Raw genomic sequence first — 110,773 nt, 5'->3', positions numbered from 1 at the left:
CCGCCGACCGCGCGGTGGAACGGCTCCTCCGAGTCCGCGGCGCGGGCGAGCACGTAACCGCCCTGCACCACGGCCACCACCATGGCGGCCAGCTCCTGCGCGTCCGGCCCCGGCCGGAGCTCGCCGAGCTGGCGCCCCTCCTCGATCACCTCGGTGATCCGGCGGCCCAGCCGCTCGAAGGTCTCCTGGACGGGCGCCCGGAGCGCCGGATCCGCGATCACGTCCGGGTCCTGCGCCATCCGCCCGACCGGGCAGCCGCGCAGCACCTCGCGCTGGCGCAGCAGGTACCCGGCGATCCGCTCGTAGGCGGTGCCGGGACCGGCGAGCTGGTCCTGCGCCAGATTCAGCAGCCGCTCCGCGCTGCGGCGCATCGCGGCGGCGGCGAGGTCGGGCTTGCCGCTGAAGTGGTGGTACATGCTGCCCTGGCCCACCCCCGCCCGCTGCTGGATCGCCTTGGGGCTGGTGCCGACGTAACCGCGCTCCCAGAGGAGCTCCTGGGTGCTCTCGATGAGCCGTTCCGGAGTAGCCATGACCTCACTGTACATACCAGTAGGTACAGAAGGGAATAGTTGAATCTTCACCCAGCGTTGAACCCGGCATGACCACGGTGCGAACCTCCACCCCCGCCAGTCCCCTCGACCCCGCCGCCGACTACGCCCGCGCCCAGCTCTTCTTCGACTCCCGGGCCTACTCGGGCGCCGCACTCATCCTGCGCGCCCTGGTCGACGAGGAGCCCGGCAACCTCTCCGCCCGGCTGCTGCTCGCCCGCAGCTACTACCACTCCGCCCAACTCGGCCGCGCCGCCACCGAACTGCACCGCATCCTGGAGCAGGACCCGGCCGAGAGCTACGCCCACCTGATGCTCGGCCGCACCCTCCAGCGCCAGGGCCGCCCCGACGAGGCCCGCCCCCACCTCCGCCTCGCCGCCGCAATGACCGGCGAGGCCACGGACGCCTGACCCCACCTGCCGCCCGCGCCGCCACACGGGCGGGCGGCCACCCTTGTCACGGCTCAGCAGGCGAAGCGGAGCAGCTAGGAGGAGACCAGGACGTAGCCCAGGCCAATGAGTCCTTCCGACCGGCAGAGGCGATCTGACGCCCCGTCGAGTTCGGTCTGCAGGAGCTGGTAGGCGGCGCCGGTTGCCTGTCCCCAGTGCATGGCTCCGCGCCAGAGCCGTCGGCCAAGACCGAGGCCGCGCTGCTCGGGCAGGACACCGAAATACTGCGGGAGGAGCCGGGCAGCTCCAGTCGGGTCCTTCATGATCTCCATCGGGCCGATCGCGCCGACCACCCTGCCGCCGTTGACGACAGCGAGAATCGGGCCGTCCAGGGCCTCGGCCTCGAACCGCTCCCACAGGAATGCGAAGCCGTCGGCGGCCATAGGGCGGGCGAAGTCGGCAAACGTAGCTACCACGGACTGCGGAAAAGATCGCAGGTCTCGTACATCCGCCTGCAGTGGCTCCCGTGGTCCGAACATCTTGAGCTGGACCCGTGTACACGCCACCCCGGTCGGCGGAGTCGTGCCCGCAGGCTGGAACCACACAACCCTGGAAGTCCCGGCACCGTGCTCTGCCTGGAGCTTGGCCGCCTGGCCCTGCCAATCCGCAAGGTCTGGGGCGTCGGTGCCGTAGTAGTGCAGCCTGACCGTGCCCCGACCGCGTCGGGTGAGCGTCGGGATCACCGTGAGGTCGGGACCGTGCGCGATCGCGTCGACAAGGACTGAGGTCGTCGACCATCTCGATCTCGACCACGCTGGCGGACTGGGCGGGCAGTGACTCGGCACCGCCGTAGATCGTCGTCGGGGACATGTTGACGTAGGAGTTGTGCTACAGAGCCCACTCCTCGGCCATGGCGACCATCGCGGCCTCCTCGTCGGCGGCGTGCTCGGTGACGACCAGGTTGAGGCGCGGGCAAGTCCCCGTTCTCCGTTGAGGGCAAGGGCAGTTGTGTCCTCAGCGCTCGCTTCCCGAACGGGGACATCTGGCTCGGCGACGACAAGGATCTGACCAGGCCGTACCTCGCCTTCCGCCGCGACGAGTGGGCCACGGTGGTGGCTGCCATCGAGGCTGGCGACCCCCGCTTCACGCCGTAACACCGCCAGTGCGAAGGCTCCGCATCCAAGTCGCTCGCGCCACCACGCGGGCGGGCGGCGACTTCGTCCGGCCCGACACGGCCCGCGACTTGACCTTGACGTAGGCGGCAGGGTCGGAGGCTACGGGTATGGACATCTCGTCGCAGGAACCGCAGGCAGTGTCAGCAGCACGCGTGGTCGTCATCACCGGGGCGGGCACCGGGATCGGGCGGGCGACGGCGCGCATGTTCGCCGCGAACGGCGACCGGGTGGTGGCCGTCGGGAGGCGGGAGCGGCTCCTGCGGGAGACTGCCGCCGGCACCGAGGCCATCAGCCCGCTGGTTGCGGACATCACTGCGGCGGGGGCCGCGGAGAGGATCGTCGCCGGCGTCGTGGAGTCACACGGCCGGCTGGACGTGCTGGTCCACAATGCCGGGATCGTCCAGAGCGCGTCACTGGGCACGTTCACCCGGGAGCTGATCGAGTCCCAGTTGGCGACGAACCTGGTCGCGCCCGTGTTGTTGACGCAGGCCGCGCTCCCCGCCCTGGAGGCCGGCGGGGGTGGCGTCATCGTGAACGTCAGCACGTCGGTCGGGCAGCGCGCCTGGCCGGGCAACTCCGTCTATGCGGCATCGAAGACCGCGCTGGAGCTGCTGACCCGCAGTTGGGCGGTGGAACTGGCCCCGCGGGGAATCCGCGTGCTGGCGGTCGCACCGGGCGCCGTCGACACCCCGATCGGCGAGCATCAGGGCCTGTCTCCCGAGCGGCTGGCGGCTGTCCGGGACTGGCAGGTGGCGCACACACCGCTGCGCCGGATCGGCAGCCCCGCTGAAGTGGCCTGGGCGATCGTCCAACTCGCCTCGCCACAGGCCTCGTTCGTCACAGGGGTAGTCTTGCCGGTCGACGGCGGGGCGGTGGTCGCGTAACCGGCAGGTTGGTGTTGGAAGTTCGGAGGCGGAGTCCATGCGGATCGGCGAGTTGGCGAAGCTGACCGGGGTGACGGCACGCGCCCTGCGGCACTATGAGCAAGCCGGCCTGCTCACGTCCGCACGAGCGCACAACGGCTACCGGAGCTACGGCGAGGGCGCGGTGGTGCGCGTCCGCAACCTGCGCCATCTGCTGTCCACCGGCCTGACTCTGGAGGACGTCCGCGCCTTCCTTCCCTGCCTGGACGGCGACATCGCCGCTGCAGCGCCGTCCGAGCGGGGGATCCGGGTCGCGCTGGACCGCCTCGCCGTCCTGGACGAACGCATCGCAGCTCAGACAGAGGCGCGTGATCGCCTGGCCGCCGCGCTTGCTCCCGTGGCAGCAGCGAGGATCCCGGCTGCCACGGGGCAGGCCCTCAGACCGCGGTGACCACCTCGGTGTCCCGGTACCAGGCGACGGTGTCGCGCAGTGTCTCCTCCAACGGGCGGAAGGAGGCGCCGAGTTCGCGGACAGCCTTGTCCGAGCTGGTCGGGTTGTTGTGGCGCAGGATCCGTACGCTCTGCACGGTCACCAGCGCCGGGACCCGTCGCGCGCGGGCGACGCTCTGCGAGAGCCAGGCCACCGCGAGCGCCGCCGGGTACGGCGCCCTGCGGGTAGGCGCGGGCACCCCGCTGACCTCCTGCAGGGTGGCGAGGAGCTTCGCGAGTGGGACGTAGGGCCCGCCGACGATGTACCGCTCACCGCTGCGTCCGCGCTCGGCGGCCGCGAGCATCGCCTGCGCGACATCCCGCGCGTCGGCCACCTTGCCCCCGCCGGGCAGCACCGCCGGGATGCCGCGCCGCAGGAAGTTGCGCACCAGGCGCCCGCTACTGGAGGGCGCGGTGTCGTACGGGCCGAACATCCAGCTCGGCTGCACCACGACCACCGGAAGGCGGTGGTCCCGCCGGAAACGGTCGACGGCCTGCTCCGCACGGACCTTGCTGTGCAGGTACGGGTCGCGCAGCACGGCGGCGCCGGGTGGCACGCTCTCGTCGGCCGGGCCGCCGCCGGGCCGGTGCCCGATGACCCCGGCCGAACTGACGTGCACCGCCCGCCGCACGCCGGCCTGGTCGGCCGCCTCCAGCAGCGCGACGGTGCCGTCGACGTTGACCGCCTGCAGCTGCTCGTGGTGCGCACCGGGCTGGAACGTCTCGCGGAAGTAGGCAGCGGTGTGGAACAGCACGTCGCAACCCTCCAACGCGGACGCATAGCGCCCGACGTCGAGCAGGTCGCCCTCGACCAGTTCCGCGCCCGTGCCGCCGAGCACCTGCTCGGCCCTGCTCCGGTCGCGCACGAGCACGGTGGTCGGGTGCCCCTGGTCCCGTAGCAGCCGCACCAGGTTGCCTCCCAGCAGCCCGGTGCCGCCCGTGACGAACGCCTTCATCGTGATTCCTCCCCTGGGACTCCTGTCGCACGGGCCGGTGTGGCCCTCGCGCTCAGGACGGTGTGGCTTCGAGAAACCCGGCGAGCGCCCGGCGCACGGCCGGGTCGGGTCCGCCGGCGGTCAGTTCGAGCAGCGCCGCCTCGGAGGTCAGAGCGACGAACAGCCGCGCGCAGATCTCCGGTTCACTTCGGCCCATGGCGGCGAACAGCGGCGCGGCGAAGCGCGCGTGGTTCTCGTTGCGGGCGGCGACCTCCTCCTGGACGAGCGGTTCGAACCGCGCCTCCAGGAGCAGCGCCTTCAGCGCGGGCTGGTCCAGGCAGGCGTCGAGATAGGCGTACGCGCCGGCCAGGATGGCCTCACGACCGGGCGGATGCGCGGCGACCGCGGTGCGGATGCGCTCGACCGTCCCCTCGAAGAAGGAGCGGTGCATCGCGAGCACGAAGTCCGCGCGATTGATGAAGTGGACGTAGAAGGTGCCCTTGGCGACCTTCGCCTCGGCAGTGATGTCGTTGACGCTCAACGACTGCAGGCCGTTGCCCGCGAGGCGCAGCCCTGCTTCGAGCAGAGCTGCCCGTTTGCCCTCCGGATCACGCGTCCGCACCATGCTCCAACTCCCCTGACCCTGGCACCGCTTGGGTACGCCAGCTGCTCTGACATCTCCATAGTGACTGACGGTCATTAGCAAGGCGGCCAAGAAGAAGGGCCCACCGCCGTCAGCGGTGGGCCCGGGGCGGAGTGAGAACGGTCAGACCGCGATCAGGTCGCAGACGAAGATCAGGGTCTCGCCCGGCGCGATCGTGCGGCCCGCACCCCGCTCCCCGTACGCCAGGTGCGCCGGGATGGTCAGTTGGCGACGGCCGCCGACCTTCATCCCCTCGACACCCCGGTCCCAGCCCGCAATGACCTGGCCGACGCCGAGTTGGAACTCCAGCGGCGCGCCCCGATCCCAACTGGCGTCGAACTCCTCGCCGTTGGAGAACGCGACGCCGACGTAGTGGACCGTGACGGTGTCGCCCGCCTTCGCCTCGGCGCCGTCGCCCTCCCAGAGATCCTTGATCTCCAGGTCGGCCGGCGGCTCACCGGTGGGCTTGTCGATCGTGGGCTTCTCGATGCTGCTCATGCGCGCTTCTCCGTACTGTCACGGCCGTTTCGGGCGGGCACCCACGCTACCGAGAACCCCCTCCGACGGACGCAGCCCCCGCCGCGCCCCGCGTGTCACTCCTCGATCGCACCGCCCACTTCCCGCAGATGGTCGCGGAAGGTGAACGACGGCGCCTGCCGGCGCCGGGCGAGGTAGCCGTCGAACTGCACCTGGCTGCGCAGTGAGACGCCCCCGCGGATCTGGTCGGCCTGGCGCCGCTCGGTGTCGCGGATCGCCTCCGCCTGCGTCAGCACATCCGCGAGGCGGTCGGCCGGGACGAAGAGCACGCCGTCCTCGTCGCCCAGGACGACGTCCGCGCGACCCACCGTCCACTCCCCCACCGTGGCGGACTCCAGCGCGTCCGCCGGACGGTCGTCCAGGCGCTGCGGACCGGTCGGAATCGTCCCCAGGCTGAAGACCGGCAGCCCGATCGCCAGAATGTCGACCGTGTCGCGGTGCAGCCCCCAGATCACGATCCCGGCCAGCCCCGCCGCCTGCGCCTCCAGCGCCACGAGATCGCCGACGCAGCTCTCGTCGAGCCGTCCCGCGTTGTCGACCACCAGCACGTCGCCGGGCTCGGCCGTCTCGAAGGCCTCCAGGAAGATGTCGACACTCCCGACATGCCGCACCGGAGACACCCGCCCCGCCAGCCGACCACCCGGCACGACGGCACGCATCGGCGCCGGCGCACAGCGCACCGGGACCTGCGTCCGCAGGCAGGCGTCCGCCAGATGGGCCGTGGTCAGCGTCGCGAACCGCCGCCGAAGTTCCTGCTGATCCATGTGCTGCTCCGCTTCCGCTCGGGTCCGGCCTGGCTCGGCCTGGTTTCGGCCACACCATGCATAACGCACGGCGCGCGCCCGTCGGCGTGTTTCGCCGGCGGACGCGCGCAGAGTGTGGCCCCCGTCGGGGACCGGGTGTGAGACCCGGGAGCGTCAGATGACTCCGGACTCGGAGATGGTGATCTTGGACTTGGTGCGGCCGCTCTGCGAGCCGAGCGACTCGATCTTCTTGACGAGCTCCTGGCCCTCGGTGACCTCACCGAAGACGACGTGCTTGCCGTCCAGCCACGGCGTCTCCACCGTGGTGATGAAGAACTGCGAGCCGTTGGTGTTCTTGCCGGCGTTGGCCATCGACAGCAGGTACGGACGGTCGTGCTTGAGCTTGAAGTTCTCGTCGGCGAACTTCTCGCCGTAGATGCTCTTGCCACCGGTGCCGTCGCCCCGGGTGAAGTCGCCACCCTGCAGCATGAAGGCCGGGATGACCCGGTGGAAGCTGGACCCGGCGTAGCCGAAGCCCTTCTCGCCGGTGGCCAGCGCGCGGAAGTTCTCCGCGGTGGTGGGGACCACGTCGTCGAACAGATCGAAGCTGATCCGCCCGGCCGGCTGGTCGTCGATGGTGATGTCGAAGTAAACCTTGATCGTCATACGGTCATTCTGGCATCAATCGCTGCATTCGGAGACTCGCCACCCCCGCAGGACCCACCAGAGCCTAGCCGAGCACCCCGCCGATCCCGCACCCGCCACGCTCAGCCCCCTGGCAGCCGTCCATGACCACCCTCAGACATCGACACCAGCGGAACCCCGGACACGACCGGCGGCTCAGCCAGGAGAACGACCCGATCGGCCAGCACGTCGAACCCCAGCACCGGATGCCCGTAGTCGCCCTCTGGGTCCATCAGCACGGGCTTGCCCAACCGCCGCCCCAACGCCCGCAGGAAGCCGCAGAACACGTCGAGTCGCTCCTGGCCCTGCAACTCCCGCAGATCGACATCGAAGTCGATCTCGTCCACCGCAAGGAAGCGGAAAATCGCCAGCACATCGGCCGTCGGCCAGACCCGCAGTTCTGGGCACTCGGCACCGGCAGGACGGGACAACACCGCCTCCGCCCGTGGCACCGGCATCACGACGTCACCCTGGGAATACCGGCACTTCCAGCCGCTCGCACCAACGAGGTCGAGGACCGCCTGCCAGTCCGCCACCGAGGTGCCGGGCACGCGCACGTCCGGCAGCGATCCCATCTCCTCAAGATCGAAGAAGTACTTGACGTCATCCCACAGCAGATCCGGCACCCCGCCATGCTGCCTGGCAGTCGGCCCCCGCGCAGCCCGATTTCAGGGGTCAGCGCGGGATCTCGCGACCCTTCACGAATCTGACGCGTGGACAGTCGTCCCCGTCGAGGAGCCGGCCGAATGCGGTGGCGGCATCGACGTCGCGGAACACGGTGTGGCACCACCGCCATTCGGCGGGCGCTGGAGTGCCGGAGGACTCCGCCGACCCTGCTCACCGAGTCCGCGGCCTGGCACACCCTCGGCCCCGACTACACTTTCACCACCCCGGTTCAGGCGGTCGGCGAGCGCGTCGGCTCGACCTTCAACGGGAACCTGTCGCTGGTCGCCCAGGGCGACCTCACCATGGGCGGGCGGACCAGGGCGGACGGCTCGGTCGACTACACCTCGTTCGACCACACGTACGCCGACTCGGCACCCGGTGCCATCCTCACTCCCGAGGACCCGCTGGCCGGGATCGACCAGCTCGCCCAGCAGGTCCACGACGCGGGGATCACCCAGGTCAACGGCGATGTGGTGGTCGACGCCCGCAAGTTCACGCCGCCGGCCCTCGACCCGAAACCCACCCGCTGATCATCAACGACAACCTGATCGACCTGCTCTCCACCCCGACCACCCCGGGCCGGCCCGCCCAGCTCACCTGGCGACCGCAGGTGGCGCCCTACCAGGTCACCTCCACGGTCCAGACGCTGGCGGCCGGCGGCCCGACCGACATCCAGGTCACCGCCTCACCCGACGGCACGCAGATCAGCCTCTCCGGGACCATCGCCGCCGACGCGCAGCCCGCGCTCAAGGTCTCGCCGATCCAGGACCCCGACGCCTTCGGCCGCACCGCGCTGATCGAGGCGCTCGCCCGCGCCGGAGTCACCGTCACCGCCTCGCCGACCGGACCCGACCCGGTGGCCGAACTTCCCGCGAGCTACAACGGCAGCGACAGGGTGGCCGCCTACGTCTCCCCGCCCTCGCCGCGGCGGCGACCCGGTCGACCGGGCCACCCCGCGCGCCATCAACGAGATCCTGCAGTACTGGCTGCACACCCCGGACGCGGACGCCTTCCGGCTCGCTCAGCCGATCCTCGGAGTCGACGGCAGCCTCGCCAGGTACTGCACCACCGACTGCCCGGCCAAGGGCAAGGTCTTCGCGAAGACCGGCTCCGCCGTGGGCCAGGACTTCCTGAACCAGCAGTTCGCGGTGGCCGGCCAGACCCTCGGCGGCTACCTGGTGGGCGACCAGGGGTGCCTGCGCACCTTCTTCCTCGTGGTCAACGGCGCCTCGACACCGAGCCTCGACTCGTTCATCGACGTGATCAACGACCTCAGCCAGATTTCCGTCCTGCTCCAGCAGGAGGCGTCCCACTAGGCACCGCGGACAGTGGCGGACCGCCGGCGGGTGGGGCAGGAATCAGCCCCACCCGTTCGGCATCCGCCCCTGCCACGCCGTTCAAGCCACAAGCAGGCGGAGGCCGAGATCTGCCGCGGAGAGCTCGGCGAGGTCGCTGTTGCGCTCAGCCCACCGGCCGGATTCGAGGTCAGCGCTGAGGCTTCGTACCGCCCGCTGCTCGGCCTCCGGCCCGACCCTCGTCCACACCGACATCGCACGGCGCACGTGATCCTCCAGATACGCCCCCGGCCGGCGCCAGAACGCCTCGAACAGGCCGTCAGCGCAGTCCCACGGGATGGGCACCGGCTCAGCGCGGGCGCCGATCGCGTCGGCCATCCCGGCAAGCGAGGGAAACTCCGCGAGGACGGCGGCGAACTCGGGCAGGTAGTCGCGGGTGAGCCAGAACCGGTCCTGCCATCCGGGCTCGTCGGTGTCGAACGTGAGCACCACCACGCGGCGGGCCACGCGCCGCATCTCGCGCAGCCCCGCTATCGGGTCTCCCCAGTGGTGAACGGTGGAGACGGCCATCGCGACGTCGAAGGAGTGGTCCTCGAACGGCAGGCTCTCCGCGGCGGCGGCCACGCACGGCGCCGCGCCGGCAGGCCGCTGCCCCCGCATGACCGCCGATGGCTCGACTGCGATCACGTCGCGATCGGCAGGCTCGTAGGAGCCGGTGCCGGCGCCGACGTTCAGCACCGTCTGCGCGTCCCCGAGTGCGTCCCAGATCTGCGCGGCGATCCGCGGGTCGGTACGCCGTGTCGCGGTGTAGGCACCGCCGATCGCGTCGTACAGCCGTGCACCGAGCATCTCCAGTTGCTCTTCCGGTGTCACCTTCAGTCCCTTCGCCCGTGCCTCAAGTTCCCTGTCGATGGCCGCGGCCATGGCGTCAGCGCGATCACGCCGCTCCAGCAGCAGGCCACGCAGTCGGCGCAGGTGCGCGACCGCGTCGGTGGACGGGTCGCCGACCAGTTCCGCAACCTCCCGCAGCCCGAAGCCGAGGCGCCGATAGGCCAGCACCTCCCGCAGCCGCTCCACGTCGCCCGCCGAATAGGCCCGATACCCGGCCAGGGTCCGCGCCGACGGCCGAACGAGCCCGATCTCGTCATAGTGATGCAGCGTGCGGACGCTCACGCCGGCCAGCTCGGCCACGCGTCCCACGGTCCAGTGATCCTCCACGGCTCCGACTATGCAGCCTGACGCCGCGTGAGGGTCAAGCACCTCACTCACGGCAGCAGGAGCCGAACGCGAAGCAACGGCCCGAGGCGACTCCTGACTCCCGTGAACAGCCGCCAACAGGAAGGAACAGTCACATGTACGCAGCGTCATCGGGCGGGATTCGACTTGAATCTTTGCGAACAGATGTTCGATGCTGGAGGGGTGGCCACTCCCGTACTCGTCCAGCAGGCGGTGCCGGTGTCGGTGCCGTCCGAGGGCGGTGCGACTCCGGGGGCGGGGGGTGCGCTGGTGGGGGTGCTGCCCGGGGGCGGGGTGCGGCGGGGGACCGTGGTGTCGGTGGTGGGCGATGTCGGGCTGCTGCTCGCGCTCGCGGCGGGGGTCGGGGCGGCGCAGGGGTGGTGTGCGGCGGTGGGGATGCCGGAGCTCGGGCTGCTCGCGGCGACGGGGTACGGGATCGACCCGCAGCGGTTGCTGCTCGTGGACGCTCCTGGGCCGCACTGGCCCGAGGTGGTGTCCGCGCTGGCCGGGGCGGTGGAGGTGGTGCTGCTGCGCCCGTCCGGTCCGGTCGCGGCGCGGTCGGCGGCCCGGCTCGGGGCGGTGCTGCGGCGTAGCGGCTGTGTGCTGCTGGTGGCCGGGGACTGGCCCGGGGCCGAGCTGCGGCTGGGGGTCCGGAGCAGCCGGTGGGTCGGGCTCGGGGACGGCCATGGGTTGCTGGCCGGGCGGCAGGCGGAGGTCGTGGTGGAGGGTCGCGGGGCGGCGGCGCGCGGGCGCACGGCGCGGCTGTGGCTGCCGGACGGGCACGGGGTGGTCCGGGCGCTGACCGAGGCGGAAGAGCTGGAAGAAGCAGAGCGGGCAGGACTCGGTGGGGAGCCGAGGGACGTCGTGGGGCGGGGTGGGTTGACGGCGGTGTGAGATGACTGCTGTTGAGAACGACACGGCGCGCCGGGTGAGCGCGCTCCGGGTGCTGGTGGTCTGGTGCCCCGACTGGCCGATCGCCGCCACCTGCAGTGCGGCGGAGGCCGCCGGACCGGTGGCGGTGGTGGAGGGCGGGCGGGTGCTGGCGTGTTCGAACGCGGCCCGGGAGGCGGGGGTGCGGCGCGGGCAGCGGCTGCGGTTCGCCCACCGGCTCTGCCCCGAGCTGCGGCTGCGCGAGCGGGATCCGGAGGCCGAGACCCGGCGGTTCGAACCCGTGGTGGCCGCCGTCGAGGCGTTCACGCCACGGGTCGAGGTGGTGCGGCCGGGGCTCTGCGCGATCCAGGTGAAGGGGCCGGCGCGGTACTTCGGCGGGGAGGAGGCGCTGGTCGCGGCGGTGGCCCGGTCGGTGGAGGAGGTCAGCGCGGGGCAGGGGCAGGGGCCGGCGGACGGGCCGCGGGTCGGGGTGGCGGACGGGGTGTTCGCCGGTGTGCTCGCCGCCCGGGCCGGGGAGGTCGTCCCTGCCGGGCGGACCGCCGCCTTCCTGGCGCCGTACCCCGTCGGCGTTCTCGACGACGAGCCGTTGGCCGGGCTGCTGGTGCGGCTCGGGGTGTCGACGCTGGGCGACTTCGCGGCTCTGCCCTCCGCCACCGTCGCCGACCGGTTCGGGCCTGCGGGCCTGGCCGCGTACCGGCTGGCCCAGGGGCTGGAGGCCCGGCCGCCCGCCACCCGGCCGCCGGGGCTCGACCTGACCGTGGAGCAGCTCTTCGACCCGCCAGAACTGCTCGCCGAACCGCTGGTCTTCGTCGCCCGCACCCTCGCCGAGCGCCTGCACAGCGCGCTCGCCGGGGCCGGACTGGCCTGCCGCCGGGTGGGCGTCGAGGTCACCTGCGCGGACGGGCGAACGGCCCGGCGGCTGTGGCAGCACGAGGGGCGGCTGCCCGCTCCGGCGCTCGCCGAACGGGTCCGCTGGCAGTTGCAGGCCTGGCAGGGCACCGGGTTCTTCGCTCCGGAGTCGGGCGGCTTCACCGCGCTGCGCCTGGTGCCGGACGAGCTGGTGGCCAACCACGGGCGGCAACTGGCGCTCTGGGGACAGGCGTTGGTCGAGGACCGGGTGGAACGGGCGGCCGCCCGGGTGCAGGCGCTGCTGGGGTACGACGGGCTCAGCCGGATCGAACCGGCGGGCGGGCGCGGGCCCGGTGAGGTGCTGGTCCGGGTGCCCTGGGGCGATCACCCGCCGCCCGCCGCCGACCGGGACGCCCCGTGGCCCGGGCAGCTCGGCCGGCTGGCGCCGCCGGTCGTCCTGCCGGTGCCGACGCCGGTGGCCGTGCTCGACGCGGACGGCGTACCGGTACGGGTGACCGGACGGGCCGAGGTCTCGGCGCCGCCCGCCCGGCTGACGCTGTCCGGGCGGACCTTCGCCGTCACCGGCTGGGCCGGGCCGTGGCCCGCCGTCGAGCGGTGGTGGGACCCCGGGTCGGCGCGCCGCCGGGCCCGCTTCCAGGTCGCCCTCGCGGACGGCCGGGCCCTGCTGCTCGTGGTGGAGGACGGCGGCTGGGCGGTGGAGGCGGCCTATGCCTGAGCGACCGGAGGGAGGGATCGGAGGGAGGGAGAGGAAGGGACAAGGAGCGGAAGGGGAAGAGGAGATATGGGATTCGACAGCCTGTCCAGGCTTCCCTGGAACGAGCTCCAACGACGGATGGCGGGCCAGGGCCGCACTCCCCCGGCGAAGGCGGAGGCGACCGTGCTGCCGCTGCCGCTCCCGGTGCCGCCCCCGCCCTCCGAGCGCTGGGCCGAGCTGCACGTGCACTCCGCCTTCAGCTTCCTGGACGGTGCCAGCGAGCCGGAGGACCTGGTCGAGGAGGCGGTCCGGCTCGGCGTCGAGACCCTCGCGATCACCGACCACGACGGCCTGTACGGAGCCGTACGGCTCGCCCAGGCCGCCCGCCGCACCCCGGGGGCGGCGGGCCTGCGTACCGTCTTCGGCGCCGAGTTGAACCTCCGCGCCGGCCGGAGCGAGCGCCCGGGCGAGCACCTGCTCGTGCTGGCCCGCGGCCCGGAGGGCTACCGCCGGCTCTCCGCCGCGATCAGCGCCGCCCAGCTGGCGGGCGAGGGCAAGGGCCGTCCCGCGTACGACTTCGAACGGCTCGCCGACGCGCACGGCGGACAGTGGGCCGTCCTCACCGGCTGCCGCAGCGGCCGGGTGCAGCGGGCGCTCAGCGAGCGCGGGGAGGCCGCCGCATTGGGTGAACTCCGCTCGCTCGCCGACGCGTTCGGGCCGGAGAACGTCTTCGTCGAGCTGATCGACCACCGGTTGCCCGGCGACGACGCGCGGGGCGACGCGCTGGCCGCGCTGGCCGCCCGGGCCGGACTGGCGGTGGTCGCCTCCAACAACGTCCACCACGCCTCACCCGCTCAGGGCCGACTCGCCCAGGGGCTGGCCGCGTTGCAGGCCAGGCGGACGCTCCAGGAGGCGGCCGGCTGGACCAGGGCGGCGGGCACCGCGCACCTGCGCTCGGGGGCCGAGATGGCCGGCAGGCTCGCCCGGTTCCCCGGCGTCCAGCAGGCCACCGTCGAACTCGGCCGCGCCTGCTCCTTCGAATTCGGCTCTCTCGCACCGAAGTTGCCTGGCTTCCCGGTGCCGCCCGGGCACACCCCGATCAGCCTGCTGCGCGAACTGACCGCCCGCGGTGCGGCACAGCGCTTCGGCCCCGCGCACCCGGACCACCGCGAGGCCCGGGAGCAGCTCGCCCACGAGCTGGACATCATCGAACGGCTGGATCTGGCAGGCTACTTCCTGATCGTCCACGACCTGGTGGAGTTCTGCCGACGCGCGGACATCTGGTGCCAGGGCCGCGGCTCGGCCGCCAACTCGGCGGTCTGCTACGCCCTGGGCATCACCGCGGTCGACCCGATCCACTACCGGCTGCTCTTCGAGCGCTTCCTCAGCATGGACCGGGACGGGCCGCCGGACATCGACCTGGACATCGAGCACCGCCGCCGCGAGGAGGTCATCCAGTACGTCTACCGGCGCTACGGCCGCGACCACGCGGCCCAGGTCGCCAACGTGATCACCTACCGGCCGCGGCTCGCGCTGCGCGACGCGGCCCGCGTGCTCGGCTATCCGATGGACCAGGTCACCGCCTTCTCCCGGCAGGCCGACTTCCACTCGGCCCCCGGACCGGACGCCGTCATCCCCGGCGACGTCCTCGCGCTCGGCAGTCAACTGCACGGCATACCACGCCACTTGGGCATCCACTCGGGCGGCATGGTGCTGACCGAGGACCCGATCGGCGAGATCTGCCCGACCGAGTGGGCCCGGATGCCGGGGCGTTCCGTCCTGCAGTGGGACAAGGAGTCGACGGCCGGGGCCGGCCTGGTCAAGATCGACCTGCTGGGCCTGGGCATGCTCTCCGCCCTGCACGACGCCTGCGACCTGATCGCCGAGCACCACGGCACGCGCTACGACCTGGCGAGCATCCCGGACGACGACGAGGCGGTCTACGAAATGCTCTGCCGGGCGGACAGCGTCGGGGTGTTCCAGGTCGAGTCGCGCGCCCAGATGTCCACCCTTCCCCGGCTGAAGCCGCGCACGTTCTACGACCTGGTGGTGGAGGTCGCGCTGATCCGGCCCGGGCCGATCCAGGGCGGCTCGGTCCACCCGTACCTGCGCCGGCGCGCCGGGCTGGAGCCGGCCCACTGTCCGCACCCGCTGATGGAACGGGCCCTCGGCAAGACCCTGGGGGTGCCGCTCTTCCAGGAGCAGATGATGCAACTGGCCATCGACTGCGCGGGGTTCACCGGCGCCGAGGCCGACCAGCTGCGCCAGGCGATGGGGTCCAAGCGCTCCCACCAGCGGGTGGCCGAGCTGCGCCGCAGGCTGCTGGACGGGATGGCCGCGCGGGACATCCCGGAGCCGGTCGCCGAGGACATCTACGCCAAGATCGAGGCCTTCTCCAACTACGGCTTCCCGGAGAGCCATTCGATCAGCTTCGGCTATCTGGTGTACGCCAGCGCCTGGCTCAAGTACCACCATCCGGCGGCCTTCACCTGCGCGTTGCTGGCCAACCAGCCGATGGGGTTCTACTCGCCGCTCAGCCTGATCTCGGACGTCCGCCGGCACGGGGTGACCGTGCACCCGGTGGACGTCAACGCGAGCCGGGCCCGGCCGATCCTGCAAGGGCCCCGGGACGCCCCGGAGATCCGCCTGGGGCTGGCGACCGTCCGGGGGCTGGGCGACGAGCAGGCGAGGCGGGTCGTGGACGGGCAGCCGTACCGCGACCTGGAGGACTTCGCCCGCCGCACCGGCCTGCCGGCCCCGACCCTGGAGGCGCTGGCCACCGCCGGGGCGTTCCGCTGCTTCGGCCTGACGCGTCGTCAGGCCCTGTGGTCGGCAGGCGCCCTGGCGAGCAGCGGGCCCGGAGTGCTGCCCGGGACGACCCCCGGAACCACCGCACCGGCGCTGCCCGCGATGACGCCCGTCGAGGAGACCATCGCGGACCTGTGGGCCACCGGCTCCTCCGCCACCAGCCACCCCGTCGAACACGTCCGGCCGATCCTGGACGGCTGCGGGGCGCTCCCCGCGTCCGCGCTGCCCGGCATCGCGCACGGCACTCCCGTCCTGGTCGGCGGGCTGGTGACGCATCGCCAACGCCCGCCCACCGCAGGCGGGGTGCTCTTCATCAGCCTGGAGGACGAGACCGGCCTGATCAACGTGGTGTGCAGCCGTCCGGTCTGGGAGGCGCACCGCCGGACCGCGCTGGACCGGGCCGGGCTGCTCATCCACGGGCACATCGAGCGCAACCAGGGCGCGACCAATCTGGTCGCCACCCGGCTGGCCCCGCTGCGGGTGGCCGTGTGAGCGTTCAGCTGCGCAGCAGAACGGCCGAGAGTGGGACGAAGCCGCCCTCGCCGCCGTCGGTGCCCTCACCCGAGGTTCGGCGCAGCAGGGCCAGCGCGATCCGCTCGCCCTGGGCCTTGGCCCGGTCGGCCACTGGTCCCCGGTACAGCCCGTCCACGGCGGCGGACCAGAGCTGGACCCAGCGCCCGAAGTGCGCGGCGGTCATCGGCTCCCGCTCGTGCAGGGCGGCGTGCGGGGCGAAGGCGTTGCGGCGGTAGGTCGCGGACCGCAGCAGGGTGCTCTCCCAGAAGTCGGTGATGTGCGGGAGGTGGGCCTCCAGGTCCATCCCGGCGATCTCGGTGAAGAACGGCCCGATCAGCGGGTCGGCGAAGGCCGCGCCGTAGAAGCGGCGCAGCAGGCGTTCCAGGTCGGCGCGGGTGGCGATGTCGGTGCGGGCGATGTCGGTGCGCATGGCGCTGGGCTCCTCTGCTCTCGCCCCCACCGTAGACCGGACCGCCACCCCAGCCCACCGTGTCAACCAAGGTTGACAAGCGATCGGCGTCAACCTATGTTGACACTATGAGCGAGACCAACCAGCTCGCAGCAGATGCGAGCAGCCGCGACCCCGCCGTCGGCCTCCGTGCCGTCCGTGCCCTGCGCGACCTTGCCGACCGGCTGGAGGACCTCCAGGTCGGCAACGCCCGGGCGCACGGCTGGTCCTGGCAGGAGATCGCCGCCTGCCTCGGCGTCAGCCGGCAGGCGGTCCACAAGAAGCACGCCCGCCGTACCTCGTGACACCGCGAGCACTCGACAACTCGACCAGGAGAGTGACCCGACCATGCTGGAGCGATTCACCGATGACGCCCGCCGAACGATCCCGCTGGCGCTGACCGAGGCCGGCGAGCTGCACCACACCCACGTGGGCACCGAGCACCTCCTCCTCGGCCTGCTGCACCTCACCGACGATCCGGCCGTGGACGTGCTGATCCGCTCCGGGCTCGACCTGGAGACCGCCCGGGCAGCCGTGCTGCGCCTGCTCGCCGGCAACCCGTCCGGGGTGGACGCCCAGGCGCTGGGCACCATCGGCATCGACCTGACCGCCGTACGCGAGGCGGTGGAGGCCGCCTTCGGTCCCGGCGCCCTGGACGGACCGGGCGGCGACCCGGTCGAGTCGCGCCGCGGATCGCGCGCGAGCCGGATCGGCGGACGCAAGCCGTGGACCCGGCAGACCAAGAAGGTGCTGGAGCTCGCGGTGCGCGAGACCGTCGCCATGGGGCAGCGCGCGATCCGGCCCGGCCATCTCGTGCTCGGACTGATCGGCGAGAACGAGGGGATGGCCGTCCAGGTGATGCGCGACCACGGGCTCGACCCCGCAGCGGTGCGGGCCGCCGTCCTGCCCACCCTCGGCTAGGCCCGGCTCACAGTTCGCGCCGGATCACTGGCGCCACCTCCGCTGCGAACAGCGCCAGTTGCTCGCGCTGCAGCTCCTCGGTCAGCGAGTCCACGCCGATCCCGACCACCTCGTTGCCGAACGCCTCGTGGTAGCGGTGGATCTTGTCGATCACCTGCTGCGGGCTGCCGACCAGTGCGGAACCGCGCTCCAGCGCGTCCTCCAGGGAGCTGAACGGCGAGTTGTTGTGCCGGCCGGCGGCGGAGGCGAAGAGCGCGTTCCAGTAGGGGCGGAAGCCCTCCACCGCGTCCTGCGAGCGCTTGGCCACGAAGAGTCCGCCGAACCCGGTGCCGACCCTGGCGTCCTCGGGGGCGCGGCCGTAGTGCGCCCAGCGCTCGCGGTAGTGGTCCACCAGCGCCCGGTACTTCTCCAGCGGATGGAAGCTGTTCGCGGAGAAGAGCGGGTCGCCGTAGCGGGCCGCCAGGTCGGTGGACTGCTCACTGGTGGCGCTGCCGTGCCAGACCGGAACGGGCTGCTGGAGAGGGCGCGGATGGGTCGTCACCCCGGTCAGCGGCGGACGGGTGGTACCGGCCCAGGTCACCTTCTCCTCACGCCAGAGCCGGTGCAGCAGACCGTAGTTCTCCGCCAGGTGCGACCACTGCTGCTCCTCCTCCAGACCGAACAGCGCGAAGTGGCGCGGGTCGTTGCCCTTGCCGATGATCAGCTCCAGTCGGCCGCCGGAGAGCTGGTCCAGCATCGCGTAGTCCTCGGCCACCCGGACCGGGTCCAGGATGCTGAGTACCGTCACGGTGGTGAACAGCCGGATGGCGGAGGTCCGGGCCGCGATGGCGGCCAGCAGCACCGCGGGCGAGGGCGAGAGGAACGGCTCGCCGTGGCGCTCCCCCACGCCGTAGCCGTCGTAGCCGAACTCCTCGGCCGTGACGGCCTGGTCGACGACGTTGCGGTACTTCTCGGCGGCGCTGTACTGCCGCCCGGTGACCGGGTCGGGTCCGTTGGAGAGCAGGGACGAGACGATGAACCGCATCGCGGTGACTCCTCACGAGAGGGAAGGGTGGGCACGACGGCCCGGGACGGGGGCTGTGGCGGTGATCGTGGCACCTCGACCGACCTGGCAGGATGCCGTCATGAGCTATCTCGCAGCCGACTCCCGCTACGCCTCGATGACCTACCGCCGCGCCGGGCGCAGCGGTGTGCAGCTGCCCGCCGTCTCGCTCGGTCTGTGGCACAACTTCGGCGACACCCAGCCGCTGGAGGTGCAGCGCGCCGTGCTGCGACGCGCCTTCGACCGGGGTGTCACCCACTTCGACCTCGCCAACAACTACGGTCCGCCGTACGGCTCGGCCGAGCGGAACTTCGGCACGCTCTTCGCCCAGGACTTCCGCCCCTACCGCGACGAGCTGTTCATCGCCTCCAAGGCGGGCTACGACATGTGGCCCGGCCCGTACGGCGACGGCGGCTCGCGCAAGTACCTGCTGGCCAGCCTGGACCAGTCGCTGGGCCGGATGGGCCTGGACTACGTGGACGTCTTCTACTCGCACCGCCACGACCCGGACACGCCGCTGGAGGAGACCATGGGCGCGCTCGCGTCGGCCGTCCGCCAGGGCAAGGCGCTCTACGCCGCCATCTCCAACTACCCGGCCGAGCAGCACCGCGAGGCGGTGGCGATCCTGCGCGAACTGGGCACCCCGGTCCTGTTGAACCAAGCCCGCTACTCCATCCTGGACCGCGCCGTCGAGGACGACGTGCTGGATGCCGTCGGCGACACCCAGACCAGTCTGATCGCCTACTCTCCGCTTGCCCAGGGGCTCCTGACGGACCGTTACCTCAGCGGCGAGGTCCCGGCGGGGTCGCGGATGTCGGTGGGCCACTTCCTCAAGGAGGAGGCGCTCACCGGCGCCAAGCTGGAGCAGCTGCGGGCCCTGAACCGGGTCGCCGAGCAGCGCGGGCAGAGCCTGGCGCAGCTCGCGCTGTGCTGGGTACTGCGGGACCCGCGGGTGGTCTCGGTGATCATCGGCGCCAGCAGCGTGGAGCAACTCGACCAGAACATCGACGCGTTGGCGGCGGCACCGCTGAGCGCCGAGGAGCTGGCCGAGATCGACCGGCTGTCCGGCTGAGCCCCCACTGGACAACCGGCCGATCGGTGCTCAGATCCCGGCGGTCGGCACGTACTTGTAGCCGACCCGGCGCACCGTGACGATGCTGTCGCGGTGCGCCGCACCCAACTTGCGCCGCAGGCGGGCGACATGGACGTCGACCGTGCGGCCGTCGCCGATGTGCCCGTAGCCCCACACCGCGGAGACCAGGTAGTCGCGGGTGTGCACCCGCTGCGGGTGCTGGGTCAGGTGCGCCAGCAGCTCGAACTCCAGGTAGGTGAGGTCGAGCAGCTCCCCGTCGACGTAGGCGGCCCGGCGGTCCGGATCGACGCTGATGCCGCGAGCGGACGGACGGGCCGCGCGCGCCGGGCGGCCCGGCGCGGCAGCGGAGTCGGCGGTGGCGGCAACAGCGGCAGCGGCCGGGACGAACGCGGGCTGCGACACCGACCGGACGGCGGCCGGCGCCTCGGCCACCGGAGCCGCCTCGGCCGGCACCAGCACCAGGTAGCCGACCAGCGGATGCGCGCCGACCTGCACGCCCAACTGGGCGCCGTACTGGGCGAGAAGACCCTGCGGGAGAGCCGAGTGCGGGAGCGCGGCGACCACGGCGGCGCCCGCCGGCAGGGCGCTGAGCAGCTCGGGCGAGACCGGGACCGTGGCCGGAGCGGCCTGCGCGGGAGCAGCCTGCGCAGGTGTGTGCGGCGCCGCGGCGGTGTGCCATCGCTCGGCGCCGGAGGGCGGCGTGGAGACCGAACGGACCGCCCGCAGGTGCGGGGTGGCGGCGGGAGCAGTGAGGGTGGCAGAGGAGGAGGACATGAGGCAGCTCTTTCGCGCGAGACGGTGGGTGGGGATTCGTCTGCGCGTCGGCCGGGCTCTGCTGTCCGCAGCTGACCGGGGTCGGTGACCCGAGAGGTCAGCTGGGGGAGATCCGGGACGCGCGAGGCGAGCCCGGACAGGTCTGGTCGAAGAGGTGCGGCTGCCGGGACGGCCAGAACGGCTCGAGGTCGTGGCGACCTCGGCTGCTGTCCACGGTGGTGTGCATGTCCCCATTGAAGCAGATGACGGCGGCGCAGCACGGCATCGGATGCGAACGATGCGCACTCATGACTCTGCCCTCCCCCGGTGATCCGCCCGGCGCGGGTCTCGCGCCTCGGTGTGATGATCCGAGGGTTCCATGCCGACCGCCCGCACGGCAACTCTGTCCACTTCGTGGAAACCGGAGTCCCGGAAACCGCTCAGCGGACGGCCGCGGGCCGGGGGCTGACGGCCGACGGCTCAGCCGCGCCCCGGCGTCCGACGCGCGGCAGCGTGCTCCACCAACCGGGCCAGCAGCTCCTTGCCGTCCTCGCGCCGCCGTGCGTCACAGAGCAGCACCGGGACACCGGGGTCGAGGTCGAGCGCACTGCGGACGTCCTCGACCGCGAACACCTCGGTGCCCTCGAAGCAGTTGACCGCGACCACGAACGGGATGCCGCGCTGCTCGAAGAAGTCCACCGACGGGAAGCAGTCGGCGAGCCGCCGGGTGTCGGCCAGCACCACCGCACCGAGTGCGCCGAGCGCCAACTCGTCCCAGACGAACCAGAAGCGGTCCTGCCCGGGGGTGCCGAAGAGGTAGAGCGCGAGCCCGGGGCGCAGGTCGATCCGCCCGAAGTCCATCGCCACCGTGGTGGTGCGCTTGGCCTCCACCCCGGCGGTGTCGTCGAACGGCCGGCCCAGCTCGCTGAGCCGCTCCTCGGTGCGCAGCGGGCGGATCTCGCTGACCGCGCCGACCAGCGTGGTCTTGCCCGCGCCGAACCCGCCGGCCACCAGGATCTTGAGCGTGATCGCCGGCACGCCGGGAATGCCGCTTCGCCGTCCACCGGCTGACGGATCGTCAGAGTGCGCGGAGTCCATTGATCACTTCCCGGAGCAGGCGCTCGTCGGGGAGTTCGGCGAGCGGGACGGGTCGGGTCACGTCGATCAGGTCGGCGTCGTGCAGGTCACCGAGCAGCACCCGCACCACACTGACCGGCAGGTCGGTGTACGAGCCGAGCTCGGCGACGGCGAGCGGTCCGCGCCGGCACAGGTCGAGGATCGCATGGTGCTCGGGATCCAGGACGGGCATGGGCAGTTGAGCGTCCCGCTCGGCCGGGTCCCGCAGCGCGATCAGCGAGATCAGGTCGAAGAAGCCGTCGGCGGCCGGGCGGGTCCGACCGCGCGTCATCGCGAAGAGCCGGACCATCGGGCCCGCCTCGTCGTCGAACCACTGCGCCTCCTCGGGCAGTCGGCGCTCGACCGGCTCCAAGTCGACCGGCTCCGGCGCTGGCGACTCCAACTCGACCGACTCCAACTCGACCGGCTCCGGCGGTTCGGCCGCCCCCCGCCCGATCATCCGGCCGGCGTCCGCGGATCCGCGGCCAGGTGCTCGCCGACCCGCTTGACCAGCAGCGCCATCTCGTACGCGATCTGTCCGATGTCGGCCTCCGCGTCGCACAGGACGGCCAGGCAACTGCCGTCCCCCGCAGCCGTGATGAAGAGGAACGCCTCGTCCAGCTCGATCATGGTCTGTCTCACGCCACCGACACCGAAGTGCCGGCCGGCCCCCTTGGCCAGGCTGTGGAATCCGGCCGCCACCGCGGCCAGGTGCTCGGCGTCCTCGCGGCCGAGCGCCTGCGAGGCGCCGGTGGCCAGTCCGTCACTGGAGAGGATGACCGCGTGCCTCAACGACGCGACCCGCCCCACCAGTTCGTCCAGGAGCCAGTTCAGGTCGCCGGACGCCTGGGTCATTGCGGTCATCGATCATGTCCTTCCAGTGGTGCGGGTTGTGCTGGTCGTGGAGCTGCCGGCAGAGCCGGAGGTACGGGGGCGGAGGTCAGCGCCCGACGCCCGTCCCGAACGGACGGCGCCGGCGCAGCCGGTGCGGGGACGGCCGGCGCGGGCGCGGGCGCGACCGGGGGAGCCGCGGCCCGGCCGCGGCTGAAGCCCCGCTGGAACGAGGTGAAGGTGGCCCGCGCCTCCTCCGGCGACCGCTCACGAGCCGCCTGCGGCGCGCCCGAGGCCGTCGCCGCATCCTTCAACTGCGGTGCCAGGTTGGCCTGTCGGACCCGGCGCGGCAGCAACCCGGCAGCAGTCGGCGCCGCAGCGGAGTCCTCCGGCTCCGCTCCCGGCTCCCCCTGGCCGGCCCGCCGGTGCCGACCGGTTCCGCCGGGTGACGGCACCAGCACCGGCCCGCCGTTCGCCCGCCGCCGGGGCAGCCCGCCCGGCGTGCGCGCGGGCTCGGCGCCGACGGGCTGCGGGCCGGTGACCGGGCGCTGATGCCCGCGCGGCTTCGCCTCCGGACGCCGCTGCTGGGCCTCGGCCGCTCCGCCGGTCACCGCCACCAGCTCGCGCTGCCGGGCCGGAGCAGCGGCGGCGGGGGCGGCCGCTGCCGCGGGCTCCGCGATCCCGCCGGGTACCTCGGCCAGCAGCTCCCGCGGGATCAGCACGACCGCGCTCGTCCCGCCGTACGGCGAGGGCCGCAGGTGGACCCGGATGCCGTGCCGCCGGGCCAGCCGGCTGACCACGAAGAGGCCCAGCCGGTCGGTGTCGGCGAGGTCGAACTCCTGCTCCACTTCAAGGCGTTGGTTGATCTCGGCGAGCAACTGCTCGCTCAGCCCGAGCCCGCGGTCGTCGATCTCCAGCGCGAACCCGTGCGCGACCACCTCGCCCTGGACGGTGACCTGGGTCTGCGGCGGCGAGAAGACCGCGGCGTTCTCGACCAGTTCGGCGATCAGGTGGGTGACGTCGGCGACCGCGCTGCCGAGCAGCCCGGTCCCGGGGAAAGGCCGGACGATCACCCGGGCGTAGTCCTCGACCTCGCCGACGGCCGCGCGGACCACGTCGACCATCCGCACCGGCTTGCGCCAGGCGCGGCCCGGCGAGCCGCCGGACAGGATGATCAGACCCTCGGCGTGCCGGCGCATGCGGGTGGTCAGGTGGTCGAGCTTGAAGAGGTCGTCCAGCTCGGCCGGGTCCTCGGTGCGCCGCTCCATGGTGTCCAGCAGGGTCAACTGGCGGTGCAGCAGCACCTGGCTGCGGCGGGCCAGGTTGACGAAGACGGCCGAGACGCCGCGCCGCAGGTCGGCCTGTTCCACCGCGGCCTGGATCGCGGCCCGCTGCACGGAGTTGAAGGCCCGGCCGACCTGGCCTATCTCGGCCTGGCCGAACTCCAGGTCCGGCGTCTCGGCGGCGAGGTCCACCTGTTCGCCGTGCCGCAGCCGTCGCATCACCAACGGCAGCCGGGTGTCGGCCAGTTCGTTGGCGGCGTTGCGCAGGCCGATCAGTTCGCGGACCAGGCCGCGACCGATCCGCAGCGAGATCAGGATGGAGAGCGCGATCGCCAGCAGGCCGACCAGGCCGGCTATCGCGCCGCGCCAGACCAGGCCCATCGCGTACGCGGTGGCGCGGGTGCCGATGGCGTCGGCGAGCCTGGTGTTGACCCCGGCGAGCTCGTCCAGGGTCTGGTCGGCGGTGTACCGCCAGGCCTCGGTGCCGAGGGCGCTGGCCGCGAAGACCGGGTCGGTGGCGCTCTGGAACTCCCGCTCGAAGACGTCCTGCTGGGCGAATGCGGGGTCGGAGCGGACGGCCTGGTAGTCCGCCTGGTCGGTCGGATCCAGTTCGTCGATGTAGACGGTGAAGAGCGCTTCCTGGTCGTGCATCGGGTCGAGCACCAACTGGTACTCGCTCGCGCTGGGTTGGTCGCTCGCCTGGAGGCCCTCCATCGCCGCGTCCTCCTGGGAGAGGTACTCGCGGGCCCGGACCAGCTCGATCAGGATCGTTCCCTGGCGGGCCAGTTGGCCGCTCTGGGCGCTGATGAAGGCGGACCGGAAGGTGAAGCCGGGCTTGATCAGGTCGCTGTACTGGCTGAGCGCGAACTCCCAGCTCACCCCGTCGCGACCGACCTGCCCGCGCAGCACCGCGAGGGCGGCGGCCTCCGTCAGGACGTCCTGGAGCCTGGCCCGCTCGGTGGCGTTCAGTTTGCCCGCGTTCGATCCGTCCAGCCGGTTGCGCAGGGCCTGGAGGTCCTGGTCGGTGACGGTCTGGGCCTTCTGATAGTCGTCCTGGACGCCCTCGGCCTGGGGCCTGGCCAGCCGCAGGACGGCGGCCCGGCGCTCGTCCTGGAGGTCGCGGGTCAGCTGGTCCACGGGGGCGCCGAAGCTCTGGTAGGTCGACGCGATGTTCAGCTGGTTCCAGAGGTCGCTGGTGGTGGCCAGCGTGGCGTAGGCCCACAGGCCCACGAGCGCGACGATGGGCACCAGGAGCAGCGCGATGATCTTCGCGCGGATCGAGCTGCTGCGCAGACGCATGAAGTCCTCGGTCGGATGTGCCCGGAGTGGACGGTCGGTCCGGCCCGGGCGAGCGGGGCATACGGCAGGCCGAGCAGGCCCGACAGGAGCGTCAAGCCGTTGGATCTGCGCGAGCTTACTACTCCTTCCATCCTTGTTCGAAGGGGTCCGGACATCCGACAAGGCCGCGAATAAAGCCGTTGTTGGCAGGCGCATGACCACTGGCACCACTGGGCCCGACCGGTGCCGATCCCACTCCGGGCCCACCGCAGCCCTGGGCAGCGCCGCCGCGATCCGATAGCTTCGACCCCGGGCCCCGGGAGGGGCGGAAGACGGCCAGGAGGATCGTGCACGAGCTGAGCACCCCGCCGCTGGCCCCGCCCGCGCCGGGCGGGCTCGCCGACTCGGTGTACGACACCGCCGAGCGCAGCCCCGACGTCCTGCTGTTCTCCCGCCGCACCAGCGCGCAGGAGGACTGGAGCGACCTGAGCGCGCGCCGGTTCCGCGACGAAGTCCTCGGCCTGGCCAAGGGCTTACTGACCCGCGGCGTACGGTTCGGCGACCGGGTCGCACTGATGGCGCGGACCCGGTACGAGTGGACGCTCTTCGACTACGCGCTCTGGTCGATCGGCGCGATCCCCGTCCCGGTCTACCCCACCGCCGCCGCCGAGCAGGTGCGCTGGATCCTGGCCGAGACCCACGCGGTGGCCTGCGTGGTCGAGAACGAGGACCACGCGATGACCGTCGGGGCGGTCTGCGACGCCCTGCCGCACCTGGCCGACATCTGGCAGCTGGACCAGCGCTGCGTGGAACGGCTGACCGAGGACGGCCGCGACGTACCCGACGCCCTGGTGCACCGCCAGCGCCTGGCGGTCACCGCCGAGTCGATCGCCACCGTCATCTACACCTCCGGGACCACCGGCCGCCCCAAGGGCTGCCTGCTGACGCACGGGAACTTCTCGGCCGAGGCGGACAACATGCTGGCCGGCTGGGGAGAACTCTTCAACGAGCACAGCAGCGACCAGGCCTCCACCCTCCTCTTCCTCCCGCTCGCCCACGTGTACGGGCGGATGGTGCAGATCGCCGCGCTGCGCGGCGGGATCCGGCTCGGGCACGTCGGCGAACTCGGCGCCGACGCGCTGCTGCCCGCGCTGGCCTCGTTCCGGCCGACCTTCCTGCACGCCGTCCCCTATGTCTTCGAGAAGCTGTACGCACAGGCCCGGCACGCCGCCGAGACCTCCGGTCGCGGCGAGCTCTTCGAACGGGCCGCCGAGGTGGCCGTCCGCTGGGCGCGGGCCAACGAGCGCAAGGCGCTGGGGCACGGGACCGGGCCGGGACCGAGCCTGAAGGCACGTCATCTGGCCTTCGACCGGATGGTCTACCAGCGGATCCGGGCCGCGCTCGGCGGCCGAGTGCGCAATGTGATGTGCGGCGGCTCCACCCTCAACCGCGACCTCGGGCTCTTCTTCGCCGGCGCCGGGATGACGGTCTACGAGGGGTACGGCCTCACCGAAACCTCCGCGGCGATCACCGCGAACCCGCCGGGCCGGCCCAAGTTCGGCACGGTCGGCAAGCCCATCCCCGGCGCCTCGCTGGTGATCGCCGAGGACGGCGAGGTGTGGGTGCGCGGCGGCAGCGTCTTCACCGGCTACCTCAACCACCCGCGGTGCACGGCCGAGACACTGCGTGAGGGCTGGTTCGCCACCGGCGACCTCGGCTCGCTGGACGGCGACGGCTATCTGACCATCATCGGCCGCAAGAAGGAGCTGATCGTCACCAGCAGCGGCAAGAACCTGGCGCCCGCCGCGCTGGAGGAGCGGGTCCGGCTCCATCCGCTGGTCTCGCAGTGCCTGGTGGTCGGCGACAACCGGCCGTACGTGGCGGCGCTGATCACGCTGGACCCGCGGGCCCTGGAGCACTGGCAGCGGAGCCGCCGCCGGCCCGCGCAGGACGAGTGGAGTTCGCTGGCCGACGAGGAGCTGCACGCCGAGATCCAGCGCGCCGTGGCCGCCGCCAACACCGCGGTCTCGCGCGCCGAGTCGATCCGCGCCTTTCGGCTGCTGCCCAGGGACTTCACGGTCGAGCAGGGACTGCTGACCCCCTCGCTGAAGCTGCGCCGCAAGGCCATCGCGGACTGGTACGCCGCGGACATCGAGGAGCTCTACACCTCCTGAGGCAGCGCTGAACCTTAAGAGCGAGGTAAGCGTGCGTTCGAACTCTTGACCTCAGAGTTGGTCTAGTCCATTTTTAGGGAAGCTCGTGCGCCAGCCGCCCGGCGCGCCCCCACATCGCGCGGGACGGCTCCCCCACTGACGCCCTCTGGAGACCTCCGATGGATCGCGCCACGCCACTCCCCCAGCCCGCCGCTCCCGCCGTGCCCGCCGCCAGACGCAGCCGGCGCACCGCCACCGCGGTGGCCGTCGCCGCCTTCAGCCTGCTGGCCGGCGGCGTGGCCGCCGTCGCGACCGGCGGCTCCGCCCTCGCCTCGACCACCACCAGCGCCGGTGGCGCGCTCAGCAGCAACTGGTACGCCTCGGCGCCGTACCTGATGCCCGAGGACAACACCCCGCCGGACGCCGCCGCGGTGATGGACGCCACCGGCCAGAAGGCCTTCCAACTCGCCTTCGTGCTGGACTCCGGCGGCTGCACGCCGGCCTGGGGCGGCACCTCGTCCATCGACACCGACACCGTGATGCCGGCCGTGATCCAGACGATCCGCAGCAAGGGCGGCGACGTCTCGGTCTCCTTCGGCGGCTACGGCGGCAACAAGCTCGGCCAGGGCTGCGGCACGCCCGAGGCCACCGCCGCCGCGTACCAGAAGGTGGTCACCAAGTACGGCCTGCACGCGATCGACTTCGACCTGGAGGAGCCGGAGTACGAGAACACCGCGGCGATCCACAACGAGATCGGCGCGGCCAAGCTCCTCCAGCAGAACAACCCCGGCCTCTACATCTCGATCACCACCGCCGGGACCACCGCCGGGACCGGCTGGTTCGGCACCCAGATGCTGAACGAGGCCAAGTCGCAGGGCTTCACGCCCAACAACTTCTCAATCATGCCGTTCGACGGCGGCTTCAACGGCGGCGCCGCGCAGACCGCCGCGCTGGTGAGCTTCAACACCATCCTGCAGAACACCTTCGGCTGGGACGCGGCCACCGCCTACGCCCACGAGGGCGTCTCGATGATGAACGGGCGCACCGACGCGGCCGAGTACTTCACCCAGGCCGACTTCCAGACCGTGCTGGACTTCGCCACCGCGCACGGACTGGCCCGCTACACCTTCTGGTCCGTCAACCGCGACCGGCAGTGCGCCGGGGCGGTCGACCCGGGCCTGTCGGGCGCCTGCTCCAGCGTGGCGCAGAACGACTGGGACTTCACCAAGTACACGGTGAAGTTCGCCGGGGCGACGCCGCCCGTCACCCCGCCGACCACCCCGCCCGCCACGCCGCCCGTGACGCCGCCGGTGACGCCGCCGAGCTCTCCCGGGACCTGCACGGCCGCGCCGTGGAGCGCGACGGCCACGTACACCACGGGCAGCAAGGTCTCCTACAGCGGGCACAACTACCACGCCAAGTGGTGGACGCTGAACGAGATTCCGACCGCGAGCGGCCAGTGGGGCGTCTGGGGTGACGACGGCCCCTGCTGATCCCGCTCGCCCCAGAACGCCCGCCGCCCCGAGCAGACGCTGCTCGGGGCGGCGGTGCGTTCAACGCGCTGTGCCTTCACTGCGCTCCTCCTGTCGCGGCGGTGAGACCGCGACAGGCACAGCGAAGAGGGGATCAGGCCGCGGCGGTGAAGGCCGGCAGGTAGCCGTACTGCTGGCCGTCGGCGGTGGGGTGGTAGCTCTCGTCGATCGGGAAGGTGGTGCTGTGCAGCCACGGGTCGCTGTTGCAGATCTCGTGGCCCGAGAAGTCGCCGCGGACGTCGGCGAAGGTGAAGCCGGCGCTGGCGGCGTGCTGGGAGATCACCGAGTCCAGCGTGTCGGCGGCGCCGTTGATCGCGCTGCGCGAGGTGTCACTGATGCCGAACCAGCAGTCGCCGTTGATCTGGTAGAGCTCCGGGTAGCCCATCACCACGACGTGCGCGCTCGGCGACTTGGCGTGGATCGCGGCATAGAGGTTGTCGAGCAGGCCGGGCAGGGTGTTGGTGGCGTACGCCTCCGCGGTGCTCACCGCGCTGAGGCAGGAGCTGGTGCCGTCGAGCACGCAGGTCTCCATGGTGTTGGAGAAGCCCGCGTCGTTGCCGCCGATGGTGATGCTGATCAGCGTGGTGGAGGAACTCAGCGCGGACAGCTGGCTGTTCAGCACGTCACCGGTGGTGGCGCCGGAACAGGCGACGGAGGTGAAGGACGAGGGGCCGTTCGCCGCCGCCCACAGGCTGGCGTAGGCGTTGGGGCTGCGCTCGCAGCTGCCGCTGGAGCTGTCGTAGTTGCCGGCCCCCACGCCGGACGAGTAGGAATCTCCCAACGCTACGTATCTGACCGTAGCGGCATTGGCGGGAGAGGCCAGGAAGAAGGTTGCCACCGCCAGCAGGAACGCCATGGCGGCAACGGAGACAGCACGGACGGGACGCATCGGACCTCCACGGGACTGTGACACGGGTCACTATGTGGTACCAGTGACGCTGCGTCGGGGGAAGTGCCCATGCCAAAGTTGTTGACGGGAATTCTCGTACGGAGACGTGGAGTTGGCCCGAATGTCAGCGCGGCGTCGCACCATGTCGTGCGATGTCGGCTGATATCGCCTGGCCGTCGGGCCTGTCGGCGCAACGCAGCCGCGGTGGCCGCAGAACGGACATCGCGCGCCGCTGCGCCGATGCGGGACGCAGTGGGGCAGGGCGGGAGGAAGCGGACAGCGGCGCATCGGCCGCCGGCCCGGCGTGCGGCACGGCGCAACCGCCCTACCCGTCACGCTCAGTGAGAATCCGTCAGCCGGATATCGGGAAGACCTCGCAGCCGGCCATCGGCAGCTCCTCGATCGCCTCGTTGGCCGCCGCGGGGACGCCCAGCTGCCGTACCGCCGCGCCCACCGCGGCCCGGGCCTGGCGCAGGCCGGGCTCACCCCAGCCGAGCAGTTCGACGGCCAGACCGGGCGCGACCAGCAGCCGCCGGTAGTGGCGGCCGGAGGCCGGATCGGGCGCGCTCGGGCCCACCGCGCACAGGCGTGCCGCCATCCGCACCCGCGCGCACTCGTGGCCGCCGTTCGCCGAGCCGACCCGGTCGTAGAGGTATCCCAGGTAGTGCGCGGGGCCGATCACCGCCTGCGCCTCCTCCGCCGCCTCGCGGGCCAGCGCCGCTCCCGGGTCGCCGCCGTCCTCCGGCTCCAGCGAGCCGCCGGGCAGGCTGACGATGCCGTCCTTCGGGTTGACCAGGGTCAGCACCCGGCCGTCGCGCGCGAAGAGCCAGCCCCAGGACTGCTTGACCGGCAGCCACTGCGGCACCGGCTCCTCGGGACGCCACGGCCAGCCGGCGGCCGGACGGCGCCGGACCCGGCCGAGCAGGTCGGCGATCTCCGCGCTGTACTCGATCCGCTGCATGCGTCCCCCTCCGGTGTCGGACTGGTCGGGCCGGGTCGGCCTGGATGCGGTCGCCGGTGCCTGCGCGGGAGTCGGGGCGGGCGCAGGTGCCGGTGGTCGGGCGGCGGCGCGCGGGTGCACGCCACCGCAGGCTCCGACCTGTTGATCTTCCCCGAACAGGCGGTCGATGAACAGTCCTCGCAGCCGCACGGGGCAAGGCCACCCCGCGGCGCGGCCCACACGCCCGGGCCGCGCCGCTCGCCCGCCCGCCGACCCGTCAGCCCCTCGGCCCACCTCCCGCCCCCGGCATGCCACCCCGGTCGGGCGGATCCGGCAGGGCGAAGCCCGCCCGCACCCGGACCGGACCGCCGAGGCCGCCGACACCACTGGGTTCGCCCACCCCGTCGACCCCGGCGGACGGCGGCCGGGCCAGCGCCGCCCGCACGCCGTCCGCGTCCAGCGCGAGCAGCCGCCCGGCAGCGAGCGCCCAGCCGCGCACCGCCTGCGGCCGCTCCCGCGCGCGACTCCCAGGACCGCCGGAACGCCCGGGCTGCCCCGAACGCCCGGAACGGCCGCCCCGCCCGGACCGGCCCACCCGCGCGGCCCCCGCGCCCGGACGGGCGCTGTACACCAGCAGCCCGCCCACCCGCCCGGCCGCGAAGCCGGCCGCCAGCGTGACGCAGAAGGCCTCCGCCTCGCGCGCCGGCAGGTAGCGCCGCCCGTGCTCGGCGCAGAGCTCCGCCGTCACCACCGGCTCAGCCGCGCCCCCGGCGGCAGCGCCCCCGCCGCCCGGCCCGTCGAACCGCAGCACCAGCCGGTGGCAGCCCTCCCCCAGCCCGGCCAGCAGCGCCAGGTACACCGCGCCGACGTACTCCAGCAGCTCCGCCGCCACCCGCAACCCGGCGGCGGACCGCGCCGCCGGCCCGGCCGACCCGCCCGGCGGCCCCGCCGCGTCCAGCAGCTCCTGGTACGCCAGCGAGATCCGCACCCTGGCCAGGTGGTCCGCCACCAGCGCGGGCAGCAGCTCGGCGAGCGCCGCGCCGTCGTAGACGAACGGCTCGCCGGCCAGCTCGGGATCCGCCGCGTACGCGACCCGGGCCGCCGGGTCCTGCGGGGCGAGGCCGTACGCCGCGCAGAAGTCCGCGAAGTCGAACGGCTCCAGCACCCGCAGGTGGACCTCGATCCCCTGGCCGAGCGCGGCCCGCAGCTGGCCCTGCGTCCGCTCCAGGTACTGCGGGTAGTCGATCCCGCCGAGGATCCCGTCACGGCTGAGGCGGCGGAAGTCGACGGGGTCGGCCGCCACGGCGAGCGCCACCGGCTGCACCAGCGGCACCGGCGGCGCACCGGCCCGGCCGCGGAACCCGGCCGGGCGCCGGTCGGTCGGCCGCCGGTCCGCCGGACGCCCGGCGGGACGACGGTGCTGCTGCGGGTTCTCGGACATGACAGCCTCCCTGGATCGCACGGACGGACCACCGCCGGCCCCCGGTGACCCGCTGGGCCGACGCCGCCGACCATACACAGAGCGACTGACAATCCACCCTCTGTCACCGAGCGTGAGCATTCTCGGACCGCCCCGGACTGTCAGTGCACGTTGCTAGGGTCGCCGCAGTAGCCCGTCCCACCCCTCGACCCCGCCCCCTTCGGACCCTCCCGCCCCAGCCGCCCTCCCGGAGCACCCCATGCGACTGCTGCACACCTCGGACTGGCACCTGGGCCGCTCCTTCCACCGGGAGAGCCTGCTCGACGCCCAGCGCGCCTTCCTCGACCACCTGGTGGCGGTGGTGCGCGAGCACGGTGTCGACGCCGTGCTCGTCGCCGGGGACGTCTACGACCGCGCGCTGCCCGGCCTGGAGGCCGTCGGGCTCTTCGACGAGGTGCTGCACCGGCTGGCCGACCTCGACGTGCCGGCCGTCTTCATCAGCGGCAACCACGACTCGGCCCGCCGCCTGGGCGTCGGCGCCGGATTGATCGGCCGCGCCGGCATCCACCTGCGCACCGACCCGCAGGGCTGCGCGACCCCGGTGCTGCTGGCCGACGCGCACGGCCCGGTCGCCGTCTACGGCCTGCCGTACCTGGAGCCGCTGCTGGTCCGCGAGCGGTTCGGCCTGGAGCGCGGCGGCCACGCGGCGGTGCTCGGCGCCGCGATGGAGCAGGTCAGGGCCGATCTGGCGACGCGCCCCGCAGGCACCCGGGCGGTCGTCCTGGCCCATGCCTTCGTCACCGGCGGCGCGGCCAGCGACAGCGAGCGCGACATCGCGGTGGGCGGCGTGGCGAGCGTCCCGGCCGCGGTCTTCGACGGCGTGCACTACGCGGCCCTCGGCCACCTGCACGGCGCCCAGACCCTCGCGCCGCACCTGCGCTACAGCGGCTCCCCGCTGGCCTACTCCTTCTCCGAGGAGCACCAGCGCAAGACCATGTGGCTGGTGGACCTGGCCGCCGACGGCTCGGTGGCAGCCGAGCGGATCGACTGCCCGGTCCCGCGCCCGCTGGTCCGGCTGCGCGGACGCCTGGCGGAGCTGCTGGAGGACCCGGCGCACGAGGTGCACGAGCAGTCCTGGGTGCAGGCCACGCTGACCGACCCGGGCCGCCCCGCCGATCCGATGGAACGGCTGCGCCGGCGCTTCCCGCACACCCTCCAGCTGCTCTTCGAGCCGGCCGAGGAGAGCGGCGACGGGCTGCCCTCCTACGCGGCCCGGGTGCGCGGCCGCGGCGATCTGGAGGTCGCCGAGAGCTTCGTACGGCATGTCCGGCCCGGCATCGAGCTGGACGCCACCGAGCGCGACTGGCTGCGCGAGGGCTTCGAACACGTCCGCGAGTCCGACGACCGTACCCGGGAGCTGCCCCGATGAGACTGCACCGGCTGACCGTCACCGCCTTCGGCCCGTTCGCCGGCCGCGAGCAGGTCGACTTCGACGCACTCTCCACCGGCGGCCTCTTCCTGCTGCGCGGGGCGACCGGCGCGGGCAAGAGCAGCGTGCTCGACGCGGTCTGCTACGCCCTCTACGGCGAGCTGCCCGGCAGCCGCAAGGCGAACAGGATGCGCAGCGACCACGCCGCCCCGGACCGGCTGACCGAGGTCCGCCTGGAGCTGACGCTCGGCGGGCGGCGGCTGGAGATCGCCCGGATCCCCGAGCAGCTGCGCCCCAAGAAGCGCGGCACCGGCTGGACCCCGGAGAAGGCCCAGACCCTGCTGCGCGAGTGGGCCGCCGACGCCGGCGAGGGGGTGCCGGGCTGGCGGGCGGGCAGCCGGTCGCACCAGGAGACCGGCGAGGAGATCCTGCGCCTGATCGGGATGAGCCGCGAGCAGTTCTGCCAGGTCGTGCTGTTGCCGCAGGGCGACTTCGCGCGGTTCCTGAAGGCGGACGCCACGCACCGCGCCGAGCTGCTCGGCAAGCTGTTCGACACCGCGCGGTTCGGCCGGGTCGAGGGCTGGCTGGCCGAGCGGCGCCGGCAGCAGGAGGCCGCCGTGCAGGACGGTCGGCGGCGGCTGCGCGAGCTGGTCAGCCGCAGCGAGCAGGCGGCCGGACCGGGCGCCGAACCGGCCGCCGACTGGGTCCCGGCCGAGGGCGAGCCCGCGGCGGCGGACGACCTGGCCGGCGCCGCGCTCGGCTGGGCCGCCGTGCTGCGCAGCGGCGCGGCCGAGCAGCTGGCGGTCGCCGAGTCCGCGCTGACCGGCGCCGAGCTGCGCCAGCGCGCCGCGCAGCAGGAGCTGTCGGCGGCCGAGGAGCTGGCGGGCCGCCAGCGCCGGCACCGCGAGGCGCTGGAGCGGGCGGGCGCGCTGGCCGCCACGGAGGAGCAGGAGGCCGCCGAGCGGCAGCGGCTGACGCTGGCCCAGGCCGCGGTCGGTGTGGAGTCCGCGCTGCGCCTGCGGGCGAACGCGGCCGACGGCCTGCGCCGAGCCGCCGCGGCGCAGGACGAGCAGCGCCGCCGGCTGGGCGCGGACCCCGCGTCAGCGGCTGGTGTCGCCGAGCTGACCGCCGCCGAGGCGGACGCACGTGAGGCGATCGGGCGGCTGAAGTCGGCCGCCGCGGACGAGCGCCGCTGCGCCGAACTCCTCGCCGAGCAGTCCACCGAGGCGGCCGACCGCCGCCAGGCCGAGGAGCTGGCCGAGGAGGCCGAGCGCTGGCTGGCAGGCCATCAGGCCGAGTCGGACGCCCTGCGCGAGCAGGAGGCCGAGGCCCGCGAGGCCGCCGCCCGCACCGAGCAGTTGGAGGCCCGCCGCAGCGAGACCGCGCAGCGCCTGGACGCCGCCCGCCGCCGCGACGAGCTGCGCGCCCGGGCCGCCGAGGCCGAGGCCGGGCTGCTCGACCTTCAGCGGACGGCGCTGGACGCCCGCGAGCACACCCTCGACCTGCGCCGCCGCCGCCTGGACGGGATGGCCGCCGAGCTGGCGGGCCGGCTGCGCGACGGGGAGGCCTGCCGGGTCTGCGGATCCGCCGCGCATCCGGCCCCGGCAGCGCCGTCCGGTGAGCCGGTCCGCCCGCAGGACGAGGAGGCCGCCGCCGCCGTCCAGCAGTCCGCCGAGCTCGCCCTGGCCACCGCCCGGGACGCGCTGACGCAGCTCCAGCTGGGCGCGGCCACCGCGGCCGGCACCGCCGGCGAGGAGCCGGCCGCCGCGCTGGCCGAGCAGCTCGACCGGTTGACCCGCGAGCACCGCTCCGCCCTGCACGCGGCCGAGCAGCTGACCGTCCTGCTCCAGCGCCGGGAGCGGCTGGAGCGCGGCCACCAGCACTACAGCACCCAGCTGCACGAGGGCCGCGAGCACATGGCGGCCCGCACCGCGCGGCTGGAGACGCTGGCCGCCGAGCACCACGAGCTGGCCCAGCGGGTCGCCGAGGCCCGCGGCGACGCCCCGTCGGTGGCCGAGCGGGCGGCCCGGCTCGGCGAGTGGGCCGCCCGGCTCGGCGCCGCGGCGGGCGCCGTCCGGGCCGCCGAGGAGGCCGCGGCCCGGCTCGCGGAGGCGGAGGCGGAGCTGCTCCGGGCCGCGCACGCGGCGGGCTTCGGCACACCGCAGGAGGCCGAGGCCGTCCGGCTGCCGGCCGAGCGGCAGGCGCAGCTGCGCGACCGGCTCGATCGGCGGGCCGCCGAGCGGTCGGCGGTCACCGATCTGCTGGCGGACGCCGAGCTGGTCGCGGCCTCGGCCCAGCCGCCGGCCGATCCGACGGCCGCCCGGGAGGCCGTGCGCGCGGCCGTCGACGGGTTGCGGGCGGCCTCGTCCGCCGAGCACACGGCGCGCGAACGGCGGGCCGAGCTGGGCCGACTGGGTGAGCGGCTGACCGGCCTGGCCCGGGAGCTGGCCCCGCTGCTGGCCGAGTTCGGCCGGATCAGCCGGCTCGCCCAGCTGGCCGGCGGCACCGGCGGCGACAACCGCCTCAAGATGGGCCTGGAGTCGTACGTGCTGGCGGCCCGGCTGGAGCAGGTGGCGGCGGCGGCCAGCGCCCGGCTGGTGCGGATGTCGGGCGGCCGCTACACCCTGGCGCACAGCGACCAGCGGGCCGCCGGCGGCCGCCGCTCGGGCCTGTCCCTGCTGGTGGTGGACGCCTGGACGGGCACCGAGCGGGACACCGCCACGCTCTCCGGCGGCGAGAGCTTCTTCGCCTCGCTGGCTCTGGCGCTCGGCCTGGCCGACGTGGTCACCGACGAGGCCGGCGGCATGCCGCTGGACACCCTCTTCATCGACGAGGGCTTCGGCACCCTGGACGAACAGGCCCTGGAGGAGGTGATGGACGTGCTGGACGGGCTGCGCGAGCGCGATCGCGCCGTCGGCATCGTCAGCCACGTCGCGGATCTGCGCCAGCGGATCCCGGCCCAGCTGCTGGTGCGCAAGGGGCGGCACGGCTCGACCCTCCAGCTCACCGGGCCGGAGGCGGGCTGAGAGCGATCGGGGAGTTCAATTCTGTCAGTTCCTGCCACACCTGTTGACAGATTCCAACAAAACCAAATACTTCTCGACATGGGGCTTGCTGGCCGAACATTTTCCGCCATGCCCGCACCCGCCCGACGGAAGGTGTTTGGAATGTTCGAATCCAGATCAGCCGCTTCGCACCAGCGACTGCGACGCATCGGCGCGGTCTCGCTGTCGTCGGCGATGCTGGCGCTCGCCACGCTGAGCGGCGCGGTCCCGAGCGCGGTGGCCGCCGCCGCCACCGCGACGCCGCAGCTGGGCAACGGCGTCGCCCTCACGCCGCCGATGGGTTGGAACTCCTGGAACAGCCTGGGGACGGGCGTCACCGAGCAGCAGGTCTCCGACACCATCGACTACATGTCGGCCAACGGCCTGGTGGCAGCGGGCTACAACACCGTGACGATCGACGACGGCTGGTCGCTCTCGCACCGCAGCGGCCAGACCACCGACCTGGTGAAGACCTCCTACGGCTCGATGCAGCTCTACGACGCCAACGGCAACCCCGTCAGCGGGACCGACGGCACCGGCAACGACCCCACCACCGGCCACCTGATCCCCAGCGCGGACCGCTTCCCGAGCCAGGTCGTCAACGGGCAGACCGTGAACGGCATCCAGTACCTGGCCTGGTACGCGCACAGCAAGGGCATGAAGTTCGGCCTGTACGGCACCGACACCTACACCACCTGCCAGGGCCACCCCGGCAGCCTGGGCCACGAGAGCACCGACGCCACCGACTTCGTGTCCTGGGGCGTCGACTACGTCAAGTACGACGACTGCCCGTACGGCCCGCCCATCTCCGACTCGAACGGCCACAACTACGGGACCCAGGGCGAGGGCAAGGAACTCACCGAGTCCATGTACGCCCGGGTGCAGACCTTCCAGAAGGCCCTGGACACCGCCTCCGCCGCGCAGGGCCGCCCCAAGGTGGTGATGAGCGTCTCGGCGCAGCCCGTGCACAGCGGAATCCCGTACCTGGAGGCGGCCAACGACCCGGCCCGCTCGGACTCGCTGATCCTGGCCGCCGGCACCCCGCAGTACGACGCGCCCGGCTACGCCCCCACCGGCGTCTGGTGCGGCCAGGTCGCCAACCTCTGCCGGATCGGCGGCGACCGGCAGAGCGACCTCAGCGGAGTGCTGTACGGCGGAGCGCTGAGCACCTCCCTGCAGTACGCGTCGAACATCAAGCCCGGCAGCTGGAACGACATGGACATGATGTTCGCCGGCTGGAACGACCCCTACGGGGAGTACGGCGTCACCGACACCTGCACCTGCCACAAGCCGTTCACCGACACCGAGTCGGCCACCGAGCTGTCGATCCTCGCGATGATGGCCTCGCCGTTGATCTCCGGCGCCGACCTGCGCACCGCCGCCGCCTCCCAGCACACCTCCAACGGCACCACCTGGTCGACCGGCCTCAGCGCCAACTCGCTGGCGATCTACAAGAACACCGGCGTGATCGCCGTCGACCAGGACGCGCTGGCCAAGCCCGCCACCCTGGTGGGCGCCGCCCCCGCGAGCAGCACCGCACCCGTGGTCCTCAAGCGCCAACTCTCCAACGGTGACACCGCGGTGCTGCTGATCAACCAGGACCCGAACAACAGCCAGACCATCAGCACCAGCCTCACCGCGCTCGGCCTGAACGGCGGCGGCTACGCCTACCAGGACCTCTGGTCCAAGGCCACCGGCACGTTCGGCGGAGGCGGCAGCATCAGCGCCACCGTCGCGCCGCACGGCGTGGCGATGTACCGGATCAGCGGCTCCACCGTGAACACCGCCCCGGCCGTCGTCGGCGACGGCAAGTACCACAGCCTGTCCAACGGCGGCCCGGCCGGCAACGTCCTGGAGGTGGCCGGCACCTGCAGCGCCCCCGCGGGCGGCATCGCCGACATCAACACCTGGGACCCGACCCACACCTCCGAGCAGTGGACCTTCACCGCCAACGGTGACGGCACCGCCCGGATCTCCGACCGCTGCGCCACCGGCACCCAGACCACCGGCACGCTCACCGCGCCCGGCAGCGCCGGCCAGGCGGTCACCGTGCAGAACGCCTTCGACCCGAGCAGCGCCTACCAGAAGTGGGTGGTCACCCAGAACACCGGCAGCGGCGCGCTGACCCTCACCAACCGGGCGACCGGCTACGTGCTGGACTCGGCCACCGGCTCGGCGGGCTCCACCGTCGTGGTGAACCCGAGCAGCACCAGCGGCACCCAGGGCTGGCTCGCCGTCAGCTGACGACTCCGTCCGGGGGCCGGGCGCCGGCCCGGCCCCCGGACGGGCAGTACCGTGTCAGCCCGCGCAGGCGATGCGCTGGGCCTGCTGCCAGGCGCAGACCGGGCAGAGCGTGCTGCCCGCGCGGTCGGCCGGGAACTCGGTCGGCTCGCCGCACAGCACGCAGTCGGCGCGCGGGCCGGCCTGGTCCGGAGCGGGAGTGAGCGCTGCCAGCGCGTCCGGCCCGTCCGACGCGGGCACGGCGCAGTACGTCCTCGTCTCGTCCGTCATGCCGCCTTCCTACCGGCTCCCGGCAGGCGGGAGCAAGCCCGTCTCAGCCCAGGAACGACAGCCGCACGGTCCGGAGCGGGTTGTCCCGGTTCGTGTCGATCAGCACCACCGACTGCCAGACGCCGAGCGCCGGCCGCCCGCCGATCACCGGCAGCGTCGCGTGCGGGGCGACCAGGCCGGGCAGCACGTGGTCACGGCCGTGGCCGGGGCTGCCGTGCCGGTGGCGCCAGCGGTCGTCGGCGGGGAGCAGTTCGCGCAGCACCGCGAGCAGGTCGTCGTCGCTGCCCGCACCGGTCTCCAGGATCGCCACGCCGGCGGTGGCGTGCGGCACGAAGACATTGAGCAGGCCGTCCCGGCCGGACGCTATGTCGTCCAGGAAGGCCGTGCAGCGGTCGGTGATGTCCAGGGCGACCTCCTGGTCGCCGGTGATGATCTCGAACGTCTGTGAGTGGAAGGTCTCGGCCATGGAACCCATCCTGACCCATCGCGGCGAAGCGGCGGTGAAGAATCCGCGCACATCTGCGGCGCGTCCGGGAACGCAAAAGTCCCGGTGGGCGGTTTCCTGCCCACCGGGTCCGCGGCCGACGCTATCCGCGACTGCCGAAGAGACTGCGCTTCAACCGCCGCAGCGGGGCCAGCAGCAGCACCCGCGCCGTACGACGCGGAGCCGCCGGAGTGCTCACGCCACGCGGCGTCAGCTCCCTTATCAGGCCGAGCGCCTCGGCGGTGTCGACCACCGAGAGCGCGGGCGCGCCGAGCACGGCCAGGTGCCGGTCGATCCGCCGACCGGTCGCACCGACGCCGCACTGGATCGCCGGCACGCGGGGCCTGTTCCGCACTTGCATGTGTTCCATGAGATTCCCACCCCTACGAGGCGCCAGGGCCGTGAGGCGAAGACTATCCGTGAGGGACGGCCTTCGCGCAACCGTCCTGGTGTTCTGCCACCGTATCGTGTGATGACAACTCACGTGTCACCAGGGACGCATGGCGTCGGTCACGACTGCGCATCGATGGAGCCGAAACCGGGACAGCGGCCGACTCCCGTCCCTGCCCCGGCCTCTGACCAGGCATCGGACCCCGACCGGCGCACAGCTGACAGGGATTCAGGCCGGGCGCACCACGGGGGCGGACGGAGGCGCCGAGGTGATCTCCGGCGGATCGAGAAGCGCCGAGACGCCGACGCCGGACAGTCCGAGCCCCAGCAGCGAGCAGAGCACCAGCACCACCAGCCAGGCCCCCGGCGAGGCCCAGTGCACCCGGTCCGCGTAGCGCACCAGCCCGAGCAGCCCGAACCCGCCGGTGCAGACCAGAGCCGCCATGCCGCCGCGCACCCGGCGCAGCTCGGCCTCCTGCCGGCTGAGCAGCAGGGCGACCCCGAAGACCAGGCACCAGGCCCCGATCACCCGCACGTCGAGCTGTCCGGCCCGCCACGGCCAGTGGCGGGCCGCCGGGCCCGGGTCGGCATAGAGCACCGTCCCGGCCACGGCGAGCACTGTCCCGTCGGCGACCATCGGCGCGGAGACCCACCAGGGCAGCCTCGGCGGGCGCGGCGGCAGCGCGCCGCGGACCCGCGCCTGGGCGCCCAGCGCCAGCAGCCCGACGACGGGGGCCAGCAGGTGGACGCCCAGCCAGATCCAGGCGGTCAGGAAGGCCGGCAGGGCGCCGCCGCGCAGGTGCGTCTCGCCGCGTCCGAGCAGCAGCGCGCCCAGCATCAGCAGCATGAACAGCGAGCTGGCGAGGACCGCCACCCGCACCTTCACCCAGCGGTCCTCGCGGGCCGCCACCGCGAGCATCGCGCAGCTGCCGCCGTAAGCGCCGCCCAGCAGGGTGGCGGTGACCGGGGACATCCGCCAGGCGAAGAACCCGTCGGTGTGCGAGCTGAGCAGGGTCAGGGAGAGGAAGACGTAGCCGGCCGCCAGCGCCAGCGGGACCAGCACGGCGGCCTTGAGGACCCGGCTGACCGGGCGTTCCGGTGGGGTGGAGGGCATCGGCGCTCCGTACGGTGGTGGGCGGCCACTATGAGACTGCGCGTCAATATAGGAGCTGCGCGGACCCCCGGCAATGACCTCGACCGAACTCTCGACCGACTCTCGACCGGCTGAAGAGAAATATTCGGAAACCGAACGCACACAGGGGATTGACGTGGCTGTTACGTCCAAGCAGTATCTGACTTAGCAGGAATCACGGCTCTGCGGTCCTTACAGTCGTTCGACTGATGAACGCATGATGGTGTCTCCTGTTTCTCCTTCCGCCACCCCTGAGCCACTGTCCGGCCACCTCAATGCTGCGGTGACCCGGCTCGACCAAGGTGGACGGACCGGCGGTCGGCCGCCGAGGGTCGGCCGGGCCGCCAACAGGCTGCCGGTGCCCCCGCCGCACGGGCGGTGGCACCGGCGGTCGCTAGTGCCGCGTCAGGCAACCTTCGCCCCGTCGCGACGCCCGGCACGCACTCTCGCCGCACCGGACGAAAGCCCAAGTACGTCCAGTACGAGGACTTCCGCCCGGCACGCCGAGAGCACGCACCGGACGCCGCTCCTCGCCGGGCAAAGGTTGCCTGACGCGGCACTAGAGTGGGCCCTCCACCGCCACCCGGCCCCACCGTGGAGACAGGAACAGCGTGCGCCCCCTCCTCAGCATCGTGTTGCCCGTCCACGGCGTGGAGAAGTTCTTGCCCCGCTGCCTGGACTCCGTCCTGGGCGACCAGCCGAGCCAGGAGTTCGAGGTGATCGCGGTCGACGACCGCACCCCCGACGACTGCGGCCGGATCCTGGACGAGTACGCGGCCCGCGACCCGCGCCTGCGCGTCCTGCACCTGACCGAGAACCAGGGCCTGGGCGGCGCACGGACGGCCGCCCTGCCCGACGTGCACGGCGAGTACGTCTGGTTCGTCGACAGCGACGACTGGCTCCCCGACGGCGCGCTCGACGCCGTCCTCGCCGAGCTGCGCGCCGAGCGCGCCACCGAGCAGCCCGTCGACGTCCTGCTCACCGGCTTCACCCACGTCTACCCGGACGGGAGCACCGAGCCCAACCCCTGGCGCCGCGTGCTGGCCGGCTCGCCGCTGGAGGCCGGCTGCACCCTCGCCGAGCACCCGGCGCTGCTGCAGAGCGTGATGTCGGTCTGGAACAAGATCTTCCGCAAGGACTACCTGGACAGCCTGGACGTCTCCTTCGGACGCGGCTACTACGAGGACATCTCACTCACCTATCCGGCACTGCTCGCCGCCGCGCGCCTGCGCTACCTCGACCGCGCCTGCTACAACTACCGCCGCGGCCGCCCGGGCGCGATCACCGCGACCTCCTCCGCCAAGCACGCCGACGCCTTCGCCCAGTACGACGCGATCTTCGCCTTCCTGGACCGGCGGCCCAGCGAGCTGCGCCCGCTGGTCTTCGAGCGCACCGTCAAGCAGGCGCTGACCGTCTACGACTCCCCCGGCCTGGTCCCCGCCGAGCTGCGCAGGGACTTCTTCCACCGGATCGCCGCGCACTTCGCCCGGCACCGCCCGGACGGCTACCGCTTCCCCGGCGGCGTCACCGGCCTCCGCTACCGGCTGGCCGCCCGCGACGCCCGCTTCGCCTACGACGAGCTGCGCCGCACCGGCCGGCTGCCGCGCACCCTGAAGACCTCCCTCACCCGCACCCTGCGCCGCAGCGCGTAGCGCCTCTGTCACGGCTCGCCGAGCCCGGCCTCCTCCAGGTCCAGGGTGTGCTGCAGGGCGCCCCGGGTCGCGTCGCTGATCCGGTGGTCCTCGTAGAGCCGGCGCAGCTCGGCGGTCTCGACCGCTATCAGGTCGCGGCGCAGGCGGCGGTAGGCGGTCAGGGTGACCTCGTCCTCGTCCTCGGACGGCTCTTCGCCGCAGAGCCGCATCCGGGCGTGGTCCAGCCGGGCCGCGAGGTCGCGGCGCATCCGCTCGGCCACCACGTCGGACACGCCCTCGGCGTCGATCATCTCGTCCAGCCGCTCCGACGCCGCCCGCAGCACCGCCTTGGCCGCCTGCGCCTCCTCCCGGGCGGTGGCCTCCGGCTCCAGCGCGATGCCCGAGGCGCGCACCACGGGTGCGAGCGTGAAGCCCTGGACGACCAGGGTGAACGCGACGACGGCCGTGGTGAGCACCAGCGCCAGTTCGCGGTCGTGCAGCGGCGTCCCGGCCCTCGTCAGCAGCGGGATCGTCAACGCGGCTGCCAGTGGCATCACCCCCCGGGTGCCGGCCCAGGTCAGCACGGCCGGCACCCGCCAGTTGAGCCGGGTGCGGCCCTTGGGGGTGCGCTGGCGGTGCGCGATCCAGGCGGTCGGGAAGATCCAGAGCAGCCGGACCACGATCAGCGCCAGGCCGATCAGCAGCGCCTGCCAGAGCCAGTCGCCGCCGCCGTCCCGGGACAGGTCGTCGATCAACCCGGGCAGTTCGAGGCCGATCAGCGCGAAGACCACGCTCTCCAGCATGAAGACCACCGTGCGGTAGACGGCGTGCACCTGGAGCCGGATCCGGGCGTTGGTCAGCCGGTGCCCGCGCGCGCCGAGCGCCACCCCGGCCACCACCACGGCCGTCACGCCCGAGGTGTGCAGATCCTCGGCCAGCACGTAGGCCGCGTACGGGGTGACCAGCGCCGTGACGGTCTCCAGCACCGGGTCCTCGGTACGCGCCCGGATGAACCCGACCACCGCCGCCACCAGCAGGCCGACCACCGCCCCGCCGCCCGCCAGCAGCACGAACTCCCCGGCCGCCGAGACCAGCGAGACCGAACCCGCCGTCACGGCCAGGCTGACCGCGACCTTGAACAGCACCAGGCTGGTGGCGTCGTTGAAGAGGCTCTCGGACTGCACCAGGGTCTGCACCCGCGGCGGCAGCGCCAGTTTGCGGCCCAGCGCGGTGACGGCCACCGGGTCGGTGCTGGCCAGCACCGCGCCGAGCACGAAGGCCATCGCCGGGGAGAGCGGGGTGAGCGCCGCGGCGAGCGCGCCCACGGTGAACGCCGAGGCCAGCACCAGGCCCAGGGCCAGCACCGTGACAGGGCGCCAGACCGCCTTCAGCTCGCGCCAGGAGATCTCCTCCGCGGAGGCGTAGAGCAGCGGCGGCAGCACCGCCACGCTGATCACCTCCGGCGGCACGGTGATCCGCGGGACGAACGGCAGCAGCCCGGCCAGCACCCCGGCGACCACCAGCAGGGACGGCGCGGGAATGCTCCAGTGCCGGGCGCCGGTGGCCACCGCGGTGGCCAGGACGACCAGCAGCAGCACCGTTGTGACACCGCTCACGCTGACAACGCCTCCCCCCGGGATCGAGCCCCTCGGGCGGCTCGGCCCGCTTATTGTATGAACCGTCGGCGCGTCACTTCGGGCTTTTGCCTGGTCACCAGGTGCCGGCCAGGTGGGGCCGACCCGCCGAAGACTCAACGAATGTCGTACTGTGCGGTCGGGAAATGCCCCGGCACGGCGCCCGCGACGAGCCGATCCACGCAGGCCGGTGCCCGGGGAGGGACCATGATCAACCTCATCACCAAGCTCGCGTTCAAGCCGCTCGCGAAGGCCGTCTACCGGCCTGTCATCGAGGGCCTGGAGAACGTGCCGCGCAAGGGCGGGGTGATCCTGGCGAGCAATCACCTGTCCTTCATCGACAGCGTGGTGATCCCGCTGACCGCACCGCGTCCGGTCCGCTTCCTGGCCAAGGCCGAGTACTGGCAGGGCGAGGGGCTGCGCGGCCGGCTCTCCCGGGCGTTCTTCGACGCGATCAACGCCATCCCCGTCGAGCGCGGCACCATCCACCTCGCCCAGGCCGCCCTGGACGCCGCCCTGGAGGTCCTGGAAGCCGGCGAGGCCTTCGGCATCTACCCCGAGGGCACCCGATCGCGCGACGGCCGCCTCTACCGCGGCAAGACCGGCGTCGCCTGGCTGGCGATGACCGCCGGCGTCCCCGTCGTCCCGGTCGCCCTGGAGGGCACCGAGAACCTCCAGCCCGTCGGCACCCGCATCCCCCGCGTGCGCCGCGTCACCGTCCGCTTCGGCGAGCCCCTCGACTTCTCCGAGTACCACGGCCAGCAGCGCTCCGCCAAGGCCCGCCGCGAAGTCACCGACGAGGTCATGCGCGCCGTCCACGCCCTCTCCGGCCAGGAACTCGCCGAGGTCTACAACGAACTCCCCAAGGCCGCCTGAGCCACTCGCCACAGTTTCCGGGGGACACGGATGGCTTTCGAGATCGACCTGCCGCTCGCCGAGGACGCCGACGCCGCTCGGCTCGCGTCCGAACTCACCGAACTCGGCAACGAGCGCTTCCTGCGGGCCGTCCTCCGCGACCGGGTGCGGTTCCACCATCGCAGCGCCGATCGCCTCCTCGGCCGGCCCACCGACGCCCCGGAGAGCGCCGAGCCCGACTCCAGCCTGCTGCTGCGCGCCGCCCACCTGTGCTTCACGGCCCACCTGCCGCTGAGCCTGTCACCCGAACTGCTCTGGTACGCCGTCGTGCACGAGGTGGCCGTCCACATCCGCCTGAACTCCGGCACCTACGCGGAACTCTTCACCGACACGCCCGGGTACCAGCAGACCATCACCGTCCACGACGACCTGGCCGCGCTGGACTGGCAGCGCTCGATCAACCTGGTGCAGCAGCCCCTGCGTGACCGCATCGGCGATGCGATGGCCGACCTGTTCCAGCCCGCCTTCTCGACCACCACCCCCGCCGACGCCACGGCCGTGCTGGTGGCGTTGATGGACGCGGCCAGCCCGTACTACCGGTTCCGGTGGGTCTCGCTCTGCGGCATTCCCAGGATCCGCCTGGAGGGCACGGACGAGGACTGGCAGCTGCTCGCGACGAGGGTGCGAGGGCTGGAAGAGCGATTCGACGGCCTGCGGCCCTGGTTCGCCGCCCTGCACCCGGTGCTGGAGGCGATCAGCGCGACGGCCTCGGGGCAGGGTGTCGACCAGGAGTTCTGGCGTTCGTTCTACAAGTGGAAGTCAGGGTCCGGCGGCGAATGGGTCACGGGCTGGATCACCGCGTTCTTCGCCCACCAGTACACCGACGACGGACCGTCGCCCAAGGAGTCGTTCGGCCCGGGAACCACCGACGAGGCGGACTTCCCCTCGCACGTCTCCCGCGTCCCCTACCGCTGGGAGACACCCGCCGGCACCGTCGAGATGGCCTTCCTCGGCGGTGTGCTCGGCATCGAACGCGACGGTGAGTGGGTCCGGCCGCGCCTCGGCAACGCCGTGGTGGAACTGCTCCCCGCTGGCGAGATCGGCGACGAGCAGCTGCCCGAGCCGTGGACCATGGCCGACGTCCAGCGCGTCACCGACTGCCCGGAGGCTCGGCTTCTCACCACCCTCGGCACCGTCACCCTGCACGGCGAGCCCCTCCGGGCCGACCGTGCGATCAGCCTCGACGGGACCTGCGCGGTGCAGGCCGAGGACGGCAACTGGTACGGCGGCGACCTCGTGTCCGACGTCGGCGACATCCAGTGCTGGGCCAACTACGGCCCTGACCTCGACTACGCGCTGCGGGCGCTGGCACTCTAGATCATCCGCGGGACTGCCGCAGCTGGTCGCGGCGGCGGGTGAGGTAGGCGGTCTCGGCGGTGTTGCCTGCCAGCTCGGCCGCTCTGTCGTAGGCCGCGCGTGCCTCCCGGTTGCTGCCCAGCCGACGCAGCAGGTCGGCGCGGGTCGCGTGGTAGGCGTGATAGCCGGCCAAGTCGTCCGCGAGACGGTCGACGAGCGCCAGCGCCACCCGCGGGCCGTCGAGCTCGGCGACGGCGACGGCTCGGTTGAGGGCGACGATCGGCGAGGGGTCGAGGCGGGCGAGCTGGTCGTAGAGGGCGAGGACCTGCGACCAGTCGGTGTCGTGGACGTCGCGGGCCGAGGTGTGCACGGCGTTGATCGCCGCGAGGATCTGGTAGCGCCCCGGAGCCGCACCGGTGGCCAGGCGCTCGCGCACCAGCCGATGGCCCTCGGCGATCAGCGCCGCGTCCCACGCCCCGCGGTCCTGCTCGTCGAGGGCGACCAGTTCGCCGCTCGGCGAGACCCGGGCGCTGCGGCGGGCCTCGGTGAGCAGCATCAGCGCCAGCAACCCGGCCACCTCGCCGTCCTGCGGCATGAGGGCACGGACCAGGCGGGTGAGCCGGATCGCCTCGGCGGTCAGCTCGTGACGGACGGGATCGGTGTCGGGGCCGGTCGCCAGGTAGCCCTCGTTGAAGACGAGGAAGAGGACCGCGAGTACGCCGCAGACGCGTGCCGGCAGATCCTCCGCGGACGGCACTCGATAGGGGATGCGAGCCTTCTTGATCTTGGCCTTCGCGCGGGTGATCCGCTGCCCCATGGCACTCTCCCCCACCAGGAAGGCCCGGGCGATCTCGGCCATGGTCAGACCGCCGACCATGCGCAGCGTCAGCGCCACTCGGGTCTCCATCGCGAGCGCCGGGTGGCAGCAGGTGAAGATCAACCGGAGCCGGTCGTCGTCGATGGGCCCGGGAGGCTCAGGCGGGTCGCCCGGGTCGTCGTACGACATCTGAGCCTCCCTCTGCTTGTCGTCGCGCTTGTTCTCCCGCCGGATCCGGTCGATGGCCTTGCGGTGGGCGGTCATCGTCAGCCAGGCACCGGGGTTGGGCGGTACGCCGTCGGCCGGCCACCGCTCGACGGCGGTCGTGAACGCGTCGGCCGCCGCCTCCTCGGCGATGTCGAGGTCCCCGAACCGCCTGGTCAGGGCGGCGACCACCCGCGCCCACTCCTCGCGGTGGGCCCGGGTGATCGCCTCCCGGACGTCGATCACGCGCTCACGCTCACAGGAACGGCCGCACCTCGAGCTTGCGGTTGCAGGCCTTCGACCCCTCGGTTGCGAGCTTGAGCGCCACGTCGAGGTCGGGAGCCTCGATGATCCAGAAGCCGATGAGGTACTCCTTCGACTCCAGGAACGGCCCATCGGTGACCATCGCCTCCGCACCCCGGTTGTCGATCGTGGTGGCTGTGTCGGGCCCTCCGAGGCCACCGGCGAAGACCCAGTAACCCTCAGCCTGGAGGCGGCTGTTGAACACGTCGATCGCAGCCATCTCCTCCGGGTCGGCGAGGGTGGACTTGTCGGTGATCACGGAAAACAGGTACTGCATCGCGGATCATCTCCTGCGCTTCGGGGACGCCCCTGGCGGGCGCCCGCTCACCATGACAACGAACACCCCCGCCCCGATCCGACACACCCTAATAATCCGGCCCGAACCTGATCCCGACCTCCCAAGCAAGGCTGAACGCCAGTTCGACAGACCCTCCGCCTTGCACGGTTGCGCCTTTGAGGCTCATCGAGCCTCCCACATCGATCATGGTGCAGCCCTCGAAACGGAGGTTCTGCGAGTCCAGGTGAGCGAACTGGGCTCCGGTCAGGTCGCAGTTCTCGAAGCGGACGTCGCGCAGCTCGGCGCGCTGGAAGTCGGCCTGCTGGACGTTGCAGTCCCGGAACACCACGGTCCTGAACTTCGAGTGACGGAAGAACACGAAATCCATCCGACACGACTCGAAGACCACGTCGCGGAAATTCCCGCTGTCCCAGGAGGAACCCGTGAAACGGCTGGAGGTCACGGCGCTCCGCAGCAGCGAGACGTCCTGCGCGCGCACGCTGGCGAAGTCGCAGGACGTGAACACGGCGTCCGAGAGCTGAGAGCGCCGCAGGATCGCGCCGGTGAGCCGCGTGCCGTCGAACTGGCACTGTTCGGCCTCGACGGCCTCGGCCTCCCGGTCGGCCAGGTCGGTGCGGTCGTACCGGACTCCCCTGATGACCGCGTCATCCTCCAGGTCGTCACGGGGCATTTCGGCAAGCCGCAGGGAGGTTAGTCGCTTGGGAGCAACTGGGTTCCGGCGAGGCAAAATCTGGGTTTCCCGTTTCATTGCGCGCACCATTCAGTTCGATCCATTCCCAAACAGACCCAAGGGATCATCTGAGCCTAGCAACGAACCTGGCCACTCAGGCAGAGGAGAGCTCATCTCAATTTAATCATCATCTATCTCTAGAATAGACACTCTCGATCATTTTCAAAAGTCAGCGAAGTGTCTATTTCTACATGCCTTGAGAATAGTGAATATCTACATTTCTATGCGACGGCAGCCTCGTCCTGCGGGGCTTCGCGGCGCAGCAGGGCGGCGTAGCGGCCGTCCTGGGCGAGGAGGTCCTCGTGGGTGCCCTGTTCGGCGATGCGGCCGTGGTCGAGGACGACGATGCGGTCGGCGTGGCGGACGGTGGAGAGGCGGTGGGCGATGGTGATCGTGGTGCGGCCGACGGCGAGGGCGTCGATGGCCTGTTGGACGGCGCGTTCGGTGCGGTTGTCCAGGGCGCTGGTGGCCTCGTCCAGGATCAGGACCGGCGGGTTGCGCAGGATGGTGCGGGCGATCGCCAGGCGCTGCTTCTCGCCGCCGGAGAAGCGGTAGCCGCGTTCGCCGACCAGGGTCTGGTAACCGTCCGGGAGGCCGGCGATGTGGTCGTGGATCTGGGCTGCCCGGGCCGCCTCGACGAGTTCGGCGTCGGTGGCGTCGGGCTTGGCGAAGCGCAGGTTGTCGGCGACCGAGGCGTGGAAGAGGTAGGTCTCCTGGGAGACCACGCCGACCGCGCGGGAGAGCGTCTCGAAGGCGAGGTCGCGGACGTCGGTGCCGTCGATGGCCACCCGTCCGCCGGTCACGTCGTAGAGCCGGGGCACCAGGTAGCTGAGCGTGGTCTTGCCGGAGCCGGTCTCGCCGACCACCGCGAGTGAGCCGCCGGGCGGGACGGTGAGGTCGATCCCGGCCAGCGTGCCGGTGGGGTGCTGGGGGTCGTAGCCGAAGTCCACCTGCTCGAACCGGACCTCGCCGCGGACCTGCGGCAGGTGGACGGGCTCGGCGGGCTCGGAGATCTCCACCGGCAGGTCGAGGTACTCGAAGATCCGCTGGAAGAGCGCGAGCGAGGTCTGCACGTCCACGCCGGTGGCCAGCAGGCTGACCGCCGGGCGGAACAGCGCCTGCTGGAGGCTGACGAAGGCGACCAGGGTGCCGATCGAGACCAGCGGCGCGCCGTGCGCGGAGGTCAGGCCGGCGGCCAGGTAGATCACGGCGGGCATCGCGGCCAGCACGATCTGGATGACGTTCATCCGCCAGCGCCCGGCCATGCTGGAGCGCACCTCAAGCCCCGCCAGCTCGTCCGACTGCTCGGTGAACTCGCGGGCCAGCGAGTCCGATCGGCCCATCGTGCGGCCCAGCAGGATCCCGCTGACGGACAGCGACTCCTGGACGGCGGATGACATCAGCGCCAGCTGCTTCTGCCGCTGCGAGGTGATCTTCTTGCGCTCGCTGCCGACCCGGCGGCTGATCCAGGCGAAGAACGGGAGCAGCAGCAGCGAGACGATCGTCAGCCGCCAGTCCAGCGCGACCATCGCGACGACGGTGGCGACCACGCTGGTGAGGTTGGAGACCAGGGAGGTCGCGGTGGAGGTGACGGTGGACTGCATGCCGCCGATGTCGTTGGCGATCCTGGACTGCACCTCGCCGGTGCGGGTGCGGGTGAAGAAGGCCAGCGACATCCGCTGGAGGTGGGCGTAGACCGCGGTGCGCAGGTCGTGCATGACGCGCTGGCCGACGGTGGTGGAGATCAGCGTCTGCAGCACGTTGAAGACGCTGTTGACCACGCCGGTCGCCACCATGCCGAGGACCAGCAGCGCGAGCAGCCCGGTGCGGCCCTGCGGGATGGCCGTGTCGAGCACCGCGCGCAGCAGGAACGGCGACACCACCGAGACCACGGCCGAGGCTCCGACGAGCATCCCGACCACGGCGAGGCGCCCCCGGTAGGGGCGGAAGAGCGCCAGGATGCGGCGCAGTTGGGCGGGGGGCTGCGGGGAGTCGGCCGAGCGTTCGGGCGGCGTCCAGTCGACGCGGTCGGGCCTCATAGAACCTCCAGGGGTAGGAAACATGAGGAGCATAGCTCATTGTTAGCTGTGCTAATAATGAGCTATGCCCGCTCGGTATTCCCCGAAGCCCGGGAGGGTCAGTTCGTTCGGTAGGTGCGCGCCGCCTTCGAGGACATCCCGCCCAGCTTGCCCGCCGGCAGCAGCCGGGCCACCGCCACCACCAGCTTGTAGCGCTTGCCCGGCACCGAGAGGGTCCGGCCGTGCGCCAGGTCGCGCAGCGCCTCGTCCACCACCCGTTCGGCCGAGAGCCAGCCCCAGGCCGGGATGTTCGACGTCCCCATGCCGGCCCGCTCGTGGAACTCGGTGCGGGTGAAGCCCGGGCAGAGCGCCATCATCCGCACGCCGGTGCCGGTGAGGTCGCGCATCACGCCCTGGGTGAAGTTGACCACCCACGACTTGGTCGCCCCGTACGTGCCGCGCGGCAGGAAGGCCGCCACCGAGGCGACGTTGACCACGCCGCCGAAGCCGCGCTCGCGCATCCCGGGCAGGGCGGCCGTGGTGAGCCGCAGCACCGCCTCGACATGCACCTTGAGCATGTCGAGCTCCTCCTGCAACGGGACCGTCAGGAAGGCGCCCCGGTTGCCGAACCCGGCGTTGTTGATCAGGATGCCGACCGGCCGGGAACCGTCCAGCAGGCGCTCCTCGACCGCGGCGATCCCGGCCTCGGTGGCGAGGTCGGCGGTGAGCACCTCGGTCTGGACCCCGTACTCCTTGTGCAGGTCGGCGGCGGATGCCTCCAGCCGGCCGGTGTCCCGGGCGACCAGCACGAGGTCGTGGCCGTCCTTCGCCAGGCGACGGGCGAAGGCGGCGCCGATTCCGGCGGTGGCGCCGGTGATGAGGGCAGTTGTCATGGTGCGACGCTAGCGTCCCCGCCACGCGACGTGTACGCCGCATGTGCCGCGTCGTCGGCGGCGCCGCCCGCGCCCACCGGCCGGAGCCGGCTACTGGCGGTCGCCCTCAGCCGCGGCGCCAGCCGGGCCACCTCGCGCGCCCCCACCGAGGCGATCAGGCCGGGCAGCATCCAGCGCATCGGCTGCATGCCGCGCAGCCAGGCCTGCGCGTAGACGTGCGGCGAGCGGCGGGCGATCCCGTCCACCAGCCGCTCCACCGCCGGGCCGATCGGGTAGGTGCGGTTGGCCGGCCAGGGCAGCCTGGCCCGCATCTCGCGCAGCACGTCGTCCTGGTCGGCCCCGCGCACCATGTCGGTGTCGGTCCAACTCAGGTAGCCGACACCGACCTTGACGCCCTGGTGGGCGACCTCGGCGCGCAGCGCGTGCGCGAACGACTCGACGCCGGCCTTGCTGGCGCAGTACGCGCTCATCAGCGGCGCCGGGGTGATCGCGGCGAGCGAGGCGATCTGCAGCAGGTAGCCGCGGCTCTGGGTCAGGGCCGGCAGGAACGCCCGGGCGGTGGCGACGCTGCCCAGCAGGTTGACCTCGATCACTCGGGTGAAGGCGGTGTGGTCGCTGTCCAGCAGCGGGCCGCCGATGGCGATGCCCGCGTTGGCGACCACGGTGTCGATCCGGCCGTACTTCGCCACGATGGCCTCGGCGGTGGCGGTCAGCGCCGCGAGGTCCGTCACGTCGGCCTCCCAGCTGGAGGCCTCCGGTCCGCACAGCTCGGCGGCGGCCTTCAACTCGGCCGGCTCCAGGCCGACCAGCGCGACCCGGGCCCCACGCTCGGCGAGCCGACGGGCCATCAGCGCGCCCAGGCCGCGGGCGGCGCCGGTGACGACGACGACCTGGTTGTTCAGCGGTGCGCTCATGACGCCTCGATCCTCTCGGCAGGGACGGCGGTCAGGTGGGCGGCGACGAGCCGGCGGATCTCGGCGGCGACCTCGGCCGGCCGCTCGACGGGCGCCATGTGCCCGGCCCCGGGCAGCTCCAGCAGCCCGGCCGGCGAGGACAGCGCGGCCACCATCCGGTGCGCGAACACCGGCGGGGTGAGCTTGTCGTCGCTGCCGACGATGATCGCGGTGGGCGCGGCCAGCCGCGCCAGCCCGGCGTTGACGTCCAGCTCGCCGAGCACCGCCGCCCAGCGGGCCCGGACGCCGGTCGGGCACGCGTGCACGATCCGGGCGGTGGCCTCGACCCGGTCGGCGGGCGTGGCCGGCCCCATCGTGGCGTACTTCAGGGCCGCCTTCGACGGGCCGCTGACCGGTCCGAGCGGCAGCCGGGAGCGCAGGATCTGGCGGTGCAGCGCGCGGCGCAGCCACTGGGGGCGCCAGCCGGCCGGGATCACCAGCAGCTCCTCGACCAGGTCGCTGGGACCGGTGCTGACCAGCAGCGCGGCCGCCGTCCGGTCAGCCACTCCGGGCCGGTCGCCGGCCGCCATGATGGTCATACCGCCCATGCTGTGCCCGGCCAGCACGGCCTTGCGGCCCTCCGGCACGACCACGGCGAGGACGGCTTCCAGGTCGTCGGCCAGCGCGGTGGTGGAGTGGCCGCGCGGGGTGGGCGGGATGTCGCTGCGGCCGTGCCCGCGCTGGTCGTAGGCGACCACCCGGTGGGTGTCGGAGAGCCGGTGGACGACCGGCGCCCAGAACGCGGTGGAGCAGGTCCACCCGTGCGCGAGCACGACGAGCGGCGCGCCCTCGGGGCCGTACTCGGCGGCGTGCAGCCGGCTGCCGTCGGCGGAGCGGACGGAGTGCTGGCGCGCGGGGGCGGGCAGCACGCAGTCGGCGGGGATGGCGGGGTTCACGCGGAGACCTCCTGAGCAGCACTGACGGACGCGACGGCACTGCGCTTGATCAGGTCGTACTCGGCGAGGTCGAGCCGCCGGGTGGCCCGGCGGAAGGAGCTGGTGGAACCGGGCCAGAGCACGGTGTTCTTGCCCGCGCCGTCCAGGTACCAGCTGCGGCAGCCGCCGGTGTTCCAGACGGTGCGCTCCATCTTGTGCTGGAGTCGCTGGTTCCAGTGCCGCTGGGCCTGCGCGGTGGGCTGCAGGGCGGTCGCGCCGACCGACTCAAGCGTGGTCAACGCGTCTATCAGATAGTTCAGTTGGGACTCGATCATGAGGATCATCGAGCTGTTGCCGAGCCCGGTGTTGGGCCCGATGACGAAGAAGAGGTTGGGGAACCCGTGCACGGTGGAGCCGCGCAGCGCCTCCATGCCCCCCTTCCACTCCTCGGCCAGGCTGCGCCCGGAGGCGCCGAAGACCTTGGCGCCGATCGGCATGTCGGTGACGTGGAAGCCGGTGCCGAAGACGATCGCGTCCACCTCGTGCTCGCTGCCGTCGGCGGCGACCAGCGTGGAGCCGCGCACCTCGCTCAGCCCGGCGGCGACCACCTCGGCGTTGGGGGCGGCCAGCGCGGGGTAGTAGCCGTTGCTGATCACGATGCGCTTGCAGCCGATCCGGTAGTCCGGGGTCAGCCGCGCGCGCAGCGCCGGGTCGGCGACCGAACGGGCCAGGTGGCGCTCGGCCAGCTGCTGCACCAAGCGCAGCGCGCCGGGACGCCGGACGAAGGCGTCCACCTGGAGCTCGCGGATGGCGAAGAGCGCCGCCCGGCGCAGCGCCGTGGTGGCCGGGACCTTGCGGTGCACCCAGCGTTCGACGGCGCTGATCTCGCGGTCCGCCTTCGGCAGCACCCAGGCGGGCGTGCGCTGGAACAGCGTCAGCCGGCCGACCTTCGGCTGGATCGCGGGCACCACCTGGGCCGCCGAGGCGCCGGTGCCGACGACGGCGACCCGCTTGCCCGCGAGGTCGTAGTCGTGGTCCCAGCGGGAGGTGTGGAAGACCTTGCCGGGGAAGTCGGCGAGACCGGGCAGGTCGGGGATCTGCGGGTCGGAGAGCGGCCCGCAGGCGGAGACCAGCGCGTCGGCCGTCCACTCCCCCGCCGCGCTGGTGACCCGCCAGCGGGTCTGCGCGGGCTCCCAACGGGCCTCGCTGACCTCGGCGTTGAAGCGCAGGTGCGGGCGCAGGCCGTAGGTGTCGGTGACCCGCTCCAGGTAGGCGCGGATGTCGCCCTGGCCGGAGAAGCTGCGCGGCCAGTCGGGGTTGGGGGCGAACGAGAAGGAGTAGAGGTGCGAGGGGACGTCGCAGGCGCAGCCCGGGTAGTCGTTGTCCCGCCAGGTGCCGCCGACCGAACCGGCACGCTCCAGGATCACGAAGTCGGTGATCCCGGCCCGGCGCAGCCGGACGCCCGCGCCGATCCCGCCGAAACCGGAGCCGATCACGGCCACGCGGACGTGCGGCACCTTCGCGGGGGACGCTGTCGGGCTGGTGCGAGCGCGCGGTTTGGGGCTGGCTGCCATGCGGCGGGTCCTCTCTGGGCACTGCGATAGCTGACGATTGTCCCCCAGGCCAATCGCGCCAGTATTCACTGGCGCGATTGTCGGAGATTCGCAGAGTAGCCCGTGCTGACAGCCGATGGAAGAAGTCCGACGGCTCCGATTCGGCGCAGCCCCGCCCTATGCTGGCCGCGTGGCGGAGATCGAGAGCGAAGCAGCAGGTCCGCGCGAGTTCCGCGTCGAGGAACTCGCCGCGGCCGCCGGCATCACCACCCGCACCCTGCGCTTCTACCGCGAGCGCAAACTCCTGCCGCCGCCGCGCAAGGAGGGCCGGATCGCCTGGTACGGCGAGGCCCACCTGGCCCGGCTGCAGATGATCGGCGAGCTGCTGGAGCGCGGCCACACCCTGGGCGGCATCACCGAGTTGATCGGCGCGGGCGAGAGCGGCCGGGACGTCGCCGAGCTGATCGGGCTGCAGGACGCGATCGTGGCGCCCTGGTCGGACGAGACGCCCGTCTCGCTGAGCTGGGACGAGCTGGCGGCCACCTTCGGCGACCAGCTCACCGAGGCCGTCACCGCCGAGTCGCTCGCCCAGGGCTACATCACGGTCCACGAGGACGGGGTCACCCACGTCAGCCGCCGCCTGATGGACGCCACCGTCGCGCTGGTCGCCGAGGGCGTGCCGCTGAGCGCCGTCCTGGACGCCAGCCGCAAGGCCCAGGAGTACGCCGACGCCGTGGCCGACGTCTTCGTCGCGCTGATCCGCGACCAGCTGCTCGGCGCGCTGGCCGGTCAGCAGCCGCTCCCCCCTGGGCAGGCGGCCCACCTGACCGAGCAGCTGACCCGCGTCCGCCCGCTGGCCCGCACCGTCGCCGACGCCCAGTTCGCGCTGGCCATGGACCGCCGCGTGCACGCCGAGTACGACGACGTGATGCGCCAGCGCCGGCACTGAGCGGGCCACTACTCGGTACGCAGCGCGGTCGCCGTGCGGGTCCGGGCGGCCCAGCCGGCCGGGAGCAGGGCGCCCGCCGTCGCGATCACCAGTCCGCCCAGGACCAGCGCGACCAGCGTCGGCAGGTGGTAGACCGCGAGGGCGTCCGCCGGCAGCCGGGTGTTGGCGGCCTGGGCCATCGCGGGCACCACGTAGCGTTGCAGGGCGACGCCGAGCGGCACGCCGACCGCGCCTGCGAGCAGGCCGATCCCGGCGACCGAGGTGAGCACCATCGCCACGGTCTGCCGCGGCGACATCCCCAGCGCCTTGTACACGCCCAGGTCGTGGACGCGCTCGCGGGTGTCCAGCAGCACGGTGTTGAGCACGCCCAGGCCCGCCACCGCGACCAGCATCGCCGTCAGCATCGCGGCCAGGGCGTCCATCGACAGGATGGTGGGGTTGAACGGCGGCCGGTAGCTCCCGGGGCCGAAGCCGTTCGGCTTCAGGGACGCGCCGAGGGCGTCCAGGTAGCCGTTCAGGTCGGTGCCCGGCTTGAGGTCGATCTGGAACTCGGCGCTCATCGGGTCGACTTCGGCATCCAGTGCGGCCAGCGAGGCGCTCTCGGTCCGGATCAGCATGCCCGACTCGTCCATGTCGAAGTCCTCGCCGACGATCCGCAGCGGCGCGCCGCGGCCGTTGGCCGTGAGCGTGATGGTCTCCCCGACGTGCGTCCCGGTGGCCTGCAGGAACCCGGAGGCGACCACCGCCTGGCCGGGTCCGTCGAACCAGTGTCCGGAGACCATCCGGTAGGCGCCCCAGGAGGAGTCGCCGTCGTAGCGGACGACCGTGGTCGGGCCCGCCAGTCCCGCCACCCCGACCGTGCTCCGGCCGATGGTGAAGGACCGCCCGGTGCCCGGCTGCGCGGCGACCTTCGCCGCCACCGCCCGCAGATCGGCGGCGTCCGGCAGGTGGGTCGCGGCGGGGCCGTCGATCGGCGGGAGCGGCTGGGCCACCACCAGGCCGGGATAGCGGCGCATCATGCCGTCCTCGACGACGTTGAGCGAGACGGCCAGGCCGACCCCGAAGGTGACCCCGACCGAGCCGAGCACCACGGCCGCCACCATCGTCGCCGAGCGCCCGGGCCTGGCGAACGGCTGGGCCAGGCCCAGGCTGACCGCCCGCGGCAGCGGCAGCCGCCCGAGCAGCTGCCGAACCGCCCGGCCGCGCCCGGCGCTCGGGGTGCGGCCGACGGACAGCGCCTCGACGGTGCGCAGCCGCCCGGCCCGCAGCGCCGGCACCAGCGCGGTGCCGGCGGTCGCGGCGAGGGCACCGGCCGCCACCGCCAGGTCGATCCACGGCGCGACCGGCCGCACCCCGGCGCCGAAGGCCTCCCCGGCCCTCGCCAGCACCGGGAGCGCCGCCAGGTTGCCGAGCACCAGGCCCAGCACGGTACCGGCCGTCGCGGGAATCAGCGCCTGGCCGACGTAGGCGCGCACCACCTGCTCCGGGGTGAATCCCAGCGCCTTCAGGATGCCGATCCGCCGGGTCGAGGCCCCGACCGCGCCGCTGACCACGATGCCGATGATCAGCACCGACATGGCCAGCCCGATCACCGCGAAGGCGACCACGAACGGCACGAAGGTCGCGGTGTTCTTGTCCGCGGTCACCTTGATCGGCAGGTAGGACGCCGCCGATGTCATCGAGCCGGGCGGGACGGCCGCGGCGAGCGCGGCGCGGTCGGCGCCGACCTGGGCGTTGGTGGCCGCCTCGGCGAAGCGGTAGAGCATCTCGCGGCCGGGCGCAGCGCCCGGCGCGGTCAGCGCCGCCAGCTCGGCGGGCGTGACCCAGGCGTCGGCGCTCTGCCCGACCGACCTGGCCAGTCCGACGACGGTCAGCGCGGGTGCGCCCGGCAGCGCGGGGAGGGTGAGCCGGTCGCCGACGCCGAGCGGCGTGTTGTGGTCGCTCAGCACCACCTGGCCCGGTCCGTCGACCCAGCGGCCGGAGGTGAGCACCAGATCGTCGACCGGTCCGCCGGTGCCGTCGCGGGCGACGAAGGCCATCGGCGGGTTGTGCAGGCCCACCGGCAGACGCGAGGTGTTGGCGCCGACGTCCGAGGCGAGCGAGAGCACCGGGTACGGCCCGGCGGCGGCCGTCACCCCCGGCAGGTGCACGGTACGCGCGAGGTCCGCGTCGGTGGTCCCGGCCGGGTCGAACTGCACGGTCAGGTGCGCGCCGTGCTGCCGCGCGAAGCCCTGGTCGAACGAGGCGTCGGCGGCCGCCAGCAGCCCGCCGCCGAGCACTGCGGCGGTGACCGCCATCATCGTGGTCAGCCCCATCACCAGTGTCTGCACCCGCCGCCGGCCGACCCCGGCGCGAACCACCTTGCCCAGGACGCTCATCGGGCCGCCGCCGTCCGGAGCACGTCGCGGGCGATCCGGCCGTCGACCAGTTCGATCGTCCGACTCGCGCAGGCCTGGGCGAGTGCGGTGTCGTGGGTGACCAGAACGATCGTCTGCCCGTCCGCGTTGAGCCCGGTCAGCAGCTCGCGCACGTCGGCCGCCGAGGCGCTGTCCAGCGCGCCGGTCGGCTCGTCGGCCAGCAGCAGTGCCGGACGGTTCATCAGAGCCCTTGCCACCGCGACGCGTTGGCGCTCACCGCCGGACAACCGGCCGGGGAAGGCACGGACATGGCGGTCGATGCCGAGCCGCTCCAGCAGCTCGGCCGCCCGGCGGCGGGCCACCGGGCGTGACATACCGGCCAGTTGGGCGGGCAGCAGCACGTTGTCCTCGACCGTCAGATCGTCCAGCAGGTTGAAGAACTGGAAGACCATGCCGATCCTGTCCCGCCGGTACCTCGCCAGGCCCGCCTCGGACATCTCGTCCACCCGCAGACCGTCCACGGTGACGCTGCCCTCGCTCGGCTTGTCCAGCCCCGCAACCAGGTTGAGCAGGGTCGACTTGCCGCTGCCCGAGGGGCCGAGCACGGCCAGCGCCTCGCCGGCGCGCACCTCCAGGTCCAACCCGGCCAGTGCGGGCGGCCCTTCGTCGTACGTCTTGCTCACGTCGCGGACGGTGATGATCGGCGTGGACACGGGGTCCTCCACAGGGTCGGAAGCGGATCGGTACTGATCCGAACCAGACGCTAGGAGCGGGCCGGTGGGCCCCGACAACCGCCCAGACGGCGTCTTGCAGGTGTATCTGGATACACCCCCGGTTCGGGGTTCAGCCCACCTGCGGGCCCGGTCCGCTGCCCGGCAGACTGAGCGCCAACACCCCGACGTCCGAGGAGGATCCCCCGTGAGCGGCACGACGATGACCCGACGCGGGCCACTGGCCTGGATCGGTGGACGCCTGCGCACCGCCGCCCGCGCACCGGTGTTCTGCGTGCCGGCCCTGATGGGGGCGGGCGTCCTGCTGGCGCCGATGCTCCTGCCGCCCGCCGTCTGGTTCTTCAGCCTGACGCCCTCGGTCGGCACCGACCGCGTCCACAACTGGCTGTGGCTGGAACTCCTGCTGCTCCCGCTCACCCTGCTGGGCACCCGGTGGCTCGCACAGCTGACCAGGGGGCTGGCCGGGCGGTGGTGCGGCGTGCCCATCACCGCCCCCTACCGGCCCGCCCCCGACGGCGACGGCAGTCGGTTGCAGCGCTGGGCCGCCTGGGTGCTGACCGACCCCGCGACCTGGCGGGACCTGCTGTGGACGGCTGCGAACGCCACCTGGCTCGTCGTGCTGAGCGCGCTGCTGGCACCGCCGGTGCTGTTCGTGCTGGGCGTGTTCACCAAACGCCTGCCCGCTCCCGGCCTGTCGGCTCCCGTGACGACGCCGGACGTCCTCGCCAACACCTTCTACGCCTTTGCATCCCGTCCGATGGCCCTGGCCAGCCTCGCCGAGGCCGTCGCCGTCCCGATCGCGGTGGCAGCCCTGGGCCTGCTGGCCGGGCCGCGGCTGCTGACGGGCTACGCCTCCGTCGCCGACCGGCTCCTTGGACCGACCCAGCAGGCCGAACTGACGCTGCGGGTCCGCCACCTGGCCGAGACCCGCTCCGACACGCTGGACACCGGGGCGGCCGAACTGCGCCGGATCGAGCGGGACCTGCACGACGGCGCGCAGGCCCGGCTGGTGGCGATGGGCATGACCATCAGCGCCGCCGACCAGCTGGTCGACGTCAACCCGGCGGCCGCGCGAGCCCTGCTGGCCGAGGCGATGACCGCCTCCGTCAAGGCGCTGGCCGAGCTGCGCGACCTGGTCCGCGGCATCCACCCGCCGGTGCTGGCCGACCGCGGCCTGACCGACGCGGTCCAGGCGCTGGCACTGGACCTGCCGCTGCGGGTGCACTGCGCCGGCGAGCTGACGGGCCGTCCGCCCGCGCCCGTCGAGTCGGCGGCCTACTTCGCCGTCAACGAGCTGCTGGCCAACGTCGCCAAGCACGCCGGTGCCGACCAGGCCTGGATCGACATCAGCCATACTGGCGGCACGCTCCGGATCGGCGTCGCCGACGACGGCCGGGGCGGTGCCGACCCCGAGAACGGGACCGGTCTGAGCGGCCTCGAACGGCGCCTCGCCGCCTTCGACGGCGTCCTCGCCGTGAGCAGCCCGCCCGGCGGGCCCACCCTGGTGAACCTGGAGATCCCGTGCGCGTTGTCATCGCCGAAGACCTCTTCCTCCTGAGGGACGGCCTGACACGGCTGCTGGAGGCGCACGGCCTACAGGTCGCCGCCGGCGTCGACACCGGTCCCGGCCTGCTGGCCGCCGTGGCGGAACACCGGCCGGACATCGCGATCGTGGACATCCGCCTCCCCCCGAGCTTCACCGACGAGGGACTGCGCGCCGCCCTGGCGGCGCGCCGGGAGACCCCCGGGCTTCCGGTGCTGGTGCTGTCGCAGTACGTCGAGCAGCTGTACGCCCGCGAGTTGCTGGTCGGCGGCACCGGCGGCATCGGCTACCTGCTCAAGGACCGGGTGCTGGACAGCGCCCAGTTCGTCGACGCGGTCCGCCGGGTCGCCCTCGGCGGCACCGCGATGGACCCCGAGGTGATCTCCCGCCTGCTGACCCACAACTCCGCCAACAGCGCCGTCGCCGCCCTCACCCCCCGCGAGCACGAGGTCCTCGCCCTGATGGCCGAGGGCCGCTCGAACGCGGCCATCGCCCAGCAACTGGTCGTCACCGAGCGGGCCATCGCCAAACACACCGCCTCGATATTCCAGAAGCTCGACCTGCCGCCCTCGGACGACGACAACCGCCGCGTCCGCGCCGTCCTGGCCTACCTCAACGCCTAGGTCTGCTTGACTGAGGCCATGACCAGCGAGGAGAGCGAGCCCGACCCGCGCTTCACCCTCGCCAACGAGCGGACGTACCTAGCCTGGAGCCGGACCGCGCTGGCGCTGGTGGCGGCGGGGCTGGGGTTCACCCAGCTGCTGCCGCCCTTCCCCGGAATCGCCTGGGGGCGGCGGGCGCTGGGGGTGCCGCTGATCGTGCTCGGCGCGGTGGTCGCCGTGGTCGGCTACCTGGACTGGGAGCGCCAGCAGCGCGCCCTGCGACGCGGCGAGCCGCTCCCGCGGCCCCGCCTGCCGCGGATCCTGGCGGCCGTGGTGACCGCCGAGTGCCTCTTCGCCGCGGCCCTGGTGATCGTCTCCATGCGGTCCAGCGGATGAACGGCCCACCCGAGGACGGGGATCCCAGCCCGCAGGGGCGCACCGACCTGGCCTGGCAGCGGACCTGCGTCACCTTCGCGGCCGTCAGCGCGGGCGTCCTGAAGATCGACCCACCGGCCGGCCTGCCGCTGATCGCCGTGACGGCCGCCGTCTGGGCGGTGGGCACCCGCCCCGCCGCCGTGCGCCCGCGGCGCCGAGCGCTGCGCTTCGTCGCGGCGACCGTCCTGCTGACCGCCCTGCTCGCCCTCGCCGTCGCCCTGTCCGCGGCGGGGTTGCCGCACACACTGCGCTCGTAGGAGGGCCCGCGAGTGGCGGGCCCTCCTAGGCCCTGTCGTCAAACCCCCTTCGTCGCCCGTAGGGCGGCTTGGCGGCGTCAGGTGCGTGCTCTCGGCGTGCCGGGCGCGGGCCCTCGTACTGGACGTACTTGGGTCTGTGCCCGGTGCGGCGAGAGTGCGTGCATGGCGTCGCCAAGCAGAAGGGGGTTTGACGACAGGGCCTAGGGTCAACGGGCAACAGTGGAGGTGGTGGCGGGAGTGCACGCGGTGGGGGTGGGGGCCGGGTGGTGGCCGGCGAGCCAGAACCCCGCGAGGAGGCCCGCGACGGCGAGGACCTTGTGCCGGTTCTGCTTCCACCAGGACGGGGATCCGGCCGTCATGAAGCGCATCTGCGTGTACTCCGGGTGCACACGAGGCGGTGCGTCCTTGAAGAGTCCCATCTTTGGTGAACCTCCTTTCTCGCTCGGCGGGTTCACGACGATACGCTCGGTGATTCCTTGATCGCAGGCATTAATTGCGGAGAGTGATTGGATGATCCGACCATGGCTGGGACGACCGGTTGGATCATAGGGTCGGCCTCACCCGCTGGTTGACGGTCTGTCGGGGTCGGTGTGGGGGAGGCGGGCGACCCGGCGCGGCCCCTGGGGGGCGGCCGGGTATGAGTGCGGTGGGGAAGCTTCGGGACACCTGGGAGTTGACGGGCGGGCGGGTACTGGCCTGGTCGCTGCTCGGGCGGCTGCCGGCGGCGATGTGCCCGATCGGGACGCTGCTGCTGGTCGGTCAGAACTCCCACAGCGTCTGGCAGGGCGCGGCGGTGGCCGGTGCGCTGGCGCTGGGGCAGGCCGGCGGCGGGCCGCTGGTGGGCCGGCTGGCCGACCGGCGCGGGCAGCGGCCGGTCGGGCTGGTCGCCGCCGCCGTCAACGCGCTGGCGATCCTGGCGCTAGTGGCCGCCTCGCAGAGCGGTGCGCCGCTCGGCTGGCAGCTGGTGCCGGCCGTGCTGGTCGGGCTCTCGGTGCCGCTGGTGGGGCCGCTCTCGCGCAGCCGCTGGCTCTGGCTGGCCCGCGGGCGGCCGCTCGAGCAGCGGGCGTCGGCGCTCTGGCTGGACGGCCTGGTGGACGAGATCAGCTTCACCAGCGGCCCGGCGGTGGTCGGCGTGCTCGCCACGCTGGCCGGGCCGGGCGCCGGGATGCTGCTGGCGGCGGCCCTGGTCGGCGTCTGCGGGACGCTCTTCGCGCTGCACCCCTCCGCCCCGCCCGGCAGCGACGCGGGCGGGCGCACGCCGGTCCGCGTCGGGCCGCTGATGTCCCTCCCGTACGGGCTGCTGCTGGCCGGAATGGCCCTGCTCGGGCTGGTCTTCGGCTCCCTCCAGGTCGGCATCACGGCGACCACCACGCAGCTGGGCCACCCCGGCGCGGCCGGGCTGCTCTACGCGCTGGTCGGCCTGACCAGCTCCTGCGCGGGCGTCGCGATGGCGGCCCTGCCGGCCCGCTGGGACCTGCCCGGACGCCTGCGGGCCGGGACCGGGCTGCTCTTCGCCGCCTCGGTGCTGGCGCCGCTGGTCGGCGGCAGCCTGGGCGGTCTCGCGGTGGCGGCCGGGTGCCTGGGGCTGGCGGTCGCACCGCAGATGATCACGATGTTCGGCCTGGTCGAGCGGACCGTCCCGGGCGGACGGCTCGGCGAGGCGATGGCGGGGCTGGTCAGCAGCATCACGCTCGCGCAGGCGGCGGGGACCGCGGCGAGCGGCTGGCTGGTGGACGGCTACGGGCCGCACGCGCCGTTCGCGCTCACCTGCGGCGCCGCGGCGACCGCCCTGCTGCTCGCCGTCTGCACGGCCACCGGTGAGCGCTACCGCCGGCCGTCCCACTCCCCCGCCGTGGACCGGGTCGCCGCCTGAGAGCCGGTGCCCCGCGGCGCAGCTGGGTGGTCGCCGCAGGTCGCGGGTACCCGGGCGTGCGAGAGTGGTACCAGCGAAGGGAGCGGACGCGTGCTCATGGAGAAGGTGGCGGAGATCCTCACCGAGGCGTCCGCAGAGGTCGTCGAACCGCGCTTCCGGGCCCTGGCGGCCGGCGAGGTGATGGAGAAGTCCCCGGGCGACCTGGTCACCGTCGCCGACCGGGAGGCCGAGGTGATCATCACCCGGCGGCTGCGCGAGCTGCTGCCCGTGCCGGTGGTCGGCGAGGAGGCGGTGGCCGCCGATCCGTCGCTGGCCCGCGCGCTGCACACCGAGCCCGCCTGCTGGCTGGTCGACCCGGTGGACGGGACCGCCAACTTCGTCGCCGGACGCCCGGACTTCGCCGTGATGGTCTCGCTGATCCGCGACGGCGAGGCGGTGGCCGCCTGGATCTGGCAGCCGATGACCCGCACCGCCTACGCCGCCGAACTGGGCGCGGGCGCCTGGCGCGACGGGCGGCGGCTCACCCGGGCCGCGGCGGCCGACACGCCCGAGAAGTGGCGCGGCTCGATGAAGCCGTGGTTCCTGGCCAGGGACGTCTTCCCCGGGCTGCGCGACCGGGTGCACGCCTTCGGCCAGGTGACCGGGGGACGGCGCTCGGCGGGCGTGGAGTATCCGCAAGTCGCGGACGGCGACATGGACTTCCTGGTCTACTGGCGGACCCTCCCGTGGGACCACGCACCGGGCTCACTGCTGGTCCGGGAGGCCGGCGGGGTCTCGGCCCGGCTGGACGGTACGCCCTACCGGGCCGACCCGCCCGGCGGCGTGGACGGTCTGCTGGTCGCCAGCGACCCGCAGACCTGGGAGCAGACCAGGGCGATCCTGCTCGGCCTGCCCGACTGAGCAGGATCTGAGCAGGATCACCCCGGAAGGATCGGCTACCAGAGCACCGGCAGGCGCTCGGGCAGGCGCTTGATGAAGCCCGGACGCCAGGCCAGTTGCTCGACCGGCAGGGCCAGCCGCAGCGCCGGCAGCTTCTCCACCAGCGCCGTCAGCGCGATCTCGGCGTGGGTGCGGCCGAGCGCCGAGGCGGGGCAGAAGTGCTGGCCACCGCCGAAGGCCAGGTGCGGGTTGGACTCCCGGTCGAAGTCGATCCGCTCGGGGTGCGGGAAGACCGCCGGGTCGTAGTTGGCGCCCTCGATCAGGACCAGCACCAGCTCGCCCGCCTTGATCTCCACCGACCCCACCTGGACGTCGGCCAGCGCGATCCGCGGCAGCGCGTCGCCGATCGACAGGTTGTAGCGCAGCAGCTCGTCCACCGCCCGGCCGATCACGGCCGGCTCGGCCCGCAGGCGGTCGGCCAGCTCCGGCTGCTGGGCCAGCGCGATGATCGCGTGCTGCAGGAACGCCGAGGTGCTGACCGCGCCCGCGCCGAAGAGCGAGAGGGCGACGGTGGCCAGCAGCTCGTCGCTCACCTGGTCGGAGACGTCCGGCGAGCGGCGCAGCTCGACGAACCGGCCGAGCAGGCCCTCGGTCGGCTCCGGATCGGCGTTCAGCCGCTCCACCATGTAGCCGAGGTCCTTGTACCAGTTGGGCGTGGACCCCTCGAAGGTCGTCGGGCTGGTGATGAACGCGACGTCGATGCCGGACATCAGCCGGCGCCAGTCGTCGGTGGGGATGCCCAGCAGGCGGCAGTGCAACGCGGCCGAGTACGGCTCGGTGAAGCCGTCGCGCAGGTCGGCCGGCGGGCCCTGCGCGATCAACCGGTCCAGCAGCTCGTGCGCCTGGGCCTCCAGCCAGCTGCCCAACTCCTTGTCCGCACGCGGCGAGAGGGTCTTCATCACGGCGTTGCGCAGCCCCGCGCTGTTGATGTTGCCCATGTTGTTGACCACCTCCGGCGGGATGGTCAGCGCGTACTGGCGCGGGACGCCGGGGTTGGCGGTGTCCTTGAGGCTGAACCGGTCGTCCTCCAGCACCTGCTTGGCCAGTTCGTAGCTGCTGACCAGCCAGGCCTCGTCGCCGGTCATGGTGCGGACCCGGGCCACCGGCTGCTCCTCGCGCAGCCGCTCGGCCTCGGCCGGCAGGATGTCGCCGCGCCGGGAGAGCGGGAACTCGGGCAGCGGCGGGCGCTTCGGGGTACCGGGCAGGACGGGGTCGCGCTGCGCAGTTGTGGTCATTGTGCTTCTCCTTGGGGTGGTGACATGACGATCAGTCAGAAAAGGCGGGGGTGCCTCAGGCGGCGGCCGCGCGCGGGGCGGACGCCACCCCCGGGCGGACCACCGCGTAGGCCTGCTGGGGAACCGCGCGCAGTCCCTCGCTGCGCCCGAACAGCACGGGGGTGAGCGGGAGTTCGACGTGGTAGCAGGAGACCGAGGTGGGCACTCCGAGCAGCCCCGGGGTGTCCAGGAAGAACGGCAGCTCGGCGCAGATGTAGCGCAGGCCGGCGGCGAGCTGCTCCGCGGTCGGCTCGGCGCCGTCGGGCGTGCGGCCCGCGAGGAAGGAGCGGGCCATCCCCTCGGCGGCCTGCCGGAAGACCGGATCGCCGCGCAGGCCCTCCTCGATGGCGAACCGCAGCTGGTCGTAGCGGGCGTCGGCCAGGAAGTCGGAGACCGCCCGGACCCGGACCGCCTCCCAGCCGGCCTCCTCCACCCCGCGCTGGATCCGCCGGGCGGTGGTCTTGATCTCCTTGGCGGCCCGGCGCTGGGCGTGCTCCGGGGTGTAGCCGAAGGCCGCGAACTGGGTGTCGACGTGCAGATCCGCGTAGACGATGTCCACCGAATCGAAGAACTCCCGGGCCCACAGGATGAGTTCGGATATCCGCTGGGGGCTGAAGTAACTGTTGCCGGGGCTCACCCCGATCAGCAGGTGGTCACCGCGCTCCCACACCTGGCGGCAGCGGTCGGAAAAGGGACGTGCCTCGAACGTGCTGGGCTTGGTGCTGATGAGCGAGTCGCTCATACCGCGGCCTCCGCGTCGCATGGCTGAGTTCACAGCAGAAGTCAGGGGAAAGGGAAGTACGGATAACGGCATAACGGGGGAAGGAGAATGGCCGGCACCTCGGTGCCGTGGCGCGCGCTGCCGTTCACGGGAGCGCGGGGAACGCACATCCGGACGCGAGCGCGCAGAAACGCACAGGCTATTGACGCCCGTTCATCCAAATGTGACGCTGAATTCACGTCCGGCGGTCACCACGGCTCTCGGGCCGTTCCGGATCCGCACCGACGGAGAAATGTCAGGAGGGCGCTCAGAGGGTGGTACTGCCTGCTGGGTCTAATGCCGGCGGCGCCTGGACATCCGGCGCGCCGTCGGGGGTGGACACCACGGACGCCGGGGCCGTCGCCGGCCGCGCCCGATCGCTACGACATGCCGCAGCCACCGCGGATTCGCGGTTGCGCATGGCGGGTCCCCCTCGCGCCGCGAGTCCCGAGGAGCCGTGTGCTCCTGGTGTGGCGGCGACTACGGGAAGTGACGTTACCTCCGTTGTTCCGGAGATTCGCAAGTCTTGCCGACGGGTTGGCGAAATGTCATCCAGGCGCGGCTGAAAAAAGACGTCGACGAGCCTCTTCGGGCCATTACCGCCGGTCCGCCAACCGCGTCCGGCGGAATGCGCCGCAGGCTATCGCACTCCCATGGATATTCCTCCAGTTCGGGCCGCCGATATTCTCACCGAATTGTGTGGATCACCACTGTTCCGCGGCCCCCGGACCGGACTCCAGCGTACGGCCCGTCCGAACGGTCTCGTCCAGCAGCCGGGCCAGGTCCGCCTCGCTCGTGTGCGGATTGAGCAGCGTGAGTTTCAGCCGCACCAGCCCCGGCCCGCGGCCCGGGAGTTCGGTGCGGCCGAGCACCGCGCGGCCGCCCGCCAGCAGCCGGCGGCGCAGCTCACCGTTGAGCCGGTCGACGGCGGCCGGGTCCGCGCCCGCCTGCTGGTGCGCCGGTCGGTAGCGGAACACCACCGTGGTCAGCAGCGGCTCGCAGTGCAGCTCCAACTCAGGCCGGGTACGCACGAGTTCCGCGGCCTCCAGGGCCAACTCGTGACAGCGGTCGACCAGCCGTCCCAGGCCCTGGCGGCCCAGCGTCCGCAGCGTCACCGCGATCTTGAAGGCGTCGGCCCGCCGGGTGGTCCGCAGCGAGAGGCCGAGCAGGCTCGGGTAGCCGGCCTCCTCGTCGTCCGCCGGGTTGAGGTAGACCGCCCGCCGGGCCAGCGAGGCGTAGGTCTCGGCCCGACGGGCCAGGAACACCCCGGCGGCGGCCGGCTGCCAGCCCAGCTTGTGCCAGTCCAGCGAGACGGAGTCGGCGCGCGCCACGCCGTCGAGCAGCGGGGCCAGCCGGTCGGAGAGCAGCGCCCCGCCGCCGTACGCGGCGTCCACGTGCAGCCAGGCGCCGTACTCGGCGGCCAGATCGGCGCAGCGGTGCAGCGGGTCGATCGCCCCGGTGTCGGTGGTCCCGGCGGTGGCGACCACCGCCAGCGGCGTCCCGCCGTCCCGGACCGCCGCGGCCAGCGCCGCCTCCAACGCGGAGCCGTCCATCCGCAGTTCGCGGTCGACCTCGACGGGGACGACCGCGCGCTCGCCCAGGCCGAGCAGCGCGGCGGCGCGCTGGACGGAGAAGTGCGCGGCGCGGGAGGCGAAGATCCGCGGCCGCAGGCCCGGGTCGAGACCGTCCAGTTCCGGGTGTCCGGGCAGGATCTGGTCGCGGGCCAGCATCAGCCCGAGCAGATTGGACTCGGTGCCGCCCGAGGTCAGCACCCCGGCGGCGAGTTCCGGCCGGTAGCCGACCAGGACGGCCAGTTCGGCCAGCAGGTCGGTCTCCAGGACGGTGGCGGCCGGCGCCTGGTCCCAGGAGTCCAGCGAGGGGTTGAGCGCGTCGGCCGCGAGGTCGGCGGCGACCGCCAGCGCGAGCGGCGGGCAGTGCAGGTGCCCGGCGCAGGCGGGGTCGGCGGGGTCGGCGGCGCCGTGCGCGAGGAGCTCGGTCAGCCGGGCCAGCGCGTCGGCCTCGGCGTACCGGAACTCGTCGCGGACCAGGGCGGCCAGCGCCGTCGGATCACCGGCCGGCAGCGGACCGCCGCGTCGCACGGCGCCGGCTTCGAGCGCCGTCAACACCGTCTCCAGCAGCGGCCGCAGGGCGGCCGGTCCACCCACTCCCCCGGCCAGCGGCGGGAGTTCGGACTCGGGCAGGGCCTCGCTCATCGTGCGCCGCCGTCCTTGGGGGCAGCGGCGGCCGCGATGGCCTCGGCCAGCCGGTCGATCACCGCCCGCAGCTGCTCGTCGGTGACGGTCAGCGGCGGCAGCAGGCGCAGCACCGCGTCGTGCCGGCCGCCGAGTTCGACGATCAGGCCGCGGGCCAGGCAGGCTTCGCGGACCCGGACGGCCAGTCGGGGATCCGCCGGCAGCGCGCCGCAGGCATCCATCTCACCTGCGGGGTCGACCAGTTCGACGCCGATCATCAGGCCGCGGCCGCGCACCTCGCCGATCACCGGCAGGGCCGCCCGCAGCGCGCTGAGCTCTGCGATCAGCAACTCGCCCAGCCGCCCGGCCCGTTCGGCCAGCCCGTTAGCGGCGACATAGCGCAGGGTGGCCGCGCCGGCCGCCATCGCGAGGGTGTTGCCGCGGAACGTCCCGGCGTGCGCGCCGGGCCGCCAACCGTCGTACTCCTCGCGGTAGACCACCACCGCCAGCGGCAGGCTGCCGCCGATCGCCTTGGAGAGCACCATGGCGTCCGGGACGATCCCGCTGTGCTCGATCGCCCACATCGCACCGGTGCGGCCGACGCCGGTCTGCACCTCGTCCACGATCAGCGGGATGCCGCGCTCGGCGGTGATCCGGCGCATCGCGCGCAGCCAGCCGTCCGGCGCCGGGACCGCGCCGCCCTCGCCCTGCACGGCCTCCAGGATCATCGCGGCCGGGCGCACCACGCCGCCCGACGGGTCGTCGAGCAGCCGCTGGGTGTAGACCTCCGACATCCGCTCGCCCGGCTCGCCGCCCAGGCCGAACGGGCAGCGGTAGGAGTAGGGGTAGGGCAGCCGGGTGACCTCACCGCCGCTGGGCAGCGGCTCCTTGACGGCGACGTTGCCGGTGACCGCGAGGGCGCCCGCGGTCATCCCGTGGTAGGCGCCGGTGAAGGCCAGCGTGCCCCGGCGCCCGGTCGCGGTCTGCATCAGCTTGAGCGCCGCCTCGACCGCGTCCGTCCCGGCCGGGCCGCAGAACTGCACCCGGGCCCCGGCCGCGAACTCGGCCGGCAGGCTCTCCAGGAGCGCGGTGGTGAAGTCGTCCTTCTCGGCGGTGGCGAGGTCGAGCAGGTGCAGCGGCGCGCCGCTGTCCAGCGTGCGGCGGATCGCGTCCAGGACCACCGGGTGGTTGTGGCCGAGCGCCAGGGTGCCGGCGCCGGAGAGGCAGTCCAGGTAGCGGCGGCCGTCGGCACCTTCGACCGTCATCCCGTGCGCGCGGACCGGCACGATCGGGAACGAGCGCGCGTACGTCCGGGCGGCGGACTCACGGACCCGTTGGCGGCGCAGGATCGCCTCGCCCGGCACGGCGGGGTCGGCAGGACCGGGAGGCGCGACTGCGGGCGCGGCGGAGAGAGTCAAGGCAACTCCAAAGTTAGGTAAGCCTAACTTTAGTTTATGGCCTGTCAGCTGCCGCTCTGTGTGTTTCAACGAGCCATCCGGCAGCGGGTCACGGGTACGCTGCCGGCAACCGAGGGAGTGAGCCCGCATGCCGACCGACCGCCCCGACCACGCCCGGGAACTGGCCCGCACCCGGGAGTTCTTCGCCCCGCGGGCCGCCGACTGGGAGACCCGCTTCCCCGACGACGGCCCGCGCTACGCCGCCGCCGTCGCCGAACTCGCCCTGCGCCCCGGACAGATCGTGCTCGACGCGGGCTGCGGCACCGGACGCGCGCTGCCGGCCCTGCGCGATGCGGTCGGCGCCCGGGGCACCGTGCTCGGCCTGGACCTGACGCCCGAGATGGTCCGGCAGGCCGCCGCCCTGGGACGCGGCGCGGTGGCCGGCCTGGCGGCGGCCGACTGCGGCCGGCTCCCGCTGCGCGACGGCGTGCTGGACGCGGTCTTCGCCGCCGGCCTGATCTCCCACCTGCCGCAGCCCCAGGGCGCCCTGGCCGACCTCGCCCGGGCCACCCGCCCCGGCGGCCGGCTCGCCCTGTTCCACCCCGTCGGCCGCGCCGCCCTGGCCGCCCGGCACGGCCGCGCGCTCACCCCCGACGACCTGCGCGCCGAGCCCAACCTGCGCCCGCTGCTGGCCGGTTCCGGCTGGCGACTGACCCACTACGCCGACCTGGACGACCGCTTCCTGGCCCTCGCCGAGCGCACCTGACCCGTCCTGCTCCCGGGCGTCTCAGTCGTAGTCCGAGCCGCTGACCGCCCAGGCCAGGCCGGTGGCCGGGTCCTCCAGGGCCAGGTGCAGGTGCCAGATCTCGTCGGCCGGGTCGCACCAGGTGAAGCAGCGCATCCGGGCCACCAGCGCGTCCACCTCCTCGGGCGGGCAGCCGCCGGAAGGGTCCGCCATCGCGCTCAGCGCGTCCCAGACGGCGATCCGGCCGCGGGCCGCGCCGCCGGGCTCGCCGTACGCGCCGGCGCCGGAGGCGGCCCGCACCAGGGCCGGATAGGCGAGTGCGAAGGGGATGTAGCCGCCGGTCGCGGGGGTGCCGCTGGGCGCCAGCAGGGCCGCCGCGTCCGGTGCGGAGCCGCGCAGGCAGCGGGTGCTGAGCCAGCTGGACAGCCCGCGCAGCGCCGCGGTGGCGGGCTGGTCGGGGCCGGGCAGCGCGCTGCCCGGTGCCGGCAGCCGGATCGGGCCCAGGCCCTCGCGGCTGTCCGGGAGTGAGAAGAGCGGGGTCGCGGCCGCGCCGCCGCGCCGGTAGTGGGTCACCCGGCTGCCCGGCTCCCAGCCCGCCAGCTCCCAGGTCCGCAGCACCGGCGGGGGCGTGGCGCGCGGCAGCGCCACGCCCGTCAGGTCCTCACCGAGCAGCACCCTGGTGTGGGCCGCCAGCGTCCGGATCGGCTCGCGGGGCAGCAGCGGGTCCAGCACCTCCCAGACGTGCCGGGTCGCCAGCACCTCCCAGAGCGGCCCGACCCGGCCGTCGTACTCGCCGGCCACCGCGCCGGGCCCCGCCGACGGGTCGAAGAGCCCGGCCGCCACATCGGCCGGGGCCGCGTAGGCCAGTTCGTGGCCGAAGGCCGCCGTCTCGCGCGCCGCGGCCCGCTCGCCGCTCAGCGCGGCGGCGGCGGCCCGGGTCTGCCGGTAGATCCCGAGCAGCTCCGTCCAGCTGCCCTGGGCGGCCAGGGCGCGCAGCCTGCGGTCCTCGTGGGTGATCATATTTGCAGCGTACGTCCCACCCGGGGACACGCCCTGACACCACGTCAGCTCGGTGCGTCGCCGGGCCGCCAGGGCCTCTACTCGTACTCGGTGCCGCCCTTGCGGGTCAGGTACGCGCCGCTGACCACCTTGGCGATCGCCCGCCCGCCCAGTGTGAAGCTGTAGCGCTCCACGGCCGGGCGCACCACGACGCCCTCGCGCAGGTGGAGCTCGCGCCCGGAGACCGTCTCGCGGCCGTCGGCCAGCGCCAGCACGGTGGCGGCGTCGTACGGCCCGCTCCACAGCCGGGGCACCAGCGGCAGCCGATCCGTCAGCAGCTCGGCGGCGTCCAGCCAGTGCAGCTGCCCGTCGATCACCGCCGACACGTCGAAGACCGCGTAGCCGGGCAGTTCGGCGCGGCCCGAGGCGCCGTAGCCGAGGTCCTGCACGCCCGTGCCGAAGACCTCGCCGAAGATGCCGACGCGCTCGGCGCCCAGCCGCTCGGCCAGCTCGGCGGCCGCCTCGGGCACACCGTGCGCCCTGACGGCACGCCAGTAGAGGTTGGAGCCGTCCTCCTTGAGCGCCAGGCGCTGGGCGCCGATCCCCTTGGAGGAGACCTGCACCGCGCCGGTGTCGGCGTGCAGGGTGAGCAGACAGCAGGTGCCGTGCAGCTTCTCGGTCAGCACCACCTGCTCGCCCGGCTCGAAGACGTCCGGGAAGCGCTGGAGGTTCTCGATGTCGACCCAGGGCAGCAGCTCCGGGGCGGCCTCGACCTCGCCGTTCATGGTGGTGGGGATCGGCGGCACCCACTTGGTGACGCCCAGCTCGGCGGCGAAGTCGCGGCCCTCGGCGGCGGCCCCGGCCAGGTCCACGCCGGCCAGCGCACGCGGACGGCAGACGATGCCCTGCGAGAGCTCGCCGCGCAGCCGCACCGCGCGCACCCGGTCGGCGCGGCTGCCGGCCAGCCGCCCGGTCAGGCCGAGCTCCTCGATCAGCGCGGCCGGCAGCACCGCCTGCTCGGGGATGTAGAGGGCGTACTCGCCGGTGCGGTAGGCGCCCTTGGCGACCACCGCCCGGTAGAGCCCGACCTGGGCGAGCTCCAGGGCGTCGGCGTTCGGGTGGTCGAGAACGGTGAGCCGTTCGGCTGTGACACGCAGCGTGGACATGATGGTGACTCCTCCCCGTGGGTATGACCCCACTGTGACGAAGCATCGGGCCTGCGGCCAGCGGTTTTCCCACGGTTCACACAGGCCTCACCGGCCACCGGGGCAGGCTGGCCTGTGCGAAGGCACAAGGGATTTAAGGCTTGCATTTGCGGCACTATGATCGGCACGGCGACCGCAGATACGGGAGTATCGAGACCTGTGCGGCGCCTGGGTCGCCCCCTTTCGCCGCACGACGCGGCGGACCGGCCCGCACCGACCGCAGACCCGCGCCCTGACGGCGCGGCAGAGGGGAATCTCCAGATGACCACCACCCGGTCCCGCACCGCCGCCGCCACGTTCGCCGTGCTCGCCCTGGCCGTTGGCCTCACCGCGTGCAGCTCCTCCAAGAGCGCCACCCCCGCCGCCTCCGGCGCCTCGGGCTCCGCCGCGGCCTCCGCGTCCGCGCCGAAGGCCACCGGCACCATCACCGTCTTCGCCGCCTCCTCGCTCACCGGGACCTTCAACGACCTGGGCAAGAAGTTCGAGGCCGCCAACCCGGGCACCACGGTGAAGTTCAACTACGGCGGCAGCTCCGCCCTGGCGCAGAGCATCGTGGCCGGCGCCCCCGCCGACGTCTTCGCCGCGGCCAGCCCGGCGACCATGAAGACCGTCAGCGACGCCAAGGACACCGCCACGGACCCGAAGGTCTTCGTGCGCAACACCCTGGAGATCGCCGTCCCCAAGGGCAACCCGAAGAACCTCACCAGCCTGCAGGCGCTCGCCGCGCCGGGCGTCAAGGTCGCCCTCTGCGCGACCCAGGTGCCGTGCGGCTCCGCCGCGCAGACCGCGCTCACCGCGGCCAACGTGAAGCTGACCCCGGTCACCCTGGAGCAGGACGTCAAGAGCGCCCTCACCAAGGTCGAACTCGGCGAGGTGGACGCGTCGGTGGTGTACCAGACCGACGTGCAGGCCGCCGGCGGCAAGGTCGACGGGGTCAACTTCCCCGAGGCAGCCAAGGCGATCAACGACTACCCGATCGCCGAGGTGGCCAAGGCCCCGAACGCGGCCGGCGCCGAGGCGTTCATCGCCTTCGTCGAGTCGACCACGGGCATGCAGGTGCTGACCACCGCGGGCTTCCAGGCCCCGTGACAGCGATCGACACCGCGGTGGCGGCACGGGCGAAGCGGGGTTCCCGGATCCCGCTCGCCCTGCTGCTGCCCGCGCTGCTGGGCCTGGTCTTCCTCGTCCTGCCGCTGGCCGGCCTGCTGATCAGGGCGCCGTGGAGCGCGATGCCCAGCGAGCTGTCCAGCGCGGCGGTCTGGGACGCGCTGAAGCTGTCGCTGATCTGCGCGACCAGCGCGACCGGCGTCTCGCTGGTGCTCGGGGTGCCGCTGGCCTGGCTGCTGGCCCGCACCGAGTTCCCCGGACGGCGCGTCATCCGCGCGCTGGTCACCCTGCCGCTGGTGCTGCCGCCGGTGGTCGGCGGCGTGGCACTGCTGCTGGCACTGGGACGCAACGGGATCGTCGGGCGCTGGCTGGACTCGGCCTTCGGCATCACCCTGCCGTTCACCACCACCGGCGTGGTGATCGCCGAGGCGTTCGTCGCGATGCCGTTCCTGGTGATCAGCGTGGAGGGCGCGCTGCGCGCCGCCGACCCCCGCTACGAGGAGGCGGCCGCGACGCTGGGCGCCTCGCGGCTGACGGCCTTCCGGCGGGTGACCCTGCCGATGATCGCACCGGGCGTGGGGGCCGGCGCGGTGCTGGCCTGGGCCCGCGCGCTGGGCGAGTTCGGTGCGACGATCACCTTCGCCGGGAACTTCCCCGGCAAGACCCAGACCATGCCGCTGGCGGTCTACCTCGCGATGGAGACCGATCCGGACGCTGCGATCGCGCTGAGCCTGGTCCTGCTCGCGGTCTCGGTCGCGGTGCTGGTCGGACTGCGCGACCGCTGGATGAGCACGCCGTAGCCCGCCGGAAAGCCTGAGGAACCCGATGACGACGCCCTCGCTCGACGCCCACCTTCGGGTGGAGCGGACCGGCTTCTCGCTCGACCTCGCGCTGACCGCCGGCGCCGGCGAGGTGATCGCGCTGCTCGGGCCGAACGGCGCCGGCAAGACCACCGCGCTGCGCGCCCTGGCCGGGCTGCTGCCGCTCACCGCCGGCCATCTGCGCCTGGACGGCCAGACCCTGGAGAACCCGGCCGCCGGCCTGCACACGGCGGCCGAACGGCGACCGGTCGGCGTGGTCTTCCAGGACTACCTGCTCTTCCCGCACCTCAGCGCCCTGGACAACATCGGCTTCGGGCTGCGCTGCCGGGGCCGCTCGAAGAAGGAGTCGCGCGCCGAGGCACTGCCCTGGCTGACCCGGATGGACCTGGAGGAGCACGCCGCCAAACGCCCCGGCAAGCTCTCCGGCGGCCAGGCCCAGCGGGTGGCGCTGGCCAGGGCGCTGGCCATCGGGCCGCGCCTGCTGCTGCTGGACGAGCCGCTGGCCGCCCTGGACGCCCGCACCCGGCTCGACGTCCGCTCGCAACTGCGCCGCCACCTGGCCGAGTTCGACGCCGTCGCGGTCCTCGTCACGCACGACCCGCTGGACGCCATGGTGCTCGCCGACCGGCTGGTGGTGATCGAGGAGGGCCGGGTGGTCCAGGCCGGCACGCCCGCCGAGATCGCGCGCCGCCCGCGCACCGACTACATCGCCCGGCTGGTGGGCCTGAACCTCTACCAGGGCGTGGCCGACGGACGCCGGGTGAAGCTGGAGGGCGGAACAGCGGTGACCATCGCGGAGGAGCTCACCGGGCCCGCCTTCGTCGCGTTCCCGCCCGCCGCCGTCACCCTGCACCGCAGCCGCCCGGACTCCAGCGCCCGCAACGTCTGGGAGCTCACGGTGGCCGGCCTGGACCTGCACGGCGACCAGGTCCGCGCCGACCTGACCGGCCCGCTGCCACTGGCCGCCGACCTCACCCCCGCAGCTGCGGCCGAGCTCGACCTGACCACCGGCGCCACCGTCTGGGCCACCGTCAAGGCCGCCCAGACGCACGCCTACCCGGCCTGAACCGCCGCTGGGAGACACCGGATACGCTGCCGCCGAGACTCTGTCCTCCCCACGGAAGGTCCGGCTACCAACCATGTACGACGCACTGCTCGCAGAGACCGTCACCATCACCGGCCACGGCGGCGACGCCATCGAGGCGTACTCCGCCCGGCCGCTCACCGCGGGCCCGCTGGGCAGCGTCGTGGTGATCCACCACATGCCCGGCTACGACGCCGGCACCAAGGAGATGGTGCGCCGCTTCGCCGCCGAGGGCTTCAACGCGGTCTGCCCCAACCTCTACACCCGCGAGGCCCCCGGCGCCTCGCCCGACGACGCCTCCGCCACCGCCCGCGCGCTCGGCGGGGTACCGGACGAGCGGCTGGTCGGCGACGTGGCCGGCGCCGCCGCGTACCTGCGCGGGCTGACCTCCTCGAACGGCCGGGTGGGCACCATCGGCCACTGCTCCGGCGGTCGGCAGGCCTTCCTGGCCGCCGCCCACCTGGAGCTCCAGGCCGCCGTGGACTGCTACGGCGCCTTCGTCACCGGCACCGTCCCCGAGGGCTTCCCGCTCCAGGTCCAGCCGATCGGCCACCTCGCCAAGGACCTCTCCTGCCCGCTGCTCGGCATCTTCGGCGCGGACGACCAGTACCCCTCCCCCGAGGCGGTCGCCGAGCTGGAGGAGCTGATGAAGGCCGCCGGCAAGGAGTACGAGTTCCACAGCTACGAGGGCGCCGGCCACGGCTTCTTCGCCGTCGACCGCCCCGGCTACCGCCCGCAGGCCGCCACCGACGGCTGGGCGAAGATCCTCGACTTCTACCGCCGCCACCTGAGCGCCTGAGGAGAGCAACCACCATGTGCACCTATCTGACCGAGCTGGCCGAGATCCAGGGCAGCGGCAAGGGCGCCGCAGGCTACCTCCCGCTCACCACCGCCATGGTCTGCGTCGACCACCCGCAGCACGCCCCCTTCGAGCACACCGTCAACATCGACTTCCTCAACCCCGCCATGGGCCCCTCCGCCCGCGTCGCGGTGGAGCTGACCGAGGAGTCCGCGCTGGCCCTGATCGACGCCATCCGGGCCGCCCTGGCCGCCGCCCCGCCCGGCCTCGCCTCGGCGCCGCAAAGCTAGTGCCGCGTCAGGCAACCTTCGCCCCGTCGCGTGCCGCAAAGCTGGTCAGGAATGGAGAAGCGGGGTCCAGGGGCCGCGACTAGGGTCGGTTGAAGTCACCGACCACCCCAAGGAGCGACCCATGACCGGCTCTTCCACCCAGGGAATCAAGACCGTCCTGCACCCCGTGTCCGACCTGGCGGCAGCCAAGGCGGTGTACACCGCGCTGCTCGGCGTGGCGCCGGTGGCCGACTCGGAGTACTACGTCGGCTTCGAGGCCGAGGGCCAGCAGATCGGGCTGGTACCCAACGGCGCACTGCAGGGCATGACCTCACCGGTGGCCTACTGGCACGTGAAGGACATCGAGGCCAAGCTCGCCGAGGTGACCGCCGCGGGCGCCGTCGTGAAGGAGTCCGCACACGACGTCGGCGGCGGCCGCCTGGTGGCCACCTTCACCGACCCCGACGGCAACGTCCTCGGGCTACTCCAGGACCGATGACCGCCGTGGGAGCGGGCGCGACCCTCGATGGGGTCGCGCCCGCTCCAACAGGCCCAGCCCGCAGACAGATGGAGAGACGAAGAGCATGGCCGCACCGCACGCCGCCGACATCCACGACCTGATCCGCGTGCACGGCGCGCGGGTGAACAACCTCAAGGACGTCAGCGTCGAGATCCCCAAGCGCCGGCTGACGGTGTTCACCGGCGTCTCCGGCTCGGGCAAGAGCTCGCTGGTGTTCGACACGATCGCCGCGGAGTCACAGCGGCTGATCAACGAGACCTACAGCGCCTTCGTGCAGGGCTTCATGCCGACGCTGGCGCGGCCCGAGGTCGACGTCCTCGAGGGGCTGACGACCGCGATCATCGTCGACCAGCAGCGGATGGGCGCTGACCCGCGCTCCACGGTCGGCACCGCCACCGACGCCAACGCGATGCTGCGGATCCTCTTCAGCCGGCTCGGGAAGCCGCACATCGGCTCGCCCAAGGCGTTCTCCTTCAACGTCCCCTCCATCAGCGGAGCCGGCGCGGTCACCCTCGAACGCGGCGGGAAGACCGTGAAGGAGCGGCGCAGCTTCAGCATCACCGGCGGCATGTGCCCGCGCTGCGAGGGCCGGGGCGCGGTCTCCGACATCGACCTCACCCAGCTCTTCGACGACTCCAGGTCGCTGGCCGACGGCGCGCTCACCATCCCCGGCTACACACCGGGCGGCTGGAACTACCGGCTCTACAGCGAGTCGGGCTTCTACGATCCCGAGAAGCCGATCCGCAAGTACACCAAGAAGGAGCTGCACGACTTCCTCCACCACGAGCCGGTCAGGATGAAGATCGCGGGCATCAACATGACCTACGAGGGCCTGATCCCGCGGATCCAGAAGTCCTACCTCGCCAAGGACCGGGAGGGGATGCAGCCGCACATCCGGGCCTTCGTGGACCGCGCGGTCACCTTCACCACCTGCCCCGACTGCGACGGCACCCGGCTGGCCGAGGCGGCCCGGTCGTCGAAGATCAAGAAGATCAGCATCGCCGACGCCTGCGCGATGCAGATCAGCGACCTGGCCGACTGGGTCCGCGGCCTCGACGAGCCCTCGGTCGCACCGCTGCTCGACACGCTGCGGCAGACCCTCGACTCGTTCGTGGAGATCGGTCTCGGCTACCTCTCGCTCGACCGGCCCTCGGGCACGCTGTCGGGCGGCGAGGCCCAGCGCGTCAAGATGATCCGCCACCTCGGCTCCTCGCTCACCGACACCACGTACGTCTTCGACGAGCCCACCACCGGCCTGCACCCGCACGACATCCACCGGATGAACGCCCTGCTGCTGCGGCTGCGGGACAAGGGCAACACGGTGCTGGTCGTGGAGCACAAGCCGTTGACGATCGCGATCGCCGACCACGTCGTGGACCTCGGCCCCGGCGCCGGTACGGCGGGCGGGACCGTCTGCTTCGAGGGCACCGTCAAGGGGCTGCGGACCAGCGGCACCCTCACCGGCCGGCACTTCGACGACCGGGCCGCCGTCAAGGAGGTGGTGCGCAAGCCCACCGGCGCGCTGGAGATCCGCGGCGCGACCTCGCACAACCTGCGCAAGGTGGACGTCGACATCCCGCTCGGGGTGCTGGTCGTCGTCACCGGGGTCGCCGGCTCCGGCAAGAGCTCACTCGTGCACGGGTCGATCCCTGCGGGCGAGGGCGTCGTATCGGTCGGCCAGGGCGCGATCCGCGGCTCGCGCCGGAGCAACCCGGCGACGTACACCGGGCTGCTCGACCCGATCCGCAAGGCGTTCGCGAAGGCCAACGGCGTGAAGCCGGCCCTGTTCAGCGCCAACTCCGAGGGTGCCTGCCCCAATTGCAACGGCGCCGGCGTCGTCTACACGGACCTGGCGATGATGGCCGGCGTCGCCACCACCTGCGAGGAGTGCGAGGGGAAGCGGTTCGAGGCCTCGGTGCTCGACCACCACCTCGGCGGCCGCGACATCAGCGAGGTGCTGGCGATGTCGGTGGCCGAGGCAGCGGAGTTCTTCGGTGCCGGCGAGGCGCGCACCCCGGCCGCGCACGCCATCCTGGGCCGGCTCGCCGACGTCGGGCTCGGCTACCTCAGCCTCGGCCAGCCGCTCACCACGCTCTCCGGCGGCGAGCGGCAGCGGCTCAAGCTGGCCACCCACATGGCCGAGAAGGACGGCGTCTACGTCCTGGACGAGCCGACCACCGGCCTGCACCTCGCCGACGTCGAGCAGCTGCTCGGCCTGCTCGACAAGCTGGTCGACTCCGGCAAGTCGGTCATCGTGGTCGAGCACCACCAGGCGGTCATGGCGCACGCCGACTGGATCATCGACCTCGGCCCCGGCGCCGGCCACGACGGCGGCCGGGTCGTCTTCGAGGGCACGCCCGCCGACCTCGTCGCCGCCCGCTCCACCCTCACCGGCGAACACCTCGCGGCCTACGTGGGCGCCTGACAACTACCGGGACAGCGCCGGGTGGTCGGCGACGACCGTGCAGGAGCCGGGGGCGATCTCCCCGTGCCCGGGTCCTGCACCCGAACCGCACCGGTCGCGGTCTCCAGGGCTGTTCCTGGTGCTGTGGCTCAGCTGTCCAGGCGGCGCTTGCTGAGCCAGGCGACCATCTCGGGGTCGTGGTGGTCGAAGAACAGCGTGGTGCCGGTGTCGAGGGCTGCGATGCGGGCCATCTGGGCGTCGGTGAGCTCGAATTCGAAGACGTCGATGTTCTGCGCCATCCGGTCGGGGTTGACCGACTTGGGGATGGTGACGATGTCGCGCTGGATCATCCAGCGGAGCACGACCTGGGCCACGGACTTGCCGTGGGCGTCACCGATCTCGCTGAGGACAGGGTGGGTGAACAGGTCGTTCTTGCCTTCGGCGAAGCCGCCCCACGCCTGGTGCTGGACGCCGTGCTCGCGCATGAGGTCGTGGTCGGCGGTGCGTTGGAAGAACGGGTGGGTCTCGATCTGGTTGACCTGCGGGGTGATCTCGTTGTTGAAGATCAGGTCCAGGAGGCGGTCAGGGTAGAAGTTGGCGACACCGATCGCCTTGGCCAGGCCCTCGCGGTTGGCGGCCTCCATGGCGCGCCACTGTCCGTAGACGTCGCCGAAGGGCTGGTGCATCAGGTACAGGTCGACGTGGTCCAGGCCGAGCTTGGTCAGGGAAGTCTCGATGGCGCGGCGGGTGTTGTCCTGCGCGGGTGCGTCCTGGACCCAGAGCTTGGTGGTGACGAACAGGTCTTGGCGCGGGATGCCGCTGTTCTTGATCGCGTGGCCGACGGCCTCCTCGTTGCCGTAGGCGGCGGCGGTATCCAGCAGCCGGTAGCCGGCAGCCAGGGCGTCCGAGACGGCCTGCTCGGTCTTGTCCGCCGGGATCTGGTAGACGCCGAAGCCGAGGATCGGCATCTGGACGCCGTTGTTCAGAGTGACGTGCTGCACGGGTGCTCCTTGAAAGGACTGGTGGTCGAGCAGGTGGGGGTCAGTCGGTGAGCTCGGCGCGTTGCTCGGGGGTGAGGCCGTTGTCGAGGGCGCGGCGCAGGTGGCCTGTCAGCTGAGCGTCGCGGCCAAGGGGGCGTGTCGCAGGGACTGCTCGGTTCCGGGGGAACCTCCTGCGGTGGGCCGGGGGCGAAGCTCTCCTCCAGACAACACCGCCCAGCACGCCTCCGGGGCCGCCAAGCAGACCCTGACAAGGTCCCCCACACCCGCATACGGCACAGCGCCCGGCCGTAGGGTCGGGGCATGGACCGACGCACCGAGATCCGCGACTTCCTCACCACCCGCCGGGCCCGCGTCACCCCCGAGCAGGCCGGCCTCAAGCTCTCCCCGCTGGAAGGAACACGCCGCGTCCCCGGGCTGCGCCGCGAGGAAGTCGCCCTCCTGGCCGGCGTCAGCGTCCCCTACTACACCCGCCTGGAGCGCGGCGACGCCCGCGGCGCCACCAACGCCGTCCTGGACGCCATCGCCCGCGCACTACAACTCGACGACGCCGAACGCGCTCACCTCTTCGACCTCGTGCGCGCCGCCAACGCCACCGCCGCCGACGCCCGCACCCCACGCCACCCCTCGCGCCGCACCCTGCGCCCGGAGCTGTGGAACATGCTGGAGGCGATGAGCGGCGTCCCCGCCTACATCCGCAACGGCCGCCTGGACCTGCTGGCGGGCAACGCCTTCGCCCGCGCCCTGTTCGCGCCGGTCTTCGACAGCCCTGCCCGGCCGCTCAACTCCGCCCGCTTCACCTTCCTGGACCCGGCCGCCGCCGAGTTCTACCCCGACTGGGACGCCGTCGCCGACCAGAACGTCGCCACCCTGCGCGCCGAAGTCGGCCGTAACCCGTACGACAAGGCCCTGTCCGACCTGATCGGTGAACTCTCCACCCGCGGCGACACCTTCCGCCAACGCTGGGCCCGCCACGAAGTCCGCCGCCACCGCGCAGGCGCCAAACGCCTCAATCACCCACTGGTCGGACAGCTGACGATCAATTACGAAACGATGGAACTCGCCGCCGACGAGGGCCTGTCCCTCATCGTGTGTGGCGTCGCACCCGGCAGTCGCGACGCCGACGCCCTCAATCTCCTCGCCAGCTGGAACGCCACCGAAGCCACCCGACCGGCTCCGAGGACGTGATTCGGACTCGGTGTGCAGCTTGTTCGCCGAGCAGGCCGCTACCAGGGCAGCTTCGAGGTGCGCTCGGGGGGTGGGCAGCGCTGACACAGCGCGTGACGGTCCGCTCGGTTTGGCGAATGCGTCAGTCAGTCCGGGCCGGGGCCGAGGGCGACGGTGAAGCAGGCGCCGCCTTCGGGGCCGTGGCCGCGGACAGTGATGGTGGCGCCGAGCCGGTCGGCGAGGCGGTGGGTGATGGCCAGGCCGAGGCCGGTGCCGGCGGGGCGGGTGCCCGCGTAACGGGCGTGCAGGGCACCGGGTTGGAAGGCGACCTGGATGTCGTCGTCGCTCAGGCCCGGGCCGCCGTCGCGGACCTGCAGCTCGGTGTCGCCGGTGTCCGTTCTGCGCATGGCCAGTACGACGGGGGTGCCGGGTGGGGAGACGCGCACGGCGTTGCCGATCAGGCCGTCGAGCAGCTGGCGGACCCGGAATCCGTCGGTGAGCGTGATCACGGGTTCGCCGGTCTGTTCCACTCGCAGGTGCAGCCCGCCCTGCCGGGCCCGCTGGTCCCAGGCTTCGGCGGTCTCACGGACGAGGGCGGCCAGGTCGGTGGGTTCGCGGGTGACCGGGAAGTCGTCGGCGTCCAGGCGGGCGAGTTCGAGCAGGTCGGAGACGAAGCGGTCCAGGCGCTTGGTCTCGGTCAGGAGGATCTGGCCGACCTGGGCCTGCTGCGCGGGTTCGATGACGCCGTCGGTGAGGGCCTCGGCGTAGCCCTGGAGTGCGGTGAGGGGGGTGCGGATCTCGTGGGAGATCGAGGTCAGGAAGTCGCGTTGGCGTTGTTCGCTGCGCTCCAGGGCGGCACCCAGGGTGTTCAGGGCTTGGGCGACGTCGCGGGCTTCGGTGGGGCCGTCTGCTTCGCAGTGCAGGCCGCGTTCGCCCGCGGCGAGTCGGTGGGCGACGCCGGCCGCCGCCACCAGGGGGCGGGCGATCCGGCGGGCCAGCAGGGCGCCCGCCAAGGCGGCTCCGACCAGGCCCGTGACCAGGGGGAGCGTCAGACTGCCGCGCATCCGGTTGGCGGCCGCGTCGACCTCGGTGAAGGGCTGGGTCAGTACGACGGCGCCGCCGTTGCCCGCCGGGTGTCCCTGGACGAGCACGCGCTGGTCGCCGAGTGAGCCCGTGGTGGAGAGTGTCCGTCCGGCGAGCAGTGCGTCCCGGTCGGCCGGGTTGACGGCCCTGGCCGCCGGGCCGTCCACCTGTCCGTCGGGGGCGATGACGGCGACCTGGACCCCAGTGGCCCCGGTGAGGCGCTGGGCCTGGTCGAGGAGCAGCACGGACAGGTTGGGGGCCAGGCTCAGCACGGTGGCCTGGCGGGACAGGCGCTCCCGGTACTGGGACTCCGCATTGGAGCGGGCGGTCTGCCAGGCCGCGATGCCCGCCAGCAGCACGGCGGTAGCTGCCACCACGGTGGCGAGCAGGACCAGGCTGCTGGTGAGCGAGCCCGCGCGCAGACGCTTCACCGGCCGGGCTCCTGGGCGCTGTAGCCGATCCCCCGCACGGTGCGGATCGGGCTGGCGTCGCCGAGCTTGGCGCGCAGCTGCGAGACGTACACGTCGACGACCCTGCTGTCGCCGTAGTCGGCGTGCCCCCAGACCTGGGCACGCAGCTGCTCGCGGCTGAAGACCTGGCCGGGCCGGGCGAGCAGATGGGCGAGCAGGTTGAACTCGGTGGTGGTCAGCTCCAGCGGTTCGCCGTCGCGCAGGGCCGTGCGGCGACCCGGGTCCAGGCGCAGCCGGCCGGTTCCCAGGATGGCCGAGCCCGGTGGGCCGGCGGTGCGGCGCAGCACCGCCTTGAGGCGGGCGACCAGCTCGCGGGGCGAGAACGGCTTGGTGAGGTAGTCGTCGGCGCCGATCTCCAGGCCGAGGATCCGGTCGGCCTCCTCGTCCCGGGCGGTGACCAGGATGACGGGTGTCCAGTCGTCGGCCGCGCGCAGCCGGCGGCAGAAGTCGGTGCCGTCCAGTCCGGGCAGTCCGATGTCGAGAACGATCGCCACCGGCCGCAGCCGTGCGACGGCGGCCAGCCCGGCCATGCCGTCACTCTCGGTGTGGACGCCGAAGCCCTCGCGGGTGAGGTAGAGGCGCTGGAGGTCGGCGATGTGTCGCTCGTCCTCCACCACCAGGACGAGCCCCTTGCTCTGTGTCATCTGTTGGGTGTCACCGCAGTCTCCCGGCGCCGCTGCACCCCTCTCGCGGCTGCTCGGCCGGCCGCGGGCGCAACGGCTTCGAACTGCACCGATGCTAACCCGCGCCCCGCCCTCGTCCCGCTGACCGGCGGTGATCCTTACATGGCTCGAACACAGGCCGAACCTTCGCCTTGCACAGCGGGGACAGGATGTTTGCGGCCTCGCCGACCGGCGAGGCCCGGACGACCGGCGGTCAGGACGAAGGAGGGCAGTCGTGCTCACCAGTTCCAGGTTGCTCGCGCTGGCCGGCCTCTGCGTCGCGGTGCTCCTGCTCACCGCGGTCGGGGTGCTGCTTGCACGCACCGGGCGGGGCCCGTCCCCGGAAGACCTGAGGGACGCGGGAGGGCGCCGGGACCGCACAGGACCGCACACACCGTCCGACACCCCGACCCCGAGGGCAGGACAACGATGACCACCCGTGCCGCACCGACCCGAACCAGCACCGGACGGCCGGGCCGCCTGCGTCGCCCAGCCACCCGGCGTGGTCGGATCACACGCGCCGTCGTCCTGTCCGTGGCCGCCCTGCTGGCCGTCGTCGGGGTCGGCGAGGCGGTAGCCCGGCACGTCCTGGAGAACCGGATCGCCTCGGGCATGGGGAAGTCCCTCGACACCCGTGTGACGGTCGACACCGGCGACGGCCCGGCCCTGCTCACGCTCTTCGACCGACACCTGGGCCGCGTCACGCTCAGCGCTGACAACGCCCGCCTCGGCCCGCTCACCGACGCCTCGGTCCGTGTCACGCTCGACGACGTCCACCTGGCCGAACCCGCGACGGCGTCCCAGGTCCGGGCCGACGTCACGATCCCCGCCGACTCCCTGGCGCAAGCCGTCCGCGACTCGGGCCAGGGCATTCCCGTCAGCGGTGCCCGAACCGACCCCGCCACCGGAAGCCTCCTGCTCACCGTCGGCCCCGGCGGCATGGGCCAGTTGACGCTCAAACCCGCCCTGGCCGACGGCCGGGTCACCATCACGGCCACCAGCCTGCAGCTCCTCGGCCGGACGATCACCGGCCCCCCGCTCGACCAGATCAACACCCGACTGATGGCGCGCAACCAGCAGGCCGACTACCCGCTGTCCCTCAAACCCCTCGCACTCACCGTCACACCGACCGGACTCGCCCTCACCCTGGCTTCCGGCCCCACCACACTGAAGCACCCATGAACCAGGAGCCGGCCCGGAGATGACCCACCCCCCGACCCCACCGTCCAACCGCCGCACCCGCCTGCGCCGACGCATCGTCATCATCGTCGCCGGCCTGCTCGTTCTCACGCTCGGCGCGGCGGCCGGCGCCCTGTGGCTGCTGACCGTCAAACTCCTGCACCCCATCGACGACACCCCGCTGAACACCCGCATCCTCGCCGTGGGAACCGAGACGGTGACCCTGCCCGCCACCGCGGAGAGCCGGTACACCGGCACCTACGGCCTGGTCTGGCAGGACAGCGGATCCGCGCAGCACTCGGGAGTCCTCAGCCGCATCACCGCCTCGGACGCCACGACAGTCACCCGCGAACTCCAGGCCACCACCCCGCCCGCCGTCGGCGACAAGGCGAAGATCACCGTCACCGTGTGGGACACGGACCCGAAGCAGGCCCTGGGACTGGACTACCAGGACGTCACCTACCCCAGCGACCTGGGCCCGATGCCCGCCTGGTACCTCCCCGGCACGCGCAGCACCTGGGTCATCCAGGTCCACGGACTCGGCGCCGGCCGCAGCGCGGGACTGCGGACCGTGCCCGAACTCCACGACCTCGGCTACCCGGTCCTCGACATCACCTACCGCAACGACCCCGGAGCGCCCCACGACAGCAACGGCAACCGGCAGCTCGGCAACACCGAATGGCACGACCTCGACACCGCCGTCCGCTACGCCCGCGCCCACGGTGCTGCCGGCGTGGTGCTCTACGGCTTCTCCATGGGAGGTGGCATCGTCGAGAACTACCTGCAGCGCGCCACCGACACCAGCGCGGTCCGCTCGGTCGTCCTCGACGCACCCGCGCTCGACTACGGGGCGGCCATCAACACCATCGCGACCAACCTCGGGATCCCGTTCCCCGTCGCCGACTTCGCGACCCCCTTCATCCGGCTGCGCGCCGGAGTTGACCTCGACCAGGTCGACACCCTGGCCGCGAACCGGCGAAGCGGCGGCCCCAAGCAGCCCGTGCTGCTCTTCCACGGCACCGCCGACACGATCGTCCCCTACGCCACCAGCGCCCGGTTCGCCCGCGACTGGCCGGACACGATCCACCTCGTCACCGTCCCCGGAGCCGGCCACACCGGCGCCTGGAACGCCGACCCCGCCCGGTACGAGAGCGAACTCGCGAACTTCCTCAACCAGCAAACCTGAGCGGCGGAATCCTGATCACCGACCTTGAGGGTGGTCACGCCGAAGCCGACCTCCGCCACGACGCCGGAGACGTCCCAGCCCGGGGTGAACGGCTCGCCGAGTACCCCGGCCATAGCGCCGCCGGCCCGGGCCTTCCAGTCGACCGGGCCCTCGGCTGCCCCCGGCCGCTGCCCCTGGCCGCCACACCTGGGGGGGTGGCACCCGCACTCCTGCTGCCCGCCTGAACGCACCCTGTCCGCGGTTACCGCGATGGGAGTTCCGCTCATCGCGGCTGGTATCCGCAGACCCCGGGGCATGGACTGGCGATGGGTTCCTCGGGTGGCCTGCGGTGAGGGTCTGTCAGTCACCGCAGGCCGAGTCGTTGGCCGGGCGGGTTGTCGGGTCAGGTGTCGGCGGCGGGTTCCTGGCCGTGCCGGGAGCGTCGGAGTTGTTCGTTGATGCGCAGGGCTTCTTCGAGTTGGTCTTCGAGGATGACGATGCGGCAGGCGGCGTCGATGGCGGTGCCCTGGTCGACGAGGTCGCGGGCGCGCATGGCGATGCGCAGTTGGTAGCGGGAGTAGCGGCGATGGCCGCCGTCGGAGCGCAGGGGGGTGATGAGGCCCTGTTCGCCGAGGGAGCGTAGGAAGCCGGCGGTGGTGCCGGTCATCTCGGCGGCGCGGCCCATGGTGTAGGCGGGGTAGTCGTCGTCGTCGAGGGTGTCGGGGGTGTGGGGCCTGTCGGTCGTCGTAGTCACTGCACCTCTCTTGGTTCCTGGGGAACGCGTCGAGGGGCCCCGGCGCCGTAGCGGCTCCGGGGCCCCGAAGGGGAACAACACCATCTACCGGCCTGGGCCGGCTTCCTTGTTCCGCAACTCCCCAGGGGTGGGGATGTGCGGGGATCGCGTATGCGTGACCGGAAACCACCGTCCTCGTACTCAAAGGGGGTCTGCGGTGTCCGCCCGGGTGAAGAGCTCACGGGCCGGGCGATCCTGATGGCGCTCTGTCCCTCCGTTCATCCTCTGTATGGACTGGTTGTACTGCGAACTTCAGATACTGCGAACTGCCTGGTACTGCTGAACTGCCAACTAGCCTGTACCGCTGTGGCGGTGGCCCTCCCGGGCCACCTCGTGTTCGACAGCCAGCCCCGCCGCCCGTCCTGCACTTTCCCTGGCTTGGAACCCCGCTGCCGAACTCCCAGCACGCGCGCCCGCAGCCTGGCGCCTTCACTGGGATACCGCGTCCTGCGACTGCTGGTACTGCACCTGCAACTACCGCGGTAGCGCTGGTCGGTGACCCCTGATCACTGCGGGCCACAAGGCCCGGCCGCCAGTCCCGTTGCCGTCCTGCACCTACGCTGGCTTCGGAACTCCACGGCCGCGCCAAACTGCGAACTTCTGCAATGCCGCCCGCCAGTTCGTGTCTGGCGGGTACCGCTTGACTGCGTCTACGAGAGAAACACTAACCACAGCCCTGGCCAATGTCTACTCCAGCCAGCACAGATTTTCCGGTGTTCGAAGGGAAGGTAGTCTTCGGCCCGCAGAACGGACGGTCCGCACCCGCGGCCCAGGACAACGAGCGGAACCACGGACGGGAGGCGACGGTGGAAGGGCTACCGACGACGCGGCCGGCGCGCACGCCCGAACAGGTCACCATCACCGACCTGCACGCGCTGCGCGACGCGCTCGACCCTCGCCGCAGCCGACGGCCAGGCCCCCCGTAGTCGACACGCGGCGGGGGCGTCGGCACAACCGTGGCACTACCACCAGCACGGCCCCAGGTCGTAACGGTGCGCTCGGCTGCCCCGCCCACCCGGCTCCAACCCCGCAGCGGACAACCGGCCTCCTACTCACCGTCTCAGGTGTCGGAGTAACTGAGGTCCCCGATGGTCCAGCTGCTGATGTCCTCGATGGCGATGCGGTACATCCCGCCGGTGTGCGGCAACGCGAAGTTGCCCTGCAGGATTTTCGCGCGATGGAGGTGGAGGTGGGTCGGCCGTCCGGGCGGGCCGTCGGCGGGTGGGGCGAAGAGGGCGGCGAACGGCTTCAGGTGCTCCGAGGCCTGGAGGACCTCCGCCACCCGCTCCCACCACAGGGACACCGGCGCGAGCCTGCCGGTGATCACCGCACCGGGGACCACCACGGTCAACGACATCTGGTTGCTGTGCTCGGACTCGACCATCGCGGCGATGTCGACGAGCAGCCCGTCAGGGTTCGACATGATCCCCAGATTAGGACACGGCGGTCGGGGTCCGGAAGTCCGCCCCGGGGCAGTGACCGCGACGCGTACGGGCGTGTAGCCGGTCTACGCGGCCGGGCTTCGACCGCGCCGGCGGGGCCCGTTCGACACGTCAGAGTTTGAACATCGCGGCGTACGGCTGGGTGATGCGCTCCTGCCGTGATCCGAAGTCGACGAGTACGGCGATGTCACTGTCGCCTTCGACGCCGATGGCCCGGCCGAGGCCGTACCTGTCGTGGGTCACACGGTCGCCCACGGCGAACCGCTTGAGCGGCGCCTGGACCCGGGCCTTGAAGGGACTGGTGGGCAGGGGCCGGCGAACTGCTGCTGATTTCGTCATTCCTTCGAGTATGCGCCGGAAATCGCGGGAGCGGGCCCTTTTGGCGGCACTCGAATGTGGACGGGTCGGAATTCGAATCGTGCCGTCCACCGTCACCGCCAGTGCCGCTGATCGGGCTGACCCGGGGCCGGGGTGGCGGGAGTCCGCCCGGCGCACATCGGGCTCGTCCGCGTCGCACTGCCGGTGGAGCCGCCGCCCCGGGCAGCGCGCCGTGCTGTCAACCAGCCTGTTCACAGCGCGTGTTGACGCTCCTGGCGGCTTGGGAGCGGTGGGCCCGCGGGGAGGCGCCGGCGAAACGGGGGAAGAAATAATCCACCCCGGAAGGCCGGAGCCTGCTAGAGTCTCCTTAGTTGCAGTAGTGGTTCCCATGAACTTTGTGTGCGCCTGCTGATGTATCGCAGGCGCATTTTTGTTTCCCGGCTCTTCCCCGGGTGGGTCATCATCGCGGCACTCGAAGCCCGCACAGTGCGGACTTCGGACAGCCCCTTGAAGGAGATTTCTTTATGGCTAATGGCACTGTGAAGTGGTTCAACGCGGAAAAGGGCTTCGGCTTCATCGAGCAGGACGGTGGCGGCCCCGACGTCTTCGCCCACTACTCGAACATCAACGCCAACGGCTTCCGTGAGCTGCTCGAGGGCCAGAAGGTCGAGTTCGACGTCACGCAGGGCCAGAAGGGCCCGCAGGCCGAGAACATTCGTCCGCTGTAGTTCTACTGCCATGGCACCCGCCTAGCAGCGAGGGGCCCGCACCGCGTACATGCCCGGTGCGGGCCCCTCGGCATTTCGCCACACTTCTCTTCCCCGGCCGTTCAGGCCCCCTGGCTTCGCCACTGCAGCCATCCCCTCGCGAGACGCCCAGCGCCGCGTCCGGATCGGCGCCCTGCCGTGACATCTCACGGTTCGAGGTTCGCGCACCCGCCCTTCGCGGTGAGCGCCGACCGCAGGTGACGTGCCGCACGGTTCCACCGTCCACGCCCCGCCCATCACACTTTCTGGCCCGTTCCCTTGCGGTCTCCGCCGGCGCCCAGCGCTGCGGAGCCTTCCTCGTGACGTGCCGCCCTGAGGAAGGTCTCCCCCATGAACCGCTCCAGTCGCTCCTCGTACCAGAGCTCCAACTCCCGCTCCGGCGGCTCCGCCTACGGCTCCCGCTCCGGCAGCAGCTCCTTCTACGGCGACCGGCCCACCGGCGGCCGGAACGCCTCCGGTCGCACTGCCCGTCAGAACTCTTCCCCGCAGGGCGAGTTCGCCATGCCGGTCAGCACCACCCCGGCGCTGCCGGCCGTCGAGTCCTTCGACGAACTGGACATGCCCAAGGCGCTGCTGTCGGTGCTGACCCGACAGGGCGTCACCTCACCGTTCCCGATCCAGGCCGCCACCCTGCCGAACTCGCTGGCCGGACGTGACGTCCTCGGACGAGGCCGCACCGGCTCCGGCAAGACCATCGCGTTCGGCCTCGCCGTGCTGGCCCGCACCGCCGGGCAGCAGGCCGAGCCGCGTCGGCCGCTCGCGCTGGTGCTGGTCCCCACCCGTGAGCTGGCCCAGCAGGTCACCGAGGCGCTCACCCCCTACGCCCACGCGGTGCGCCTGCGGATGGCGACCGTGGTGGGCGGCATGTCGATCGGGCGCCAGGCCCAGGCCCTGAACCGCGGGGCGGAGGTCGTGGTGGCCACCCCCGGCCGTCTCAAGGACCTGATCCAGCGCGGCGACTGCCAGCTCGACGGGGTCGGCATCACGGTGCTGGACGAGGCCGACCAGATGGCCGACATGGGCTTCCTGCCGCAGGTCACCGAGCTCCTCGAACAGGTCGCCGAAGGCTGCCAGACGATGCTGTTCTCCGCCACCCTGGACCGCAACGTCGACCGGCTGGTGCGGCGCTTCCTGAAGGACCCGGTCACCCACTCGGTGGACCCGTCCGCGGGAGCGGTCAGCACCATGGAGCACCACGTGCTGCACGTGCAGAACTTCGACAAGAACGCCACGATCGCCCATATCGCCTCCCGTGACGGCGGGGTGATCATGTTCATCGACACCAAGCACGGCGCGGACCGCCTCGTGCTCGACCTGCTCGCCAACGGAGTGAAGGCGGCCGCGCTGCACGGCGGCAAGTCCCAGCCGCAGCGCACCCGCACCCTGGAGCAGTTCCGCAACGGCCAGGTCACCGCGCTGATCGCCACCAACGTCGCCGCCCGCGGCATCCACGTCGACGGGCTCGACCTGGTCGTCAACCTGGACCCGCCGGCCGACCACAAGGACTACCTGCACCGCGGCGGGCGCACCGCCCGGGCCGGCGAGTCCGGCACCGTCGTCACCCTGGTCCTGCCCAACCAGCGCCGTGAGATGGCCCGCATGATGACCACCGCCGCCATCACCCCCGTCACCACCAGGGTCAGCGCAGGCGGCGAGGACCTGGCACGCATCACCGGCGCACGCGTGCCCACCGGCATCCCCACCGTGATCGCCGACCCCGTCGTCGAGCGCCCGCGCCGCAGCACCTCCGCAAGCCGCAACCGCCGCAGCCGGCCCGCCCACGCCAGCCGCACCCCGCAGACCACCGCCGGCTCCCGCAGCGCAGCACCCAAGCGCGTCGCCCTCGCCGCATAGGACGCCGCCCGGGCCCGCACCGTTCAGACGGCGGCCAGGGCCGCCCTGCAGTCACGGCCGAGGCGCACCTCAGCGGCGGCACGGGCCTGGCCGATGTCGGGGCTTCGGGGGCGCGTCGCCCACCCAGCGGAGTTCCGGTTGACACCGACGAAGCCACCCGTCGGATGCGTCTGCGGCTACTGGCGCCGGTAGTGCTCCTGAACCTGCTCGCGGAAGGCGATATCGCCAGGTGTCCTGCTCGGGTCGTACTGGGGCGACTGCCTGATCTCGTCCTTGGTTCGGTCGACGTGGACGGTCCGTTCGTCGCGGTCGATGCGGGTGATGGTGCCGGCCGGGAGCAGGACGTGGGTACCGAAGGTCCGCGGCCCGGTGTCGACCACGAGGTACGCGGAGCCGACCTCGTCGGTCTGCTGGTCGATCCTGCCGAGGTGGCCGTCGACGGCCTCGACCCGGTAGCCGGTCAAGCTGAGGCCAGGTTCGTAGTTCGAGTCCGGGCGGTAACTCCAGAGTTCGCGGCTCACGGGTGAGGTCCTTCCTCCGGTTGACGGAGCTGGATGTCGGGTCTGCTGCGGCAGCCTCGGCCTCACTCTCAACCGTACTTACTCAGGTTGGACTCCGCGCCTGCGCCACGGGGACAGCTACCGGTCTTGCCCGGTAGAGGGAGCGCCGTCCCCCACCCCCTCCAAGACGACCCGCCGGAGGCACGCGACTGCCGGGAACGCGCGCTCCTCACCCGCTACCCTGCCGTGTTGGGGTCAGCGTGGTGCGTTCACGGGCGTCGTAGGCGCGGGAGGCGGCAGTAGCGTTCGCCTCCTTCTACTGCAACAGTTAGCCCGGGGGCGATCTCCCTGTGCCCGGGTCCTGCACCCGAACCGCAGCACGCGCCCGGTACTGGCGGGCCTGCCCCCTGGACACCGTCGGGCGAGCACGCAGCCGTGCCTCAAAGGTAGCGAGGTCACAGCGAAGTGAAGCTGCTCCCGCAGGTACGCAAGGGTTCTGGCAGAAATCGGTGGCTGGGGTTCTTGAGCGCCCCCGATTCATACCAGCCGTCCCACACGTCCGTGCCAGAGCAAGCACCGCTGGTGTCCCTCTGGGGAGTGAACCGCGCAGGAGCGGCACGAATCCGTCCATGGGAGCGCTACGTTGGTGTCCCGTCACAGACCTTTTGAGGAGAACCGGCGGCGTGACCAGCGAGCAGGATGCCATCAACACGGCCGTGGCCGCCGTCGTCTCCGCAGTACGGGCCGGTGACACCGCCGCTCTGTACGAGGCCGTGATGCCACCGGCTGGCGTGAGAACGCCTCCCGACGAGGCCGCCAGGTGGTTCGGCTTGCTCCTGATCCACCTGGCGCTTGCCGCCTCGGCGGCCTGCGAGTTGGAACGGGGCTGTTCCCGGGAGGCCGTCTCGCGGTGGATCGCGGATGTGCTGGGGCCGCCGCTCACCCCCGCGCTGATCCGTAGTGCGGACCCAGCCCGCATCGACCACGTCGCGGCCGCCAGTGCCGCGGCCGACCACGCCCGGTACGTCGCGTACACCGTCGACCTGTTGGGGGTGGGCCTTGCCACGCCGGGCGAGGACGTGGACACGCGGATCGTCGACGCCCACCAGGCGGCGACGAACGACAAGACGGCACGCATCAACGTGATCGCGCTGCTCGGCAGGCTGGCCGCTGCGCCCTCCCGGCAAGGGTGAGCCCGGGCGGCACCTTCGCTCTGTCGGGCTCCACCGAGCGGGCAAGGGGTGCCGCGAGTCCGGGTTCGCCGTCGCGCCAGCCGCCGATCTCGGACAGGACGACGGCGCGGACCTGCGGGAAGCCGGTGGGCGTGTGGTCCTGGAGGCAGGGACCGTCAGGAAGCCGCCGCCGGTGCTGGGTTCGGTGCGGCGGCTGCGGGAGTGAAGCAGGACGGGAGAGGCCTGGACATGACGAGCCATCAGCCGCTAGCGTCCTGCCGCATGAGATGGGCCTCGTCGCGCAGGGAATCTCCAGGGCCGGACGCCCCGGGCACGGTGGAGCTGGCGTTCAGGCCGGTGCGTGCGGCCGGCTTCTACTACCCGTCCTACCCGCTGATCGCAGTGCCCGGTGTGGATCTTCTGCGGTCACGGCAGGAGTTGGAGCTGTTCCAGGAGACGTCCACTGTCCGTTTCTTCCCCGAGGGGGAGCCAAAGCTCGACTGGAGCAGGGAATCGCTGCTCGTCGCCAGGCTCGGCATGCGGCCCAGTGGCGGTTACGCCGTGGATGTCGACCGCGTCACGCTGCACGGTTCCACGCTCACGGTCGACCTCTTCGAGGAGCGGCCGGGAGCTGGTGACGTGGCCATGGCGTTCGACTATCCGGTCACCGCCGCCGTGATCCCCGTCGTGCCCGCGGGCACGACGGTCCGCTGGCGGCACACGGACTTCCCCGACTGCGGGCTGCCCGGTTACCAGCCGCAGCCGCTGAGCGGTGCCGAAGCTGTGATCGACGCCCACGGCCACGTGCTGCGCGAGCTCGTGGGGCGGCGTCTCGAACGCATCTGGGCGCCCTGGGACCTCGACGGTGACGGCTGGTGCTACGACTACCCGGTGATCCTGGACATCGGCGGCACACGGGTCGAGTACCAGAGGAACAACGCGAACGAGTCGTGTCTCACGTTCAACAGCATTGACCCGTCCGCCGTGATCTCTCCACCGGCCGGGTCCAGGTACCGGAACGTCGTCTGGCGGCCCCCGCCCGCGGCAGAGCTCAGTGCCCTCCACGGCAGAACGGTGACCGAGGTCGTGGTTGTCGAGTGGTACCAACTGGAGGACGAGAACGCCGGACGCACGGCGCTCGGCCTGCGCTTCGGCGAGGACTGGATCACCGTCCAAAACGACTACGCCCGCTTCGGCCTGTCCCGCGAGGAGCCGCCCGTCTGGCTCCGCCGGCACGCGCTCTGACAGCGCCTGCCCAGAGGCTCAGCGCCGGCTGCGCCACGTCCGCTCCGGTGGTGTCGGGGTTGGGTTCAGCGTGGTGCGTTCACGGGCGTCGTAGGCGCGGGGTGGGACAGCGCTGGGTGGTCGGCGACGACGGTGCAGGAGCCGGGGGCGATCTCGGTGAAGCCGGCGTCGCGGACCAGCGGGAGGTCACCGGTCGTCAGAACCGCCCAGTGGGCGGGGGTGGCGGTGCGGACCGCGAGGGCGAAGCCGCTCTCGGCCCACTCCTTGCGCTCGGCGTCGTCCAGCCGCCACCAGGCGAGCTGGGCGGCGTGGCCGGTCTGGGCCATGGTCTTGCCGGCGGTCATCTCCAGCTCCGGGTTGAGCCAGAGCACCGGCAGGCCGGGCTCGGGGGCGGCGGGCGGGGTGGGGTCGTCCAGGTCGGTGCCGGAGACCTGGAGCTTGGCCAGCTCCTTGGGCCAGCCGTCCAGCGGGACGGGCGGGTAGACCCGCACCTCGGCCTCGCCGCCCATGACCGTGATCCCCGGCAGCTCGGCCGCCTTGCGCCACTCACCGCCGCGGGCCCGGCGGACCACCTTGCGGATCCGGGCGTCCTCCCAGGCGTGCACCAGCTCGGCCCACTCGCCGTCACCGGTGGCGCGCGGGTCGGCGAGCAGGGTCAGCACGGCGCGCGCGGAGGTCTCCAGCGCGTCGGTGCGGGCCGGCGGGTCGGCCTTCTCCAGGTGCAGCACCAGCGGCAGTACGTACTGCGGGTTGGCGTCGCGCTCTGCGGGGTCGCCTGCGGGACTGGGGGCGTCGAAGGGAGTACTCACCCGGACAGGCTACCGGCGGTAGCCGCGGGCGGGGTCGCGCTCCTCGGCCTCCTCGTAGGGCAGGAACCAGCCCTCGGGGTGGGTGGCGGCCAGGACGTTGTCCAGGCGGACGGCGCTGTCCTCGTCCGGGTCCTGGCCCGCCAGGTCGTAGACGCCGAGCAGTTCGTCGGCGCAGCCGTCCCAGTCGTAGTCGTAGAGGTCGGCGGGCAGATCGCCCATCAGGTCGGCCACGGCCTGGGGCTGGGAGCCCAGCAGCGAACGTGCGTCGAGCAGCGCCAGGCGCAGTGCGAGCTCCTCGCCGGGGCAGCGCGGCAGCGGCCATTCACCCAGGCCCAGGTCCTCGGCGAGGTCGTCGTAGGCGCGGGCCATCGCGCGGCGCCAGGAGCGGTGCATCACCCAGCTGCGGCGCGGCAGGCGGGCGAAGACGGCCCAGTCGTGCTCGTCCCCGTCGGTCACCGGGTCGTCGCCGTGCTCCTCCAGGTCGTCGTAGGCGGCGTCGGCCAGGGCGAGCAGCTGGGTGTGCAGCAGGCAGGCGGTGCGCGGGGTGAGCGACCAGTCCCCCGGCTCGCCGTCCTCGGCGTCGAGCGGGAAGAGCTCGGCGAAGTCGGGGGCGAAGTCGTCGGTGGTGCTGATCTCCAGCGTGCCGCCGAGCGGCTCGATGCCGGGCAGCGCGCCGACCAGCCGGTCCGGGTGGAGCAGCGCGCCCAGTGCGGCGTGCGGATCCTCGGCGACCTCGCGGAGCAGCTCGCGGCGCTGGGCGGCCGGGTCGATGCCGGCGAAGTCCAGCTCCTCGACGGCTGCCAGGGCCGCGGCGCGCAGCGCGGGCCAGTCGGTGATCCGGATGCCCAGCACCACGGTCGCCTCGATCTCCAGCGCGCCCGGATTGTCCGTCGCTCCCGACCCCTGCGGATGACCGCTTCGCTCTCCCATGCGCCTACGGTACGGCCTTTCCCGCCGCCGCTCACCGGTCGGCGGCAGCTTTTCGCTTTCGGCCGTGGCTGCCACACGGAAAGGCGGTGTGCGCGCAGGATGGTGGCATGAGCAACCTTGACGAGTACGGCGGCGGGCAGAGCCCGAACGCGGACATCCTGGTGGTCACCACCAACGACGTTCCCGGCCACCGGGTGGACCGGGTGATCGGTGAGGTCTTCGGTCTGACGGTGCGCAGTCGGCACATCGGGACCCAGATCGGCGCCTCGCTGAAGTCGATGATGGGCGGCGAGCTGAAGGGACTCACCAAGACCCTGGTGGAGAGCCGCAACCAGGCGATGGAGCGGCTGGTCGAGCAGACCAGGGCACGCGGCGGCAACGCGGTGCTGGCCATGCGCTTCGACGTGACCGAGGCCGCCGACCTCGGGACGGAGATCTGCGCCTACGGCACGGCGGTGGTGGTCAGCCCGGCCGGCTGACCGGCCGGGAATCCAGGTCACGCCCCTGATGTTTCAGGGGCGTGACTGTTTACGGTGCAACAAACGTCGACGTGGTCGTCATCGGTGCCGGGCAGGCGGGCCTCTCCGCCGCCTACCACCTGCGGCGACGCGGCTTCGCCCCGTACGACGGCTTCGTGGTGCTGGACGCCGACCCGGCGCCGGGCGGCGCCTGGGCGCACCGCTCGCCGTCGCTGCGGATGGCCACCGTGCACGGCTTCCACGACCTGCCCGACTTCGAGCTGCCCGCGCCGGACCCGGCCGCCCCGGCCCGCGAGGTGGTGCCCGGGTACTTCGCCGCCTACGAGGCCCGGCACGCGCTGCCGGTGGTGCGGCCGGTGCGGGTGACGGCGGTGCGCCCGCAGCTCGGGGGCCGGCTGCTGGTGGAGAGCGACGCGGGCAGCTGGTCGGCCCGGGCGCTGATCAACGCCACCGGGACCTGGACCAGGCCGTTCGTCCCGCACTACCCCGGCCGCTTCGCCGGGCGGCAGCTGCACTACGCGGACTACCGCGGGCCGGAGGAGTTCGCGGGCCTGAGGGTGGCCGTGGTCGGCGGCGGGGCCTCGGCGATCCAGGTGCTGTCGGAGGTCGCGGCCGTCGCCGACACGCTCTGGGTGACGCGGCGTCAGCCGGTCTTTCGGGACGGGCCCTTCAGCCAGGAGGCCGGGCGGGCGGCGGTCGCGCTGGTGGAGGAGCGCGTGCGCCTGGGGTTGCCGGTGCGCAGCGTGGTGAGCGTCACCGGGCTCGGCCCGTCGGTGGCGCTGCGCCGCGCGCGGGAGTTGGACGCGCTGGACCGGCTGCCCATGTTCGACCGGCTGACCGAGCACGGGGTGGCCTGGGGCGAGCGGGAGGAGGCGGTGGACGCGATCGTCTGGGCCACCGGGTTCCGGCCGGAGGTCGGCCACCTGGCGCCGCTCGGGCTGCGCGAGCCGGGGGGAGGCATCCGGCTGGAGGGGACGCAGGCGGCGGCCGACCCGCGGGTGCACCTGGTCGGGTACGGGCCCTCGGCCAGCACCATCGGGGCCAACCGGGCCGGGCGCGCCGCGGTGAACGGCATCGTCGCGCTGCTGGGCGCGCCCGAACCCGCGTTGGCTCAGCGGTCGTAGTCGACCGTCACCCGGTCGGAGACCGGCCGGGCCTGGCAGGTCAGCACGTAGCCGGCCGCCAGCTCCTTCTCCTCCAGGGCGAAGTTGCGACGCATCGTCACCTCGCCCTCCGTCACCAGCGCCCGGCAGGTGCCGCAGACGCCGCCCTTGCAGGCGAACGGCAGGTCCGGACGGGCCTGCTGCGCGCCGTCCAGCACGCTGCGGTCGCGCGGCAGCCGCAGTTCGCTGCGCCGCCCGTCCAGCACCAGGGTGACCGTGCTGGCCTCGCCGTCGAAGGCCGCCTCCTCGGGGCGGTCGGCGATCGGCTCGTCCTCGGCGTGGAAGAGCTCCTGGTGCACCGCGGCCGGCGCGACGCCGAGCCCGGCGAGCAGGTCGCGGGCGCCGACCACCATGCCGTACGGGCCGCAGAGCCACCAGTGGTCCACCGACTCGACGTCCACCAGGGCCTTGAGCAGCGCGCCGACCCGCTCGGCGTCCAGTCGGCCGCTGAGCAGCTCGGCGTCGCGGGCCTCCCGGGAGAGCACGTGGACCAGCTCGAACCGGCTGAGGTAGCGGTCCTTCAGGTCGGCCAGCTCGTCGGCGAACATCACGGTGTCGCTGCGCCGGTTGCCGTAGAGCAGGGTGACCGTGGACTCGGGGTGGGCGGCCAGCACCGACCCGGCGATCGAGAGCATCGGGGTGATGCCGGAGCCGGCGGCGATCAGCACGTGGTGGGCCGGCAGGCTCAGGTCGGCGGTGAAGGTCCCGCCGGGCGGCAGCACCTCGACCGTGTCGCCGACCGCGGCGCGCCGCACCAACTGCCCGGAGAAGAGCCCGCCCGGCACCTCGCGCACCGCGATCCGCAGCGGCCCGCCGACCGGCGAGCAGATCGAGTACGAGCGGCGCTCGTCGGACTCGCCGGTGAGCCGGCGCAGGGTCAGCGTCTGGCCGGCCCGGAAGGCGTAGTCCTCGGCCAGCTCGGCCGGGACCTCGAAGGTGACCGCGACGGCGTCCTCGCACAGGCGGTCGACCGCGGAGATCCGCAGGGGCTGGAACTGCGGTCGGCGGAGCGCCATCAGATCTCCTTCATACGTTCGAACGGCTCGCGGCAGGCGCGGCAGCGCCAGAGCGCCTTGCAGGCGGTGGAGCCGAACCGGGACAGCTCCTCGGTGTCGGTCGAGCCGCACTGCGGGCAGGCGACGGAAAGCCGGGTGGGACCCAGCCGCAGAAGACCGTGCTCGGCGGCGGGCGGCGCGATCCCGGCCTCGGCCAGCTTGCGGCGGCCCTCGGCGGTGATCAGGTCGGTGCTCCACGGCGGGTCCAGGCGCAGCCGGACCGAGACGTCGACATAGCCGGCTTTCCGCAACCGGGCGTCGACGTCGGCGGCCATCTCGGCCACCGCCGGGCAGCCGGAGTACGTGGGGGTGAGCCAGACCGTGACGGCCTCGCCCTGCTGCTCGACGCCGGCCAGCACGCCGAGTTCGGCCAGCGTGAGCATCGGCAGCTCGGGGTCCACGACGGTGGCGGCCACCTCGGCGGGGGCGGGACGAGTGATCACCATGTCGCCCCCGGGTGCTCGCGGGCCACCGACTGGAACTCGGCCAGCAGCAGACCCAGCGCCTCGGTGTGCACGCCGTCGCGCCCGGCCCTGCCCCCGACCCGGGCCAGCGGCAGGGCGGTGGGGACCGTGAGACGGGCCGCGGTGACCACCTCGGCCAGCGCGGCGAGCACCGGCTCGCGCAGCACGGCCGGGTCGAGGCCGAGCCGCAGCTCCACCGCGTGCGGGGTGAACAGCTCCTCCAGCAGCGGCCAGACCGCGTCCAGGCCGGCCTGCATCCGCGTCGCCGAGTACGCCGTGCCGTCGCCCAGCCGCAGCGTCCAGGCGGTCGCGTACTCCCGGTGGTAGGCCAGCTCCTTGGCGCCGCGGACGGCGACCGCGCGCAGCACCGGGTCGGGCGCGTCGGCGAGCAGCTCGAAGAGCGCCCCGCGAGCGGTGGCGAAGAGCAGCAGCCGGGCCACCGAGAAGGCGAAGTCGCCGTTCTCGGCCTCCACCATCCGCACGTTGCGGAACTCGTGCTCGGCGCGCCAGTAGGCGAAGTCGTCCTCGCTGCGCCCGGTTCCGTCGGCCTGGCCGGCCCGGCTGAGCAGCAGCCGGGCCTGGCCGAGCAGGTCCAGGCCGAGGTTGGCGAGGGCGACCTCCTCCTCCAGCTCGGGGGCGCGGGTGCACCACTCGATCAGCCGCTGCGCCAGGATCAGCGCGTCGTCGCCGAGCATCTGGCAGTAGAGCGAGAGGTCGGCCCCGTCGACGTCCGGTGCCAGGGCGGTGTCCACGCCCAGCAGCGGATCGGCGAAGCCCGTCCCGTAGGCCCAGCGGGCCTCGGCCTCGTGGTCCGACTCGGCGAGCGTCAGGTAGACGTGATCGTCCGTCATGGTGACCCCCAGGTCAGATGTGCGGGACATCCTCGGGGATGTCGTAGAAGGTCGGGTGGCGGTAGACCTTGTCGCCGGCGGGCTCGAAGAACGGGTCCTTCTCGTCCGGCGTCGAGGCGGTGATGTCGCTGGAGCGCACCACCCAGAGGCTGACGCCCTCGTTGCGGCGGGTGTAGAGGTCCCGCGCGGCCAGCAGGGCCATCCGGTCGTCGGCGGCATGCAGCGAACCGACGTGCACGTGGTTCAGGCCGCGCCGGGGGCGCACGAAGACCTCGTAGAGCGGCCAGGACATGTCAGACATTGCGCTCCTCCTGCTTCGCCGCGTACGCCACGGCGGCTTCCCGTACCCAGGCGCCGTCCTCGTGCGCGGCCCGGCGGCGGTCGATCCGCTGGGTGTTGCACGGGCCGTTGCCCTTGATCACCTGCTGCAGCTCGGACCAGTCCGGCTCGCCGAAGTCCCAGCTGCCGCGCTCCTCGTTCCAGCGCAGCGCCGGGTCGGGGAGGGTGACGCCGAGGTGCTCGGCCTGCGGGAGGGTCATGTCCACGAAGCGCTGGCGCAGCTCGTCGTTGGTGTGCCGCTTGATCCGCCAGACCATCGACTGCGCGGTGTTCGGCGAGTCGCCGTCCGGCGGGCCGAACATCATCAGCGACGGCCACCACCAGCGGTCCACCGCGTCCTGCACCATCCGGCGCTGGCCCTCGGTGCCGCGCATCAGCGTCATCAGCAGCTCGTAGCCCTGCCGCTGGTGGAAGGACTCCTCCTTGCAGACGCGGACCATCGCTCGCGCGTACGGCCCGTAGGAGCAGCGGCAGAGCGGGACCTGGTTGCAGATCGCCGCGCCGTCCACCAGCCAGCCGATCACGCCGACGTCGGCGAAGCTGAGCGTCGGGTAGTTGAAGATCGAGGAGTACTTCTGCCGGCCGCTGATCAGCTTCTCGGTCAGCTCGGCGCGGTCCACGCCCAGCGTCTCGGCGGCGGCGTAGAGGTAGAGCCCGTGGCCGGCCTCGTCCTGGGCCTTGGCCAACAGGATCGCCTTGCGGCGCAGCGAGGGCGCCCGGGTGAGCCAGTTGCCCTCCGGCTGCATGCCGATGATCTCGGAGTGGGCGTGCTGGGCGATCTGCCGGATCAGGGTGGCCCGGTAGGCGTCCGGCATCCAGTCCCGCGGCTCGATCCGCTGCTCGGCGGCGACCACCGCATCGAAACGCTCCTCCAGAGCGGACTGTTCCTGCTGCACCATCGCTGCCTCCCGACTGACCGTTCGGTCGGGTCCATTGTGTAGCCGTTTCCCCACCCGTGACAAGGACCATCGGAAATGAGCGGGGGGCGGGCCCGAGTGGACCCGCCCCCCGCGGTGGCTCAGGAGCGGCTGCCCAGGCGCGGCAGCGGCACCGCGAGGAGGCCGGCCAGCAGGGCGATCCGCGGGCCCAGCAGCGCCAGCTCGATGTGCTCGTCGCGGGCGTGCGGGCCGGCGCCGACCGCCCCGAGGCCGTCCAGCGTCGGCAGGCCGCGGGCGCCGGCGAGGTTGGTGTCCCCGGCGCCGCCGGCCGGCGCGCCGTCCAGCTGCTGGCCGAGCGCGGCCGCCAGCGAGCGGACGTGCCGCAGCAGCTGGTTGCCGTCGCGCTCCGGCCAGGCCGGACGGCTGGAGAGCACCTCGGTGCGCACCAGTGCGCCGGGGCGCAGCGCGGTCAGGTGGGCGAGCGTGTCCAGCGTGCTGCGCTGGGCCTCCGGCGTCGAGAAGCGCAGGCCCAGCTCGGCCTCCGCCTGGCCGGCCACCACGTTCGCTCTGGTCCCGCCGTTGATCCGGCCGGTGTTCAGCTCGGTGCCCGGCAGGCCGGTGGCCAGCCCGCGGACGGCGACCAGCTGGTCCACCAGCTCGTCCACCGCCGAGGTGCCGTCCTCCGGGTGGTTGCCCGCGTGCGCCTCGTGGCCGGTGACGGTCAGCCGGACCCGGCTGACCCCGCGGCGGGCGGTCTTCAGCCGGCCGTCCTCGTGCGGCGGTTCCAGGCCCAGGACGGCGGCGGCGCCGGGGAGCTGGCGCTCCACCACGCGGCGGCCGTCCGGGCTACCGATCTCCTCGTCCGCGGTCACCACCACCCGCACCGAGCGGTGCGGGCGCAGGCCGAGGTCGGCGAGGAGCGCGAAGGCGCCTTCGAGGAGGGCGAGGCCCCCCTTCATGTCCAGCACGCCGGGACCGCTGAGCACGCCGTCGTGCTCCTCCACCGGCCAGTCGGCCAGCGTGCCGGCCGGCCAGACGGTGTCGTGGTGGCCGACGAAGAGCAGGTGCGGGAGGCTCTCGTCCTGGCCGGCCCAGTTCAGCAGCAGGTGGTCGCCGGCCGGGCCGGGCTCGCGGCTCACCTGGGCGCCGGTCGCCCGGTAGCCGGCCGCCAGCTCCTCGGCGAGCGTGTTCAGCCGCTCGGCGTCGCCGCTCGGGGACTCCATTCTGGCCAGGTCGGCGCAGCGGCTGCGGACGGCGGCGGAGAGGGTGCGGGCGCGGGCGGCGAGGGTGCTCGGCAGGCCGGGCAGCGCCTCGGCCCTGGGGGCCGGGTCCTCACCGCCACCGGTACCTGGCGCGGCCGGCGCGTCGCCGGAGCCCGTCGCGGGGGCCGGCGGACGGGCGGACGGCTCCGCGGAGCGGGCCGCGGTGCCGGTGCCGTGCGGGCTCACCGGACACCTCCGAGGCGGCTGCCCGTATTCAGCGGCGCACCCGAGAGCCCGCGCGGCGCAGCCGTGCCGTGCGGGCGCGCGGTACGGCTGCGCTGCACACCCGCCGGTGGCCTGGGGTCGCGTAGTGCGATGGAACCGCTGGTCGTCATGCGTCCTCCTCGCTCGATCCGGTGGCCCCGGCTCACCCGGGACCGCCGTGGACACCGGCCTCCCGCTCGTGGCGCGCGATCGCGCCGCGTGATGAGGAAGCCGAGAGGTGAGCCTAGAAGAACCGTTCGGTTTCCTGCGAGGTGGCCCTGGTCCGGGGGATGCGCACGCGCTCCGCACGGGTGTGTCGCGGGCCCGGCGCAGGCGCGGCGCGGGCCGGGCGCGGGGGGCGGTGCGTGCCCGGGGCGCTGGGCGGGGGCGCGGGGTGTCGCCGTGTGTCGCGTGTCGCGTGGGGGGGTGTGTCGCGGGGTGTGTCGCGGCGGGTCGGACCGGGGTCGTCCGGTGCGGACGCGGTCGGTGGATCGCTTCCGTACCCCCACGATGGACCCGCCCGACGCCTTCGGCAGGCCGAACCCGCCCCGGCGCGCCCGAACCGCGCCGGACGGGTGACGGCGGGTCGGCCGCCGCCGCGCGCCCCCTCCGGGCGACCGGGCGCCGCCGCGATGATGCGCAGGATGACGCGGGGTCAGCAGCCGAGGAGCGTGGTGGCGGATGAGCGTGACGGTGCGTGACAACCCGCCGGAGCAGGGCTTCGAGGCCCCGCCCGTGACCGAGCGCGAGCCGCCCGCCCGGCCGACCGAGGTGACCCGGACGGCGGACGGACGGCTGCTGCTACTGCTGCTGTTCCTGCTGGTCGGCGCCTGCCGGGCCTGAGCCCGCTGTGCCCGATCCTGCTGTGCCTACCGGCGCCTCAGCCGATCTTGACCAGCTGCCAGCGCTGGTTGGCGCCGCCGTCGGCCGGCCACTGGATCGCCTTGGCGCCCATCAGCAGCGACGCGCCGTCGACGTCCAGCAGCTCGCCGTCCGAGCGGGACTCCAGCGTGTAGCTGCCGCCGCCGGTCGGGACCACCAGCCACTGCTGGTTGGTGCCGCCGTTCGCCGACCAGAGGTCCAGCTGGGTCTCCGGGACGGTGCTCAGGTTCGGCACGTCCAGCACCTTGCCGCTGGCCACGCCGGTGACCGTGTAGTAGCCGTCGCCGGTGGAGGTGAGCCGCCACTGCTGGTTGGCGCCGCCGTCGGCGGGCCACTGGATGACCGGGGTGCCGTCGGCGGTGCCCTGGGCGTAGGCGTCGAGCAGCTGGCCGCTGTTCGCGCTGACCAGCCGGTAGGTGCCGTCCAGCGCAGTGGGAGCGCCGGGAGTGATGGTCAGGTTGCTGAACTGCGCGCCGTAGTAGCCGCCGGTGCCGAGCGCGATCTGGCCGGCGCCGTAGCTGGAGTCGCTCACCGTGGCGACCGTCGCGCCGTCGATCCGCGCGGTGATCGTGCTGCCCTGGAAGGACAGCGCCAGGTTGTGCCAGCTGCCCAGGCCCGGCGCGGCCACCGAGCCGCTCGCCAGGGTGGTGAAGGCCCAGGTGCCGTTGCTCTTCAGCAGGGTCCAGCTGCCGGTGTCGCTGATCTTCAGGTTGTAGGCGTTCAGCCCGTTGTTGTTCCGGCCCTGGGTGCCGACCCGGCCGAGCAGCTCGGCGGTCCCCGCGTGCTGGAGCAGCACGTCGGAACTGACCGTGTAGTCGCTCCAGCTCAGGTCGCCCATCAGGGTGTACGGCTGGTCGGCGGCCTCGTCGGTCCAGCGGATCGGGGTGGTCGGGGCCTGCTGCTGGAGGCAGCGTCCGGCCCGGCCGCCGTCGCACGGCTCGGTCTCGAAGGCGCCGTTCATCGCCGCGAAGTAGCGGGCCTCCTGGCCGGTGGCGGTGCCGGCCAGCGAGTCGCTGTAGGGCAGCGCGAGGACGCCGCGCTGCGGGGAGGCGGCGGGGGCCGCGCCCTGGCCGGTAGTGGTGGTGACGGTGTAGAGGTGGCCCGGCTGGAGGGTGAGCTGGTAGCCGCCGGGTGCGGCGGTGAGGTCGGGGCCGGGGACCAGGTGGGCGGTGGCGGCGCTGCTGGAGAAGTCGGTGGACCACACGTGCAGTGCTCCGGCCGGGAGCCCGCCCGCCACGTTCAGGGTGACGGTCTGCGCGGCCGTCGCGTCCATGGTCTCGAAGACGGTGCTCCAGGCGGCCTTGCCGGGGGCCGCGTAGCTGACGTAGCTGCCGTTCGAGCGGTTGCCGCCCAGGTAGCCGGAGGCGGAGTCCAGGTACTGCCAGCCGGGGGCGGTGAACTGGCTGGTCTGCGCGATCGCCCAGGTGCTGCGGCCGACCGCGTAGGCGCCCGACCAGGGCTGGTTCGCCGTGACCAGGCCCATCGAGTCGAAGCCGAGGTTCTGGTAGAGCGAGGCCACCACCGGCCAGTTGATGTAGGCGGTGAGCTTGGCGTCGAGGTAGCCGCGGTTGATGGCGCGGGCGATCGGCGCGGCTCCGGTGTCGGCGTCCTCCGAACCGTTCTCGCTGGCCCAGAGCTGCTTGCCGGTGGCCAGCGCGTCCGGGGTGGTGGAACAGGTCTGCATGGCGGACATGTAGCCGCACGGGTAGTGCGCACCGACGATGTCCACGGCGCCGTCGAGCGCGCTGTCGCCGCGCATCGAGGTGGCGATCGACCAGGTGTCGTCGGCGCCGACCACCTGGGTGCGGGTGTAGCCCTTGGCGGCGAGGGTGGCGTGCAGGTTCTCGTACCAGGCGGCGTTGTAGCCGCGCTCGTTCCAGCCGCCGAGGTAGTCGATGGCGAGGCCGTGCTGCTGGGCGCAGCCGAGCCAGGACATCAGGTAGTCGATCGTGTCCTGGGACCAGAAGTTGCCGTTGCCGACCCAGCCGGGGGCGCCCCAGGCGAGGGCGTAGAGCTTGATGCCGGGGTTGCGGGCCTTGGCCTGCTCCATCAGCCACCACTCGTAGCCGTTGTTGCAGTCGACGGTGCCGCGGGTGTGCTCGATGGAGGACTCGGCGCCGTCGGTGGAGTTGGTGTCGCCGCCGATCTCGACCTTGAGGATCTGCAGGGCGGCGCCGGCGCCGGGCTTGAAGAGGTCGTCCAGGATCTGGCTGCGCTGCGGCTCGGGGTAGTCGAGCAGCAGGCGGGAGTTGCCGCCGCCGCCGCTGATGGCGCCGACGCCGTCGAAGGTGCGGCCGGTGGAGTTGCCGTCGACGGTGATGGCGGTGGCGGTGGTGGCGGCAGCGGGGGCCGAGGCGGGGGTGGCCGAGGCGGGGGTGGCCGAGGCGGGGGTGGGGGCCCGGCCGGTGGCCAGGGCGAGGCAGAGCGCGAGGACGGCGAGCGCTGCGGTACTTCGCAGGCGGCCGGTGGGGGAAGCGGTTCGCATCGTGGTGCAGCCCTCCCGTGGGCAGTGGATTGGGTGGTGGATTGTGCGGACTGTCCACTCAAAATCACACTCAGACAACCAAAATCAAACGGTAGGGAGCAGTCAACACACCGTCAAGATGCGTGCATGCCAGGAACGTTGCCGCTCGGATGGCGCAGCGTTCGCGCGGCGGCCTTGGCGCGCGCTCCTCCAGGGGGATGGAGTATGGACTGACAGATATTGAAATCTGTCATCCGTCATGCCATAGTTGTCCGCATAGCGACCACCACTCCCGACAGGAGCCCCCCGATGACCTCCGCCCCCACCCGCAAGCTCGGCACCAACGGCCCGACCACCTCCGCGCTCGGCCTCGGCGCCATGGGCATGTCCGACCTCTACGGCCCGGCCGACGAAGCCGAGAGCATCGCGACCCTGCACGCCGCGATGGACGCCGGCATCACGCTGATCGACACCGGCGACTTCTACGGCATGGGCCACAACGAGCTGCTGATCCACGAGGCACTGCGCGGACGCGACCGCTCGTCCGTCCAGATCAGCGTCAAGTTCGGCGCCCAGCGCGGCCCGGACGGCAGCTGGCTCGGCGTCGACGCGAGCCCCGCCGCCACCAAGACCGCCCTCGCCTACACGCTGCGCCGCCTGCGCACCGACTACGTCGACATCTACCGCCCCGCCCGGCTCGACCCGAACGTCCCGATCGAGGAGACCGTCGGCGCGATCGCCGACCTGGTGCAGGCCGGCTTCGTGCGGCACATCGGCCTCTCCGAGGTCGGCGCCGACACGCTGCGCCGCGCGTCCGCCGTCCACCCGATCAGCGACCTGCAGATCGAGTACTCGCTGCTCTCCCGCTCCCTGGAGGCCGCCGTCCTGCCGACCGCCCGTGAGCTCGGCATCGGCATCACCGCGTACGGCGTGCTCTCGCGCGGCCTGCTGAGCGGCCACTGGGCCAAGGACCGCGAGATGGCCGGAACCGACTTCCGCGGCCACAGCCCGCGCTTCCAGGGCGACAACCTGAGCCACAACCTGGCCCTGGTGGACGCCCTGCGCACGATCGCCGAGGCCAAGGGCGTCAGCGTCGCGCAGGTGGCCATCGCCTGGGTGGCCTCGCGCGGCGAGGACATCGTGCCGCTGGTCGGCGCGCGCCGCCGCGAGCGGCTGGCGGAGGCACTGGGCTCGCTGGACGTCGTGCTCAGCGCGGCCGACCTGGCGGCCATCGAGACCGCCGTCCCGGCGGGCGCCGCCGCCGGGGACAGGTACGCTGCGGCACAGATGGCCCACCTCGACAGCGAGCACTGACACCGCGAGCACAGACGCACCCGGCACCGGGTACCCGTGACCCGGTGCCGGAACCAGTAAGGACGTACCACCCCGTGACCACCGACAGCGCACTCACCCCCGAGCAGATCCTGAGCGCGGCGGAGGACGTCCTGCGGCGGTTCGGCCCGGCCAAGGCCACCGTGGTGGACATCGCGCGCGCCCTCGGGGTCAGCCACGGCAGCGTCTACCGCCACTTCCCCAGCAAGGCCGCCCTGCGCGAGGCCGTCACCCAGCGCTGGCTGGACCAGGCGCACGACAGCCTGCAGGCCGTCACCGCCGAGACCGGCCCGGCCGGCGAACGGCTGCACCGCTGGCTCGCCACGCTGTTCGCCGCCAAGCGCCGCAAGGCCCTGGACGACCCCGAGCTGTTCGCCACCTACCTGTCGCTGGTCGGCGAGCACAGCAACACGGTCGCCGAGCACGTCGAGGTGCTCACCGGCCAGATCGCCGTGATCGTCCAGGACGGCATCTGGCAGGGCGAGTTCACTCCCGCCCACGTGCCGACCACGGCCCGCGCGGTGTTCCAGGCCACCGCGCGCTTCCACGACCCGGCGCACGCCGCGGACTGGGCCGGCGAGCAGGCCACCGCGGACTTCGAGGCGCTCTGGGCGCTGCTCAGGGCCGGTCTCACCGGGCGCTGGGGGAGCTCCGACGAAGGTTCAGGAAAGGGTGGCGCACCGTCGGGCAAGCGTGCCGCAGCCGCCCCTGAGGGTCGGTGAAATCCGTTTTCCACCGCCGGAGTTGATGATTTCGACTCGGCAAAAGATTGACGCGCACCTTGCAGCCCGCCGTGAACGCGCACTAACGTCAGGCCCGCACCAGCCCGGTATCGCCGGGGTGGTGCGGGCCGACTCATGTCATGCCCCTGACACCACCGGTTAGGCGCTAGTTCCCCCACCCGCGACCGGGCCGCGAACGAGCGGTCGGCCGCGCTTCTGCACAGCGCCACCCCCTGCACCTGATCTGCGTCCGCGCGGCATGCACCCATGCGCGGACACGCTCCGGCCGACGACTACCAGGCGTCGGCCATCCGCACGTGCCGAGATCCACCAGCACCGGGCGCTCCCCACGCACCGGCGTCACCCCAGCCGGGTGGAAGCGACCCCGACCCCCACGGAGGGTTCTCTCTTGCGCACCCAAACACCCAGCGGTCCGCGTCAGCGCAAGCTGCGCGCGCTGACCGCGGCCGTACCGGCCTTCGCGCTGACCGCGATGGGCCTGCTGGCCTTCACCGCTCCCGCGGCACAGGCCACCGGCGCCACCAGCGCCAACCCGGTCAGCGTCAAGCACGTCTGCGCCGCTCCGACGCACCCGGGCGAGATGGCCTGCCTGGCCCTGGCCCGTACGGACATCATGGAGCCGAAGGTGCTGTCGCCGAACGCGACACCGTCCGGCTACGGCCCCTCGGACCTGCAGAGCGCGTACAAGCTGCCCGCCAACGGCGGCGCCGGCGCGACCATCGGCATCGTCGACGCGCAGGACGACCCGAACGCGGAGTCCGACCTGGCCGCCTACCGCAGCCAGTACGGCCTGCCCGCCTGCACCACCGCCAACGGCTGCTTCAAGAAGGTCGACGAGAACGGCGGCACCAGCTACCCCACCGGTGACACCGGCTGGGCCGGCGAGATCTCGCTGGACCTCGACATGGTCAGCGCCGCCGCGCCGAACGCCCACATCCTGCTGGTCGAGGCCACCTCGGCCAACATGAGCGACCTGGGCACCTCGGTCAACACCGCGGTCTCGCTGGGCGCCAAGTACGTCTCCAACAGCTACGGCGGCTCCGAGGACTCCACCGACACCAGCTCGGACAGCAGCTACTTCAACCACCCGGGCGTGGCGATCACCGTCTCCGCGGGTGACTCCGCCTACGGCGCCGAGTACCCGGCCTCCTCGCAGTACGTCACCTCGGTCGGCGGCACCGCGCTGACCCGCAACTCCAGCGCCCGCGGCTGGGGCGAGACCGTCTGGTCGACCAGCAGCACCGAGGGCACCGGCTCCGGCTGCTCGGCCTACGACCCGAAGCCGAGCTGGCAGACCGACACCGGCTGCTCCAACCGCACCGTCTCCGACGTCTCGGCGGTCGCCGACCCGGCCACCGGTGTCGCGGTCTACCAGACCTACGGCGGCTCCGGCTGGGCGGTCTACGGCGGCACCAGCGCCTCGTCGCCGATCATCGCCTCGGTCTACGCCGACGCCGGCACCCCCGGCTCGGGCGACTACCCCGCCAAGTACCCGTACCAGCACACCACCGCGCTGAACGACGTCACCAGCGGCAACAACGGCACCTGCTCGCCGAGTTACCTCTGCACCGCGGGCACCGGCTACGACGGCCCGACCGGTCTCGGCACCCCGAACGGCACCGCCGCCTTCGCCGCCGGCACCAGCACGGGCAACACCGTCACGGTGACCAGCCCGGGCAACCAGTCCACCACCAGCGGCAGTTCGGTCAGCCTCCAGGTCAGCGGCAGTGACTCGGCCTCCGGCCAGACCCTGACCTACTCCGCCACCGGCCTGCCGACCGGCCTGTCGATCAGCTCCTCGGGCCTGATCACCGGCACCGCCACCGCCGCCGGCACCTACAACGTGAGCGTCAAGGCCACCGACACCACCGGCGCCAACGGCTCCGCCTCCTTCACCTGGACCGTCAGCGGCTCCACCGGTGGCAACACCGTCACGGTGACCAGCCCCGGCAACCAGACCACCACCAGCGGCAGTTCGGTCAGCCTCCAGGTCAGCGGCAGTGACTCGGCCTCCGGCCAGACCCTGACCTACTCCGCCACCGGCCTGCCGACC

At 72.7% G+C, this 110,773-nt stretch carries 104 protein-coding genes and 3 pseudogenes (1 of these 107 cut by a window edge); 49 read left to right on the top strand and 58 right to left on the bottom strand.

Annotated elements, in window-relative coordinates; genetic code table 11:
* Positions 1 to 545, bottom strand: partial view of a TetR/AcrR family transcriptional regulator gene (locus tag P3T37_RS14525; protein WP_280724018.1) — the 5' portion only. Its footprint begins 40 nt before the window's first position; the window shows 545 of its 585 coding nt (coding positions 1-545); its start codon is at positions 543 to 545; its stop codon lies off the left edge, out of view.
* Positions 546 to 598: 53 nt separating this feature from the next.
* Between P3T37_RS14525 and P3T37_RS14520 the strand changes: the two genes are divergently transcribed.
* Positions 599 to 958, top strand: a complete 360-nt coding sequence (locus P3T37_RS14520) for a tetratricopeptide repeat protein (RefSeq protein WP_280724017.1) — start codon at positions 599 to 601, stop codon at positions 956 to 958.
* 74 nt (positions 959 to 1,032) lie between these two features.
* Here P3T37_RS14520 and P3T37_RS14515 read toward each other — a convergent pair whose 3' ends face one another.
* Positions 1,033 to 1,380 (bottom strand): GNAT family N-acetyltransferase, encoded by a 348-nt coding sequence (locus tag P3T37_RS14515; RefSeq protein WP_280724016.1) that lies wholly within the window; start codon positions 1,378 to 1,380, stop codon positions 1,033 to 1,035.
* Positions 1,381 to 2,219: 839 nt separating this feature from the next.
* Here P3T37_RS14515 and P3T37_RS14510 point away from each other — a divergent pair.
* Entirely contained in the window at positions 2,220 to 2,996 is a 777-nt protein-coding gene (locus P3T37_RS14510; RefSeq protein WP_280724015.1) for an SDR family oxidoreductase, read from the top strand.
* 37 nt (positions 2,997 to 3,033) lie between these two features.
* Positions 3,034 to 3,426: a MerR family transcriptional regulator gene (locus P3T37_RS14505; protein ID WP_280724014.1), complete on the top strand. Its 393-nt coding sequence runs from the start codon at positions 3,034 to 3,036 to the stop codon at positions 3,424 to 3,426.
* On the opposite strand, the gene P3T37_RS14500 is transcribed toward P3T37_RS14505, so the two are convergent.
* The 6 genes from P3T37_RS14500 to P3T37_RS14475 form a co-directional block, all read right to left on the bottom strand.
* The gene (locus tag P3T37_RS14500) at positions 3,413 to 4,420 is read right to left on the bottom strand and encodes an NAD-dependent epimerase/dehydratase family protein (RefSeq protein ID WP_280724013.1); all 1,008 of its coding nucleotides are present in this window, start codon (positions 4,418 to 4,420) and stop codon (positions 3,413 to 3,415) included. The two genes, P3T37_RS14505 and P3T37_RS14500, sit on opposite strands and share 14 nt — an antisense overlap.
* Positions 4,421 to 4,472: 52 nt before the next feature.
* Positions 4,473 to 5,024 (bottom strand): TetR/AcrR family transcriptional regulator, encoded by a 552-nt coding sequence (locus P3T37_RS14495; protein ID WP_280724012.1) that lies wholly within the window; start codon positions 5,022 to 5,024, stop codon positions 4,473 to 4,475.
* A gap of 141 nt (positions 5,025 to 5,165) precedes the next feature.
* Positions 5,166 to 5,540: an FKBP-type peptidyl-prolyl cis-trans isomerase gene (locus P3T37_RS14490; protein WP_280724011.1), complete on the bottom strand. Its 375-nt coding sequence runs from the start codon at positions 5,538 to 5,540 to the stop codon at positions 5,166 to 5,168.
* 95 nt (positions 5,541 to 5,635) lie between these two features.
* On the bottom strand, positions 5,636 to 6,343 hold the full coding sequence (locus P3T37_RS14485) for an RraA family protein (protein ID WP_280724010.1): 708 nt from the start codon (positions 6,341 to 6,343) through the stop codon (positions 5,636 to 5,638).
* Between the two features lie 153 nt (positions 6,344 to 6,496).
* Positions 6,497 to 6,988, bottom strand: coding sequence for a peptidylprolyl isomerase (locus tag P3T37_RS14480; protein ID WP_280724009.1), 492 nt, complete (start codon positions 6,986 to 6,988; stop codon positions 6,497 to 6,499).
* A gap of 101 nt (positions 6,989 to 7,089) precedes the next feature.
* The gene (locus tag P3T37_RS14475; protein ID WP_280724008.1) at positions 7,090 to 7,632 is read right to left on the bottom strand and encodes a hypothetical protein; all 543 of its coding nucleotides are present in this window, start codon (positions 7,630 to 7,632) and stop codon (positions 7,090 to 7,092) included.
* A 120-nt stretch (positions 7,633 to 7,752) separates the two neighbouring features.
* Here P3T37_RS14475 and P3T37_RS14470 point away from each other — a divergent pair, with 120 nt between their 5' ends.
* The 3 genes and pseudogenes from P3T37_RS14470 to P3T37_RS14460 all read left to right on the top strand — a co-directional run.
* Positions 7,753 to 8,202 (top strand): D-alanyl-D-alanine carboxypeptidase, encoded by a 450-nt coding sequence (locus P3T37_RS14470; RefSeq protein ID WP_280724007.1) that lies wholly within the window; start codon positions 7,753 to 7,755, stop codon positions 8,200 to 8,202.
* Positions 8,199 to 8,450 (top strand): annotated as a pseudogene (locus P3T37_RS14465) (D-alanyl-D-alanine carboxypeptidase); the annotation flags it as partial. The gene P3T37_RS14470 and the pseudogene P3T37_RS14465, both read left to right, overlap by 4 nt.
* Positions 8,451 to 8,625: 175 nt before the next feature.
* Positions 8,626 to 8,988 (top strand): annotated as a pseudogene (locus tag P3T37_RS14460) (D-alanyl-D-alanine carboxypeptidase); the annotation flags it as partial.
* 81 nt (positions 8,989 to 9,069) lie between these two features.
* Here P3T37_RS14460 and P3T37_RS14455 read toward each other — a convergent pair.
* Positions 9,070 to 10,167 (bottom strand): MerR family transcriptional regulator, encoded by a 1,098-nt coding sequence (locus tag P3T37_RS14455; RefSeq protein ID WP_280724163.1) that lies wholly within the window; start codon positions 10,165 to 10,167, stop codon positions 9,070 to 9,072.
* Between the two features lie 219 nt (positions 10,168 to 10,386).
* Here P3T37_RS14455 and P3T37_RS14450 point away from each other — a divergent pair, with 219 nt between their 5' ends.
* The 3 genes from P3T37_RS14450 to P3T37_RS14440 all read left to right on the top strand — a co-directional run bounded on the left by P3T37_RS14450 (position 10,387) and on the right by P3T37_RS14440 (position 15,958).
* Positions 10,387 to 11,097 (top strand): hypothetical protein, encoded by a 711-nt coding sequence (locus P3T37_RS14450; protein WP_280724006.1) that lies wholly within the window; start codon positions 10,387 to 10,389, stop codon positions 11,095 to 11,097.
* 1 nt (position 11,098) lies between these two features.
* On the top strand, positions 11,099 to 12,679 hold the full coding sequence (locus tag P3T37_RS14445) for a DNA polymerase Y family protein (RefSeq protein WP_280724005.1): 1,581 nt from the start codon (positions 11,099 to 11,101) through the stop codon (positions 12,677 to 12,679).
* Positions 12,680 to 12,745: 66 nt separating this feature from the next.
* Positions 12,746 to 15,958, top strand: a complete 3,213-nt coding sequence (locus tag P3T37_RS14440; RefSeq protein ID WP_280724004.1) for an error-prone DNA polymerase — start codon at positions 12,746 to 12,748, stop codon at positions 15,956 to 15,958.
* A gap of 4 nt (positions 15,959 to 15,962) precedes the next feature.
* Here the strand turns inward: P3T37_RS14440 and P3T37_RS14435 are convergent, their stop codons facing one another.
* Positions 15,963 to 16,409, bottom strand: a complete 447-nt coding sequence (locus P3T37_RS14435; protein ID WP_280724003.1) for a group III truncated hemoglobin — start codon at positions 16,407 to 16,409, stop codon at positions 15,963 to 15,965.
* A 107-nt stretch (positions 16,410 to 16,516) separates the two neighbouring features.
* Here P3T37_RS14435 and P3T37_RS14430 point away from each other — a divergent pair, with 107 nt between their 5' ends.
* From P3T37_RS14430 to P3T37_RS37055, 3 genes and pseudogenes are all read left to right on the top strand, one after another.
* Positions 16,517 to 16,732, top strand: a complete 216-nt coding sequence (locus P3T37_RS14430; RefSeq protein ID WP_280724002.1) for an RNA polymerase subunit sigma-70 — start codon at positions 16,517 to 16,519, stop codon at positions 16,730 to 16,732.
* A gap of 43 nt (positions 16,733 to 16,775) precedes the next feature.
* Positions 16,776 to 16,964: pseudogene (locus tag P3T37_RS14425) on the top strand (Clp protease N-terminal domain-containing protein); the annotation flags it as partial.
* Positions 16,962 to 17,348, top strand: a complete 387-nt coding sequence (locus P3T37_RS37055) for a Clp protease N-terminal domain-containing protein (protein ID WP_348533241.1) — start codon at positions 16,962 to 16,964, stop codon at positions 17,346 to 17,348. The pseudogene P3T37_RS14425 and the gene P3T37_RS37055, both read left to right, overlap by 3 nt.
* A gap of 7 nt (positions 17,349 to 17,355) precedes the next feature.
* Here P3T37_RS37055 and P3T37_RS14415 read toward each other — a convergent pair whose 3' ends face one another.
* Positions 17,356 to 18,372 (bottom strand): LLM class flavin-dependent oxidoreductase, encoded by a 1,017-nt coding sequence (locus tag P3T37_RS14415; RefSeq protein ID WP_280724001.1) that lies wholly within the window; start codon positions 18,370 to 18,372, stop codon positions 17,356 to 17,358.
* Positions 18,373 to 18,472: 100 nt separating this feature from the next.
* On the opposite strand from P3T37_RS14415, the gene P3T37_RS14410 reads away from it, so the two are divergent.
* Positions 18,473 to 19,462 carry an aldo/keto reductase gene (locus tag P3T37_RS14410; protein ID WP_280724000.1) on the top strand — a complete coding sequence of 330 codons (990 nt, stop codon included), beginning with the start codon at positions 18,473 to 18,475 and terminating at the stop codon, positions 19,460 to 19,462.
* A gap of 30 nt (positions 19,463 to 19,492) precedes the next feature.
* Here the strand turns inward: P3T37_RS14410 and P3T37_RS14405 are convergent, their stop codons facing one another.
* The 6 genes from P3T37_RS14405 to P3T37_RS14380 form a co-directional block, all read right to left on the bottom strand.
* The gene (locus tag P3T37_RS14405) at positions 19,493 to 20,257 is read right to left on the bottom strand and encodes a winged helix-turn-helix domain-containing protein (RefSeq protein WP_280723999.1); all 765 of its coding nucleotides are present in this window, start codon (positions 20,255 to 20,257) and stop codon (positions 19,493 to 19,495) included.
* A 97-nt stretch (positions 20,258 to 20,354) separates the two neighbouring features.
* Positions 20,355 to 20,483 carry a hypothetical protein gene (locus P3T37_RS14400; RefSeq protein ID WP_280723998.1) on the bottom strand — a complete coding sequence of 43 codons (129 nt, stop codon included), beginning with the start codon at positions 20,481 to 20,483 and terminating at the stop codon, positions 20,355 to 20,357.
* Between the two features lie 233 nt (positions 20,484 to 20,716).
* Positions 20,717 to 21,334 (bottom strand): ATP/GTP-binding protein, encoded by a 618-nt coding sequence (locus P3T37_RS14395; RefSeq protein ID WP_280723997.1) that lies wholly within the window; start codon positions 21,332 to 21,334, stop codon positions 20,717 to 20,719.
* Complete coding sequence (locus P3T37_RS14390) at positions 21,315 to 21,662, bottom strand: DUF742 domain-containing protein (RefSeq protein WP_280724161.1); 348 nt, start codon at positions 21,660 to 21,662, stop codon at positions 21,315 to 21,317. The genes P3T37_RS14395 and P3T37_RS14390 overlap by 20 nt, the downstream gene beginning before the upstream one ends.
* A 146-nt stretch (positions 21,663 to 21,808) precedes the next feature.
* Positions 21,809 to 22,216, bottom strand: coding sequence for a roadblock/LC7 domain-containing protein (locus P3T37_RS14385; protein ID WP_280723996.1), 408 nt, complete (start codon positions 22,214 to 22,216; stop codon positions 21,809 to 21,811).
* Entirely contained in the window at positions 22,213 to 24,765 is a 2,553-nt protein-coding gene (locus P3T37_RS14380; protein ID WP_280723995.1) for a nitrate- and nitrite sensing domain-containing protein, read from the bottom strand. The genes P3T37_RS14385 and P3T37_RS14380 overlap by 4 nt, the downstream gene beginning before the upstream one ends.
* Before the next feature lie 326 nt (positions 24,766 to 25,091).
* Here P3T37_RS14380 and P3T37_RS14375 point away from each other — a divergent pair, with 326 nt between their 5' ends.
* Together P3T37_RS14375 and P3T37_RS14370 are read left to right on the top strand one after the other, a co-directional pair.
* Entirely contained in the window at positions 25,092 to 26,918 is a 1,827-nt protein-coding gene (locus tag P3T37_RS14375) for an AMP-dependent synthetase/ligase (RefSeq protein ID WP_280723994.1), read from the top strand.
* A gap of 158 nt (positions 26,919 to 27,076) precedes the next feature.
* Positions 27,077 to 28,390 (top strand): chitinase, encoded by a 1,314-nt coding sequence (locus P3T37_RS14370; RefSeq protein WP_280723993.1) that lies wholly within the window; start codon positions 27,077 to 27,079, stop codon positions 28,388 to 28,390.
* Between the two features lie 133 nt (positions 28,391 to 28,523).
* Here P3T37_RS14370 and P3T37_RS14365 read toward each other — a convergent pair whose 3' ends face one another.
* The 3 genes from P3T37_RS14365 to P3T37_RS14355 all read right to left on the bottom strand — a co-directional run bounded on the left by P3T37_RS14365 (position 28,524) and on the right by P3T37_RS14355 (position 31,699).
* Positions 28,524 to 29,318, bottom strand: a complete 795-nt coding sequence (locus P3T37_RS14365) for an SGNH/GDSL hydrolase family protein (RefSeq protein ID WP_280723992.1) — start codon at positions 29,316 to 29,318, stop codon at positions 28,524 to 28,526.
* A gap of 352 nt (positions 29,319 to 29,670) precedes the next feature.
* A complete protein-coding gene (locus P3T37_RS14360; RefSeq protein WP_280723991.1) occupies positions 29,671 to 30,279 on the bottom strand; it encodes a hypothetical protein in 609 nt (202 codons plus the stop codon).
* A 256-nt stretch (positions 30,280 to 30,535) separates the two neighbouring features.
* Positions 30,536 to 31,699 carry a hypothetical protein gene (locus P3T37_RS14355; RefSeq protein WP_280723990.1) on the bottom strand — a complete coding sequence of 388 codons (1,164 nt, stop codon included), beginning with the start codon at positions 31,697 to 31,699 and terminating at the stop codon, positions 30,536 to 30,538.
* A 238-nt stretch (positions 31,700 to 31,937) separates the two neighbouring features.
* On the opposite strand from P3T37_RS14355, the gene P3T37_RS14350 reads away from it, so the two are divergent.
* The 3 genes from P3T37_RS14350 to P3T37_RS14340 all read left to right on the top strand — a co-directional run bounded on the left by P3T37_RS14350 (position 31,938) and on the right by P3T37_RS14340 (position 38,395).
* Positions 31,938 to 33,107: an exonuclease SbcCD subunit D gene (locus tag P3T37_RS14350; RefSeq protein WP_280723989.1), complete on the top strand. Its 1,170-nt coding sequence runs from the start codon at positions 31,938 to 31,940 to the stop codon at positions 33,105 to 33,107.
* The gene (locus P3T37_RS14345) at positions 33,104 to 36,133 is read left to right on the top strand and encodes an SMC family ATPase (protein WP_280723988.1); all 3,030 of its coding nucleotides are present in this window, start codon (positions 33,104 to 33,106) and stop codon (positions 36,131 to 36,133) included. The genes P3T37_RS14350 and P3T37_RS14345 overlap by 4 nt, the downstream gene beginning before the upstream one ends.
* Before the next feature lie 141 nt (positions 36,134 to 36,274).
* The gene (locus tag P3T37_RS14340; RefSeq protein WP_280723987.1) at positions 36,275 to 38,395 is read left to right on the top strand and encodes an alpha-galactosidase; all 2,121 of its coding nucleotides are present in this window, start codon (positions 36,275 to 36,277) and stop codon (positions 38,393 to 38,395) included.
* Positions 38,396 to 38,449: 54 nt separating this feature from the next.
* Here the strand turns inward: P3T37_RS14340 and P3T37_RS14335 are convergent, their stop codons facing one another.
* The 4 genes from P3T37_RS14335 to P3T37_RS14320 all read right to left on the bottom strand — a co-directional run bounded on the left by P3T37_RS14335 (position 38,450) and on the right by P3T37_RS14320 (position 40,650).
* Complete coding sequence (locus tag P3T37_RS14335; RefSeq protein ID WP_280723986.1) at positions 38,450 to 38,662, bottom strand: hypothetical protein; 213 nt, start codon at positions 38,660 to 38,662, stop codon at positions 38,450 to 38,452.
* A gap of 43 nt (positions 38,663 to 38,705) precedes the next feature.
* Positions 38,706 to 39,128 carry a YjbQ family protein gene (locus P3T37_RS14330; RefSeq protein WP_280723985.1) on the bottom strand — a complete coding sequence of 141 codons (423 nt, stop codon included), beginning with the start codon at positions 39,126 to 39,128 and terminating at the stop codon, positions 38,706 to 38,708.
* A 121-nt stretch (positions 39,129 to 39,249) separates the two neighbouring features.
* The gene (locus P3T37_RS14325; RefSeq protein WP_035796144.1) at positions 39,250 to 39,516 is read right to left on the bottom strand and encodes a hypothetical protein; all 267 of its coding nucleotides are present in this window, start codon (positions 39,514 to 39,516) and stop codon (positions 39,250 to 39,252) included.
* A 249-nt stretch (positions 39,517 to 39,765) separates the two neighbouring features.
* Positions 39,766 to 40,650: a hypothetical protein gene (locus tag P3T37_RS14320; protein WP_280723984.1), complete on the bottom strand. Its 885-nt coding sequence runs from the start codon at positions 40,648 to 40,650 to the stop codon at positions 39,766 to 39,768.
* Positions 40,651 to 41,279: 629 nt separating this feature from the next.
* On the opposite strand from P3T37_RS14320, the gene P3T37_RS14315 reads away from it, so the two are divergent.
* Positions 41,280 to 42,320: a glycosyltransferase family 2 protein gene (locus P3T37_RS14315; RefSeq protein ID WP_280723983.1), complete on the top strand. Its 1,041-nt coding sequence runs from the start codon at positions 41,280 to 41,282 to the stop codon at positions 42,318 to 42,320.
* A gap of 8 nt (positions 42,321 to 42,328) precedes the next feature.
* Here the strand turns inward: P3T37_RS14315 and P3T37_RS14310 are convergent, their stop codons facing one another.
* Positions 42,329 to 43,915 (bottom strand): Na+/H+ antiporter, encoded by a 1,587-nt coding sequence (locus P3T37_RS14310; RefSeq protein WP_280723982.1) that lies wholly within the window; start codon positions 43,913 to 43,915, stop codon positions 42,329 to 42,331.
* Between the two features lie 225 nt (positions 43,916 to 44,140).
* Here P3T37_RS14310 and P3T37_RS14305 point away from each other — a divergent pair, with 225 nt between their 5' ends.
* Both P3T37_RS14305 and P3T37_RS14300 read left to right on the top strand, forming a co-directional pair.
* Entirely contained in the window at positions 44,141 to 44,809 is a 669-nt protein-coding gene (locus P3T37_RS14305) for a lysophospholipid acyltransferase family protein (protein WP_280723981.1), read from the top strand.
* A gap of 30 nt (positions 44,810 to 44,839) precedes the next feature.
* Positions 44,840 to 46,165: a DUF4419 domain-containing protein gene (locus P3T37_RS14300; protein ID WP_280723980.1), complete on the top strand. Its 1,326-nt coding sequence runs from the start codon at positions 44,840 to 44,842 to the stop codon at positions 46,163 to 46,165.
* A gap of 1 nt (position 46,166) precedes the next feature.
* Here the strand turns inward: P3T37_RS14300 and P3T37_RS14295 are convergent, their stop codons facing one another.
* The 8 genes from P3T37_RS14295 to P3T37_RS14260 form a co-directional block, all read right to left on the bottom strand.
* Positions 46,167 to 47,408, bottom strand: coding sequence for a DUF6596 domain-containing protein (locus P3T37_RS14295; RefSeq protein WP_280724160.1), 1,242 nt, complete (start codon positions 47,406 to 47,408; stop codon positions 46,167 to 46,169).
* A gap of 13 nt (positions 47,409 to 47,421) precedes the next feature.
* The gene (locus P3T37_RS14290) at positions 47,422 to 47,745 is read right to left on the bottom strand and encodes a YciI family protein (protein WP_280723979.1); all 324 of its coding nucleotides are present in this window, start codon (positions 47,743 to 47,745) and stop codon (positions 47,422 to 47,424) included.
* 88 nt (positions 47,746 to 47,833) lie between these two features.
* On the bottom strand, positions 47,834 to 48,526 hold the full coding sequence (locus P3T37_RS14285; RefSeq protein WP_280723978.1) for a pentapeptide repeat-containing protein: 693 nt from the start codon (positions 48,524 to 48,526) through the stop codon (positions 47,834 to 47,836).
* Between the two features lie 191 nt (positions 48,527 to 48,717).
* On the bottom strand, positions 48,718 to 50,535 hold the full coding sequence (locus tag P3T37_RS14280; RefSeq protein WP_280723977.1) for an ABC transporter ATP-binding protein: 1,818 nt from the start codon (positions 50,533 to 50,535) through the stop codon (positions 48,718 to 48,720).
* A 98-nt stretch (positions 50,536 to 50,633) separates the two neighbouring features.
* Entirely contained in the window at positions 50,634 to 51,407 is a 774-nt protein-coding gene (locus P3T37_RS14275; RefSeq protein WP_280723976.1) for an SDR family oxidoreductase, read from the bottom strand.
* A complete protein-coding gene (locus P3T37_RS14270) occupies positions 51,404 to 52,321 on the bottom strand; it encodes an SDR family oxidoreductase (RefSeq protein ID WP_280723975.1) in 918 nt (305 codons plus the stop codon). The genes P3T37_RS14275 and P3T37_RS14270 overlap by 4 nt, the downstream gene beginning before the upstream one ends.
* The gene (locus P3T37_RS14265) at positions 52,318 to 53,256 is read right to left on the bottom strand and encodes an alpha/beta hydrolase (protein WP_280723974.1); all 939 of its coding nucleotides are present in this window, start codon (positions 53,254 to 53,256) and stop codon (positions 52,318 to 52,320) included. The genes P3T37_RS14270 and P3T37_RS14265 overlap by 4 nt, the downstream gene beginning before the upstream one ends.
* A complete protein-coding gene (locus P3T37_RS14260) occupies positions 53,253 to 54,809 on the bottom strand; it encodes an NAD(P)/FAD-dependent oxidoreductase (protein ID WP_280723973.1) in 1,557 nt (518 codons plus the stop codon). The genes P3T37_RS14265 and P3T37_RS14260 overlap by 4 nt, the downstream gene beginning before the upstream one ends.
* A gap of 169 nt (positions 54,810 to 54,978) precedes the next feature.
* Here P3T37_RS14260 and P3T37_RS14255 point away from each other — a divergent pair, with 169 nt between their 5' ends.
* Entirely contained in the window at positions 54,979 to 55,737 is a 759-nt protein-coding gene (locus P3T37_RS14255) for a MerR family transcriptional regulator (RefSeq protein WP_280723972.1), read from the top strand.
* 8 nt (positions 55,738 to 55,745) lie between these two features.
* Here the strand turns inward: P3T37_RS14255 and P3T37_RS14250 are convergent, their stop codons facing one another.
* A complete protein-coding gene (locus P3T37_RS14250) occupies positions 55,746 to 58,115 on the bottom strand; it encodes an ABC transporter permease (protein ID WP_280723971.1) in 2,370 nt (789 codons plus the stop codon).
* The gene (locus P3T37_RS14245) at positions 58,112 to 58,807 is read right to left on the bottom strand and encodes an ABC transporter ATP-binding protein (RefSeq protein ID WP_280723970.1); all 696 of its coding nucleotides are present in this window, start codon (positions 58,805 to 58,807) and stop codon (positions 58,112 to 58,114) included. Before P3T37_RS14245 ends, P3T37_RS14250 begins: the two co-directional genes overlap by 4 nt.
* 205 nt (positions 58,808 to 59,012) lie before the next feature.
* Between P3T37_RS14245 and P3T37_RS14240 the strand changes: the two genes are divergently transcribed.
* The 4 genes from P3T37_RS14240 to P3T37_RS14225 are packed head-to-tail and all read left to right on the top strand — an operon-like array spanning position 59,013 to position 61,662.
* A complete protein-coding gene (locus tag P3T37_RS14240; protein ID WP_280723969.1) occupies positions 59,013 to 60,383 on the top strand; it encodes a histidine kinase in 1,371 nt (456 codons plus the stop codon).
* Positions 60,347 to 60,991, top strand: a complete 645-nt coding sequence (locus P3T37_RS14235) for a response regulator transcription factor (RefSeq protein WP_280723968.1) — start codon at positions 60,347 to 60,349, stop codon at positions 60,989 to 60,991. The genes P3T37_RS14240 and P3T37_RS14235 overlap by 37 nt, the downstream gene beginning before the upstream one ends.
* Positions 60,992 to 61,009: 18 nt before the next feature.
* Positions 61,010 to 61,366 carry a DUF202 domain-containing protein gene (locus P3T37_RS14230; RefSeq protein ID WP_280723967.1) on the top strand — a complete coding sequence of 119 codons (357 nt, stop codon included), beginning with the start codon at positions 61,010 to 61,012 and terminating at the stop codon, positions 61,364 to 61,366.
* Positions 61,363 to 61,662 carry a DUF202 domain-containing protein gene (locus tag P3T37_RS14225; protein ID WP_280723966.1) on the top strand — a complete coding sequence of 100 codons (300 nt, stop codon included), beginning with the start codon at positions 61,363 to 61,365 and terminating at the stop codon, positions 61,660 to 61,662. The genes P3T37_RS14230 and P3T37_RS14225 overlap by 4 nt, the downstream gene beginning before the upstream one ends.
* A gap of 206 nt (positions 61,663 to 61,868) precedes the next feature.
* On the opposite strand, the gene P3T37_RS14220 is transcribed toward P3T37_RS14225, so the two are convergent.
* Positions 61,869 to 62,081, bottom strand: coding sequence for a hypothetical protein (locus tag P3T37_RS14220; RefSeq protein WP_280723965.1), 213 nt, complete (start codon positions 62,079 to 62,081; stop codon positions 61,869 to 61,871).
* 218 nt (positions 62,082 to 62,299) lie between these two features.
* Between P3T37_RS14220 and P3T37_RS14215 the strand changes: the two genes are divergently transcribed.
* The gene (locus P3T37_RS14215; protein ID WP_280723964.1) at positions 62,300 to 63,535 is read left to right on the top strand and encodes an MFS transporter; all 1,236 of its coding nucleotides are present in this window, start codon (positions 62,300 to 62,302) and stop codon (positions 63,533 to 63,535) included.
* Positions 63,536 to 63,631: 96 nt separating this feature from the next.
* Entirely contained in the window at positions 63,632 to 64,435 is an 804-nt protein-coding gene (locus tag P3T37_RS14210; RefSeq protein WP_280724159.1) for an inositol monophosphatase, read from the top strand.
* Positions 64,436 to 64,470: 35 nt separating this feature from the next.
* Here P3T37_RS14210 and P3T37_RS14205 read toward each other — a convergent pair whose 3' ends face one another.
* The 4 genes from P3T37_RS14205 to P3T37_RS14190 all read right to left on the bottom strand — a co-directional run bounded on the left by P3T37_RS14205 (position 64,471) and on the right by P3T37_RS14190 (position 70,064).
* On the bottom strand, positions 64,471 to 65,709 hold the full coding sequence (locus tag P3T37_RS14205) for a cytochrome P450 (RefSeq protein ID WP_280723963.1): 1,239 nt from the start codon (positions 65,707 to 65,709) through the stop codon (positions 64,471 to 64,473).
* Positions 65,710 to 65,764: 55 nt separating this feature from the next.
* Positions 65,765 to 66,490: a tRNA-dependent cyclodipeptide synthase gene (locus tag P3T37_RS14200; protein ID WP_280723962.1), complete on the bottom strand. Its 726-nt coding sequence runs from the start codon at positions 66,488 to 66,490 to the stop codon at positions 65,765 to 65,767.
* A gap of 722 nt (positions 66,491 to 67,212) precedes the next feature.
* On the bottom strand, positions 67,213 to 68,721 hold the full coding sequence (locus P3T37_RS14195) for a pyridoxal-dependent decarboxylase (protein WP_280723961.1): 1,509 nt from the start codon (positions 68,719 to 68,721) through the stop codon (positions 67,213 to 67,215).
* On the bottom strand, positions 68,718 to 70,064 hold the full coding sequence (locus P3T37_RS14190) for a diaminobutyrate--2-oxoglutarate transaminase family protein (RefSeq protein WP_280724158.1): 1,347 nt from the start codon (positions 70,062 to 70,064) through the stop codon (positions 68,718 to 68,720). Before P3T37_RS14190 ends, P3T37_RS14195 begins: the two co-directional genes overlap by 4 nt.
* Positions 70,065 to 70,245: 181 nt before the next feature.
* Between P3T37_RS14190 and P3T37_RS14185 the strand changes: the two genes are divergently transcribed.
* On the top strand, positions 70,246 to 70,863 hold the full coding sequence (locus P3T37_RS14185) for a methyltransferase domain-containing protein (protein ID WP_280723960.1): 618 nt from the start codon (positions 70,246 to 70,248) through the stop codon (positions 70,861 to 70,863).
* Positions 70,864 to 70,884: 21 nt separating this feature from the next.
* On the opposite strand, the gene P3T37_RS14180 is transcribed toward P3T37_RS14185, so the two are convergent.
* Together P3T37_RS14180 and P3T37_RS14175 are read right to left on the bottom strand one after the other, a co-directional pair.
* Positions 70,885 to 71,862: a hypothetical protein gene (locus P3T37_RS14180; protein ID WP_280723959.1), complete on the bottom strand. Its 978-nt coding sequence runs from the start codon at positions 71,860 to 71,862 to the stop codon at positions 70,885 to 70,887.
* A gap of 77 nt (positions 71,863 to 71,939) precedes the next feature.
* Positions 71,940 to 73,007 carry an RNA ligase (ATP) gene (locus P3T37_RS14175; RefSeq protein ID WP_280723958.1) on the bottom strand — a complete coding sequence of 356 codons (1,068 nt, stop codon included), beginning with the start codon at positions 73,005 to 73,007 and terminating at the stop codon, positions 71,940 to 71,942.
* A gap of 300 nt (positions 73,008 to 73,307) precedes the next feature.
* Here P3T37_RS14175 and modA point away from each other — a divergent pair, with 300 nt between their 5' ends.
* The 7 genes from modA (at position 73,308) to P3T37_RS14140 (ending at position 80,071) form a co-directional block, all read left to right on the top strand.
* On the top strand, positions 73,308 to 74,135 hold the full coding sequence (gene modA, locus P3T37_RS14170; protein ID WP_280723957.1) for a molybdate ABC transporter substrate-binding protein: 828 nt from the start codon (positions 73,308 to 73,310) through the stop codon (positions 74,133 to 74,135).
* A complete protein-coding gene (locus P3T37_RS14165; protein WP_280723956.1) occupies positions 74,132 to 74,953 on the top strand; it encodes an ABC transporter permease in 822 nt (273 codons plus the stop codon). The genes modA and P3T37_RS14165 overlap by 4 nt, the downstream gene beginning before the upstream one ends.
* A gap of 25 nt (positions 74,954 to 74,978) precedes the next feature.
* Positions 74,979 to 76,040, top strand: coding sequence for an ABC transporter ATP-binding protein (locus tag P3T37_RS14160; protein ID WP_280723955.1), 1,062 nt, complete (start codon positions 74,979 to 74,981; stop codon positions 76,038 to 76,040).
* 73 nt (positions 76,041 to 76,113) lie between these two features.
* Entirely contained in the window at positions 76,114 to 76,857 is a 744-nt protein-coding gene (locus P3T37_RS14155; RefSeq protein ID WP_280723954.1) for a dienelactone hydrolase family protein, read from the top strand.
* Between the two features lie 14 nt (positions 76,858 to 76,871).
* Positions 76,872 to 77,147, top strand: coding sequence for a DUF6295 family protein (locus P3T37_RS14150; RefSeq protein ID WP_280723953.1), 276 nt, complete (start codon positions 76,872 to 76,874; stop codon positions 77,145 to 77,147).
* A gap of 121 nt (positions 77,148 to 77,268) precedes the next feature.
* The gene (locus P3T37_RS14145) at positions 77,269 to 77,625 is read left to right on the top strand and encodes a VOC family protein (protein WP_280723952.1); all 357 of its coding nucleotides are present in this window, start codon (positions 77,269 to 77,271) and stop codon (positions 77,623 to 77,625) included.
* 85 nt (positions 77,626 to 77,710) lie between these two features.
* Entirely contained in the window at positions 77,711 to 80,071 is a 2,361-nt protein-coding gene (locus tag P3T37_RS14140; protein ID WP_280723951.1) for an excinuclease ABC subunit UvrA, read from the top strand.
* Positions 80,072 to 80,199: 128 nt separating this feature from the next.
* Here P3T37_RS14140 and P3T37_RS14135 read toward each other — a convergent pair whose 3' ends face one another.
* Positions 80,200 to 81,051 carry an aldo/keto reductase gene (locus P3T37_RS14135; RefSeq protein WP_280723950.1) on the bottom strand — a complete coding sequence of 284 codons (852 nt, stop codon included), beginning with the start codon at positions 81,049 to 81,051 and terminating at the stop codon, positions 80,200 to 80,202.
* Between the two features lie 300 nt (positions 81,052 to 81,351).
* Between P3T37_RS14135 and P3T37_RS14130 the strand changes: the two genes are divergently transcribed.
* Entirely contained in the window at positions 81,352 to 82,236 is an 885-nt protein-coding gene (locus P3T37_RS14130) for a helix-turn-helix transcriptional regulator (protein WP_280723949.1), read from the top strand.
* A 125-nt stretch (positions 82,237 to 82,361) separates the two neighbouring features.
* Here P3T37_RS14130 and P3T37_RS14125 read toward each other — a convergent pair whose 3' ends face one another.
* Positions 82,362 to 83,729: a HAMP domain-containing sensor histidine kinase gene (locus P3T37_RS14125; protein ID WP_280723948.1), complete on the bottom strand. Its 1,368-nt coding sequence runs from the start codon at positions 83,727 to 83,729 to the stop codon at positions 82,362 to 82,364.
* Positions 83,726 to 84,412 carry a response regulator transcription factor gene (locus P3T37_RS14120; RefSeq protein ID WP_280723947.1) on the bottom strand — a complete coding sequence of 229 codons (687 nt, stop codon included), beginning with the start codon at positions 84,410 to 84,412 and terminating at the stop codon, positions 83,726 to 83,728. The genes P3T37_RS14125 and P3T37_RS14120 overlap by 4 nt, the downstream gene beginning before the upstream one ends.
* A 447-nt stretch (positions 84,413 to 84,859) precedes the next feature.
* Here P3T37_RS14120 and P3T37_RS14115 point away from each other — a divergent pair, with 447 nt between their 5' ends.
* Positions 84,860 to 85,612: a DUF2993 domain-containing protein gene (locus P3T37_RS14115; protein WP_280723946.1), complete on the top strand. Its 753-nt coding sequence runs from the start codon at positions 84,860 to 84,862 to the stop codon at positions 85,610 to 85,612.
* Positions 85,613 to 85,631: 19 nt separating this feature from the next.
* Entirely contained in the window at positions 85,632 to 86,795 is a 1,164-nt protein-coding gene (locus P3T37_RS14110) for an alpha/beta fold hydrolase (protein WP_280723945.1), read from the top strand.
* A gap of 382 nt (positions 86,796 to 87,177) precedes the next feature.
* Here the strand turns inward: P3T37_RS14110 and P3T37_RS14100 are convergent, their stop codons facing one another.
* The 3 genes from P3T37_RS14100 to P3T37_RS14090 all read right to left on the bottom strand — a co-directional run bounded on the left by P3T37_RS14100 (position 87,178) and on the right by P3T37_RS14090 (position 89,348).
* On the bottom strand, positions 87,178 to 87,459 hold the full coding sequence (locus P3T37_RS14100) for a MerR family transcriptional regulator (protein WP_280724157.1): 282 nt from the start codon (positions 87,457 to 87,459) through the stop codon (positions 87,178 to 87,180).
* A gap of 1,168 nt (positions 87,460 to 88,627) precedes the next feature.
* A complete protein-coding gene (locus P3T37_RS14095; protein ID WP_280723944.1) occupies positions 88,628 to 88,990 on the bottom strand; it encodes a hypothetical protein in 363 nt (120 codons plus the stop codon).
* 130 nt (positions 88,991 to 89,120) lie between these two features.
* On the bottom strand, positions 89,121 to 89,348 hold the full coding sequence (locus P3T37_RS14090; protein WP_280723943.1) for a hypothetical protein: 228 nt from the start codon (positions 89,346 to 89,348) through the stop codon (positions 89,121 to 89,123).
* 503 nt (positions 89,349 to 89,851) lie between these two features.
* Between P3T37_RS14090 and P3T37_RS14085 the strand changes: the two genes are divergently transcribed.
* Both P3T37_RS14085 and P3T37_RS14080 read left to right on the top strand, forming a co-directional pair.
* A complete protein-coding gene (locus P3T37_RS14085) occupies positions 89,852 to 90,055 on the top strand; it encodes a cold-shock protein (protein ID WP_031068443.1) in 204 nt (67 codons plus the stop codon).
* A 369-nt stretch (positions 90,056 to 90,424) separates the two neighbouring features.
* Positions 90,425 to 91,948, top strand: coding sequence for a DEAD/DEAH box helicase (locus P3T37_RS14080; RefSeq protein WP_280723942.1), 1,524 nt, complete (start codon positions 90,425 to 90,427; stop codon positions 91,946 to 91,948).
* A gap of 176 nt (positions 91,949 to 92,124) precedes the next feature.
* Here the strand turns inward: P3T37_RS14080 and P3T37_RS14075 are convergent, their stop codons facing one another.
* Positions 92,125 to 92,469, bottom strand: coding sequence for a PRC-barrel domain containing protein (locus P3T37_RS14075; protein WP_280723941.1), 345 nt, complete (start codon positions 92,467 to 92,469; stop codon positions 92,125 to 92,127).
* A gap of 662 nt (positions 92,470 to 93,131) precedes the next feature.
* Here P3T37_RS14075 and P3T37_RS14070 point away from each other — a divergent pair.
* The gene (locus P3T37_RS14070) at positions 93,132 to 93,641 is read left to right on the top strand and encodes a hypothetical protein (RefSeq protein WP_280723940.1); all 510 of its coding nucleotides are present in this window, start codon (positions 93,132 to 93,134) and stop codon (positions 93,639 to 93,641) included.
* 261 nt (positions 93,642 to 93,902) lie between these two features.
* Positions 93,903 to 94,865 (top strand): protease complex subunit PrcB family protein, encoded by a 963-nt coding sequence (locus P3T37_RS14065; protein WP_280723939.1) that lies wholly within the window; start codon positions 93,903 to 93,905, stop codon positions 94,863 to 94,865.
* A gap of 65 nt (positions 94,866 to 94,930) precedes the next feature.
* Here the strand turns inward: P3T37_RS14065 and P3T37_RS14060 are convergent, their stop codons facing one another.
* Both P3T37_RS14060 and P3T37_RS14055 read right to left on the bottom strand, forming a co-directional pair.
* A complete protein-coding gene (locus P3T37_RS14060) occupies positions 94,931 to 95,674 on the bottom strand; it encodes a peptidyl-tRNA hydrolase (protein WP_280723938.1) in 744 nt (247 codons plus the stop codon).
* Between the two features lie 9 nt (positions 95,675 to 95,683).
* Positions 95,684 to 96,604 carry a hypothetical protein gene (locus P3T37_RS14055; protein ID WP_280723937.1) on the bottom strand — a complete coding sequence of 307 codons (921 nt, stop codon included), beginning with the start codon at positions 96,602 to 96,604 and terminating at the stop codon, positions 95,684 to 95,686.
* Between the two features lie 107 nt (positions 96,605 to 96,711).
* Here P3T37_RS14055 and P3T37_RS14050 point away from each other — a divergent pair, with 107 nt between their 5' ends.
* Positions 96,712 to 97,083: a YbjQ family protein gene (locus P3T37_RS14050; protein ID WP_280723936.1), complete on the top strand. Its 372-nt coding sequence runs from the start codon at positions 96,712 to 96,714 to the stop codon at positions 97,081 to 97,083.
* A 41-nt stretch (positions 97,084 to 97,124) separates the two neighbouring features.
* Positions 97,125 to 98,207 carry an FAD-dependent oxidoreductase gene (locus P3T37_RS14045; RefSeq protein WP_280723935.1) on the top strand — a complete coding sequence of 361 codons (1,083 nt, stop codon included), beginning with the start codon at positions 97,125 to 97,127 and terminating at the stop codon, positions 98,205 to 98,207.
* On the opposite strand, the gene paaE is transcribed toward P3T37_RS14045, so the two are convergent.
* From paaE to P3T37_RS14015, 6 genes are all read right to left on the bottom strand, one after another.
* Positions 98,195 to 99,262, bottom strand: coding sequence for a 1,2-phenylacetyl-CoA epoxidase subunit PaaE (paaE, locus tag P3T37_RS14040; RefSeq protein WP_280723934.1), 1,068 nt, complete (start codon positions 99,260 to 99,262; stop codon positions 98,195 to 98,197). The genes P3T37_RS14045 and paaE overlap by 13 nt on opposite strands.
* Positions 99,262 to 99,747, bottom strand: coding sequence for a 1,2-phenylacetyl-CoA epoxidase subunit PaaD (gene paaD / locus P3T37_RS14035; protein ID WP_280723933.1), 486 nt, complete (start codon positions 99,745 to 99,747; stop codon positions 99,262 to 99,264). The genes paaE and paaD overlap by 1 nt, the downstream gene beginning before the upstream one ends.
* Positions 99,741 to 100,616 carry a 1,2-phenylacetyl-CoA epoxidase subunit PaaC gene (gene paaC / locus P3T37_RS14030; RefSeq protein WP_280723932.1) on the bottom strand — a complete coding sequence of 292 codons (876 nt, stop codon included), beginning with the start codon at positions 100,614 to 100,616 and terminating at the stop codon, positions 99,741 to 99,743. The genes paaD and paaC overlap by 7 nt, the downstream gene beginning before the upstream one ends.
* Before the next feature lie 13 nt (positions 100,617 to 100,629).
* Positions 100,630 to 100,917: a 1,2-phenylacetyl-CoA epoxidase subunit PaaB gene (gene paaB, locus P3T37_RS14025; RefSeq protein ID WP_280723931.1), complete on the bottom strand. Its 288-nt coding sequence runs from the start codon at positions 100,915 to 100,917 to the stop codon at positions 100,630 to 100,632.
* On the bottom strand, positions 100,910 to 101,854 hold the full coding sequence (gene paaA / locus P3T37_RS14020; protein WP_280723930.1) for a 1,2-phenylacetyl-CoA epoxidase subunit PaaA: 945 nt from the start codon (positions 101,852 to 101,854) through the stop codon (positions 100,910 to 100,912). Before paaA ends, paaB begins: the two co-directional genes overlap by 8 nt.
* A gap of 119 nt (positions 101,855 to 101,973) precedes the next feature.
* Complete coding sequence (locus P3T37_RS14015; protein ID WP_280723929.1) at positions 101,974 to 103,281, bottom strand: M20 family metallopeptidase; 1,308 nt, start codon at positions 103,279 to 103,281, stop codon at positions 101,974 to 101,976.
* Positions 103,282 to 103,980: 699 nt separating this feature from the next.
* Here P3T37_RS14015 and P3T37_RS14010 point away from each other — a divergent pair.
* The gene (locus P3T37_RS14010) at positions 103,981 to 104,142 is read left to right on the top strand and encodes a hypothetical protein (protein ID WP_280723928.1); all 162 of its coding nucleotides are present in this window, start codon (positions 103,981 to 103,983) and stop codon (positions 104,140 to 104,142) included.
* Between the two features lie 37 nt (positions 104,143 to 104,179).
* Here P3T37_RS14010 and P3T37_RS14005 read toward each other — a convergent pair whose 3' ends face one another.
* Positions 104,180 to 106,666 carry an RICIN domain-containing protein gene (locus P3T37_RS14005; protein ID WP_280723927.1) on the bottom strand — a complete coding sequence of 829 codons (2,487 nt, stop codon included), beginning with the start codon at positions 106,664 to 106,666 and terminating at the stop codon, positions 104,180 to 104,182.
* 288 nt (positions 106,667 to 106,954) lie between these two features.
* Between P3T37_RS14005 and P3T37_RS14000 the strand changes: the two genes are divergently transcribed.
* The 3 genes from P3T37_RS14000 to P3T37_RS13990 form a co-directional block, all read left to right on the top strand.
* Positions 106,955 to 107,959, top strand: a complete 1,005-nt coding sequence (locus P3T37_RS14000) for an aldo/keto reductase (protein ID WP_280723926.1) — start codon at positions 106,955 to 106,957, stop codon at positions 107,957 to 107,959.
* 74 nt (positions 107,960 to 108,033) lie between these two features.
* A complete protein-coding gene (locus tag P3T37_RS13995) occupies positions 108,034 to 108,699 on the top strand; it encodes a TetR family transcriptional regulator (RefSeq protein WP_280723925.1) in 666 nt (221 codons plus the stop codon).
* 493 nt (positions 108,700 to 109,192) lie between these two features.
* A partial coding sequence (locus P3T37_RS13990) for a putative Ig domain-containing protein (protein ID WP_280724156.1) occupies positions 109,193 to 110,773 on the top strand: 1,581 nt, incomplete at its 3' end.

The sequence above is a fragment of the Kitasatospora sp. MAA4 genome (assembly GCF_029893355.1).
Classification (GTDB): domain Bacteria; phylum Actinomycetota; class Actinomycetes; order Streptomycetales; family Streptomycetaceae; genus Kitasatospora.
This window is presented reverse-complemented; position numbering and strand designations above follow the sequence as displayed.

Excerpts from the sequence above, each read along its gene's own strand:
- P3T37_RS14495 (WP_280724012.1), bottom strand. The coding sequence starts at position 5,024 with ATGGTGCGGACGCGTGATCCGGAGGGCAAACGGGCAGCTCTGCTCGAA.
- P3T37_RS14430 (WP_280724002.1), top strand. The coding sequence starts at position 16,517 with ATGAGCGAGACCAACCAGCTCGCAGCAGATGCGAGCAGCCGCGACCCC.
- P3T37_RS14395 (WP_280723997.1), bottom strand. The coding sequence starts at position 21,334 with ATGGACTCCGCGCACTCTGACGATCCGTCAGCCGGTGGACGGCGAAGC.
- P3T37_RS14180 (WP_280723959.1), bottom strand. The coding sequence starts at position 71,862 with ATGATCACCCACGAGGACCGCAGGCTGCGCGCCCTGGCCGCCCAGGGC.
- P3T37_RS14065 (WP_280723939.1), top strand. The coding sequence starts at position 93,903 with ATGAGATGGGCCTCGTCGCGCAGGGAATCTCCAGGGCCGGACGCCCCG.
- P3T37_RS14355 (WP_280723990.1), bottom strand. The coding sequence starts at position 31,699 with ATGTCCGAGAACCCGCAGCAGCACCGTCGTCCCGCCGGGCGTCCGGCG.
- P3T37_RS14335 (WP_280723986.1), bottom strand. The coding sequence starts at position 38,662 with ATGACGGACGAGACGAGGACGTACTGCGCCGTGCCCGCGTCGGACGGG.
- P3T37_RS14300 (WP_280723980.1), top strand. The coding sequence starts at position 44,840 with ATGGCTTTCGAGATCGACCTGCCGCTCGCCGAGGACGCCGACGCCGCT.
- P3T37_RS14050 (WP_280723936.1), top strand. The coding sequence starts at position 96,712 with ATGAGCAACCTTGACGAGTACGGCGGCGGGCAGAGCCCGAACGCGGAC.
- P3T37_RS14140 (WP_280723951.1), top strand. The coding sequence starts at position 77,711 with ATGGCCGCACCGCACGCCGCCGACATCCACGACCTGATCCGCGTGCAC.
- P3T37_RS14435 (WP_280724003.1), bottom strand. The coding sequence starts at position 16,409 with ATGCGCACCGACATCGCCCGCACCGACATCGCCACCCGCGCCGACCTG.
- P3T37_RS14115 (WP_280723946.1), top strand. The coding sequence starts at position 84,860 with ATGACCACCCGTGCCGCACCGACCCGAACCAGCACCGGACGGCCGGGC.
- P3T37_RS14275 (WP_280723976.1), bottom strand. The coding sequence starts at position 51,407 with ATGACAACTGCCCTCATCACCGGCGCCACCGCCGGAATCGGCGCCGCC.
- P3T37_RS14330 (WP_280723985.1), bottom strand. The coding sequence starts at position 39,128 with ATGGCCGAGACCTTCCACTCACAGACGTTCGAGATCATCACCGGCGAC.
- P3T37_RS14485 (WP_280724010.1), bottom strand. The coding sequence starts at position 6,343 with ATGGATCAGCAGGAACTTCGGCGGCGGTTCGCGACGCTGACCACGGCC.
- P3T37_RS14365 (WP_280723992.1), bottom strand. The coding sequence starts at position 29,318 with ATGCGTCCCGTCCGTGCTGTCTCCGTTGCCGCCATGGCGTTCCTGCTG.
- P3T37_RS14085 (WP_031068443.1), top strand. The coding sequence starts at position 89,852 with ATGGCTAATGGCACTGTGAAGTGGTTCAACGCGGAAAAGGGCTTCGGC.
- P3T37_RS14515 (WP_280724016.1), bottom strand. The coding sequence starts at position 1,380 with ATGGCCGCCGACGGCTTCGCATTCCTGTGGGAGCGGTTCGAGGCCGAG.
- P3T37_RS14510 (WP_280724015.1), top strand. The coding sequence starts at position 2,220 with ATGGACATCTCGTCGCAGGAACCGCAGGCAGTGTCAGCAGCACGCGTG.
- P3T37_RS14150 (WP_280723953.1), top strand. The coding sequence starts at position 76,872 with ATGTGCACCTATCTGACCGAGCTGGCCGAGATCCAGGGCAGCGGCAAG.
- P3T37_RS14480 (WP_280724009.1), bottom strand. The coding sequence starts at position 6,988 with ATGACGATCAAGGTTTACTTCGACATCACCATCGACGACCAGCCGGCC.
- P3T37_RS14250 (WP_280723971.1), bottom strand. The coding sequence starts at position 58,115 with ATGAGCGTCCTGGGCAAGGTGGTTCGCGCCGGGGTCGGCCGGCGGCGG.
- P3T37_RS14270 (WP_280723975.1), bottom strand. The coding sequence starts at position 52,321 with ATGAGCGCACCGCTGAACAACCAGGTCGTCGTCGTCACCGGCGCCGCC.
- P3T37_RS14225 (WP_280723966.1), top strand. The coding sequence starts at position 61,363 with ATGAACGGCCCACCCGAGGACGGGGATCCCAGCCCGCAGGGGCGCACC.
- P3T37_RS14290 (WP_280723979.1), bottom strand. The coding sequence starts at position 47,745 with ATGCAGTACCTGTTTTCCGTGATCACCGACAAGTCCACCCTCGCCGAC.
- P3T37_RS14090 (WP_280723943.1), bottom strand. The coding sequence starts at position 89,348 with ATGACGAAATCAGCAGCAGTTCGCCGGCCCCTGCCCACCAGTCCCTTC.
- P3T37_RS14220 (WP_280723965.1), bottom strand. The coding sequence starts at position 62,081 with ATGGGACTCTTCAAGGACGCACCGCCTCGTGTGCACCCGGAGTACACG.
- P3T37_RS14260 (WP_280723973.1), bottom strand. The coding sequence starts at position 54,809 with ATGGCAGCCAGCCCCAAACCGCGCGCTCGCACCAGCCCGACAGCGTCC.
- P3T37_RS14325 (WP_035796144.1), bottom strand. The coding sequence starts at position 39,516 with ATGGAACACATGCAAGTGCGGAACAGGCCCCGCGTGCCGGCGATCCAG.
- P3T37_RS14205 (WP_280723963.1), bottom strand. The coding sequence starts at position 65,709 with ATGACCACAACTGCGCAGCGCGACCCCGTCCTGCCCGGTACCCCGAAG.
- P3T37_RS14400 (WP_280723998.1), bottom strand. The coding sequence starts at position 20,483 with ATGCACACCACCGTGGACAGCAGCCGAGGTCGCCACGACCTCGAGCCG.
- paaA (WP_280723930.1), bottom strand. The coding sequence starts at position 101,854 with ATGGTGCAGCAGGAACAGTCCGCTCTGGAGGAGCGTTTCGATGCGGTG.
- P3T37_RS14440 (WP_280724004.1), top strand. The coding sequence starts at position 12,746 with ATGGGATTCGACAGCCTGTCCAGGCTTCCCTGGAACGAGCTCCAACGA.
- P3T37_RS14055 (WP_280723937.1), bottom strand. The coding sequence starts at position 96,604 with ATGGGAGAGCGAAGCGGTCATCCGCAGGGGTCGGGAGCGACGGACAAT.
- P3T37_RS14405 (WP_280723999.1), bottom strand. The coding sequence starts at position 20,257 with ATGTCCTCCTCCTCTGCCACCCTCACTGCTCCCGCCGCCACCCCGCAC.
- P3T37_RS14155 (WP_280723954.1), top strand. The coding sequence starts at position 76,114 with ATGTACGACGCACTGCTCGCAGAGACCGTCACCATCACCGGCCACGGC.
- paaD (WP_280723933.1), bottom strand. The coding sequence starts at position 99,747 with ATGGTGATCACTCGTCCCGCCCCCGCCGAGGTGGCCGCCACCGTCGTG.
- modA (WP_280723957.1), top strand. The coding sequence starts at position 73,308 with ATGACCACCACCCGGTCCCGCACCGCCGCCGCCACGTTCGCCGTGCTC.
- P3T37_RS14410 (WP_280724000.1), top strand. The coding sequence starts at position 18,473 with ATGAGCTATCTCGCAGCCGACTCCCGCTACGCCTCGATGACCTACCGC.
- P3T37_RS14380 (WP_280723995.1), bottom strand. The coding sequence starts at position 24,765 with ATGCGTCTGCGCAGCAGCTCGATCCGCGCGAAGATCATCGCGCTGCTC.
- P3T37_RS14370 (WP_280723993.1), top strand. The coding sequence starts at position 27,077 with ATGGATCGCGCCACGCCACTCCCCCAGCCCGCCGCTCCCGCCGTGCCC.
- P3T37_RS14520 (WP_280724017.1), top strand. The coding sequence starts at position 599 with ATGACCACGGTGCGAACCTCCACCCCCGCCAGTCCCCTCGACCCCGCC.
- P3T37_RS14215 (WP_280723964.1), top strand. The coding sequence starts at position 62,300 with ATGAGTGCGGTGGGGAAGCTTCGGGACACCTGGGAGTTGACGGGCGGG.
- P3T37_RS14195 (WP_280723961.1), bottom strand. The coding sequence starts at position 68,721 with ATGAGCGAGGCCCTGCCCGAGTCCGAACTCCCGCCGCTGGCCGGGGGA.
- P3T37_RS14000 (WP_280723926.1), top strand. The coding sequence starts at position 106,955 with ATGACCTCCGCCCCCACCCGCAAGCTCGGCACCAACGGCCCGACCACC.
- P3T37_RS14345 (WP_280723988.1), top strand. The coding sequence starts at position 33,104 with ATGAGACTGCACCGGCTGACCGTCACCGCCTTCGGCCCGTTCGCCGGC.
- P3T37_RS14385 (WP_280723996.1), bottom strand. The coding sequence starts at position 22,216 with ATGACCGCAATGACCCAGGCGTCCGGCGACCTGAACTGGCTCCTGGAC.
- P3T37_RS14390 (WP_280724161.1), bottom strand. The coding sequence starts at position 21,662 with ATGGTCCGGCTCTTCGCGATGACGCGCGGTCGGACCCGCCCGGCCGCC.
- P3T37_RS14100 (WP_280724157.1), bottom strand. The coding sequence starts at position 87,459 with ATGGGCCGCGCCGCCGAGATGACCGGCACCACCGCCGGCTTCCTACGC.
- P3T37_RS14110 (WP_280723945.1), top strand. The coding sequence starts at position 85,632 with ATGACCCACCCCCCGACCCCACCGTCCAACCGCCGCACCCGCCTGCGC.
- P3T37_RS14360 (WP_280723991.1), bottom strand. The coding sequence starts at position 30,279 with ATGCAGCGGATCGAGTACAGCGCGGAGATCGCCGACCTGCTCGGCCGG.
- P3T37_RS14500 (WP_280724013.1), bottom strand. The coding sequence starts at position 4,420 with ATGAAGGCGTTCGTCACGGGCGGCACCGGGCTGCTGGGAGGCAACCTG.
- P3T37_RS14160 (WP_280723955.1), top strand. The coding sequence starts at position 74,979 with ATGACGACGCCCTCGCTCGACGCCCACCTTCGGGTGGAGCGGACCGGC.
- P3T37_RS14470 (WP_280724007.1), top strand. The coding sequence starts at position 7,753 with ATGCGGTGGCGGCATCGACGTCGCGGAACACGGTGTGGCACCACCGCC.
- P3T37_RS14230 (WP_280723967.1), top strand. The coding sequence starts at position 61,010 with ATGACCAGCGAGGAGAGCGAGCCCGACCCGCGCTTCACCCTCGCCAAC.
- P3T37_RS14175 (WP_280723958.1), bottom strand. The coding sequence starts at position 73,007 with ATGTCCACGCTGCGTGTCACAGCCGAACGGCTCACCGTTCTCGACCAC.
- P3T37_RS14285 (WP_280723978.1), bottom strand. The coding sequence starts at position 48,526 with ATGGTGCGCGCAATGAAACGGGAAACCCAGATTTTGCCTCGCCGGAAC.
- P3T37_RS14490 (WP_280724011.1), bottom strand. The coding sequence starts at position 5,540 with ATGAGCAGCATCGAGAAGCCCACGATCGACAAGCCCACCGGTGAGCCG.
- paaC (WP_280723932.1), bottom strand. The coding sequence starts at position 100,616 with ATGACGGACGATCACGTCTACCTGACGCTCGCCGAGTCGGACCACGAG.
- P3T37_RS14005 (WP_280723927.1), bottom strand. The coding sequence starts at position 106,666 with ATGCGAACCGCTTCCCCCACCGGCCGCCTGCGAAGTACCGCAGCGCTC.
- P3T37_RS14130 (WP_280723949.1), top strand. The coding sequence starts at position 81,352 with ATGGACCGACGCACCGAGATCCGCGACTTCCTCACCACCCGCCGGGCC.
- P3T37_RS14305 (WP_280723981.1), top strand. The coding sequence starts at position 44,141 with ATGATCAACCTCATCACCAAGCTCGCGTTCAAGCCGCTCGCGAAGGCC.
- P3T37_RS14120 (WP_280723947.1), bottom strand. The coding sequence starts at position 84,412 with ATGACACAGAGCAAGGGGCTCGTCCTGGTGGTGGAGGACGAGCGACAC.
- P3T37_RS14505 (WP_280724014.1), top strand. The coding sequence starts at position 3,034 with ATGCGGATCGGCGAGTTGGCGAAGCTGACCGGGGTGACGGCACGCGCC.
- paaE (WP_280723934.1), bottom strand. The coding sequence starts at position 99,262 with ATGGCGCTCCGCCGACCGCAGTTCCAGCCCCTGCGGATCTCCGCGGTC.
- P3T37_RS14280 (WP_280723977.1), bottom strand. The coding sequence starts at position 50,535 with ATGAGGCCCGACCGCGTCGACTGGACGCCGCCCGAACGCTCGGCCGAC.
- P3T37_RS14445 (WP_280724005.1), top strand. The coding sequence starts at position 11,099 with ATGACTGCTGTTGAGAACGACACGGCGCGCCGGGTGAGCGCGCTCCGG.
- P3T37_RS14340 (WP_280723987.1), top strand. The coding sequence starts at position 36,275 with ATGTTCGAATCCAGATCAGCCGCTTCGCACCAGCGACTGCGACGCATC.
- P3T37_RS14415 (WP_280724001.1), bottom strand. The coding sequence starts at position 18,372 with ATGCGGTTCATCGTCTCGTCCCTGCTCTCCAACGGACCCGACCCGGTC.
- P3T37_RS14080 (WP_280723942.1), top strand. The coding sequence starts at position 90,425 with ATGAACCGCTCCAGTCGCTCCTCGTACCAGAGCTCCAACTCCCGCTCC.
- P3T37_RS14010 (WP_280723928.1), top strand. The coding sequence starts at position 103,981 with ATGAGCGTGACGGTGCGTGACAACCCGCCGGAGCAGGGCTTCGAGGCC.
- paaB (WP_280723931.1), bottom strand. The coding sequence starts at position 100,917 with ATGTCTGACATGTCCTGGCCGCTCTACGAGGTCTTCGTGCGCCCCCGG.
- P3T37_RS14145 (WP_280723952.1), top strand. The coding sequence starts at position 77,269 with ATGACCGGCTCTTCCACCCAGGGAATCAAGACCGTCCTGCACCCCGTG.
- P3T37_RS14210 (WP_280724159.1), top strand. The coding sequence starts at position 63,632 with ATGGAGAAGGTGGCGGAGATCCTCACCGAGGCGTCCGCAGAGGTCGTC.
- P3T37_RS14320 (WP_280723984.1), bottom strand. The coding sequence starts at position 40,650 with ATGCCCTCCACCCCACCGGAACGCCCGGTCAGCCGGGTCCTCAAGGCC.
- P3T37_RS14350 (WP_280723989.1), top strand. The coding sequence starts at position 31,938 with ATGCGACTGCTGCACACCTCGGACTGGCACCTGGGCCGCTCCTTCCAC.
- P3T37_RS14200 (WP_280723962.1), bottom strand. The coding sequence starts at position 66,490 with ATGAGCGACTCGCTCATCAGCACCAAGCCCAGCACGTTCGAGGCACGT.
- P3T37_RS14095 (WP_280723944.1), bottom strand. The coding sequence starts at position 88,990 with ATGTCGAACCCTGACGGGCTGCTCGTCGACATCGCCGCGATGGTCGAG.
- P3T37_RS14185 (WP_280723960.1), top strand. The coding sequence starts at position 70,246 with ATGCCGACCGACCGCCCCGACCACGCCCGGGAACTGGCCCGCACCCGG.